At 62.7% G+C, this 111,077-nt stretch carries 108 protein-coding genes and 5 pseudogenes (2 of these 113 only partly in view); 59 read left to right on the top strand and 54 right to left on the bottom strand.

What is annotated here, in order from left to right; genetic code table 11:
- The 6 genes from NVV93_RS05910 to NVV93_RS05885 all read left to right on the top strand — a co-directional run.
- Positions 1 to 335: the final stretch of an FUSC family protein gene (locus NVV93_RS05910; RefSeq protein ID WP_258253516.1), read on the top strand. It extends 1,846 nt beyond the left edge of the window; only the last 335 of its 2,181 coding nucleotides appear in the window; the start codon falls outside the window, past its left edge; its stop codon occupies positions 333 to 335.
- Positions 325 to 525: a DUF1656 domain-containing protein gene (locus NVV93_RS05905; protein ID WP_258253515.1), complete on the top strand. Its 201-nt coding sequence runs from the start codon at positions 325 to 327 to the stop codon at positions 523 to 525. Before NVV93_RS05910 ends, NVV93_RS05905 begins: the two co-directional genes overlap by 11 nt.
- A 13-nt stretch (positions 526 to 538) precedes the next feature.
- Positions 539 to 1,432, top strand: a complete 894-nt coding sequence (locus tag NVV93_RS05900) for an HlyD family secretion protein (RefSeq protein ID WP_258253514.1) — start codon at positions 539 to 541, stop codon at positions 1,430 to 1,432.
- Positions 1,433 to 1,580: 148 nt separating this feature from the next.
- Positions 1,581 to 2,822 carry a serine/threonine transporter SstT gene (sstT, locus tag NVV93_RS05895; protein ID WP_258253513.1) on the top strand — a complete coding sequence of 414 codons (1,242 nt, stop codon included), beginning with the start codon at positions 1,581 to 1,583 and terminating at the stop codon, positions 2,820 to 2,822.
- 145 nt (positions 2,823 to 2,967) lie between these two features.
- Positions 2,968 to 3,507, top strand: coding sequence for a hypothetical protein (locus tag NVV93_RS05890; RefSeq protein ID WP_258253512.1), 540 nt, complete (start codon positions 2,968 to 2,970; stop codon positions 3,505 to 3,507).
- Positions 3,508 to 3,844: 337 nt separating this feature from the next.
- Entirely contained in the window at positions 3,845 to 4,501 is a 657-nt protein-coding gene (locus NVV93_RS05885; protein ID WP_258253511.1) for a YceH family protein, read from the top strand.
- 39 nt (positions 4,502 to 4,540) lie between these two features.
- On the opposite strand, the gene NVV93_RS05880 is transcribed toward NVV93_RS05885, so the two are convergent.
- The 4 genes from NVV93_RS05880 to NVV93_RS05865 all read right to left on the bottom strand — a co-directional run bounded on the left by NVV93_RS05880 (position 4,541) and on the right by NVV93_RS05865 (position 10,494).
- Positions 4,541 to 5,665 carry an ABC transporter permease gene (locus tag NVV93_RS05880; protein ID WP_258253510.1) on the bottom strand — a complete coding sequence of 375 codons (1,125 nt, stop codon included), beginning with the start codon at positions 5,663 to 5,665 and terminating at the stop codon, positions 4,541 to 4,543.
- A gap of 3 nt (positions 5,666 to 5,668) precedes the next feature.
- On the bottom strand, positions 5,669 to 8,404 hold the full coding sequence (rbbA, locus tag NVV93_RS05875) for a ribosome-associated ATPase/putative transporter RbbA (protein ID WP_258253509.1): 2,736 nt from the start codon (positions 8,402 to 8,404) through the stop codon (positions 5,669 to 5,671).
- The gene (locus tag NVV93_RS05870) at positions 8,401 to 9,471 is read right to left on the bottom strand and encodes an HlyD family secretion protein (protein ID WP_258253508.1); all 1,071 of its coding nucleotides are present in this window, start codon (positions 9,469 to 9,471) and stop codon (positions 8,401 to 8,403) included. Before NVV93_RS05870 ends, rbbA begins: the two co-directional genes overlap by 4 nt.
- Positions 9,472 to 9,630: 159 nt before the next feature.
- Positions 9,631 to 10,494, bottom strand: coding sequence for a universal stress protein (locus tag NVV93_RS05865; protein ID WP_258253507.1), 864 nt, complete (start codon positions 10,492 to 10,494; stop codon positions 9,631 to 9,633).
- 172 nt (positions 10,495 to 10,666) lie between these two features.
- Here NVV93_RS05865 and NVV93_RS05860 point away from each other — a divergent pair, with 172 nt between their 5' ends.
- A complete protein-coding gene (locus NVV93_RS05860) occupies positions 10,667 to 11,704 on the top strand; it encodes a zinc-dependent alcohol dehydrogenase family protein (RefSeq protein WP_258253506.1) in 1,038 nt (345 codons plus the stop codon).
- Positions 11,705 to 11,875: 171 nt separating this feature from the next.
- Here NVV93_RS05860 and NVV93_RS05855 read toward each other — a convergent pair whose 3' ends face one another.
- Together NVV93_RS05855 and NVV93_RS05850 are read right to left on the bottom strand one after the other, a co-directional pair.
- Positions 11,876 to 12,997 (bottom strand): beta-ketoacyl-ACP synthase III, encoded by a 1,122-nt coding sequence (locus NVV93_RS05855; RefSeq protein WP_258253505.1) that lies wholly within the window; start codon positions 12,995 to 12,997, stop codon positions 11,876 to 11,878.
- Positions 12,998 to 13,386: 389 nt separating this feature from the next.
- Positions 13,387 to 14,442 (bottom strand): diguanylate cyclase, encoded by a 1,056-nt coding sequence (locus NVV93_RS05850; protein ID WP_258253504.1) that lies wholly within the window; start codon positions 14,440 to 14,442, stop codon positions 13,387 to 13,389.
- 192 nt (positions 14,443 to 14,634) lie between these two features.
- On the opposite strand from NVV93_RS05850, the gene NVV93_RS05845 reads away from it, so the two are divergent.
- Positions 14,635 to 15,168 (top strand): hypothetical protein, encoded by a 534-nt coding sequence (locus NVV93_RS05845; protein ID WP_258253503.1) that lies wholly within the window; start codon positions 14,635 to 14,637, stop codon positions 15,166 to 15,168.
- On the opposite strand, the gene NVV93_RS05840 is transcribed toward NVV93_RS05845, so the two are convergent.
- The gene (locus NVV93_RS05840; protein WP_258253502.1) at positions 15,165 to 15,377 is read right to left on the bottom strand and encodes a DUF3820 family protein; all 213 of its coding nucleotides are present in this window, start codon (positions 15,375 to 15,377) and stop codon (positions 15,165 to 15,167) included. The genes NVV93_RS05845 and NVV93_RS05840 overlap by 4 nt on opposite strands.
- A gap of 221 nt (positions 15,378 to 15,598) precedes the next feature.
- Here NVV93_RS05840 and NVV93_RS05835 point away from each other — a divergent pair, with 221 nt between their 5' ends.
- From NVV93_RS05835 to NVV93_RS05825, 3 genes are all read left to right on the top strand, one after another.
- Complete coding sequence (locus NVV93_RS05835; protein ID WP_258253501.1) at positions 15,599 to 16,210, top strand: LysE family translocator; 612 nt, start codon at positions 15,599 to 15,601, stop codon at positions 16,208 to 16,210.
- 114 nt (positions 16,211 to 16,324) lie between these two features.
- Entirely contained in the window at positions 16,325 to 17,275 is a 951-nt protein-coding gene (locus tag NVV93_RS05830; RefSeq protein ID WP_258253500.1) for a zinc-binding alcohol dehydrogenase family protein, read from the top strand.
- A 129-nt stretch (positions 17,276 to 17,404) separates the two neighbouring features.
- On the top strand, positions 17,405 to 18,127 hold the full coding sequence (locus tag NVV93_RS05825) for an ABC transporter substrate-binding protein (RefSeq protein ID WP_258253499.1): 723 nt from the start codon (positions 17,405 to 17,407) through the stop codon (positions 18,125 to 18,127).
- Position 18,128: 1 nt separating this feature from the next.
- Here NVV93_RS05825 and NVV93_RS05820 read toward each other — a convergent pair whose 3' ends face one another.
- The 3 genes and pseudogenes from NVV93_RS05820 to NVV93_RS05810 form a co-directional block, all read right to left on the bottom strand.
- The gene (locus NVV93_RS05820) at positions 18,129 to 18,839 is read right to left on the bottom strand and encodes a helix-turn-helix domain-containing protein (protein WP_258253498.1); all 711 of its coding nucleotides are present in this window, start codon (positions 18,837 to 18,839) and stop codon (positions 18,129 to 18,131) included.
- 79 nt (positions 18,840 to 18,918) lie between these two features.
- A pseudogene (locus NVV93_RS05815) lies at positions 18,919 to 19,065 on the bottom strand (DUF3820 family protein); the annotation flags it as partial.
- Positions 19,064 to 19,483, bottom strand: a complete 420-nt coding sequence (locus NVV93_RS05810) for a 3-isopropylmalate dehydratase (RefSeq protein ID WP_258253497.1) — start codon at positions 19,481 to 19,483, stop codon at positions 19,064 to 19,066. The pseudogene NVV93_RS05815 and the gene NVV93_RS05810, both read right to left, overlap by 2 nt.
- 569 nt (positions 19,484 to 20,052) lie before the next feature.
- On the opposite strand from NVV93_RS05810, the gene phoA reads away from it, so the two are divergent.
- Entirely contained in the window at positions 20,053 to 21,492 is a 1,440-nt protein-coding gene (phoA, locus tag NVV93_RS05805) for an alkaline phosphatase (protein WP_258253496.1), read from the top strand.
- 285 nt (positions 21,493 to 21,777) lie between these two features.
- Here the strand turns inward: phoA and NVV93_RS05800 are convergent, their stop codons facing one another.
- Positions 21,778 to 22,215, bottom strand: coding sequence for an HIT family protein (locus NVV93_RS05800; protein ID WP_258253495.1), 438 nt, complete (start codon positions 22,213 to 22,215; stop codon positions 21,778 to 21,780).
- 332 nt (positions 22,216 to 22,547) lie between these two features.
- On the opposite strand from NVV93_RS05800, the gene NVV93_RS05795 reads away from it, so the two are divergent.
- Positions 22,548 to 23,096, top strand: coding sequence for a hypothetical protein (locus NVV93_RS05795; RefSeq protein ID WP_258253494.1), 549 nt, complete (start codon positions 22,548 to 22,550; stop codon positions 23,094 to 23,096).
- Positions 23,097 to 23,339: 243 nt separating this feature from the next.
- Entirely contained in the window at positions 23,340 to 24,797 is a 1,458-nt protein-coding gene (locus NVV93_RS05790; RefSeq protein WP_258253493.1) for a SulP family inorganic anion transporter, read from the top strand.
- A gap of 62 nt (positions 24,798 to 24,859) precedes the next feature.
- On the opposite strand, the gene NVV93_RS05785 is transcribed toward NVV93_RS05790, so the two are convergent.
- From NVV93_RS05785 to NVV93_RS05775, 3 genes are all read right to left on the bottom strand, one after another.
- Positions 24,860 to 25,609 carry a Mut7-C ubiquitin/RNAse domain-containing protein gene (locus tag NVV93_RS05785; RefSeq protein WP_258253492.1) on the bottom strand — a complete coding sequence of 250 codons (750 nt, stop codon included), beginning with the start codon at positions 25,607 to 25,609 and terminating at the stop codon, positions 24,860 to 24,862.
- A gap of 562 nt (positions 25,610 to 26,171) precedes the next feature.
- A complete protein-coding gene (locus NVV93_RS05780; RefSeq protein WP_258253491.1) occupies positions 26,172 to 27,182 on the bottom strand; it encodes a magnesium transporter CorA family protein in 1,011 nt (336 codons plus the stop codon).
- A gap of 41 nt (positions 27,183 to 27,223) precedes the next feature.
- Positions 27,224 to 28,753: a RimK family protein gene (locus NVV93_RS05775; protein WP_258253490.1), complete on the bottom strand. Its 1,530-nt coding sequence runs from the start codon at positions 28,751 to 28,753 to the stop codon at positions 27,224 to 27,226.
- Between the two features lie 149 nt (positions 28,754 to 28,902).
- Here NVV93_RS05775 and NVV93_RS05770 point away from each other — a divergent pair.
- Positions 28,903 to 29,352 (top strand): annotated as a pseudogene (locus NVV93_RS05770) (GNAT family N-acetyltransferase); the annotation flags it as partial.
- Positions 29,353 to 29,595: 243 nt separating this feature from the next.
- On the opposite strand, the gene NVV93_RS05760 reads toward NVV93_RS05770, so the two are convergent.
- Positions 29,596 to 30,264 (bottom strand): TIGR04211 family SH3 domain-containing protein, encoded by a 669-nt coding sequence (locus NVV93_RS05760; RefSeq protein ID WP_258253489.1) that lies wholly within the window; start codon positions 30,262 to 30,264, stop codon positions 29,596 to 29,598.
- Positions 30,265 to 30,583: 319 nt separating this feature from the next.
- Here NVV93_RS05760 and NVV93_RS05755 point away from each other — a divergent pair.
- Positions 30,584 to 30,717, top strand: a pseudogene (locus tag NVV93_RS05755) (PaaI family thioesterase); the annotation flags it as partial.
- Positions 30,718 to 30,936: 219 nt separating this feature from the next.
- On the opposite strand, the gene NVV93_RS05750 reads toward NVV93_RS05755, so the two are convergent.
- From NVV93_RS05750 to fadD1, 4 genes are all read right to left on the bottom strand, one after another.
- Positions 30,937 to 31,464 (bottom strand): DUF3087 domain-containing protein, encoded by a 528-nt coding sequence (locus NVV93_RS05750; protein ID WP_258253488.1) that lies wholly within the window; start codon positions 31,462 to 31,464, stop codon positions 30,937 to 30,939.
- A gap of 121 nt (positions 31,465 to 31,585) precedes the next feature.
- Positions 31,586 to 35,758 (bottom strand): ATP-dependent RNA helicase HrpA, encoded by a 4,173-nt coding sequence (gene hrpA, locus NVV93_RS05745; protein WP_258253487.1) that lies wholly within the window; start codon positions 35,756 to 35,758, stop codon positions 31,586 to 31,588.
- Positions 35,759 to 35,922: 164 nt separating this feature from the next.
- Positions 35,923 to 36,387 carry a thioesterase domain-containing protein gene (locus NVV93_RS05740; RefSeq protein WP_258253486.1) on the bottom strand — a complete coding sequence of 155 codons (465 nt, stop codon included), beginning with the start codon at positions 36,385 to 36,387 and terminating at the stop codon, positions 35,923 to 35,925.
- A 223-nt stretch (positions 36,388 to 36,610) separates the two neighbouring features.
- Positions 36,611 to 38,299, bottom strand: coding sequence for a long-chain-fatty-acid--CoA ligase FadD1 (gene fadD1, locus NVV93_RS05735; RefSeq protein WP_258253485.1), 1,689 nt, complete (start codon positions 38,297 to 38,299; stop codon positions 36,611 to 36,613).
- Between the two features lie 50 nt (positions 38,300 to 38,349).
- Here fadD1 and NVV93_RS05730 point away from each other — a divergent pair, with 50 nt between their 5' ends.
- The gene (locus NVV93_RS05730; protein WP_258253484.1) at positions 38,350 to 38,553 is read left to right on the top strand and encodes a hypothetical protein; all 204 of its coding nucleotides are present in this window, start codon (positions 38,350 to 38,352) and stop codon (positions 38,551 to 38,553) included.
- Here NVV93_RS05730 and fadD2 read toward each other — a convergent pair.
- Positions 38,550 to 40,238, bottom strand: coding sequence for a long-chain-fatty-acid--CoA ligase FadD2 (fadD2, locus tag NVV93_RS05725; protein WP_258253483.1), 1,689 nt, complete (start codon positions 40,236 to 40,238; stop codon positions 38,550 to 38,552). The genes NVV93_RS05730 and fadD2 overlap by 4 nt on opposite strands.
- A 209-nt stretch (positions 40,239 to 40,447) precedes the next feature.
- Here fadD2 and NVV93_RS05720 point away from each other — a divergent pair, with 209 nt between their 5' ends.
- On the top strand, positions 40,448 to 41,197 hold the full coding sequence (locus tag NVV93_RS05720; RefSeq protein WP_258253482.1) for an ABC transporter substrate-binding protein: 750 nt from the start codon (positions 40,448 to 40,450) through the stop codon (positions 41,195 to 41,197).
- Between the two features lie 78 nt (positions 41,198 to 41,275).
- Positions 41,276 to 42,229, top strand: a complete 954-nt coding sequence (locus NVV93_RS05715; RefSeq protein WP_258253481.1) for an alpha/beta hydrolase — start codon at positions 41,276 to 41,278, stop codon at positions 42,227 to 42,229.
- Positions 42,230 to 42,319: 90 nt separating this feature from the next.
- Here the strand turns inward: NVV93_RS05715 and NVV93_RS05710 are convergent.
- Positions 42,320 to 42,529, bottom strand: a pseudogene (locus tag NVV93_RS05710) (hypothetical protein); the annotation flags it as partial.
- Positions 42,530 to 42,721: 192 nt separating this feature from the next.
- On the opposite strand from NVV93_RS05710, the gene NVV93_RS05705 reads away from it, so the two are divergent.
- From NVV93_RS05705 to NVV93_RS05685, 5 genes are all read left to right on the top strand, one after another.
- The gene (locus NVV93_RS05705; RefSeq protein ID WP_258253480.1) at positions 42,722 to 43,192 is read left to right on the top strand and encodes a MaoC family dehydratase; all 471 of its coding nucleotides are present in this window, start codon (positions 42,722 to 42,724) and stop codon (positions 43,190 to 43,192) included.
- Positions 43,193 to 43,396: 204 nt separating this feature from the next.
- A complete protein-coding gene (locus tag NVV93_RS05700; RefSeq protein ID WP_258253479.1) occupies positions 43,397 to 44,038 on the top strand; it encodes a TetR/AcrR family transcriptional regulator in 642 nt (213 codons plus the stop codon).
- Positions 44,028 to 44,996: an HlyD family secretion protein gene (locus NVV93_RS05695; protein WP_258253478.1), complete on the top strand. Its 969-nt coding sequence runs from the start codon at positions 44,028 to 44,030 to the stop codon at positions 44,994 to 44,996. The genes NVV93_RS05700 and NVV93_RS05695 overlap by 11 nt, the downstream gene beginning before the upstream one ends.
- Entirely contained in the window at positions 44,989 to 45,927 is a 939-nt protein-coding gene (locus NVV93_RS05690) for an ABC transporter ATP-binding protein (protein WP_258253477.1), read from the top strand. Before NVV93_RS05695 ends, NVV93_RS05690 begins: the two co-directional genes overlap by 8 nt.
- On the top strand, positions 45,924 to 47,003 hold the full coding sequence (locus NVV93_RS05685; RefSeq protein ID WP_258253476.1) for an ABC transporter permease: 1,080 nt from the start codon (positions 45,924 to 45,926) through the stop codon (positions 47,001 to 47,003). The genes NVV93_RS05690 and NVV93_RS05685 overlap by 4 nt, the downstream gene beginning before the upstream one ends.
- Before the next feature lie 180 nt (positions 47,004 to 47,183).
- On the opposite strand, the gene ccoM is transcribed toward NVV93_RS05685, so the two are convergent.
- Together ccoM and NVV93_RS05675 are read right to left on the bottom strand one after the other, a co-directional pair.
- Positions 47,184 to 47,294, bottom strand: a complete 111-nt coding sequence (ccoM, locus tag NVV93_RS05680) for a cytochrome c oxidase subunit CcoM (protein ID WP_258253475.1) — start codon at positions 47,292 to 47,294, stop codon at positions 47,184 to 47,186.
- A 142-nt stretch (positions 47,295 to 47,436) separates the two neighbouring features.
- A complete protein-coding gene (locus NVV93_RS05675; protein ID WP_258253474.1) occupies positions 47,437 to 48,198 on the bottom strand; it encodes a 3-oxoacyl-ACP reductase family protein in 762 nt (253 codons plus the stop codon).
- Between the two features lie 125 nt (positions 48,199 to 48,323).
- On the opposite strand from NVV93_RS05675, the gene NVV93_RS05670 reads away from it, so the two are divergent.
- Positions 48,324 to 49,247: a LysR family transcriptional regulator gene (locus NVV93_RS05670; RefSeq protein ID WP_258253473.1), complete on the top strand. Its 924-nt coding sequence runs from the start codon at positions 48,324 to 48,326 to the stop codon at positions 49,245 to 49,247.
- 234 nt (positions 49,248 to 49,481) lie between these two features.
- Here the strand turns inward: NVV93_RS05670 and NVV93_RS05665 are convergent, their stop codons facing one another.
- From NVV93_RS05665 to NVV93_RS05655, 3 genes are read right to left on the bottom strand one after another with little or no spacing between them, the layout of a single operon-like run.
- Positions 49,482 to 49,640 (bottom strand): hypothetical protein, encoded by a 159-nt coding sequence (locus NVV93_RS05665; protein ID WP_258253472.1) that lies wholly within the window; start codon positions 49,638 to 49,640, stop codon positions 49,482 to 49,484.
- Positions 49,637 to 50,239: an alpha-ketoglutarate-dependent dioxygenase AlkB gene (locus tag NVV93_RS05660; protein ID WP_258253471.1), complete on the bottom strand. Its 603-nt coding sequence runs from the start codon at positions 50,237 to 50,239 to the stop codon at positions 49,637 to 49,639. Before NVV93_RS05660 ends, NVV93_RS05665 begins: the two co-directional genes overlap by 4 nt.
- An 11-nt stretch (positions 50,240 to 50,250) precedes the next feature.
- Positions 50,251 to 50,550 (bottom strand): aspartate-semialdehyde dehydrogenase, encoded by a 300-nt coding sequence (locus NVV93_RS05655; protein ID WP_258253470.1) that lies wholly within the window; start codon positions 50,548 to 50,550, stop codon positions 50,251 to 50,253.
- Between the two features lie 280 nt (positions 50,551 to 50,830).
- Between NVV93_RS05655 and rapA the strand changes: the two genes are divergently transcribed.
- Positions 50,831 to 53,674: an RNA polymerase-associated protein RapA gene (gene rapA, locus NVV93_RS05650; protein ID WP_258253469.1), complete on the top strand. Its 2,844-nt coding sequence runs from the start codon at positions 50,831 to 50,833 to the stop codon at positions 53,672 to 53,674.
- 404 nt (positions 53,675 to 54,078) lie between these two features.
- Here the strand turns inward: rapA and NVV93_RS05645 are convergent, their stop codons facing one another.
- The 4 genes from NVV93_RS05645 to NVV93_RS05630 form a co-directional block, all read right to left on the bottom strand.
- Entirely contained in the window at positions 54,079 to 54,867 is a 789-nt protein-coding gene (locus NVV93_RS05645) for a hydroxypyruvate isomerase family protein (protein WP_258253468.1), read from the bottom strand.
- Entirely contained in the window at positions 54,864 to 55,754 is an 891-nt protein-coding gene (locus NVV93_RS05640) for an NAD(P)-dependent oxidoreductase (protein WP_258253467.1), read from the bottom strand. The genes NVV93_RS05645 and NVV93_RS05640 overlap by 4 nt, the downstream gene beginning before the upstream one ends.
- Before the next feature lie 240 nt (positions 55,755 to 55,994).
- On the bottom strand, positions 55,995 to 56,357 hold the full coding sequence (locus NVV93_RS05635; protein ID WP_258253466.1) for a DUF5064 family protein: 363 nt from the start codon (positions 56,355 to 56,357) through the stop codon (positions 55,995 to 55,997).
- Positions 56,358 to 56,450: 93 nt separating this feature from the next.
- A complete protein-coding gene (locus NVV93_RS05630; protein WP_258253465.1) occupies positions 56,451 to 56,768 on the bottom strand; it encodes a DUF2288 domain-containing protein in 318 nt (105 codons plus the stop codon).
- 262 nt (positions 56,769 to 57,030) lie between these two features.
- On the opposite strand from NVV93_RS05630, the gene NVV93_RS05625 reads away from it, so the two are divergent.
- From NVV93_RS05625 to NVV93_RS05605, 5 genes are all read left to right on the top strand, one after another.
- Positions 57,031 to 58,152: a branched-chain amino acid ABC transporter substrate-binding protein gene (locus tag NVV93_RS05625; protein ID WP_258253464.1), complete on the top strand. Its 1,122-nt coding sequence runs from the start codon at positions 57,031 to 57,033 to the stop codon at positions 58,150 to 58,152.
- A gap of 118 nt (positions 58,153 to 58,270) precedes the next feature.
- Positions 58,271 to 59,188, top strand: a complete 918-nt coding sequence (gene livH / locus NVV93_RS05620) for a high-affinity branched-chain amino acid ABC transporter permease LivH (protein WP_258253463.1) — start codon at positions 58,271 to 58,273, stop codon at positions 59,186 to 59,188.
- Positions 59,185 to 60,453 carry a high-affinity branched-chain amino acid ABC transporter permease LivM gene (locus tag NVV93_RS05615; protein ID WP_258253462.1) on the top strand — a complete coding sequence of 423 codons (1,269 nt, stop codon included), beginning with the start codon at positions 59,185 to 59,187 and terminating at the stop codon, positions 60,451 to 60,453. The genes livH and NVV93_RS05615 overlap by 4 nt, the downstream gene beginning before the upstream one ends.
- Complete coding sequence (gene livG, locus NVV93_RS05610) at positions 60,450 to 61,217, top strand: high-affinity branched-chain amino acid ABC transporter ATP-binding protein LivG (protein WP_258253461.1); 768 nt, start codon at positions 60,450 to 60,452, stop codon at positions 61,215 to 61,217. The genes NVV93_RS05615 and livG overlap by 4 nt, the downstream gene beginning before the upstream one ends.
- Entirely contained in the window at positions 61,217 to 61,918 is a 702-nt protein-coding gene (locus tag NVV93_RS05605; RefSeq protein WP_258253460.1) for an ABC transporter ATP-binding protein, read from the top strand. The genes livG and NVV93_RS05605 overlap by 1 nt, the downstream gene beginning before the upstream one ends.
- 200 nt (positions 61,919 to 62,118) lie before the next feature.
- On the opposite strand, the gene NVV93_RS05600 is transcribed toward NVV93_RS05605, so the two are convergent.
- Positions 62,119 to 62,514, bottom strand: coding sequence for a DUF488 domain-containing protein (locus NVV93_RS05600; protein WP_258253459.1), 396 nt, complete (start codon positions 62,512 to 62,514; stop codon positions 62,119 to 62,121).
- A gap of 64 nt (positions 62,515 to 62,578) precedes the next feature.
- Between NVV93_RS05600 and NVV93_RS05595 the strand changes: the two genes are divergently transcribed.
- Positions 62,579 to 63,250, top strand: coding sequence for a COG3650 family protein (locus NVV93_RS05595; RefSeq protein WP_258253458.1), 672 nt, complete (start codon positions 62,579 to 62,581; stop codon positions 63,248 to 63,250).
- A gap of 70 nt (positions 63,251 to 63,320) precedes the next feature.
- Entirely contained in the window at positions 63,321 to 64,319 is a 999-nt protein-coding gene (gene gap, locus NVV93_RS05590) for a type I glyceraldehyde-3-phosphate dehydrogenase (protein ID WP_258253457.1), read from the top strand.
- 20 nt (positions 64,320 to 64,339) lie between these two features.
- On the opposite strand, the gene NVV93_RS05585 is transcribed toward gap, so the two are convergent.
- The 3 genes from NVV93_RS05585 to NVV93_RS05575 all read right to left on the bottom strand — a co-directional run bounded on the left by NVV93_RS05585 (position 64,340) and on the right by NVV93_RS05575 (position 66,984).
- Positions 64,340 to 65,443, bottom strand: coding sequence for a PLP-dependent cysteine synthase family protein (locus tag NVV93_RS05585; RefSeq protein ID WP_258253456.1), 1,104 nt, complete (start codon positions 65,441 to 65,443; stop codon positions 64,340 to 64,342).
- An 11-nt stretch (positions 65,444 to 65,454) separates the two neighbouring features.
- Complete coding sequence (locus NVV93_RS05580; RefSeq protein WP_258254295.1) at positions 65,455 to 66,312, bottom strand: DMT family transporter; 858 nt, start codon at positions 66,310 to 66,312, stop codon at positions 65,455 to 65,457.
- A gap of 207 nt (positions 66,313 to 66,519) precedes the next feature.
- Positions 66,520 to 66,984: a glycine zipper 2TM domain-containing protein gene (locus tag NVV93_RS05575; RefSeq protein ID WP_258253455.1), complete on the bottom strand. Its 465-nt coding sequence runs from the start codon at positions 66,982 to 66,984 to the stop codon at positions 66,520 to 66,522.
- Between the two features lie 125 nt (positions 66,985 to 67,109).
- On the opposite strand from NVV93_RS05575, the gene NVV93_RS05570 reads away from it, so the two are divergent.
- Positions 67,110 to 67,349 (top strand): hypothetical protein, encoded by a 240-nt coding sequence (locus tag NVV93_RS05570; RefSeq protein WP_258253454.1) that lies wholly within the window; start codon positions 67,110 to 67,112, stop codon positions 67,347 to 67,349.
- A 146-nt stretch (positions 67,350 to 67,495) separates the two neighbouring features.
- On the opposite strand, the gene pdxH is transcribed toward NVV93_RS05570, so the two are convergent.
- The 5 genes from pdxH to dinG all read right to left on the bottom strand — a co-directional run bounded on the left by pdxH (position 67,496) and on the right by dinG (position 75,022).
- Positions 67,496 to 68,143, bottom strand: coding sequence for a pyridoxamine 5'-phosphate oxidase (gene pdxH, locus NVV93_RS05565; RefSeq protein WP_258253453.1), 648 nt, complete (start codon positions 68,141 to 68,143; stop codon positions 67,496 to 67,498).
- A 49-nt stretch (positions 68,144 to 68,192) separates the two neighbouring features.
- On the bottom strand, positions 68,193 to 68,891 hold the full coding sequence (locus NVV93_RS05560) for an OmpA family protein (RefSeq protein WP_258253452.1): 699 nt from the start codon (positions 68,889 to 68,891) through the stop codon (positions 68,193 to 68,195).
- 136 nt (positions 68,892 to 69,027) lie between these two features.
- Positions 69,028 to 70,176, bottom strand: coding sequence for a serine hydrolase domain-containing protein (locus tag NVV93_RS05555; protein ID WP_258253451.1), 1,149 nt, complete (start codon positions 70,174 to 70,176; stop codon positions 69,028 to 69,030).
- Between the two features lie 126 nt (positions 70,177 to 70,302).
- Positions 70,303 to 72,762, bottom strand: a complete 2,460-nt coding sequence (locus tag NVV93_RS05550) for a beta-agarase (RefSeq protein WP_258253450.1) — start codon at positions 72,760 to 72,762, stop codon at positions 70,303 to 70,305.
- 115 nt (positions 72,763 to 72,877) lie between these two features.
- Positions 72,878 to 75,022 (bottom strand): ATP-dependent DNA helicase DinG, encoded by a 2,145-nt coding sequence (gene dinG, locus NVV93_RS05545; RefSeq protein WP_258253449.1) that lies wholly within the window; start codon positions 75,020 to 75,022, stop codon positions 72,878 to 72,880.
- A gap of 156 nt (positions 75,023 to 75,178) precedes the next feature.
- Here dinG and NVV93_RS05540 point away from each other — a divergent pair, with 156 nt between their 5' ends.
- On the top strand, positions 75,179 to 75,643 hold the full coding sequence (locus tag NVV93_RS05540; protein WP_258253448.1) for a CopD family protein: 465 nt from the start codon (positions 75,179 to 75,181) through the stop codon (positions 75,641 to 75,643).
- On the opposite strand, the gene NVV93_RS05535 is transcribed toward NVV93_RS05540, so the two are convergent.
- From NVV93_RS05535 to NVV93_RS05525, 3 genes are all read right to left on the bottom strand, one after another.
- Entirely contained in the window at positions 75,635 to 76,432 is a 798-nt protein-coding gene (locus tag NVV93_RS05535; protein ID WP_258253447.1) for a collagen-like protein, read from the bottom strand. The two genes, NVV93_RS05540 and NVV93_RS05535, sit on opposite strands and share 9 nt — an antisense overlap.
- On the bottom strand, positions 76,425 to 76,694 hold the full coding sequence (locus tag NVV93_RS05530) for a DUF1145 domain-containing protein (protein WP_258253446.1): 270 nt from the start codon (positions 76,692 to 76,694) through the stop codon (positions 76,425 to 76,427). Before NVV93_RS05530 ends, NVV93_RS05535 begins: the two co-directional genes overlap by 8 nt.
- A gap of 199 nt (positions 76,695 to 76,893) precedes the next feature.
- Entirely contained in the window at positions 76,894 to 77,586 is a 693-nt protein-coding gene (locus tag NVV93_RS05525) for an OmpA family protein (RefSeq protein ID WP_258253445.1), read from the bottom strand.
- Positions 77,587 to 77,719: 133 nt separating this feature from the next.
- On the opposite strand from NVV93_RS05525, the gene NVV93_RS05520 reads away from it, so the two are divergent.
- Positions 77,720 to 78,217 (top strand): DUF6231 family protein, encoded by a 498-nt coding sequence (locus NVV93_RS05520; protein ID WP_258253444.1) that lies wholly within the window; start codon positions 77,720 to 77,722, stop codon positions 78,215 to 78,217.
- Between the two features lie 2 nt (positions 78,218 to 78,219).
- Positions 78,220 to 78,687, top strand: coding sequence for a YchJ family protein (locus NVV93_RS05515; protein ID WP_258253443.1), 468 nt, complete (start codon positions 78,220 to 78,222; stop codon positions 78,685 to 78,687).
- Between the two features lie 46 nt (positions 78,688 to 78,733).
- Here the strand turns inward: NVV93_RS05515 and NVV93_RS05510 are convergent, their stop codons facing one another.
- The gene (locus NVV93_RS05510) at positions 78,734 to 79,264 is read right to left on the bottom strand and encodes a hypothetical protein (protein ID WP_258253442.1); all 531 of its coding nucleotides are present in this window, start codon (positions 79,262 to 79,264) and stop codon (positions 78,734 to 78,736) included.
- Between the two features lie 115 nt (positions 79,265 to 79,379).
- Between NVV93_RS05510 and NVV93_RS05505 the strand changes: the two genes are divergently transcribed.
- From NVV93_RS05505 to NVV93_RS05490, 4 genes are all read left to right on the top strand, one after another.
- Positions 79,380 to 79,877: an LEA type 2 family protein gene (locus NVV93_RS05505; protein WP_258253441.1), complete on the top strand. Its 498-nt coding sequence runs from the start codon at positions 79,380 to 79,382 to the stop codon at positions 79,875 to 79,877.
- Between the two features lie 5 nt (positions 79,878 to 79,882).
- Complete coding sequence (locus NVV93_RS05500) at positions 79,883 to 80,101, top strand: SEC-C metal-binding domain-containing protein (RefSeq protein ID WP_258253440.1); 219 nt, start codon at positions 79,883 to 79,885, stop codon at positions 80,099 to 80,101.
- Positions 80,102 to 80,210: 109 nt separating this feature from the next.
- Positions 80,211 to 80,858 carry a glutathione binding-like protein gene (locus NVV93_RS05495; RefSeq protein ID WP_258253439.1) on the top strand — a complete coding sequence of 216 codons (648 nt, stop codon included), beginning with the start codon at positions 80,211 to 80,213 and terminating at the stop codon, positions 80,856 to 80,858.
- A 90-nt stretch (positions 80,859 to 80,948) separates the two neighbouring features.
- Positions 80,949 to 83,489 carry a penicillin acylase family protein gene (locus tag NVV93_RS05490; RefSeq protein WP_258253438.1) on the top strand — a complete coding sequence of 847 codons (2,541 nt, stop codon included), beginning with the start codon at positions 80,949 to 80,951 and terminating at the stop codon, positions 83,487 to 83,489.
- 234 nt (positions 83,490 to 83,723) lie between these two features.
- On the opposite strand, the pseudogene NVV93_RS05485 reads toward NVV93_RS05490, so the two are convergent.
- Positions 83,724 to 83,873: pseudogene (locus NVV93_RS05485) on the bottom strand (hypothetical protein); the annotation flags it as partial.
- Positions 83,874 to 84,276: 403 nt separating this feature from the next.
- Between NVV93_RS05485 and NVV93_RS05480 the strand changes: the two are divergent.
- Positions 84,277 to 85,248 carry an IS110 family transposase gene (locus NVV93_RS05480; RefSeq protein ID WP_258253437.1) on the top strand — a complete coding sequence of 324 codons (972 nt, stop codon included), beginning with the start codon at positions 84,277 to 84,279 and terminating at the stop codon, positions 85,246 to 85,248.
- Between the two features lie 103 nt (positions 85,249 to 85,351).
- Here the strand turns inward: NVV93_RS05480 and dcd are convergent, their stop codons facing one another.
- Positions 85,352 to 85,918: a dCTP deaminase gene (gene dcd / locus NVV93_RS05475; RefSeq protein ID WP_258253436.1), complete on the bottom strand. Its 567-nt coding sequence runs from the start codon at positions 85,916 to 85,918 to the stop codon at positions 85,352 to 85,354.
- Between the two features lie 149 nt (positions 85,919 to 86,067).
- Between dcd and NVV93_RS05470 the strand changes: the two genes are divergently transcribed.
- Positions 86,068 to 86,562 (top strand): rod shape-determining protein, encoded by a 495-nt coding sequence (locus tag NVV93_RS05470; protein ID WP_258253435.1) that lies wholly within the window; start codon positions 86,068 to 86,070, stop codon positions 86,560 to 86,562.
- 6 nt (positions 86,563 to 86,568) lie between these two features.
- Here NVV93_RS05470 and apbC read toward each other — a convergent pair whose 3' ends face one another.
- Positions 86,569 to 87,663, bottom strand: a complete 1,095-nt coding sequence (gene apbC, locus NVV93_RS05465) for an iron-sulfur cluster carrier protein ApbC (protein WP_258253434.1) — start codon at positions 87,661 to 87,663, stop codon at positions 86,569 to 86,571.
- A gap of 219 nt (positions 87,664 to 87,882) precedes the next feature.
- Between apbC and metG the strand changes: the two genes are divergently transcribed.
- From metG to NVV93_RS05420, 9 genes are all read left to right on the top strand, one after another.
- Complete coding sequence (gene metG, locus NVV93_RS05460) at positions 87,883 to 89,925, top strand: methionine--tRNA ligase (RefSeq protein ID WP_258253433.1); 2,043 nt, start codon at positions 87,883 to 87,885, stop codon at positions 89,923 to 89,925.
- A gap of 138 nt (positions 89,926 to 90,063) precedes the next feature.
- Positions 90,064 to 90,648, top strand: coding sequence for an electron transport complex subunit RsxA (gene rsxA, locus NVV93_RS05455; protein ID WP_258253432.1), 585 nt, complete (start codon positions 90,064 to 90,066; stop codon positions 90,646 to 90,648).
- A complete protein-coding gene (gene rsxB, locus NVV93_RS05450) occupies positions 90,645 to 91,211 on the top strand; it encodes an electron transport complex subunit RsxB (RefSeq protein ID WP_258253431.1) in 567 nt (188 codons plus the stop codon). Before rsxA ends, rsxB begins: the two co-directional genes overlap by 4 nt.
- Positions 91,208 to 93,499 (top strand): electron transport complex subunit RsxC, encoded by a 2,292-nt coding sequence (gene rsxC, locus NVV93_RS05445; RefSeq protein ID WP_258253430.1) that lies wholly within the window; start codon positions 91,208 to 91,210, stop codon positions 93,497 to 93,499. The genes rsxB and rsxC overlap by 4 nt, the downstream gene beginning before the upstream one ends.
- A 249-nt stretch (positions 93,500 to 93,748) precedes the next feature.
- Positions 93,749 to 94,780 (top strand): RnfABCDGE type electron transport complex subunit D, encoded by a 1,032-nt coding sequence (locus NVV93_RS05440; RefSeq protein ID WP_258253429.1) that lies wholly within the window; start codon positions 93,749 to 93,751, stop codon positions 94,778 to 94,780.
- Positions 94,781 to 94,810: 30 nt separating this feature from the next.
- On the top strand, positions 94,811 to 95,428 hold the full coding sequence (rsxG, locus tag NVV93_RS05435) for an electron transport complex subunit RsxG (RefSeq protein ID WP_309137392.1): 618 nt from the start codon (positions 94,811 to 94,813) through the stop codon (positions 95,426 to 95,428).
- Positions 95,421 to 96,131: an electron transport complex subunit E gene (locus NVV93_RS05430; protein ID WP_258253427.1), complete on the top strand. Its 711-nt coding sequence runs from the start codon at positions 95,421 to 95,423 to the stop codon at positions 96,129 to 96,131. The genes rsxG and NVV93_RS05430 overlap by 8 nt, the downstream gene beginning before the upstream one ends.
- A complete protein-coding gene (gene nth, locus NVV93_RS05425; RefSeq protein ID WP_258253426.1) occupies positions 96,128 to 96,766 on the top strand; it encodes an endonuclease III in 639 nt (212 codons plus the stop codon). The genes NVV93_RS05430 and nth overlap by 4 nt, the downstream gene beginning before the upstream one ends.
- Before the next feature lie 104 nt (positions 96,767 to 96,870).
- Positions 96,871 to 97,053, top strand: coding sequence for a PA3496 family putative envelope integrity protein (locus NVV93_RS05420; RefSeq protein WP_258253425.1), 183 nt, complete (start codon positions 96,871 to 96,873; stop codon positions 97,051 to 97,053).
- A gap of 61 nt (positions 97,054 to 97,114) precedes the next feature.
- On the opposite strand, the gene gloA is transcribed toward NVV93_RS05420, so the two are convergent.
- The 3 genes from gloA to NVV93_RS05405 form a co-directional block, all read right to left on the bottom strand.
- Positions 97,115 to 97,507: a lactoylglutathione lyase gene (gene gloA / locus NVV93_RS05415; RefSeq protein ID WP_258253424.1), complete on the bottom strand. Its 393-nt coding sequence runs from the start codon at positions 97,505 to 97,507 to the stop codon at positions 97,115 to 97,117.
- A gap of 93 nt (positions 97,508 to 97,600) precedes the next feature.
- Positions 97,601 to 98,818: an argininosuccinate synthase gene (locus NVV93_RS05410; protein WP_258253423.1), complete on the bottom strand. Its 1,218-nt coding sequence runs from the start codon at positions 98,816 to 98,818 to the stop codon at positions 97,601 to 97,603.
- A gap of 124 nt (positions 98,819 to 98,942) precedes the next feature.
- Positions 98,943 to 99,890 carry an OmpA family protein gene (locus NVV93_RS05405; protein WP_258253422.1) on the bottom strand — a complete coding sequence of 316 codons (948 nt, stop codon included), beginning with the start codon at positions 99,888 to 99,890 and terminating at the stop codon, positions 98,943 to 98,945.
- A 129-nt stretch (positions 99,891 to 100,019) separates the two neighbouring features.
- On the opposite strand from NVV93_RS05405, the gene pyrC reads away from it, so the two are divergent.
- The 4 genes from pyrC to bfr all read left to right on the top strand — a co-directional run bounded on the left by pyrC (position 100,020) and on the right by bfr (position 102,844).
- A complete protein-coding gene (pyrC, locus tag NVV93_RS05400; RefSeq protein WP_258253421.1) occupies positions 100,020 to 101,063 on the top strand; it encodes a dihydroorotase in 1,044 nt (347 codons plus the stop codon).
- Positions 101,060 to 101,734 (top strand): ribonuclease T, encoded by a 675-nt coding sequence (gene rnt / locus NVV93_RS05395; RefSeq protein ID WP_258253420.1) that lies wholly within the window; start codon positions 101,060 to 101,062, stop codon positions 101,732 to 101,734. The genes pyrC and rnt overlap by 4 nt, the downstream gene beginning before the upstream one ends.
- Positions 101,735 to 101,954: 220 nt before the next feature.
- A complete protein-coding gene (locus tag NVV93_RS05390; RefSeq protein ID WP_258253419.1) occupies positions 101,955 to 102,173 on the top strand; it encodes a bacterioferritin-associated ferredoxin in 219 nt (72 codons plus the stop codon).
- A gap of 200 nt (positions 102,174 to 102,373) precedes the next feature.
- The gene (bfr, locus tag NVV93_RS05385; RefSeq protein WP_258253418.1) at positions 102,374 to 102,844 is read left to right on the top strand and encodes a bacterioferritin; all 471 of its coding nucleotides are present in this window, start codon (positions 102,374 to 102,376) and stop codon (positions 102,842 to 102,844) included.
- A 53-nt stretch (positions 102,845 to 102,897) separates the two neighbouring features.
- Here bfr and grxD read toward each other — a convergent pair whose 3' ends face one another.
- Together grxD and NVV93_RS05375 are read right to left on the bottom strand one after the other, a co-directional pair.
- The gene (gene grxD, locus NVV93_RS05380; RefSeq protein WP_258253417.1) at positions 102,898 to 103,224 is read right to left on the bottom strand and encodes a Grx4 family monothiol glutaredoxin; all 327 of its coding nucleotides are present in this window, start codon (positions 103,222 to 103,224) and stop codon (positions 102,898 to 102,900) included.
- A gap of 97 nt (positions 103,225 to 103,321) precedes the next feature.
- A complete protein-coding gene (locus NVV93_RS05375; RefSeq protein ID WP_258253416.1) occupies positions 103,322 to 105,430 on the bottom strand; it encodes a molybdopterin oxidoreductase family protein in 2,109 nt (702 codons plus the stop codon).
- A gap of 377 nt (positions 105,431 to 105,807) precedes the next feature.
- Here NVV93_RS05375 and NVV93_RS05370 point away from each other — a divergent pair, with 377 nt between their 5' ends.
- The 3 genes from NVV93_RS05370 (at position 105,808) to NVV93_RS05360 (ending at position 108,419) form a co-directional block, all read left to right on the top strand.
- Positions 105,808 to 106,020 (top strand): cold-shock protein, encoded by a 213-nt coding sequence (locus tag NVV93_RS05370; protein ID WP_119894518.1) that lies wholly within the window; start codon positions 105,808 to 105,810, stop codon positions 106,018 to 106,020.
- 372 nt (positions 106,021 to 106,392) lie between these two features.
- Complete coding sequence (argF, locus tag NVV93_RS05365; protein WP_258253415.1) at positions 106,393 to 107,313, top strand: ornithine carbamoyltransferase; 921 nt, start codon at positions 106,393 to 106,395, stop codon at positions 107,311 to 107,313.
- Positions 107,310 to 108,419, top strand: coding sequence for an ABC transporter ATP-binding protein (locus NVV93_RS05360; protein WP_258253414.1), 1,110 nt, complete (start codon positions 107,310 to 107,312; stop codon positions 108,417 to 108,419). The genes argF and NVV93_RS05360 overlap by 4 nt, the downstream gene beginning before the upstream one ends.
- Here NVV93_RS05360 and NVV93_RS05355 read toward each other — a convergent pair.
- From NVV93_RS05355 to NVV93_RS05345, 3 genes are all read right to left on the bottom strand, one after another.
- Positions 108,401 to 109,426 (bottom strand): diguanylate cyclase, encoded by a 1,026-nt coding sequence (locus NVV93_RS05355; protein ID WP_258253413.1) that lies wholly within the window; start codon positions 109,424 to 109,426, stop codon positions 108,401 to 108,403. The genes NVV93_RS05360 and NVV93_RS05355 overlap by 19 nt on opposite strands.
- A 113-nt stretch (positions 109,427 to 109,539) precedes the next feature.
- On the bottom strand, positions 109,540 to 110,325 hold the full coding sequence (locus NVV93_RS05350; RefSeq protein ID WP_258253412.1) for a PhzF family phenazine biosynthesis protein: 786 nt from the start codon (positions 110,323 to 110,325) through the stop codon (positions 109,540 to 109,542).
- Between the two features lie 87 nt (positions 110,326 to 110,412).
- Positions 110,413 to 111,077, bottom strand: partial view of an ABC transporter substrate-binding protein gene (locus NVV93_RS05345; RefSeq protein WP_258253411.1) — the 3' portion only. The gene runs 112 nt beyond the window's last position; the window shows 665 of its 777 coding nt (coding positions 113-777); its start codon lies off the right edge, out of view — the gene reads right to left on this strand; its stop codon occupies positions 110,413 to 110,415.

The following is a 111,077-nucleotide window of genomic DNA, read 5'->3' as shown; positions in this document are numbered from 1 at the left end:
ATGCGGTGATCGAGTTGCGCCACGAGCAGGAACGCCTGCCGGCCCTGCCCCGCTATGCCGAAGCCACGGCCTGGCGCCAGGCGATTCGCGCACTGGGCCGCTCGCTGATCCGCCTGTTCGTCAAACCCAGCGCCGACAATCTGCAACGTGCCCTGAGCATGCTCGACCAGGCCATCGCCAGCGTCCACGCCAACGCCGAACCCGATGCGCAGCCGTTCGACGACGCTCCGCTGCGCCGCGTGCAAAGCTATCTGCATTTCATCCGCTCAGCACTGCTCGACCCGCACTCACCGCTCACCGAGCGCGTCACCAAAGGAGTTCCACATGCCGCGTGAAGTGGCTTTGCATGGGGTCTACGTGCCTACCGTGACCTTGCTGTTCGTCCTGGCCCTGGTACTGGCTTGGGGCCTCGACCGGTTGCTCGCCTGGGTCGGCCTGTATCAGTTCACTTGGCACCCGGCGTTGTTTCGTGTGTGCCTGTTCGCCTGCCTGTTCGGCGGCATGTCGCTGTTTGTCTATCGCTAATACGAGCCCGACCATGACTCTCAAATCCATCTTCAGCGTATTGGCCACCGTGATCATTCTGCTGATGGCCGTATTGATCGGCCGCAGCCTGTGGACCCACTACATGGACTCCCCCTGGACCCGCGACGGACGCGTGCGCGCTAACGTGATCAACGTTGCCGCGGATGTCTCCGGGCTGGTGATCGAGGTGCCGGTGCGCGACAACCACGACGTGAAAAAAGGCGACCTGCTGATGCAGATCGACCCGGAACACTACGAGATCGCCGTGAAACAGGCCGAAGCCCAAGTCGCCTCGCGCAAGGCCACCCTGGACATGCGCCGCGCCAACGCCAAGCGCCGGGCCACCATGGATAACCGCGTGGTGTCGCGCGAGAGCCTGGACGATGCCAGCAACACCGCGGCGGCCGCCGAGGCCGATTATCAGCAGGCCCAGGCCGCACTCGAAGGCGCCCGCCTCAACCTGACGCGCACCCGCGTGCTGGCCCCAGTGGACGGCTACGTCACCAACCTCAATGTGCATGCCGGCGATTACGCCCGTGCCGGAGAGGCCAAGCTGGCGATGGTCGATCGCAACTCCTACTGGGTTTACGGCTATTTCGAAGAAACCAAGTTGCCCCATCTGCGTGAAGGCGATCCGGTGGAAATCCAGCTGATGAGCGGCGAAAAGCTCAAAGGCCATGTCGACAGCATCGCCCGCGCCATCTACGACCGCGATAACCCGCAAAGCCGCGAGCTGACCGCCGACGTCAATCCAACCTTCAACTGGGTGCGCCTGGCCCAGCGCATTCCGGTGCGCATCCACCTCGACGAGATACCCGAAGGCGTACTGCTGGCAGCCGGAATGACCGGCACGGTGATCGTCACGCCACAACGTGGCGACACGGCCACCACCGCTCCAACACATTGACCAGGATCAACAAGCGGGCCGCGAACAGCGCGTAGTCTTACTTTCGTACCAGGTTGGAACTCCCTCCCATCAACCTGATGTTTTGGCCTTTCCTCGCAGCGTTCGCGCTGGTTGTCGGGGAAAGGCCGTTTTATTTGCGAGGTAGTCGATGCGCAGCCCCCTCTATGCCTTCGTTCGCAGCAGCCTGATCCTGCAGATTCTCATCGGCCTGTGCGCCGGCATTGCCCTCGCCCTACTCTGGCCTGCCGCCGCGCTGAAAGTCGGCCTGCTCGGCACGGTGTTCGTCACCGCGCTGAAGTCCGTCGCGCCGATCCTGGTGTTCGTCCTGGTCACCGCCGCCATCGCCAATCACCGTCAAGGCCAGCAAACGCATATAAAGCCCATTCTGCTCCTCTACGCGATTGGCACCCTGGCTGCGGCCTGGGTCGCGGTGGTGGCTAGCTTCCTGTTTCCCTCGCACTTGACTCTGGCCCACCCGGCGACCGAACTGGTGGCCCCCGGCGGTATCGCCGAGGTGCTGCAGAGCCTGTTGCTGAGCGTGGTGGACAACCCGGTGCGGGCGCTGACCCAGGCCAACTTCATCGGCATCCTGGCCTGGGCCATCGGCCTCGGCGTCGCCTTCCGCCATGCCGGCGACAGCACCCGCGAGCTGCTCAACGACCTCGCCAGCGGCGTCTCGCTGATCGTCAAACTGGTGATTCGCTGCGCGCCGCTGGGCATCTTCGGCCTGGTCGCCGCCACTCTGGCAAAATCCGGGTTCGGTGCCTTGCTCGGCTACCTGCACCTGCTCGCCGTGCTGCTGGGCTGCATGGTGGTCGTTGCCCTGGTGGTCAATCCGCTGATCGTGTTCTGGAAGATTCGCCGCAACCCCTACCCGCTGGTATTCACCTGCTTGCGCGAGAGCGGCATCACCGCCTTCTTCACCCGTAGTTCGGCTGCCAACATCCCGGTGAACATGCAGCTGTGCGAGCGCCTCGGCCTGCACGAGGACACCTACTCGGTGTCGATCCCGCTCGGCGCGACCATCAACATGGCTGGCGCGGCGATCACCATCACCGTGTTGGCTCTGGCGGCCGTGCACACCCTCGGCATTCAGATCGACCTGCTCAGCGCCCTGCTGCTCAGCGTGGTCGCCTCAGTCAGCGCCGCCGGTGTCTCCGGCGTGGCCGGTGGCTCGCTGCTGTTGGTACCGCTGGCCTGCGGGCTGTTCGGCATCTCCAGCGACATCGCCATGCAGGTGGTGGCGGTCGGTTTCATCATCGGCGTCCTGCAGGACTCGGCGGAAACTGCGCTGAACTCCTCCACCGACGTGCTGTTCACCGCCGCCGGCTGCCTCAGCGGTGAGATCGTCGAAGCGCAGCCGGAGGCAATCACCCCGCCGGCGGAATAAGTGCGCAGCGGGCCTCGCCATCACCACCCCTGAGGGCACGGACCTATCGACTCGGCCAATATTTGAGACCTTGGCGCCAGCGCTTACACTGAGCGAAATGGACCGCAGTCGCCTTCCGCCAATCTGCCTTGCGCTCGGAGTCTCGATGAACACCACCCGTTGGTTGCTGGCCGCGCTGTTGGTCGGCCCGACCTCGACGGCCTGGGCCGCCACCATCGTCAAGTGCGTCGACCGTGTGGGCAACATCACCTACACGGAAACCCGTTGTCCGCCCGAACAGGCGCTGGACAAGGTGATGCAGATCCACAACGACCGGCCGAGTGGCGATGGTCCCGCGGTGCCGCTGGCCACGCCACGGCCGCCCGAGCCGCCGCAGCCACAAGAAGTCCGCAAACCGCAGCCCAGCCCGCAACAGGCGCCGGAGCAGCCGGTCGAAGAGCAGTACGACGACAACGGCAGCTATGGCAGCAGCTACGACTATTACAACCCTGGCTACATCCATCGCCCCCGTCCGCGGCCGCCCTATCCAGATCACTATCCTCCGCCGCATCCACCCCGGCCCTTGCCGCCACCACACCCGGTCGAACCACCACGCCCCGCTCCCCAAGGCGTTGGCGCGCCGCGTAATGCGACGAAACATACCGGGCCGAGCATGAGTGACGAGGAACCGGGCGGCCGCCGCTAGTGCGCTTTCGGGCCGCTGGGGTCGACCCGCCAGCCCGAATAGCCCTGCCAGCGTCTCCATCGAACCGTGCAAAGCGATATCCATGCAGCGCTACTCGGGCTAGCAGGCCGTTGAAAAATGTAGGCGAGGCAGCCGAGACAAGGCGCAACGCAGCGAAGCGGAGTAACAGCCGAAGGCTGGCCCGCAGGGCGAGCGTAGCGAGTCAAACGGCCGAAAAAGCGCAGTTTACGTAGTGTAAATGAGCATTTTTAGGCCGTTTTTAACGCAGTATCGGCAACGTAGGTAATTTTTCAACGGCCTGCTAGCCTATGGTCCCCTTTCCCAGATGGATGACGCCATGTCCGCCGAAGCTCCCACTCCGTTCGAGGAAAATCCCCTGAGTGCTGCCGAAGTGCGCGTACTCGGCAGCCTGATCGAAAAGCAGGCAACCACCCCGGAAAGTTACCCGCTGACCCTCAATGCCCTGGTGATTGCCTGCAACCAAAAGACCAGTCGCGAACCGGTGATGAACCTCACCCCCGGCGTAGTCGGCCAGGCCTTGCGTAACCTCGAAGGCCACGAGCTGGTGCGTCTGCAAATGGCCAGCCGTGCCGACCGCTGGGAGCAACGCATCGACAAGAAGCTCGAGCTAGTGCAGCCGCAGCTGGCGCTAATCGGTCTGCTCCTGCTGCGCGGCCCGCAGACGATCGGCGAGTTGCTAACGCGCAGCAGCCGCTTGTATGCCTTCGAAGACAACGAGCAAGTCCAGCATCAATTGGAACGCCTGATCGGTCGCGGCTTGGCCATGCTGGTCCCGCGCCAGAGCGGCCAGCGCGAGGATCGTTACCTGCACCTGCTGGGCAGTGCGGGCGATCGCGATGAGCTGATTGCCAACCAGGGCAGCGATGCCCCGGCGGCGGGCGGCGGCAATGCCCAGTACGAGGAGCGGCTGCAGGTGCTGGAAGCCCGGGTGGCGGAGCTGGAAGAAAAGCTCGCGAGGTTGGAAAGCGAGTAGAGAAAGCGGATTGCGGATAACGGAATATCCGCCCTCGCCCTACGCCATCTGCGTAATCGTCTTGCGGAACCGCCGCAGTGCCGCCAGAAAGAACACCGTGCCAATCGCCAGGATCGCCAGCAGCTGCGGCCAGACGATGGCGAGGTCGGCGCCGCGATAGAGGATCGCCTGCGCCAGGCTGACGAAATGGGTGGTCGGCGCCAGCTCCATGATGTGCTGCACCAGCACCGGCATGCTTTCGCGCGGGGTGGTGCCACCGGAGAGCATCTGCAGCGGCATCAGCACCAGAATGGTCAACAGGCCAAGCTGCGGCATCGAGCGCGCCACCGTGCCGAGGTAGATACCCATCGACGTGGTGGCGAACAGGTGCAGCGCCGCGCCTACCAGGAACAGCGCCAGCGAGCCGCCGAGCGGCACCGCCAACCAGCCCTGGACCACCACCACTAGCGAAAAGGCCGCCGCAACGAGCACCACCGTTCCCATCGACCAGACCTTGGCGAACATGATCTCGAAGGTCGTCAGCGGCATCACCAGCAGGTGTTCGATGGTGCCGTGCTCACGCTCGCGGATCAGCGCCGCGCCGGTGAGGATGATCGACAGCATGGTGATCTGGTTGATTACCTCCATTACCGCGCCAAACCACGCCTGGGTCAGGTTCGGGTTGAACTCCATGCGTACTTCCATATCCACCGGCATCGCCGCTTCGGCGCGGTAACGGCTGACGAACGCGCGCACCTCGGCACCGACGATATTCTGGATGTAGCCGGCTCCGGAGAAGGCCTGGGCGGTCTGGGTAGCATCGACGTTGACCTGGATCGCCGGCTGCCGGCCGGCCAGCACGTCGCGCTGGAAGTCCGGCGGGATATCCAGGGTGAAGGTGTACAGACCGACGTCCATGCCACTGTCCATCTGCGTGTGGTCGATCATCTCCGGCTTGCGGAAGTACGGCAGCTGGAAGGCGTTGACGATGCGCGAGGAGAGCTGCGACTGGTCCTCGTCGACAATGGCAATGGGCGCGTGATGCAGCGTTTCCGGCACGCCAGTGGCCGAGCTGTAGACACCCAGACTGAAGGACCAGATGATCAGGATCAACATTGCGTAGTCGCGGCCCAGGCTGCGGAATTCCTTGATGCCGAGGTTAAAGATATTCGCCAGTTTCCTCACCGTTCAGTCCTCCTGCTTCTTCAGGAAGCGCACGCTGAGCAACGTCAGCACGGCAATCAGCGCTAACAGCGGCAGGTAGTAGAACCACAGGTCACCAAAGCCCAGCGCCTTGGAGAAAGTGCCACGGCTGATGATCAGGAAATGCGAGGTCGGGTAGATCTTGCCGATCACCGCCGCCGCACCCTCCAGCGAGGACACCGGATGGATCAGCCCGGCGAACTGGATCGCCGGGATCATGGTGGCGATAGTGGTGCCGAATACAGCGGCGATCTGGCTCTTCATGAAGGTCGAGAGCAGCAGCCCGATGCCCGTGCTGGTCACCACGTAGAGCAAGGCGCCAACGCACAGGGCGAGGAAGCTGCCCTTGAGTGGTACCTGGAACAGCAGCACGGCCATCGCCAGCATCAACGCGAAGTTGACCATGCCCATGGCGACGTAGGGCAGTTGCTTGCCGAGCAGGAATTCCAGGCGCGTCACCGGAGTGACGTAGAGGTTGGTAATCGAGCCGAGCTCCTTCTCGCGCACCACGCCCAGCGCGGTGAGCATGGCCGGGATCATGATCAGCAAGAGCGGAATCACCGCCGGCACCATGGCCTTGAGGCTCTCCACGTCAGGGTTGTAGCGGTAGCGTACTTCAGTGCTGGCAGCGGCACTGCCGGCGGCGCTACCACTCTGCCGGGCGAGATCGGCGAGGTAACTCGAATGCAGGCCCTGTACATAACCGAGCACGGTGCTGGCGCGGGTTGGCATGGCGCCGTCGATCCACACGCCAATGGTCGGCTCGGCGCCGCGCTTCAGGTCGCGGCCGAAGTTCGGCGGGATTTCCACCGCCAGGCTCAGCTCGCCGCTGCGCATGCGCTGCTCCAATTCCTCGGGACTCTGGATCGGGGCTTTTTCGATGAAGTAGCGCGAACCGGCGATGTTCAGTGCATAAGCCTGGCTGGTGACGGTCTGGTCGCGGTCGAGCACCGCGTAGCTGAGGTCCTCGACATCCATGTTGATGCCGTAGCCCATGATGAACATCAGCAGCGCGGTGCCGAGCAGCGCCAGGGTCAGGCGGATCGGGTCGCGGCGCAGTTCCATGGCCTCGCGGCGCGCGTAGCTGAACAGGCGCAGCCAACTAAAACGGTCGCTGCCGGCATGTTTCGCCGGCTCGGCAGGCGTTTCCGGAGCCGAGGCCACTTCCGGCGCCGCCGCGCTGCCCGCGGCCTCCTCCAAATAGGCGATGAAGGTGGCCTCGAGTGTCGGCAGGCCGCGTTTCTCCATCAGGCCCTGCGGGGTGTCACTGTCGAGCACCTTGCCGGCGTGCATCAGTGAGATACGGTCGCAGCGCTCGGCCTCGTTCATGAAATGGGTAGAGATGAAGATGGTCACACCGTCATTGCGCGACAGCTCCACCATCAGTTCCCAGAAACCGTCGCGGGCCACCGGATCGACGCCCGAAGTCGGCTCGTCGAGGATGAGGATTTCCGGCTTGTGGATCACCGCCACGGCCAGCGACAGGCGCTGGCGGATGCCCAGCGGCAGGCTGTCGGGTAACGCGTCGCGAACCTTCTGCAGGTCGAAGCGCTCGAGCATTTCCTGCACGCGCGGGCCGATCTGGTCAGCCGGCAAGTGGAATAGCTTGGCGTGCAGCTCGAGGTTCTGCAGCACCGTCAGTTCGGCATATAGCGAGAAAGCCTGGGACATGTAGCCGACCCGTCTGCGCGTTTCCATGTCCGTGGCGTTCACGGGCTGGCCGAACAGCGCACAGGTGCCTTCGCTGGCCGGCAAGAGGCCGGTGAGCATCTTCATGGTGGTGGACTTGCCGCAGCCGTTGGAGCCGAGGAAGCCGAAAATTTCCCCTCGCTCGATGCGGAAGCTCGCATGGTCCACCGCGACGAAATCACCAAAGCGGCAGGTCAGGCCTTCCGCCTCGATGGCGATCGTTGGTGCGCCGTCGGCCTTCGGGCGCGGCGGAATCACCAGCTTGTGGTGGCCTGCGCGCTTACTCTCCGGCAGCAGCGCGATGAAGGCTTCCTCCAGATTCTGCGTTTTGGTGTGCTCGCGCAGCTCGACGGGCGTGCCGGTCGCCAACACCTTACCGTCGTCCATCGCCACCAGCCAGTCGAACCGCTCGGCCTCCTCCATGTAGGCGGTGGCCACCAGCACACTCATGCCTTCGCGTCCGGCACGAATGCGCCCGATCAGTTCCCAGAACTGGTTGCGTGACAGTGGATCGACACCGGTGGTTGGCTCGTCGAGGATCAACAGATCGGGGTCATGGATCAGCGCGCAACACAAGCCGAGCTTCTGCTTCATCCCGCCGGAGAGCTTGCCCGCCGGGCGATCGGCGAAAGGTGTCAGGCCGGTGCTGTACAACAGGTCGGTGATGCGCCGCTCACGCTCGGCTTTGTCGTGGCCGAACAGGCGGCCGAAGAAATCGACGTTCTCGAACACCGACAGCGTCGGGTAGAGATTCTTGCCCAGCCCCTGCGGCATATAAGCGATGCGCGGGCACACGGAGCGGCGATGGCGCTCCTCGCGCATGTCACCGCCGAGCACCTGGATTTCGCCGTCCTGCATTTTCCGCGCGCCCGCAATCAGCGCCAGCAAGCTGGACTTGCCGACGCCATCCGGGCCGATCAGGCCGACCATGCGGTTGGCTGGGATCTCCAGGCTGACATCGTCCACTGCGCGGGTCTCGCCATAGCGCAGCGACACGCCGGTGAGACGTGCCACACAGCCAGCGCCGCTCATTGCGGGACCTTGATCTGCAACTCAGCCGGCCACTCGGCCTCAGGTTCGAGGCGCAGGTAGGCCATACCCGGTACGCCGGTCTTCACGTAGGCGGTGCGTTTCTCCAGCAGGGCCGGATCGATCCGCGCCTTGACGCGGAACATCAGCTTCTCGCGCTCGCTGGCGGTCTCCACGGTTTTTGGCGTGAACTGCGCGACGCTGGCAACGTAGGAGACCTTGGAGGGGATCACGTACTGCGGCAGCGCGTCGATCACCAGGCGCACTTCCTGACCGAGTTGCACCCGCCCGGCCTGCGCCGAAGGCAAGAAGAAGGTCATGTACACGTCGGCCAGGTCGACCAGATTGAGCACCTTGCCGCCAGCGGCGAGCACCTCTCCGGCCTGCGCCACGCGGTACTGCACGCGACCGGCGCGTGGCGCCTTGAGCTGGCTGTCGTCGATGTCTGCCTGCAGGCGCTCGACGCTGGCGCGTGCGGCCTCGACCGCCGATTGCGCTTCGACCACCTGGGACTTGGCAGCGGCGATACTGGCCTCGGCGGAAATCACCTGGGAACGGGCAGCGGCCAGCGCGGCCTGGGCGCTTTGCAGCACGGCGCGGTCGTCGTCGAGTTGCTGCTGGGCCATGGCGTGGCGTTTGACCAGCGTTTCGGTGCGCGAGAAGCGCTTGCTGGCGGCGGTCAGCTCGGCCTGGCGCTGGCCGACCACTGCGGCGGCGGTCTGCTTCTCGCTCTCGCGCTGGGCCACCAGGGCACCGGCAGTGAGCTGGGCGTTCTCGGCCTGACGTGTCTGCGCCTCGGCCTGGGTGAGCTGGGCCTGCAGCACCTGGGTGTCCATCTTCGCCACCACCTGGCCGACGCTGACGAAGTCGCCCTCATCCACCAGCACTTCGGCAACCCGCCCCGGCAACTTGGCGGCCACGTCCACCTCGGTGGCTTCGATGCGACCGTTGCCGCTGGCGAATCCGGCGCCGAGGCCGGAAGGTTGCAGGGTTTTCCAAGCGTACGCGGCGCCGGCCAATACCAACACGATTGCACCGAGACCTAACCATTTCTGCATTTTTTGAGTCATCATTGCCTCACTGACGGTTCATCCATGTAGGCATCCTAGCCACTCTCGGCGCCAGACACGTTGATTTGGATCAGACCGCAAGGAACCGGCTCGCTGCGACATTTCCTCACAAGCTCGCCAGCAGCCCCGGTGGTCTCGCGCAATACGCTGTAGTCAGGCTCACACCTGTACGGGCAGCGGCACGCAGAGCACATCGCACTGCACGTCACCCAGCAGTGTTTCGGCCACGCTGCCGAGCATCAGCTTCTTGAAGCCGACCCGGCTATGGGTGCCGATCACCAGCAAATCAGGGTCAATCCGCTCGATACAGCCCTTCAGTTCGACCACCGAGAAGCCTTCGGTGATCTGCACCTGACCGGCCGGTAGGTCGAGGCCCTGCTCTTTGAGGAAGCGATTTAGATCGGCCTCCGCCTGAGCTTCGGCCGCCCGCGTGCTGCTGGCAACGACCTCGGCCTCCACGCCGGAAAACATCATCTGGCCCTTGGCGAATGCCTCGAACACATGCACGGCGTACAGCTTGCTGTCGTCCAGAAGACCCAGCTCGCGAGTGGTCTGGATGGCGTAGGCCGAGCAGTCCGACATATCGCTGGCGAGCATCACCCGCCGGTAATCGCGCGGATCGATGGTACCCACGCGCAGCACCGGCAAGCGGCTGCTGCGAATAATTCGCTCGGCGCTGGTGCCAACGAAGAACTCACGCAGCAGGTTCTGCCGATGCATCCCCAAAATCAGCAACTGGCAACCCATACCAGTAGCTATTTCATTGATGGTCTGCTCGACCGGGCCAACCTCGACTATCACCCGCGGGAGCCGGCCGGCGATCAACGCCAAGCCCTCGACGCGACTTTCGAGCAACTCCTGGGCATCGGCCAGATGGCGCTCGATCAAGCGCTGCGGCTTGTCTTCATCGATCACATGCACCACGGCCCAGTCACAGGCAAAACGCTTGGCCAGCAACGCCGCACGCTGCACAGCCCGGTCGGAACGGGAAGAAAGGTCGGTCGCCACCATTAATGTGTTCATTGCGCAACTCCACGAGCCTCAATGGCTATATGTCATTGCAACTCAGGTTAGACCAGCGGCGCTTGATCCAGATCAAGCCGAGCCCGCCTTTGCCCGCTACCCTAACCTGCATGTGGTTGACCGAACCGTTTGAACGCGGTTCCGAACAGCGCAGTCCGCGCGGAGACCCACCATGCAAGCCATCATTTACCAAGCTGTCGGCCAGATTGGCCTGGAACAACGCCCGCAGCCCCAACTCCAGGATGCCACTGACGCCATCGTGCGAGTGGTGAAAACCACTATCTGCGGCACCGACCTGCACATCCTCAAGGGCGACGTGCCGACCTGCGAGCCGGGCCGCATCCTCGGCCATGAGGGCGTGGGCATCGTCGAACAGGTCGGCTCCGGCGTCTCGAGCTTCAAGCCCGGCGATCGCGTACTGATCTCCTGTATTACCGCCTGCGGGCGCTGCGACTACTGCAAGAAAGGCATGTACTCGCACTGTGCCGACGGCGGCTGGATTCTCGGTCACCGGATCGACGGCACCCAGGCCGAATACGTGCGCATCCCCCATGCCGACGGCAGCCTGCACCCCCTACCGGCGGGCATCCCCGACGAGGCCATGGTGATGCTCAGTGACATCCTGCCGACCGGATACGAATGCGGCGTGCTCAACGGCCACGTGCAACCCGGCGATATCGTCGCGATCATCGGCGCCGGTCCGGTGGGTCTGGCCGCACTGCTCACCGCGCAGTTCTATGCACCGGCGGCGATCGTGATGGTCGACCTGGACGACAACCGCCTCGCCGTCGCCCGGCAGTTCGGTGCTAGCCATGTGTTCAACAGCAATCGCGATGATGTGCTGGCCGAGTTGCAGGCCTTGAGCAATAGGCGGGGTGCAGACGTAGCCATCGAGGCGGTCGGCGTGCCGGCGACGTTCAGTCTGTGCGAACAGATCATCGCCCCCGGTGGCCATATCGCCGTGCTTGGCGTGCATGGGGTCAAGGTCGACCTGCATCTGGAAACGCTGTGGAGCCACAACATCACCCTGAAGACCGGCCTGGTCGATACCTTCACCACGCCGCAACTGCTGAAGATGGTCGAAGCCGGCAAGCTCGATCCGCAGCAGATGATTACCCACCGCTTCGCCTTCAGCGACGCGCTGAAGGCCTATGAGGTGTTCGGCAAAGCGGCGGACAGTCAGGCGTTGAAGGTGATTCTGCAGATGTGAGTCTTCAGGGCATCGCCGCGAAGAGACGGTGGGTAGGCAGCCCCACGAAACCGTAGGAGCGAATTTATTCGCGATAACCGGCAACGCCCATCGCGGATAAATCCGCTCCTACAAGGCGCGGGGCCCACGAAACAGGCGACCGTGGGGAACGGTCGCCGCGACAGGACGGAATCAGCGCTTGCGCAGAATCACGCTGCCGATCGAATACCCGGCACCAAACGAGCTGAGCACGCCCAGGCTGCCGCTCGGCAGGTCGTCCTGGTACTTGTGGAAGGCGATGACCGAGCCGGCCGAACTGGTGTTGGCGTAGGTGTCGAGAATCACCGGCGCCTCGCCTGGCTCGGCGTCACGGCCGAGCAGCTTGCGGGCGATCAGCAGGTTCATGTTGAGGTTGGCCTGGTGCAACCAGAAGCGCTTCACGTCGCTGACGTTCAGCTGGTTTTCCGCCAGATGCGCGCCAATCAACTCGGCAACCATCGGGCAAACGTCCTTGAACACCTTGCGGCCTTCCTGGACGAACAACTTGTCGCGCGCGCCCTTGCCCTTATCCGCCGCGCGGTTGAGGAAGCCGAAGTTGTTGCGGATGTTGTTGGAGAACTGAGTCAGCAGCTTGGTGCCGACCACGTCCCACTGGTGCTTGGAGGTCGCCTGGTCGGCGCGCTCGATGATCACCGCGGTGGCGCCGTCGCCGAAGATGAAGTGGCTGTCGCGGTCGCGGAAGTTCAGGTGGCCGGTGCAGATTTCCGGGTTGACCATCAGCACCGCGCGGGCCTGACCGGTTTGTACCGCGGCAGTGGCGGCCTGGATACCGAAGGTAGCCGACGAACAGGCGACGTTCATGTCATAGCCGAACCCGTTGATGCCGAGTGCGGCCTGCACTTCGATGGCCACCGCCGGGTAGGCGCGCTGCAGGTTGGAACAGGCGACGATCACCCCGTCGATATCGGCGACGGTCTTGCCTGCGCGTTGCAGCGCTTCTTTGGCGGCGCCAACCGCCATCTCGCAGAGAATCCCCCACTCGTCATTGGAGCGCTCCGGAATGTGCGGAACCATGCGCTGCGGGTCGAGAATGCCGGCTTTGTCGATGACGAAACGGCTTTTGATACCGGAGGCTTTTTCGATGAAGGCGCTGTTCGACTCGGTCAGCGCTTCGACTTCGCCGCGTTCGATGGCGGCTGCATTGTCGGCGTTGAATTGCCGCACATAGGCATTGAAGGATTCCACCAGCTCGTCGTTGGAGATGCTGTTCGCCGGGGTATAAAGGCCGGTACCACTGATGACGACGTTATGCACAGTCGTTCCTCTTGAGAGGTTATTGATCGAATGGCGGCTATTGTGCACCAAAATGCCGCCATTTCCCTACATCGAGAGAGAGCGTTTGTCCGACCTGGGGCAGCAATTGAGGCAAGCCTTCGGCCGCCACTCTGGAGGCTGCTGTGTAGCCGCCCTCTCAGGTCGAGCGCACTGTCGGTTTCCCTTAGCAGGCCGTTGAAAAATTACCTGCGTTGCCGATACGGCGTTAAAAACGGCCTCAAAATGCTCATTTACAACACGTAAACTGCGCTTTTTCGGCCGTTTTTGCCTTGTCTCGGCTGCCTCGCCTACATTTTTCAACGGCCTGCTAGTGCCGGTAAGGCAAAGCCGGCCAAAAGTCTTGGCCTGAGCAGCCGGCGCGGTGTGATTCAGGCCGGCGTGCTGCCTGTCACCCATTCATCGTTAGTCAGCATATTGGCCAACATGATGCGGTTGCGTCCGTGCCGTTTGGCTTCATATAGCGCCCGGTCGGCCTCGCGCAGCCAGGCGGTGGCATCCGTCAGATGCTGCTCGTAGCCGGCGATGCCGATGCTCAGGCTGAGACTGAGGTTTGGCGCCTCGTCGCACTGCAATGTCGCGACGTCACTACGCAGACGTTCGAGAATTTCCTGGGCGCGCTCCGGCGAAGTGCGAGGCAGCAAAATGCAGAACTCATCGCCGCCATAACGTCCGGCCAGATCCTCGCTGCGCAGGTTGTGCGCGATGCGCTCGCCAACCAGGCGCAACACCATGTCGCCGGCGATGTGGCCGTGTTGGTCGTTGGTGGACTTGAAGTGATCGACATCAATCAACGCCAGGCTGGCGCCCTGTTTCAACTGCTGGCATTGCTCGAATTCGAACTGCAGTAATTCTTTCCAGTGGCCCCGATTGAACAGCCGCGTGAGGTTGTCGATGCGGCTCAGCTCGCGGAGCGCCTTTTTGTGCTTTGCCAGCTGGATCGCCAGCTGATACAGCACCAGACCGATGATCATGGGATGCACCACGAGCATTGGAATGCTCGCGTAGACCTGCTGCGGCGTGGTTTTCGGCGAGAAGCCAAAGCCCAGCAGCAGCACCGACAGGCCGACCCCAAGCACTTGCAGGAGAATGCCCAGGGCCACGAAGCGCACGCCCCCGGCTGCAGTGTTGTTCATCGCCAACATCGACAGCAGCATCACAGTGGGCAACACGTTGAACTGAATGGTCGCGATCCAGAAGCCGGCGACCAGCGAGTCGATCAAAACATGGCGCTGCTCGGCTATATATGGCGCGTGGGAGTTAGCGGCGATGCGGTAGGCCAGCAGCGGCCAGACGTAGCAATACAACGCCAGCGCGCCCCACAGCCAGAGCGGTTCACCGCGACCCCAGAACACGCCGGCTACGGCAAAAAAGCCCACGCCCAAGCCAATCGCTCGTGGCCAAAACGCCCGTCGTACGAACGACATGCCTGTCTTTTTCCCTGGCCTGGAGCGTCTTTCTTCCATGTTTACAACTCACTAAGGTGTTGCCGGTGAATATAGCCTAGCGCCATCACGGCGCATGGCCTACCGACGGACTGCCATCCGCCGGCCGCCGGCGTCCTCATGCGGCGCACTTCGGTATATTCTTCGCGGCCATTTCCGACGGGAACCGCGACCATGAAAGATCAACTTATCGAACTGATCGGCAAAATCAGCTCCGGCTGCATGAACGTCGAGGAAATCGAGCGAATCGCCGCTGAAGCCGCCCAGGCCTACGCCGACCCGCAGGCGTTCCTGCAGGCCAATCCGGATATCAATTACGACGACAGTTTCCCCATCCCGCTAGGCGAATGGGTGGTGGTCGGCAGCCTGCCGGACATCGTGCTGTTTCAGGCCGACAGCTATGCCGAGTTGTTCGAGCAGATCGTCGCCTCGTTCGGCGCCGACGTGAATTTCGTCCTCAAACCCAAGCAATTGCTGAAGACCGAGCCGCTGAAAGCACTGAACCGTATCCAGGTCCAGCTAAGCAGCCTGTATCCGGAAAAAGGCGGCTACGTGCTGGTGGATTTCAGCGAACCGCTGGATGACGAGTTGCAGGCCGTACTGGTCTACACCAGCGATCTCGCCCGGGTCATGGAGTTGTGCGTGGAAGTGGGTATCTACGCGGCGCCCGCCTATCAAGCGGCCCTAGATGCCGAAGCCGACGACTAACGCTGACGCAACGGCGTGAGCAAATCGGACAGGCCGTTGTGATCGATTTCGTGCATCAACTCGAGCAGACGACCGATCTCGTTCTTGGGAAAGCCTTCGCGGGCGAACCAGTTGAGATAGTTGCCCGGTAGATCGGCGATCAAACGCCCCTTGTACTTGCCGTACGGCATCGGGCGGGTCACCAACAGTTGCAGATCTTCAGGCTTCATGCGCGTCCCATAACGATTGTTCAACGAGCCGCCAAGGCAGGCGGCGCCGGCAAGGATACGGCAAGACGGCAGCTCCACGGCATATCCTGCAGACTGCCCCGCACCACTGGCTTCGACCTGGCGACCATCCGACCGGCCTGCGCTCTTACCTTGGCCGAGCCGAGGCCTCACCGAAACTCGGTCGCGCCCTGACCACCCTGACACATCACGGAGAACTGCCAATGGCCCTGCATACCTGGCTGATCTATTTCGCCGCCATCATCGGCCTGTCGCTGACGCCCGGCCCCAACGGTTTGCTCGCCCTCACCCATGGTGCCCTGTACGGCCATCGCCGCACGCTGTGGACCATCGGCGGCGGTGTCGCGGGCTTCGTCGTGTTGATGGCGCTATCGATGTTCGGCATCGGCGCCTTGCTCAAGGCCTCGAACGACGCATTGGTGGTGCTCAAGCTGGCTGGCGGCGCCTATCTGGTCTGGCTTGGGATTCAGCTCTGGCGCGCGCCACCGATGCAGCTCAGCGCCCCCAGCGGTAGCGCGAGCAAGCCTGGCACGGCGATGTTCCGTCAGGGCCTGTTGTCGGCGATTTCGAACCCCAAGGTGATTCTGTTCTACGGTGCCTTCCTGCCGCAGTTCATCGATCCGCAAGGCAATCTGTGGCTGCAATTCGCCGTGATGGCCCTGACGTTCGCCCTCACCGAAGGGCTGACCGAATACCTTCTGGCGCGCCTCGCCCACCGCGTCCGCCCGTGGCTGGAACGTAGCGGCAAAGCCTTCAACCGCTGCTGCGGCGGACTCTTCGGCTTGATGGGCGTGGCCTTGCCGTTGACTCGTTGAGTGTCACGCCGAGTCATTCCCGGTCGAAGTGCTACACGACGATCCGCTGAGCCCGCCGTGCTGCGCTACCCTCACGCACTGCGCCGTGTTCCTTTTCGAGAGAGAGAAACGCCCATGTACGCTCTGCAATTCACCGCCACTGGCGATCTGGCCGCGCTCAGCCACCGCGAGCTGCCGACCCCGACTCCCGCCGCCGATGAAGTGCTGGTGGAAATCCACGCCGCCGGCCTCAACCCCAGCGATGTGAAGAACGTCCTCGGTCGCTTTCCCTACACCACCTTGCCTCGCGTACCCGGTCGCGATTTCGCCGGGGTGGTCGTGCAGGGCCCGGCCGAACTGATCGGCCAGGCGGTGTGGGGCACCGGCAACCAGATCGGCTTTTCCCGCGACGGCAGCCATGCCAGTCACATCTGCCTGCCGGCCAGCGGCGTGGCGCGCAAGCCCGAATCGCTGAGTTTCGCCCAAGCCGCCAGCTGCGGCGTGCCTTACACCACCGCCTGGGATGCCCTGCAACGCAGCCAGGTGACCGCCGGGACGCGCCTGCTGGTTATCGGCGCCAACGGCGCGGTCGGCAGCGCGGCGATCGGTCTAGCCCTGGCCCGTGGCGCCGAGGTAGTGGCCGCCGTGCGGCGTCCTGGTTATCTGCCTGCGCCGGGCGTGCAGAGCATTCAGCTCGACGAGCCGGCCAACCTCGCCGCGCAGGTGAAAGCGCATTTCCCCGGCGGCGCCGAGGTGATCTTCGACACCACCGGTTTCTGGCTACCGGCCGCCGTGTCGGCACTCGCGCCATTTGGGCGCATCGCCTACATCGCCGCGCCAGCCGACGGCTATGTGCAGCTACCGGCCCTGGCGCTGTACCGGCGTGGAGGGACGCTGGTCGGCGTCAACACGCTGCTGTACAGCACCGCCGATTGCGCGGCGATGCTCGATGGCTTCGGTGCGCTGTTCGACCAACGCAAGTTGCCGCTACCCGGCGACTTGCGCGAAGTGCCGCTGAGCGAAGGACCGGCGTGCTATCTGGCGGTCAATCAGGGCAGCACCGAGAAGTTCATCCTGCGGCCCTGAGTCTGGCGGCACGCGCGCTTGCAGCGTTAGCCCGGAACGATAAGCTGTCTAGCACGCGGCGGCCCGGCGCATTCCAGCGGGCCGCCTTCTCCTGCCGCTGGCAGGCGCCCTCGGTCGAACGGAATCCGCATGCCCTTTCTGCTTGTTGCGCTGTTGCTGTTGACGGGTGCCGCCGCGGCCGACGAGCGCCCGCTGCGCTTCTCGGTCAGCGAGAGCTGGGCGATGCCGATGATGCACATCGAGAACGGCCAGGCCACCGGAGGCATCCTCTACGACCTGCAGACCCGCCTGGCGCAGAAGGTCGGCCGCCAGGCTAATCAACTGGTCATGCCGCGCAAGCGCGTGCAGCAGATGCTGGTGCGTGGCGAAATCGACGTGCGCTGCTACGTCAACCCGACCTGGCTGCAGGAGTCGCACCACCAGTACATCTGGAGTGTGCCATTCATGATCCAGCGCGACCTGCTGGTGGCACCGACGCCAACCCTGATCCGCCCGGAGCAGTTGCACGACGAGGTGATCGGTACCGTGCTCGGCTTCAGCTACTCGCGCCTGGAGCCGCTGTTCGCCAGCGGCCAGTTGCAGCGTGACGACGCGCGCACCCAGGCGCTGACGCTGAGCAAGCTAAGCGTCGGGCGCAATCACTACGCGGTGAGCAATGAACTGGCGCTGGCCTGGTACAACCGCCAGCGCCCGGCCAACCAGCCGCTGTATCCAGTGGAGCAGCTCTCCGAGGACCTAGTCGCCTGCATCGTGCGCGACGAGCCTGACGTGCCGACCATGGCGCTGCTGCGCGCCCTGGTGCGGATGAAGCAGGATGGCGAGTTCGACGCCATCCTCGCCCGCTACCGCTGAGCTACAGGTCCAGCTCGCCGCCCGCCAGCATGCACAACGAGGTGAAATCGAGAATCTCGGTCTCCCGCCGATCGACGTGCAGCAGGCCCTGCTTCTGCAAGCGCGAAAAGCTGCGCGACACCGTTTCCACCGCTAGGCCCAGGTAATCGGCGATGTCGTGCCGCGACATGCTCAGGCGAAAACGCAGGGCGGAGAAGCCGCGCTCGCGAAAGTGCGCGGAGAGATTGAGCAGAAACGCGGCGATCCGCGAATCGGCATTGAGCCGCGACAGCAGCAGCTTCATCTGCTGGTCCTCGCGAATCTTCTGACTCATCAGCAGCAGCATCTGGTGCGCCAGGCGCGGCGTGCGCTCGGACAGACGCTCCAGTTCGTCGAATGAAATGCGGCTGCACGAGGTTTTCTCCAGCGTCTGGGCGGACACCGGGAAGCGCCCTTCGCCGATGCCGGAGAAGCCGAAGATTTCCGTGGGAAAGTAGAAGCCGGTGATCTTCTCCAGCCCCTGCTCGCTGGTGGCGACGGTCTTCATCGAACCGGAATGCACCAGGTACACGCTGTCGAACGGGTCACCCTGGCGAAACAGGTACTCGCCGGTGTTGAGCATGCGCGCGGGTTTGATGATCGCTTCCAGGTCGTGCAGCCGGTCCTCGCCGAGCGAGGGCGGAACCAGGCGGCAGTTGCGGCAATAGGGTTCCGGGGTGGTCACGTGGTTCATCAGGCTCTCCCAGAGAACGTCCGCGTGCACGGTCCCGGTGCGGCGCTTCTCCTATGACCTTAGCAACAGGTGCCGGAGATCACCCGCGCGGCCGCTTGCGCAACGGCTCGAGCAAGGCGCCTAGGCCCGTTGTGGTCGATCTCGTGCATTAGCGCTAGCAGGCGGCCGAGCTCGCCCTTGGGAAGCCTTCGCGGGCGAACCAGCCGAGGTAGTTGCCAGGCAGATCAGGGCGCGTCCGGGCGAATCGCGAAACCGCCCTTGGATTCGCTGACGATATGAAAACCGCGACTTTCCCCCGCCGCCACCTGCACCGCCAACTCGCGCCAGAGCAGGCCTTTGCCGCATAGAGTGTCGTCCTGCTTGTCGGCGGAAATCCCCACGACTCGCGCACCCGCCGGCACGTGAAAGGTCGCCACCTCACCGACACCGATGCGCGCCGCCACCTGACGATCCACCAGCACGGCGACATAGCAGCCGCCGCCGAGGAAACCGAGATCGCGGTTGACCACGATGGTCCCGCTACCCTCCGCGGCCTCTTGATAGGCCAGCAAACGCTCGCTCGGCACAGCTTGCACCTGCTCAGCCTTGTAAGACGAACAACCGGCGAGTAGCGCCAGCCCCAACAGCGCAACGATCGATCGCATGTAAAGCTCCTTGGGCGACGTGTCCGGGCAGTATTGGGGATGCCTGCGCATCGCTCAAGCTGAGCAACGCCGTGACCGCAAAACGCCCAGGGAGAGGGCTGCTCTTAGCGCGACTCCCCCATCCTACGAATTTCGCTCCAATCCACATACACACCGCCTTACCCAGTAGGAGCGAATCCATTCGCGATCCGCGATGGGCAGGCGAATGCATCGCGAATGAATTCGCTCCTACGAGACAACCCGAGGATGCAGCAGCACCAGTAGGATGAGTCGGACCGCATAGGTCGAACGTAGCGATACCCATCGGCATCGGCTCGATGGGTATCGTCGCTGCGCAGCTCAGCCCCTCTAAACCTCCCGCATCCGCGCCCGCCTGACCTGGGCGAATGCGCACCTCGTCACACCCATCCTGTGCGTCTTGCAGCTGTCATCGCAGCGTCATTCCAGCTTCATCTACGCCTTCTACTTTCGGATTGCTCCATAGCCGCGGGCCAGGTAAGTGCTGGCAGCCGTCCCGGAAAAGCAACTACCCCACTTGCTCAAGCCCAGACACGCACAGGGACTTTCACATGACCATTCGCTACCCACTGGCCTTCTCCGCCGCTTTCTCTGCCACCGTATGTGCTGCCCTGCTCGGCAGCACGTCTCCGGCTTTCGCTGACGACGCCAGCAAAGGCCTGAGCAACCGCCAGGCGCGCGGTGACATCACCGAGTTTGGCGGCGCACGGCGGATCAGCCGCGATCTGACCGACGCAGTGAAAGCCTCGCTGTCCGATCGCAAGGCCAAGAACGTGATCCTGCTGATTGGCGATGGCATGGGCGACTCGGAAATCACCCTGGCGCGCAACTACGCCGAAGGCGCCGGCGGCTATTTCAAGGGCATCGACGCCCTGCCGATCACCGGCCAATACACCCATTACGCGCTGCACAAAGACACCGGCAAGCCGGACTACGTGACCGATTCCGCCGCCTCGGGCACCGCCTGGGCCAGCGGGGTGAAAACCTACAACGGCGCCATCGGCGTGGACATCCACGAGAAGCCGCACATGACCCTTCTGGAGCTGGCCAAGCTGCGTGGCAAAGCCACCGGCAACGTCTCCACCTCCGAGTTGCAGGACGCCACGCCGGCCGTGCAGGTCGCGCACGTCACCGGGCGCAGATGCTATGGACCGAAGGCCACCAGCGCCCAGTGCCCGAGCAACGCCCTGGAAAATGGCGGGCTGGGCTCGATCACCGAACAGCTGCTCAACGCGCGTGCCGACGTGGTGCTGGGCGGCGGCGCGGCCAGCTTCGCGGAAACCGCCAAAGCCGGCAAATGGGTCGGCAAAACCCTGCGCGACCAAGCCCTCGCCCGGGGCTTCAAGATTGTCGAAAACAGCGCCGACTTGAAAAGCATCCGCAGCGCCAACCAGAGGCAGCCGCTGCTCGGCTTGTTCGCCACGGGCAACATGCCAGTGCGCTGGAACGGCCCGAAAGCCAGTTACCACGGCAACCTCACCCAACCGGCTGTGACCTGCCAGGTCAACCCGGAGCGCAGCAGCGACATCCCGACCCTGGCGGAAATGACCGGTAAGGCCATCGAACTGCTGAAGGACAACCGCTCCGGCTTCTTCCTGCAAGTCGAAGGCGCCTCCATCGACAAACAGGACCACGCCGCCAACCCGTGCGGGCAGATCGGGGAAACCGTCGACCTCGACGAAGCCGTGCAAAAAGCCCTGGCGTTCGCCAAGGCCGACGGCAACACCCTGGTCATCGTCACCGCCGACCACGCCCACTCCAGCCAGATCGTCGCCCCGGAATCCTCGGCACCCGGCCTGAGCCAGATGCTCACCACCAAAGACGGCGCGCCGATGGCCGTGAGCTATGGCACGTCCGAAGGTAGCTCGCAGGAGCACACCGGCAGCCAACTGCGCATCGCCGCTTACGGCCCACGCGCGGCCAACGTCACCGGCCTGACCGACCAGACCGACCTGTTCTTCACCATCGTCAATGCGCTGGACCTGAAGTAAGCCGCAACGGCTAGCAACCCCGCCCTCTCACCAGCGAGGGGCGGGGCACGCCGATACACGACGGCCTGCCACGCCGGCCGTCGCCTAAAACCAAGGAAGGTCGACAGGCTAGGCGGATGCTCCGCCCCATGCCGTTGCCTGCGAGCGATCCGCTCACCGATGCCCTTTGAATGCCCTGCGGCGCTCCAGCCCTGTAGGGCGGACTCAGGAGCGCCAGCGAACAGTCCGCCGCTTTATGCTCGCCGCCGCATTGGCGTACTGCGACGCGAGTACGCCCTACCGGGCTCAACCCTGAATGCGCTTCACTAGCCGCGTCTGCAGCTCCTTCAACGCCTCCGGATCAGCCTTGTTGGCCGCGTGCACGCCGAGCTTCTCGCCGGCAAAGCGCGGCACGATATGCACATGGATATGGAACACCGTCTGCCCAGCCGGCGCGCCGTTGAACTGCGCCACCTGCACGCCTTCGGGCTGCAACTCCTCTACGATCACCGCGGTGAGCTTCTGCACCACGCGCATGACCTTGCACAGCGTGTCCGCATCGACCTCCAGGATGTTGCGCGCCGCCGAATGCTTGGGGATCACCAACGTATGGCCGTAAGACTGCGGGAACGCATCGAGGAAGGCGAGCACCTCATCGTCCTCGTACAACTTGAAGCACGGGGCATCACCTTTGACGATCAGGGCGAAGATGTTCTGTGGATCATAAGTACCGTGCAGGCTCATAAGGTCTCCATTGGGCCGAGGGTCAATGGACCAACGATACCGACTTCTGCCCGCCGGAAAAACCAAACCAACACATAGGCGTTTCATGCCGTAGCCCGGATGCAATCCGGGAGCGCCGCCATCGACTCCCCGGATTGCATCCGGGCTACCACCTGGCTTTCGTAGGAGCGAATTAATTCGCGATTGCCCCAACCCCCATCGCGAATGAATTCGCTCCTACGCGTTGCAACATTCGAACGCAGCGCCATGCCCGCCGCTGGCGCCCCCTTCCCGCCTCGACGCGCGACAGGTATCGTCGCCTGCCGCGCCACCTGACCCTGAATCTCCGCACCATGTATCGAATCCTGAGCCTTGCCCTGCTGATCTCGCTATCGTTCGCCGCCCAGGCGAAGGTGGACGTCACGTCCGTCCAGAATCCACGCCTCGGCCCGGTGCTGGCGGTCAAGATCACCGAGGACATCGCCCCCGGCGACTACGAGGCGCTGCTCAAGGGCCTGCGTGCCCATCCAGGCAAATTCGCGCGCAAGATCCTGCTGCTCGACACCATCGGCGGCAGCGTCGTGGAAGCCACGCGCATGGGCCGTCTGCTGCGCGAATACGGCTTCGACGCGCTGGTGCCGGACTCCGGGCTCTGCCAGGGCAGTTGCATCTACCTGCTGGCGGCCGGCAAACAACGGACCGTGCGCGGCCCCGTCGGCCTGCACCGCCCCTATTTCCCCGGTGGTGATTCGGCGCGCGACCTGTCCACCGGCGGCGACCCGACCCGCTATCTGCGCGACATGGGCGTGGCGCCGAGCCTGGCGCAGGACATCCAGCAAATCCCGCCGCACAAGATGCGCGTCCTCTCCGCGGCCGATCTGACCCGCTACCGCCTCAACTGAACCTGGTCACCCGTACTGGCCGGACGGCGGCCCGATCCCCCAAGAGCCTGTTTACGATCTGCTGCGCGTCGGCCCTGCTGCGTTAAAAACAGGCTCGAAATGCTCATTTACAGCTCGTAAACTCCGCTTCCTCGCCTGTTTTTGTCTTGCATGGCTCTAGCTCGCGAGATCGTAAACAGGCTCTAACATTGCCGCCCTTTCGCAAGCCCCCGCAGCGCCCGCGCTGCCCGCCACAGGTACTCCATGAAACCCGCCCGTCTGCGCGCCGATGTCCTGGCCGGACTCACCTCCTCGTTCGCCCTGGTGCCCGAGTGCATCGCCTTCGCCCTGGTCGCCCACCTCAACCCGCTGATGGGCCTGTACGGTGCGTTCATCATCTGCACCCTCACCGCGCTGTTCGGCGGCCGGCCAGGGATGATCTCCGGCGCGGCCGGCTCGATGGCAGTGGTGATCGTCGCCCTGGTGGTGCAACACGGCGTGCAATACCTGCTCGCCACCGTGCTGCTCGGCGGCTTGCTGATGATGCTGTTCGGCGCCCTGCGCCTGGGCAAACTGGTGCGCATGGTGCCGCACCCGGTGATGCTCGGCTTCGTCAATGGCCTGGCGATCATCATCGCCCTCGCTCAGCTGGAGCACTTCAAGCAGGGCGAGGCCTGGCTGTCCGGTACGCCGCTGTACTGGATGCTCGGCCTGGTCGCGCTGACCATGGCCATCGTCTATGCCCTGCCGCGCCTGACCCGCGCCGTGCCGCCGGCGCTGGTGGCGATCCTCGGCGTCGGCCTGCTGACCTTCGCCCTCGGCCTGCCGACGCGCACCCTCGGCGACATGGCGCACATCGCCGGCGGCCTGCCGAGCCTGGCGTTGCCGGAGATTCCCTGGAGCCTCGAGACGCTGCGCATCATCGCCCCCTATGCGCTGCTGATGGCACTGGTCGGCCTGCTGGAAACCCTGCTGACCCTCAACCTCACCGACGAGATCACCGAAAGCCGTGGCCACCCCGACCGCGAATGCGTGGCCCTCGGCGCGGCCAACATGGTCTCCGGCCTGTTCGGCGGCATGGGCGGTTGCGCGATGATCGGCCAGACGGTGATCAACCTCAGCTCCGGCGGCCGCGGCCGGCTGTCCGGGGTGGTCAGCGGGGTGATGATCGTGCTGTTCGTGCTGTTCCTCTCGCCGCTGATCGAGCGCATCCCGCTCGCCGCGCTGGTCGGCGTGATGTTCGTGGTCGCTCAGCAGACCTTCGCCTGGGCTTCGCTGCGGGTGCTCGGCAAGGTGCCGCTGCATGATGTGTTGGTGATTGTCGCCGTCACCGTCATCACCGTGTTCACCGACCTGGCTACCGCCGTGCTCTGCGGTATCGTCATCGCCGCGCTGAACTTCGCCTGGCAGCACGCCCGCGAGCTGTATGCCGACAGCCACACTGAAAGCGACGGCAGCAAGCTCTACCTGCCCCACGGCACGCTGTTCTTCGCCTCCTCGACGCAGTTTCTCAACCTGTTCGACGCCGCCGGCGACCCATCGCAGGCGACCCTCGACTGCCGCCACCTGAGCTTCGTCGACTACTCCGCCATCGCCGCCCTGCAAACCCTGCGCGAACGCTACGCCAAAGCCGGTAAACACCTGCGCGTCATGCATCTATCCGAGCGCTGCAAACAACTGCTCAAGCGCGCCGGCATCCAGCCCGACCCCACCGCCGCGTAGGGTGGGTCGGGCCGAGCAGGTCGAGCACAGCGATACCCGCCCGTTCCAACCACCCTCGCCACTCAACCATCCCGCGCCGCCAACAACGGCCGGAGCAGCGCCTGCATGCTGCGCCAGTGCGAGCCCTCCCAGAACACCCGCTGACAGCCATCGCAGGTGAGAAAGCGCTGATACAACTCGCGCACCTTCGGCGGCAGGCGCTCGAGTACCGCCGCCTTGTCCACCTCGCGCAGCGGCGCATTGCAATGCAGGCACAAGCTGAACGGCCGCGCGCTGCCGGCCAAGTCCAGCCGCTCGAACAACTCACGCAACTGCAACGCCGGCTTCAACGCCCGCACATAGCAGCCGTGGGTGACATTGCGCCGCTTGAGCAACTCTCGGTCGCGGGTCAGCACGATTCGCCCTTCGTCAGCGCCCAGTGCGGCGATCTGCGCGTCGGCGAAGTCCGTCTCGTACAGCGTGTCGAACCCGGCCAGGCGCAGCAGATGCGCCAGCCCACCGAGATGCACATCGGCGACGAAGCGCGTCACCCGCAACGGCCGTTCACGCACCCGCAACAGCGAGCTGACATCCAGCGCCTCGAACTTCGGATACACCGCAATCCGGTCGCCGTCTTCAATCAACCGCTCAAACCCCACCGACTCGCCATTCACCAACACCAACTCCACCTCGGTATGCGGCACGCCGAGGGCTTCGATCATGTGCTTGGTGGTCGCGGCGCGGGCGCAGACGCAGGTGATGTCCTGCCGGCGGCGGTCGGCGGGGAGGAACTCGTTGAGTTCTTCGTAGAAGCGAAAGGTGGCGGTGGTCATGGGGGAACTATGGCAGGGCTGGGAGAGGTGCGGCGGGCGAGTGTTGACCGAAGACAGAAAATATATCTGCCCCCTTTTCCCGCCGGCATCCAACCCGACTCCACCGCCTCGTAGGGTGGGTGGGGCCGCCTAGGTCGAGCGCAGCGATACCCACGCGGCCATCTACCCCTCTCCACTCAACCACCCCGCGCCAGCTTCTCGTAGAAGCGGAAGGTGGCGATAACCATGCGGAAACTACTGGCCTTGGGCGGCGCTCGCGTACACGGGCAACTGGGCTATTTCAGATACCTTGAAATAGGACCATCGGCGAGAAGTTGAACCGATCAACGCTCCCGAAACTTCCTTGTCAGCGCCTTGGCAACCCAGGTCTCAGTTGGACTTGTCCTTCTTCCTGACAACATCCAGATAAAAACTCACCACCCCAAGTAGAAGAATCAGGGACACCACGAGTAACCCAACATCTGTGCTGCTCATCAATATCTCCAAGCGTCGACTGTTAGTCCTGCGACAAACCCAGGTGTGAAGCGTTGGTAGAAGCCTCTACCGCTCGCAGCCCGCGGGCTCACGAAAAGATCCTTGTGAAAAATCCCCCTCTCCAACGCCGGTCCCGGCCACCATCTGCCGATGCCTCCGGGCGTCCACCGCGGAAGTCCCGCGCCAGGCGCTTGAGGAACAGCACCATCACCCCGCCCAGTAACAACATCGCCAACACCAGAATCGGATAGGCCAGCCACCAGGGCACGCCGGCCGTCATCATGCTGAACTCGGACATGCCGCCGATGCTGGCGATCAGGTTCAGGGGCAGAAACACCACGTTGATCAGGGTCAGCTTGCGCAGCATTTCGTTCATGGTGTTGTTGGCCAAATTGCCGCGGGCATCCATCAGCCCGGCGAACACCGTGGAGTAGATCTCCGCCTGCTTGTAGCACTGGTTGTTTTCGATGATCAGGTCGTCGATCAGCGCCAGCACCTCGGCGCTGAAATGCCTCTTCTCGGCATGGTTGCGCAGCCTTGAGAGCACTGTGCCGTTACTGTGGATGGCGTTGATGTAATAGATCAGGCTCTCGCTGAGATTGAACATCTGCACCAGATGGTGGTTCTGCATCGAGCTGTTGAAGCGCTGCTGGAGTTCGCGGGCCACCATCTTGATCACCTTGAGATGGCCCAGGTAGTGGTGGATGTTGCTGAACAGCATGTCCAGCAGCACATCCAATGGCGTGTGCAGGTCGTGGCGGGCGCCCAGTCCGCGCATCTGCGAGTCGTCCGGGGCGATCAGAACCAGGCGTTCGGCGCTCAGCAGCAGGCCAAAGGACGACACCTCGAAGGAGAAGCTGTCGCCGCCCGAGTAGTTCTCGGGGCGCTTCCAGATCAGAAAGAGGCTGTCCGGGTGGAACTCGATGCGCGATACCTCGTCCGGGTCCAGGGCCGAGGCCAGCGCATGCTCGTCGAGGCGGAACCTGCTCTGCAGCAGGTCACGCTCGGCGGCATCCGGATTGATGAAGAGAAGCACCTCGGCGTCCAGGCTTTCGGTCGGACGCAATACGCCTTGGGAGAGTTGGAAGCTGTTAACCATTTGGATGCCTCGATCCTCGCCGAACTTCTAGTGGAACGGCCCTACCAGGCCTGGCCGCGTCGTTTCAGTTCCAGCCTGCGGACGAATTCTTCCAGCACCAGGGTGTAGAGGTCGTCCTGCAGGTACGCGTCCTCGATCCCGGCATCGAGGTTGGGGTTGTCGTTCACTTCGATCACCACTACCCGGTCGCCAACCTGCTTGAGGTCCACCCCATAGAGACCATCGCCGATCAGGTTGGCCGTTTTCACCGCCAGCTCCACCACCGCGCGGGGCGCTTCATGGACGGCCAGCGTGCGGCACTCGCCAATCACTTCGGCACCCATGGCCTTGTGGTTGAAGATCTGCCAGTGGCCCTTCGACATGAAGTACTGGCAGGCGAAGATCGGCTTGCGGTTAAGAATTCCGATGCGCCAGTCGTAGTCGGTGTAGAGGAACTCCTGGGCGAGTAGCAGCACCGAGTGCTCGAAGAGTTCGTCGGTAGCCTTGAGCAGCTGCTCTTGGTTTTCCACCTTGATCACTCCGCGCGAGAAGCAGCCGTCGGGAATCTTCAGCACCAACGGGAAACCCAGCCGCTCGCCCACTTGCTCCAGCTCCTGCGGGTTGTCCTTGTAGAGGATCTCGCTGGCCGGCATCGCCAGCTTGTTGCTGCGCAGCAGATCGGTCAGGTAGACCTTGTTGGTGCAGCGCAGGATGGAGGTCGGGTCGTCCATCACCACTAGCCCTTCGCTTTCAGCCTTCTTGGCGAAGCGATAGGTGTGGTTGTCCACACTGGTGGTCTCGCGGATCAACAAGGCGTCGTACTCAGCAAGCCGTGCGTAATCCTTCTTCTCGATCAACTCGACATCAATACCCATGCTCCGGCCAACGCGGACGAAACTCTCCAAGGCCTTGGCATTCGACGGCGGCAGCGTTTCGTCAGGATCATGCAGAATGGCCAGGTCATAGCGCGCCACGCGCCTGGATCGAGGGACGCGCCAGATCTTGCGGCTGAAACCATCCAACGCGTTGGCAAACTGATCTTCCTGACTCTCACGCAACTTGTGCAAAGCGCCTGACTTCACTCCGGCAATTTGCCAGCCATCGGCCTTTCTGAATTCGACCAGCAATATCGGACAGGGAAATGCCTCAAATAATTGGCGGGCAATATCCTGCAGAGGCTCCATATCTGTTCGGCCAAAATAAAGCCTCAGGGTAAAACCTTCAGTACTTAAATACTGGTGATTGCTCAGCGCCTTCTCAAGTGTCTTTTCTAGATCATCCAGGGCCAAGCCATAGAGTGACTTACGGGTAAGTTCGCTGATTGTCTTAACCGATGGAATTACTTTGTGACCACGCGCCTCAGCCAGCAACGAGCAATAATACCCATGCCCTAAGTACTTGTAATTACGGCATAAATTAATCACCTGAACACGCTTTCCAAACTCATTATTGCGCGACTGCTCTAGGTATTCTTGCGCGCTCACCACATCTTCGCTCGGGAAGTAACTAGCCCAGTCCTCCTTCCGCTCCACAATAATAACCAGCTGACCTGAACTCTTACCTTCACTTACAAGATAAGTTTTCCTAGCCATTGTAGAATCCAAACCTTTATCTAATACTCCGCGCAAATCAACCTGTAGCGATGCCATCTCTCTGACCCGTCGAAGAACAAGTGCATAACTATTAAACACGGACTTTTTTAAAAGTCTCGCTTCATTACGAAAGTTTTACGGCGACTCCTATGGACTTTATATTTCGCAATGCCACTCCCGAAGACCTCCAGCCATTGCTGGCCTTGGAGAACCAGTGTTTCGAACACGACCGACTGACGCCCCGCAGCTTTCAGTGGATGATCAGCCGCGCCCACGCGAGCCTGGTCGTCGCCGAGACTGAAGGTGGGTTGATGGGCTACGCCCTGCTGCTGTTCCATCGGAGCACATCACTGGCCCGGCTCTACTCCATCGCCATTTCGTCAGAGGCCCGCGGTCAAGGGCTGGCCAAACGCCTGTTGGCAGAGATGGAGCAAAGCGCCCTGGCGCACGACTGCACAGGTGTGCGCCTTGAGGTCCGTCCGGACAACCCGGCAGCCATCGGGCTTTACGAAGGGGTTGGTTATCGACGCTTTGCCCTGATCAACGACTACTACGAAGACCACGCCGATGCCTTGCGCTACGAGAAGCACATCATCCAGCCGCCTGCCGGCGAGATGCGCCGACGGCGATCGGCGGGGAGGAAGTCGTTGAGCGCCTCGTAGAAGCGGAAGGTGGCGGTGGCCATGGGAAACCTATGGCAACGCAGGCACAAGCTGAACGGCCGCGCGCTGCCGGCCAGGCCCAGCCGCTCGAACACCTCACGCGATTGCCACGCTGGCTTCAGCGCGCGAGCGCGCGCACGTAGTAGCCGTGAGTAACGTTGCGCGCCGACTTCTAGCTCGTCAAAACCACTGATCATTACGCTTGCGCCGCACCCGCAGCAGAGCCGGGAGGATCAGCCCGGCGAATAGCCCGACACCGGCGATGCTGCCGCCGTAGATCATGTAGCGCATCAGTACCTGCTTGTTCTCGTCGCCCAACTGCGCCTGCACCTCGCGTAATTCGGTGCGGGCCTGGCTCAGTTCACTGTCCAGCGCGGTGCGCGCTGCTTGCAATTCGTCGATCAGCACTTTGCGCGAATCCAGGGTCTCCTGCATGCCTTGCACGCGGGTCTTCCAGGTGTCGTCGATGCCTTTCAGCTCGGCCTGGAGTTCGGCCACCTTTTGATCCAACTGCGGCAGGCGCTCGGCTTGGCCGGGCACTTCCTGTAGATCGCGGCTGGCGATCCATACGCTGTTGCCGTTCTCACCACGCACTTGGCTGTAACCCTCCTGGGTGCGCAACAACTCGACCTTCTGTCCAGAGGTGAGCGTGCCGACAATACGGTAGCCGTCGGTGGGACCGCTGCGCACGAAGGTCGTCAGGCTATCGCTCACCCAGCGCGCAGTGCTGGCGGGCTCCTCGGCCTGCGCGGGGGCACCGACCGCCAGTAGACCAGCTAGCAGGCAGGCAGCGATGGCGCGGAGCTGGAGCGGGGAAGCACAGGCGGGGAAATGACAAGATAGGGGCATGGGCGATCTTCACATGACGATAGAACGAAGCCCGGTAAACGGGCGCGATAGGAGCGGCCAAGCGAATTGTTGTAGGGGTGAAATGCGAGGCTGCGCTGTCGCCAGGGGTAGCGAATGGCCATGCAATTCACCCGCTGGACGACAGCAGAAAGACTCCCCGCGAGCGGGTGGAGTTCACTTCCGGCCATGCCAATGGACAAGCGGTAGCAGCCGCTTTCCGCACCCACAGACTCAATCGATGTGCTGCACTGGCTGCGGGGGCGTGCATTCGGCGGTTTTGGTTCAGTGGGGACGACGCTCGGCCTGGGTCACTTCAACGATCAGCAAGGCATCGCCATATCCGCCCCCCCTTCAAGACATCGCCGCATCGGAAGGCGTTTGTTATGGCTACGGCAGCCCTACCCCCCACGGCTGCACGTCAAGAGCTATGGGCATGAGGATGGTGTGCCTGTGAGGCAATATTCAATCCGCGCAGCTGGAAATTGACTGCACCGATAAGACGCCTAAGTGCTTGGGCCCGAACTCAGTGGCTGTGATGGTTTGAGTTGCCACCATCATCAAGAGGCTTCCCGGTCGCCTTGAGGTCTCCCATAACCTGAGGCTACGGCGGGTGCCTTCACCACCACCGACGCGGCCTCGATGCTCAGGTTCTTAGCCCCAAGCGGCAGCGGCTCACTTTGCGAAACGCTTCACCGTCTCCAGCCAGGCGGGATCGAGCCGGTCCTGAGTAGGGTCCAGCCCCTGCGCCTCCATCGCCTCGCGGTGAGTATCGATCTCCCGGACCAGCTGGCTAAGCTCACTGCTGTTGCCGTCCAACTGGTGCATCTGCGTCAGGCCCAGGTGGTAGAAGCGCAGCAGCTTCATGGCCGCGGTATCGCCGGTGGCGACGCCGGCCTTCACCTGGTGCATCACGTTGGTGACCCGCATCAGGCTGCGTTTGAGCTGCCAGCCATAGACCGCCGGGGCCATCCAGGGCTGCCGCCACAGGCTGATGCGCACTACGGCGACGGTCAGGGCCAGACCGACCAGCACACCGAGCAGGTTCCAGCGGAAGTTGTCTCCGTCCGAGGTGCCGAACAGCTTGACGCTGGCGGCGGCGCAGAGCATGCCCAGCCCGAGGAAGATGGCGCCGATCAGCAGGGTGCTGCGGCGGGTCTGCTGGCGATAGCGCTCAGGGCTCATGGGTTGGATTGCGAACATGGTTGGCGGGACTCCAGATTGAACGGGGGGAAGGAGGGAAACGCTGCGCGGCTCCCCTTACGGTAATGGGATGGGCGTCGTGGGTGGACAACGCTGCGCTTGTCCATTCCCGAGCCACGCATCAGGCGTCGACGCTGCTCCACTGTTTGTTCATCCGTTTATCCGACACCGCCATCTTGGTGCCCAGTTGCTGGGCGAACAGCGAGACGCGGTATTCCTCGAGCATCCAGCGGTACAGCACCAGTTCCGGATCACGTTTGCCTTCCTGGCTGTGTTTAGCCAGGCGCGCCTTGTATTGCTCCCAGTAGCCGGTGAGTTCGCCGGTCCACACGCGGTCGCGCTGCAGTTGCGCACCGACTTTGTCGAGGCGCTGGTCGATGGCTTTCAGGTAGCGCGGCAGTTCCTTCAGCCATTCGGCCGGGGTTTCGCGGACGAAGCCGGGATAGACCAGATTGGCGAGCTGCTGCTTGATGTCGTTGAGGGCCATGGCCTGGGCCAGGTCGATCTTGCCCTTGAAGCGCTTTTGCAGACTGTGCCAGAGCTTGAGGATGTCCAGTGTCAGGCGCGCCAGGCGCTCGGCATGCTCGGTCCAGACGCCGCGCTTTTTCTCGGCCAAGGCAGCCAGTGCGGCACCGTCGCGTGGCAGTGGGCTGACGCCGTCGAGGATGCAACTGTCCAGGCTGGCCAGGAGGATGTCTTCGACCAGCGCCTCAACACGGCCCAGTTCGCGGTACAGCAGACCGAGCTCGGTGAGGCCCGGCAGTTTGCTGCGCAGGAACTTGGCTGGTTCAGCGAGTTGTTGCAGAAGCAGGCGCTGCAAGGCGCGGCGGTGCTGGAATTCGGCTTCGGCGTGGGTCGAGAAGCGCTCTTCCTTGACCACCCCGCCGTCTTCCACCAGCGCCGGGAACACGGTCATCGAGAGGCCGGCGATCTTCTGCTGAGTCTTCTCGGCGACCTCGGCGAACTCCTTGGCTTGCACCGGCTTTTGCCCCGTGGCGCTCTGCGGAATGGCTAACGCAGCCTGGCTGGCTTCGGCGAAGCGCGCAGTCAGTTCGGCCAAATCGCGGCCTTCGCCGAGGAACTTGCCGTTGGCATCGACCACTTCCAGATTCATCTTCAGGTGACCGTCGAGCTGCGCGGCGGCTTCGCTCCAGGCCTCATCGGAGACGCGCGCGCCAGTCATGCGCAGCAGTTCGCGGCCGAGCGCTTCCGGCAAACTGCCGTGGCCGAAGGTCAGCTTGCTGAGCGCGGCGCCAACGAAGTCCGGCACCGGCACGAAGTTCTTGCGCAGCGCCTTGGGCAGGTTACGCACCAGGGCGATGGCCTTGGCCTCGAGCAGGCCCGGCACCAGCCATTCGAGGCGCTCGCTGGGCAGCTGCGGAAGCAGCGGTGCCGGCACGCGTAGGGTCACGCCGTCACGCGGGTGATTGGGCTCGAAGTGGTAGCTGAGCGGCAGTTGCAACTCGCCGAGGTGCAGGATGTCCGGGTACTGCGCGGCGGTGATTTCCTTGGCATCGCGGGCCAGGACGTCTTCCTCGCGCATGATCAGCAGCTGCGGATTCTTCTGACTCTCGGTCTTGTACCAACTCTCGAAACTGGCGGTTTGGTAAATGTCCTGCGGGATGCGCGCCTCGTAGTAGGCGAACAGGGTTTCCTCGTCGGCGAGGATGTCGCGGCGGCGCGCCTTGGCCTCCAGCTCGTCGAGTTTTTCCAGCAGCAGGCGGTTGGCGGTCAGGCACTTGGCGCGGCTGTTGATTTCGCCGCGCACCAGGCCTTCGCGGATGAACAATTCGCGCGCTACCGTCGGGTCAACCGGACCGTAGTGCACCGGGCGGCGACCGACCACGATCAGGCCATACAGGGTGACTTGCTCGAAGGCGACGACCTGGCCGCGCTTCTTCTCCCAATGCGGTTCGAAGTGGTTTTTCTTGATCAGGTGGCCGGCCAGCGGCTCGATCCAATCCGGCTCGATTTTCGCGACTTGGCGGGCGAACAGTTTGGTGGTTTCCATCAGCTCGGCGGCCATCACCCATTGCGGCCGTTTGCGGCCAATCACGCTGGACGGATGCAGCCAGAAACGCCGCTGGCGCGCGCCGAGGTAATCGCCGTCTTCGGTCTTCTGGCCGATCTGGCTGAGCAGACCGGAGAGGATCGCCTTGTGCAATTTGGCGTAGTCGACGCTGCGTTGCTGCTGCTCGTCCAGGGGTTTGTCGGCGTTGCCGGCAGCCGCCTTCGTAGGATGGCGCTGAGCGGAGCGATGCCCATCGTTCTGGGCGACGGGGGCAGATTGGGCCGCATGGGTATCGCTGCGCTCAACCCATCCTACGGGGCTACCTTGGCCGACGCCGCCCTTGTAGGGTGGATGGCCGGAGCCATCCACCGCGGTGGACAAGCCTGCGGCGTTGTCCACCCTACGGGCAGCAGAGCGGGTATCAGCCGTGCGGTTGCCGGACAGTTGCAACTCGCGAGCGATCAGCACCAGCTGGCGGTGTGAGTCGCGCCATTCGCGCAGGCGCAGGTAATTCAGGAAGTTCTTCTTGCACCAGTTGCGCAGCGGATTGGAGCCGAGTTCCTGGCGTTTCTCCTCGAAGCCGCGCCACAAGTTGACCAGCGCGGCGAAGTCGGAATCCACGTCTTTCCACTGCGCGTGGGCCTGGTCGGCGGCCTGCTGGCGGTCCATTGGCCGCTCACGCGGGTCTTGCACGGACAGCGCGCTGGCGACGATCAGCACTTCGTCGAGACTGCCGAGCTTGGCGGCTTCGAGGACCATCCGACCGAGGCGCGGGTCGATGGGCAGACGCGCCAACTGGCGGCCGATCGGCGTCAGCTGGTTCTCGCGGTTTACCGCGGACAGCTCCTGCAACAGGGTGAAACCGTCGCTGATCGCCTTACCTTCCGGCGGCTCGATAAAGGGAAAATCCTCGATGGTGCCGAGACGCAGATGAAGCATCTGCAGGATCACCGCGGCGAGGTTGGTACGCAGTATTTCCGGATCGGTAAAGGCCGGACGGCCGAGGAAGTCTTCCTCGCTGTACAGGCGCACACAGATGCCCGGCTCGACCCGCCCGCAACGGCCCTTGCGCTGGTTGGCGCTGGCCTGCGAGACGGCTTCGATGGGCAGGCGCTGAACCTTGGCGCGATAGCTGTAGCGGCTGATGCGCGCAGTGCCGCTGTCGATCACGTAGCGGATGCCCGGCACGGTCAGCGAGGTTTCCGCGACGTTGGTGGCGAGGACGATCTTGCGTCCGGCCATTGGCGCGAAAATCTTCTGCTGCTCGGCCGGAGTCAATCGCGCATACAGCGGCAACACTTCGGTGAAGCGCAGGTTGGCCTTGCGCAACACTTCGGCGGCCTCGCGGATCTCGCGTTCGCCGGGCAGGAAAATCAGGACGTCGCCGGGGCGCTTGCCCTCGCTGCGCTCGAACGCGGCGATCTCATCCAGCGCAGCGAGGATGCCCTGGTCGACGGTGAGGTCGTCGAGCAGGCGCTCGCCCTCCTCGTCCACCTCGGCGGCCAGCGGGCGGTACCAGGTGTCGACCGGAAAGGTCCGGCCGGAGACTTCGACGATCGGTGCATCGTCGAAATGCTTGCTGAAGCGCTCCAGGTCGATGGTCGCCGAGGTGATGATGACCTTCAGATCCGGGCGGCGTGGCAGCAGGGTTTTCAGGTAGCCGAGCAGGAAGTCGATGTTGAGGCTGCGTTCATGGGCCTCGTCGACGATGATCGTGTCGTACTTCTCGAGGAAGCGGTCGTGCTGAGTCTCGGCGAGCAGGATGCCGTCGGTCATCAGCTTGATCAGCGTGCTGTCCTTGCTCTGATCCTCGAAGCGCACCTGATAGCCGACCAGCTCGCCGAGCGGCGTGCCGATCTCTTCGGCAACGCGGGTGGCGACGCTGCGCGCGGCCAGCCGGCGGGGCTGGGTGTGGCCGATCAAGCCGTGCTGACCGCGACCGATCTCCAGGCAGATTTTCGGCAGCTGGGTGGTCTTGCCTGAGCCGGTTTCGCCGGCGATCACCAGGACTTGATGCTTCTCCAGCGCGGCCTTGATTTCGTCGCGCTTGGCGGCGATCGGCAGGGCATCGTCGTAGCGCATCACCGGCACGCTGGCGCGGCGCGCCTCGACCTTGGCGCAGGAGGCCTGGAAACGCTCCAGCCACTGCGCCAGCTTGGCCGCATCGGGCTGTGCCGAGTGTTTGTGCAGCTCGTGCAGTTGGCGGCGCAGCCGGTGACGATCGGCCAGCATGGCCTGATCGAGGTTTTTCAGCAGGGAATCGAGGGAGGCGATATCGGTCATCGGGCAGGCGCGGGCATCCGGGAAAGGCCGCGATTGTCGCAGATTTGCCCACCACGCGGTCGCGCGGACGTAGGTTGGTGCTGAGCGCAGCGATGCCCAACGATACGGAATCGACCTGCCACGTTGGGCTTCGGCGCTGCGCTTCTCAACCCAACCTACGGCGTTCAGCGTTCCAGAATGGCGACGTAGCGCGCGTGAGCGGTGAGTACCGGCTGGTCGGTGCAGCTCAGCTGGATCGGCAGGTTCAGGCGGGCGCGGCCGCGGTTGCGCAAGGTGTCGAGAAACGCCGGCCAGTCCTCGGGCAATCGAGCGGCGGCGACGAATTCGGCGGCGGCCGGGGCACGGTAGTCGCAGGCGAAGTGCTGAATCACCAGCGCGGCCTTGAGGCCTTCGCGCTGCAGGGCGTCGAACAGCAAGGTCCAGCCGGTGGCGATGGCCAGGGTCGCCAGGCTGCCGCCGAATACCGTGTTGTGCGGATTGCGATTCGGCGCGTGGGGCGCGCTCAGGCGCAGCTGGCCGGGGACGCTGGGCAAGGCGCGAATGGCCATGAACTGGGTGAGCGGGATGTTCTCGTGCAGGTAGCGAGTCAGCGTCTCGGCGCGGGTGATGTCGTCGGTAGAAGCGGCCATGGCGATCGGGTCTAAAGGCTGAGAGGTGCTCTATGGTAGGCGCCGCGTGGCGGATGGTCGACAGGCGCTGGATGCATGACCAAAGTGTAGGAGCGGATTCATCCGCGATTTTTTTGGGCACCCCGGTGGCGCCTTTGATCGCGAATGAATTCGCTCCTACGGTCGGCGAACCGCCAGAAACGACAAAGCCCCGCCGAGGCGGGGCTTTGTCGAGCAAGCACGATTACTTCTTGCCCAGCTTCTTCAGCTCTTCGTCACGCAGTTCGCGACGCAGGATCTTGCCGACGTTGGTGGTCGGCAGCACGTCGCGGAACTCGACGGCTTTCGGCACTTTGTAGCCGGTCAGGTTGGCGCGCATGTGCTCCATGACCTGTTCCTTGGTCACGCTTTCGCCCGGTTTGACGACGACGAACACCTTGATCACCTCGCCGGATTTCTCGTCCGGCACGCCGATCGCCGCGCATTGCAGCACGCCCGGCAGGGTGGCGAGCACGTCTTCCAGTTCGTTCGGGTAGACGTTGAAGCCGGACACCAGAATCATGTCCTTCTTGCGGTCGACGATGCGCATGTAGCCGTCGTCCTGAATCACGGCGATGTCGCCGGTCTTCAACCAGCCGTTGGCGTCGAGGATCTCGTCGGTGGCTTCCTGGCGCTGCCAGTAGCCCTTCATCACCTGTGGGCCCTTGACGCACAGTTCGCCACGCTCGCCCATGGGCAGGTCGTTGCCGGCATCGTCGATGACCTTGCACAGGGTCGATGGAACCGGAATGCCGATGGTGCCGACCTGGATGTGCTGGAACGGGTTGACCGACACCACCGGGCTGGTCTCGGTCATGCCGTAACCTTCGCAGATGCCGCAACCGGTGACGGCCTGCCAGCGCTCGGCGGTGGCCAGTTGCAGGGCCATGCCGCCGGAGAAGGTCGCCTTCAGGGCGGAGAAGTCCAGCTTGCGGAAGTCTTCGTTGTTGCACAGGGCAACGAACAGCGTATTGAGGCCGACAAAGCCGGTGAACTTCCATTGCCCCAGTTCCTTCACGGTGCCCGGCAAGTCGCGCGGGTTGGTGACGAGGATGTTGTGGGCGCCGATCAGCATCATCGCCATGCAGTGAAAGGTGAACGCATAGATGTGGTACAGCGGCAGCGGCGTGATGAGGACTTCGCAACCTTCGTTGAGGTTGGCGCCCATCAGCTCGCGGCACTGCAGCATGTTGGCCACCAGGTTGCGGTGGGTCAGCATTGCACCCTTGGCCACGCCGGTGGTGCCGCCGGTGTATTGCAACACCACGACGTCATTGCCTTGCGGGCTGGCTTCCTGCACGGCCTGGCCGCGGCCTTTGGCCATGACGGCGGTGAACTTCACCGCGTTCGGCAGGTGGTAGGCCGGCACCATCTTCTTCACGTACTTGACCACGCTGTTGACCAGCAGGCGCTTGAACGCCGGCAGCAGGTCGCCCACTTCGGTGACGATCACGTGCTTGATGCCGGTCTTCGGCAGCACCTGCTCGGCCAGGTGGGCCATGTTGGCCAGACAAACCAGCGCCTTGGCACCGGAGTCGTTGAACTGGTGTTCCATTTCCCGCGCGGTGTACAGCGGGTTGGTGTTGACCACGATGAGGCCGGCGCGCATGGCACCGAACACTACGACCGGGTATTGCAACACGTTGGGCAGCTGCACGGCGATGCGATCACCGGGCTTGAGATCGGTGTTCTGCTGCAGATACGCGGCGAACACGCCGGACAGTTCATACAGCTCGCCATAGGTGATGGTCTTGCCCAAGTTGCTGAAAGCAGGCTTGTCGGCGAACCGCTCGCAGGACAGTTTCAGCACCGCCTGAACATTCCCGAACTGATCGGGATTGATCTCGGCAGCCACCCCAACGGGGTATTTATCCTTCCAGAAGTTATCGGTCATGGACGCCTACTCCTAAGCAACATCTATCGTCACCGCATGGCGGTTGGTTCTTGTGTTTTTTGATCTTCTCAGCCCGCCAGGGCCGGAAAAAGCGCGCCGAGAGTAGCAGCTTTGCCAAACAGCGAATAGCACCAAACCTGGCCTATCCGGTCAAAAAAAAGACCGAAAGCAGGGCTTTCGGTCATTTCCTGCACAAACAAAGCGGACTGCCGATGAACGGCTGGCAGCCCGGCTTTCTGGCTATGTTGCGTTAGGCAATGTCCCGCAGCTCGCGGCGCAAAATCTTGCCCACCGGACTCATCGGCAGCGCTTCCTTGAGCACGATTTGCCGGGGAATCTTGTAACCGGTGAAGTTCTCTTTGCAGTAGTTCTTCAGCTCGTCCACGGTCAGGCTGTGCTCGCTGGGCACGACGAACAGTTTGACCGCCTCGCCGGATTTCTCGTCCGGGATCCCGATAGCCGCGCAGCTGGCAACCTTCGGATGGCCCATGACCACGTCTTCGATCTCGTTGGGATACACGTTGAAACCGGAGACGATGATCAGGTCCTTCTTGCGGTCGACGATGCTGACGAAGCCGTCTGCCTCGATCACCGCGATATCGCCAGTCTTCAACCAGCCGTCGGCATCGAAGACCTCGGCGGTGGCTTCCGGACGCTGCCAGTAACCTTTCATTACCTGCGGGCCCTTGATGCACAGCTCGCCGCGCTCGCCCAACGGCAGCTCGTTGCCCTCATCGTCGATGACCTTGAAGCCGGTACCCGGCACCGGAATGCCCACGGTGCCCAGACGGGCATGTTCTCCACGCGGATTGCTGCTGGCGACGGGTGAGGTTTCGGTCAGCCCATAACCCTCCACCACCACACAACCGGTGGTCTGCTCCCAGCGCTCGGCGGTCGCCTTGACCAGCGCAGTGCCACCGGAGTTGGTCAGCTTCAGGCCGCTGAAGTCGAGCTTCTTGAAATCCGGATGGCTCATCAGCGCAACGAACAAGGTGTTCAAACCGAGCAGGCCGCTGAAGCGCCACTTGCTCAGCTCCTTGATGAACGCGCCGATGTCACGCGGGTTGCTGATCAGCACGTTGTGGTTGCCGTTGACCATCATGCACATGCAATTAAGGGTGAACGCATAGATGTGATAGAGCGGCAGCGGCGCGATGATGATTTCCCGGCCCTGCTTCATCAGCGGGGTACCGTCCGGACCGAGCTGGCCGAGGCAGGCGTCGACCTGCAGCATGTTGGCGACCAGGTTGCCGTGAGTCAGCATGGCGCCCTTGGCGACGCCCGTGGTGCCGCCGGTGTATTGCAGCACGGCGATGTCATCGAGAGTCACTTTGACCGGCTTCAAGGTGTGCCCCTGGCCGATCTTCAGCACCGATTTGAACGACACGGCCTGCGGCAGGTTGTAGTCGGGCACCATCTTCTTTATGTGCTTCACGGCGGCGTTGATCAGGCAGCCCTTGAGCGACGGCTGCATGTCACCCATGCGCGCTTCGATCAAGTATTCGATGTCGGTATCGGGCAGTACGTCCTGGACCAGATGGCCGAACAGATTGACGTACACCAACGCACGCACGCCGGCATCCTTAAACTGGTGACGCATTTCCCGCGCGGTATACAGCGGGTTGGTGTTGACCACGACCAAACCGGCGCGCATCGCACCAAACACCGCGATCGGATATTGCAGAATGTTGGGCATCTGCACGGCGAGGCGATCGCCGGGCTTGAGATCGGTATGCTTCTGCAGGTAGGCGGCGAAGGCGCCGGCCAGTCGATCCAGCTCGGCGTAGGTCAGCGTCACGCCCATATTGGTATAAGCGGGGCGGTCGGCGAACTTCTTGCACGAGCGCTCGAATACTTCGATGACCGATTTGTAGGTACCCATGTCCAGCTCGTTGGGTACGCCAGCCGGGCGCTTGTCGCTCCAGAACTCAGGTTGCATTGTTGTTGTCCCCGTAGCCTGCAAAGTGTCTGCCCCGCGCATGCGGGATAGCCGGAAGTTAGCAGCTATGACTAAACTGGCAAATAGGTGGGTATGGCGAATAGATCGTGTGAATCTTCCATCCAGCGGCCCTGAATAGTCGCGAGTGGGCTATACACGAACAGCCTGCCCTCACAAGCACACCCTCTCTTCTGGCTAAGCGATTCCGGATGTCCAGATTCTCGGGCCTGGCGGCCTTGCTTGCTCTCCTGTGGTGCGTGCCTGCGGCCAATGCTGCAGAACCCTTGCGGTTGGTGAGTTTGGAATACCCCCCCTACAGCTCGGCAAAAATCCCGGGCGGCGGCAGCATCGTCGAGCTGGTCACCCAGGCGATGGCCAGCCAAGGCAAAAGCGTGCATATCGATTTCATGCCCTGGGCGCGGGCACGCGCCGAATTGCGCAGTCATCGCTATGCCGGGGCGTTGCCGCTGTGGCCACGCGAGATCGTTGAAGAACAGCTGATCGCCTCGCGTCCGCTGTTCTATAGCGAGCTGGGCTTTTTCGTACGCCGCGATACACCGGTGCAATTCACCACCCTGAATCAGCTCAAGGGTCATCGGGTGGGTATCGTGCGCGGCTACGGTTATCCGCAAACCCTGCTCCACTCGGGCTTTCGCAGTGAAGAAGCGGTGGATGACCTGAGCAACTTGCGCAAACTTGCCGCGCGGCGCTTCGACCTGGTGTTGCTCGAGCGCGTAGTCGGCGAGCATCTGATCGCCAGTCACGCGACACTGCGCGGGCAGTTGATCTGGCAAGGTCGTTCGCTGGAACGCACTCCGCTGTTAGTCGGTTTCCTTCCGCAACGTCCTGGCGAACCCGACTGGGCAGCGACGTTCGAACGGGGTTTGCGCGAGCTGCATGCCACCGGCGACTACATGCGCATCATCCGCAAGCACAACAGCATCGCAGTCCCCCAGTGACCACCCAGTCGTCAAATAGACTTCACCCGGCATAGGCACGGAGGCACAATGACGGCCTTTCCGGCACAAGGAACCGCCATGCGTCACGATGATCTTTGGCTGACAGCCAGCGACGCCGCTCCTCTGTTCGTCAACCGTTGGCGTGGCGAACAGCCGCCCAAGGCGGTGCTGATGCTCGCTCACGGCATGGCCGAACACAGCGGTCGCTATGCGCGTTTGGCCGAACATCTGGTGCAGGCTGGTTATGCGTTGTACGCCCACGACCAGCGCGGCCACGGCAAGACCGCCCAGCGCGGCGTGCTGGGGCTGTACGCCGAACACGGCGGCTGGCAGCGCGTCGTCAATGACCTGGTCAATCTCAACCAGCACATCCGCCAGCAGCATCCGGACACGCCGATTTTCCTGATCGGCCACAGCATGGGCAGCTACATCGGCCAGGCTTATCTGATCCAGCACAGCGCTGACGTGCAGGGCGCCATCCTTTCCGGTTCCAACTATCAACCGGTCGGCCTGTACAAATTGGCGGCGAACATTGCCCGTTTCGAACGCTGGCGACAGGGCCCGACTGGGCGCAGCGCACTGCTCGAATTCCTGTCCTTCGGCTCGTTCAACAAGGCCTTCAAGCCCAACCGCACGCCCTTCGACTGGCTGAGCCGCGACCCGGTGGAAGTCGACAAGTACGTCAGCGACCCGCTGTGCGGCTTCCGTTGCACCAACCAGCTGTGGATCGACCTGCTCGAAGGCCTGCAACAGATCACCCCGAGCACCAATCTGGGCCAGATCGCCCACGACCTACCGGTGCTGGTGGTCGGCGGCGAACGCGACCCGGTCAGCCAGGGCCAGCGCCTCAACGACCTCGCCGCGGCCCTGCAAGCCGGCGGCCTGCGCCACGTCGAACTGAAGGTCTACGCCGACGCCCGCCACGAACTGCTCAACGAGACCAACCGCGACGAAGTCACCGCCTTCTTCATCGATTGGCTGGAACGCACCCTCGCCGAGACCCCCGTCGCGCCCGCGCAAGCCCTGGCCTGAACACGCCGTAGCCCGGATGCAATCCGGGAGCCGAGTTGCCGATTTCCCGGATTACATCCGGGCTACTAACTGCGCTCAGTCAGGCTGCGCTCAGCCGGTCGACAGCAGATCGGCGCTACGCCCCGACGACTCCAGTTCGCCGACTTTCTCCAGCCGCGCCCGCACGATGTTGCGGCTGATGCCGAGCAAGCGGCCGGTCTGCAACTGGTTGCCGTGACAGAAGCGGTAGGCGCTGCGAAAGATGGTCTCTTCGATGTGCTCGTACAGCTCCGGCAGGTTCTTTTCGTACAACGCGGCCAACTGCGAACCGCCGACGCCCTGACCAAAGCACCTAATTCGCCGCGTCTGCGCAGTTGAAGAACGAGCTGCTGGCCGAGCTCACCGGTTCGGATGAGGCTTGAGCGCGGCCACCTGTGGTAAAAGACCGGGGCAATTTTCAGCGCGACGCCTGGGCGACGCGCTTTTGTCACTGTCTTTACGAGAGAGCCCACCATGCCGCAAATCACCAATACCCCGTACGCCGACCTGGAAGTCGGGCAAACCGCCAGCTACAGCAAAACCGTCGAAGAACGCGATATCCAGCTGTTCGCCGCACTCTCTGGCGACCACAACCCCGTGCACCTGGATGCCGAGTACGCCGCCGGCACGCCGTTCAAGGAGCGCATCGCCCACGGCATGTTCAGCGGTGCGTTGATCAGTGCGGCGGTGGCCAGCACCCTGCCGGGCCCGGGCACCATTTATATCGGCCAGACCATGAGCTTCACCCGCCCGGTGAAATTCGGCGACACCCTGACCGTGCGCCTGGAAATCCTCGAGAAACTGCCGAAATTCCGCGTCCGCGTCGCCACCCGGGTGTTCAACCAGAATGACGAGCTGGTCGTCGACGGCGCTGCGGAAATCCTCGCCCCGCGCAGCCTGCAGACCGTGACCACCGCCGAGCTGCCGCCGATCACTATCGGCTGATTTTCGGCGCGGCGAGAGTGCTCTCCCGCTGGTCCAAAAAACCGCCTTCTCGGCGGTTTTTTTATGCCTCGAACCAGCCGCCCGCCGGACGGCGGGATCGCGAATGAATTCGCTCCTGCACCTTCGGGCCATCCGTCGCCGTGTATTGCAATTAATTAAATGCTTATTTAAATAAATTCATGCCCATCCGTTAACGGATCAAGCATGAACAGACCCCGTTCACCCGGTCGGCCCAGCGGTGATCCACAGCAGCGCGAAGCCCTGCTCGACGCCGCCGTGGAAATCTTCGCCCACCACGGCATCCGCGCCGCCAGCCTGCGCGGGATCGCCACACAAGCCGGCGTCACCCCGGCGCTGATCAATTACTACTTCGGCAACAAGCAACGGCTGGTCGAAGCGGCCGTGCAAGAGCGCCTGCTGCCGTTGATCCAGGCCCTCGCCGAACGCCTGCGGCAGGTCGGCGAGCATCCCGGGGAATTGATCGAGACCTTCGTGCGCGGCATCGGCGCCACCGTCGCCCGCCATCCCTGGTTGCCGCCTTTGTGGGTGCGCGAAATCCTTTCCGAAGACGGCCAGCTGCGCGATCTGCTGGAGCAGAGCATCGCGCCGCTGGTCCCGCAATTGCTGGCGCAGCGCTTTTCCGCCGCGCAGGCCCGCGGTGCGCTGAATGCGCAGCTAGACCCGCGCTTGCTGGTGGTTTCACTGATCGGCCTGACCTTGCTGCCGTATGCGGCGGCGCCGCTATGGCGGGGCATCTTCGACGATCCCCAACTGGACGATGAAGCGTTGATCCAACACACCCTCGCCCTGCTCGATCGAGGGCTGGAGACGCCCCATGCGCCTTGATTCGCAGCGCCTCCTGGCGATCCTGGCGCTGCTCGCGGCCCTCGCCGGTTGCGATCAGCATGCCGGCCAACTGCTCGGCACCCTGGAATGGGACCGCATCGGCCTGCCCGCGGAAACTTCGGAGCGCATCCTGCGCTGGGCGGTCGTTGAGGGCGAACAGGTACGCGCCGGGCAATTGCTGGTGGAACTCGACCCGAGTCGCCAGGACGCCCGCGTCAGCCAGGCCGCCGGCGAGGTGGCGCAGGCGGCGGCGCGCCTCAGCGAGCTGAGCAACGGCGCGCGGGTGGAGAACATCGAGGCGGCGCAAGCCAGCCTCAACAGCAGCCGCGCGCAGGTGACCGACGCCGAACGCAACTATCAGCGCATCGCCGCGCTGTATCAGCGTGGTCTGGTGGCGATTGCCGAACAGGACAGCGCGCGCGCCAGCCGCGATCAAGCGCGGGCCGCGGTGGACAACGCCGACGCGCGCCTGCGCGAATTGACCAATGGCACCCGCCCGGAACAACTCGAACAGGCCAGCGCCGCCCTGCAAGCGGCGCGCGCGCAGCTGACCCGCCTGCAGGTCGACCGCGAGCACCTCAGCGTACGCGCGCCCCGCGACGGACGCGTCGATGCGCTGCCGTTCAAACCCGGCGACCAGCCGCCGGTGGGCGCGGTAGTGGTCAGCCTGCTGGTTGGCGACGCGCCTTACGCGCGGGTCTACGTACCGGCACCCGAGCGCCCGCAACTGGCGATTGGCGACCGCCTGCAGGTGCACGTCGAGGGAATCGCCACGCCGTTCGCCGCGCGGGTGCGCAGCATTCGCAGCGAGGCCAGCTTCACCCCGTATTTCGCCCTCACCGGCGACGACGCCAGCCGCCTGGTGTATCGCGCCGAGCTGCTCCTCGACGACGACCAGGCCGCGCGCCAGTTGCCGGCCGGCCTGCCGCTGACGGCCGAGCGGCTCAGCGATGAATGACGAGCCGCTGGTGATCAAGGCGCGCGGCCTGAGCAAACGCTTCGGCGCGCTCACCGCCGTCGATCAGCTCAATCTCAGCGTGCGCCGCGCCGAGGTGTTCGGTTTTCTCGGCCCCAACGGCAGCGGCAAATCCACCACCATCCGCATGCTCTGCGGCCTGCTGCGGCCCAGCGAGGGGCAGATCGAAGTGCTCGGCTGCCAGATTCCCCGCGATGCCGAAGCGCTGAAGCGCCGCATCGGCTACATGACCCAAAAATTCTCCCTGTATGAAGACCTCAGCGTCGGCGAAAACCTCGAATTTCTCGCCGCCGTGCAGGACATTGGCAAGCGCCAAGCCCGCCAGCGCATCGACGAACTGCTGGAACGCTATTGGCTGAGCGACCGCCGCGATCAACTGGCCGGCACCCTCAGCGGCGGCCAGCGCCAACGCTTGGGCTTGGCCGGCGCGGTGCTGCATAACCCTGACCTGCTGCTGCTCGACGAGCCAACCAGCGCGGTCGACCCGCAGTCGCGCCGGGAGTTCTGGGATTCGCTGTTCGAACTGGCCGATACCGGCACCACGCTGCTGGTTTCCACCCACTACATGGACGAGGCCGAGCGCTGCACGCGCCTGGGGATTCTCGACGCCGGCCGACTGGTCGCCGACGGCAGCCCGCGCGAACTGATGGACGCCCTGCCCGGCCAGCCGCTGTTGGTCGAATGCGCCCAGCCGCGCCAGGCGCAGCGCACCTTGCAGGGCGCGCCCGGGGTACTGGCCATGGCCCAGATCGGCAGCACCTTGCGGGTACTCAGCGACAGCGCCGACGCGCGCACCGACATCCAAGCGCAGTTGCGCGCGGCGGGCCTCGAGGCGCAGGTGCAAGTCGTCGACGCCAACCTGGAAGACGTGTTCGTCAGCGTTACCCGCAAGCCAGCGACGCTCGCGCCATGAACCTGCGCCGCCTGGCCGCCATCATCCTCAAGGAGCTGCGCCAGATCCGCCGCGACCGCCTGACCCTGGCGATGATTGCCGGCATTCCGCTGCTGCAGCTGGTGCTGTTCGGGTACGCCATCAACCTCGATGTGCGCGGCCTGGATACCGCCGTACTGGACCAGGCCAACACCGCCCGCTCGCGCGAAGTGGTGGCGGAGATCGCTTCCAGCCAGGTGCTCAACATGCGCTATCGGTTGAGCACCCCGCAGCAGATCGACGAGTTGCTGCGCGAGGGCCGGATCAGTGCCGCGCTGGTGCTGCCGGCGGATTTCGAAGCGCGCCTGGAACGCCAGGATCGCCCGCCGCTGCAGCTAGTGGTGGATGGCTCCGACCAGACCGTGCAGGCCGCGGCGCGTCAGTTGAGCGCCTATCCGCTGCCCGGCTGGCCGCAGTTGCAGGGTGTCGAGGTGGTGAATTTCTACAATCCGGAACGCCTGGCGCCGCTGAACACGGTGCCGGGGCTGATCGGCGTGATTTTGACCATGACCATGGTGCTGTTCACCGCCATCGCCCTGGTCCGCGAGCGCGAGCGCGGCAATATGGAAATGCTCATCACCACGCCGGTGTCGCCGTGGGAACTGACCATCGGCAAGGTGCTGCCCTTCGTCGCCATCGGCCTGGTGCAGGTAACCGTGGTGCTGGTGGCTGGCTACCTGTTGTTCGACGTGCCGGTGCGCGGCTCGCTGGTCGAGTTGTATCTCGCGTCGTTGCTGTTCATCGTCGCCAGCCTGGCGCTCGGGGTGTTTATCTCGACCCTGGCGAGCAGTCAGTTCCAGGCGATGCAGATCGCCTTCTTCACCTTCCTGCCGCAGATTCTGCTGTCCGGCTTTATGTTCCCCTACGCTGGCATGCCCAAGCCGGCGCAGTGGATTGCCGAAATCCTGCCAATGACTCATTACCTGCGCCTGGCCCGCGGCATCATGCTGCGCGGGGCGGGTTTGCTGGCGCTGTGGCCGGAAATCGTGGCGCTGCTGGTGTTCGCCGCGCTGATGCTCGGCGTCGCCGTGACCCGCGTGCATAAGCGCCTGGATTGAACCGACGGGGAACTCCGGTGGGCGTACCTGTAGGTTGGCGTTGAGCGCAGCGATACCCAACAAGGCGTGCGCCGCGTGCCCATCACGTTGCCCGTTGCACCAACCACGGGGACAAATTGCAGACAAAAAAAGGGCGACTAAGTCGCCCAAAATTGCCTTGCGTGCCTGGTGCTGCAGCGATTAGCCGTGCTTGTGCGAATCGCTCCAGATGAAATAGCCGAATCCGGCGAAGAACGCGCAGATCAGAACAACAGTGCCGATACCGGCGAAAACCACGGTGTCCATGAACATTTCCCGATTCCTCGTGCTTGCCTCATCAATGGCTAAACGATAACCGCGGACCGTGGGGCGGAAATTGATCTGGATCAATGGCCGCTCAGGTTGTCGGCCAAAGCCAGTCGCCGGACCTGCCGGCGACTGGGCCGAGCCTCGATCAGGCGGCGAAACCGCCGTCGATGGTCAAGCTGGCGCCGGTGATGTAACCGGCTTCCGGGCCGGCCAGGTAGGCGACGAAGCTGGCGATCTCTTCCACCCGACCGTAGCGCCCCACCGCCATCAGGCTGTTCAGGCTGGCGGCAAACTCGGTATTGGCCGGGTTCATGTCGGTGTCGACCGGGCCCGGTTGCACGTTGTTGACGGTGATGCCGCGTGGGCCGAGGTCACGAGCCAAGCCGCGGGTCAGGCCGACGATCGCCGCTTTGCTCATCGCATACGGGCCACCACCGGCGAAAGGCATGCGCTCGGCGTTGGTGCTGCCGATGCTGATGATCCGTCCGCCTTCGCGCATATGCCGGGCGGCCGCCTGGCTGGCGACGAACACGCTGCGCACGTTGATCGCCAGGGTGCGGTCGAAATCTTCCAGGCTGAACTCTTCGAGCGGCGCAATCGCCAGCACTCCGGCGTTATTGACCAGCACATCGAGGCGCCCGAACGCATCGACCGTGGCGTCCACCGCAGCGCGCACAGCTTGCGCATCGGCACTGTCGGCGCGGATCGCCAGCGCCCGACCGCCTTCGGCAGCGATGGCCTGGACCAGCGCATCGGCCTGCTGCGTCGAACTGACGTAGGTGAAGGCCACACTGGCGCCGTCATGGGCCAGACGTTTGACGATGGCGGCGCCGATGCCGCGCGAACCGCCCTGCACCAGAGCGACTTTGCCATTCAGGGTGGAAGCGGTCGAAGTGGAAGTGTTCATGTTCAAGCTCTCCAGAAGTAGGTCAGGCGTGCTGCCTGGGACGAGCGTAGTTTCCGCCCTGGATTGCCTACCGATAAGCCACTAATCGCTCTACTCTTTCGATACCAACGGTTTACGGTGAGCGTATGGAAACCCTCAACAGCATCGAATGTTTTGTGCGCAGCGCCGAGGCGGGCAGCTTCGCCGAAGCCGCCCGACGCCTGGGCCTGACCCCGGCAGCGGTAGGCAAGAACGTCGCCAAACTGGAAGCCAGCCTCGGCGTGCGCTTGTTCCAGCGCAGCACCCGTAGCCTGAGCCTGACCGAAGCCGGCGAACGCTTTCGCGCGGAAGTCAGTGGCGGCCTGCACAGCATCCAGAGCGCCGTCGCCAACCTGGCCAGCAGCGCCGGGCAGCCAGCCGGCACGCTGCGGGTCAGCATGGGCATCAGTTTTGGTCGGGAGTATGTGTTGCCGCTGCTCGGCGACTTTCTCGGTCGCTATCCGGGCATCGTGCCGGACTGGCACTTCGACAATCTGCCGGTCGACCTGATCGGCCAGGGCTTCGATGCCGCCATCGCCGGCGCCATCGACCTGCCGCCGGGCGTGGTGGCGCGCCAGTTGGCGCCGGCGCACCGCATTCTGGTGGCCTCGACCGCCTATCTAGAGGCGCACCCGGCGATTCGCATGCCGGCCGATCTGGTCGATCACGATGGCATTCGCATGCGCTCGCCACAGACCGGACGGGTGCGCACCTGGCCGCTGCGCAATCGGGGCGGTGAGCAGGTCGCCCTGGAAACTCGTACGCGGATGATCCTTAACGACCCGGAGGCTGCCTGCCATGCGGCGCAGATGGGCTTGGGCATTGCCCTGGTGAGCATGCCGCATGCGCTGCTCTATCTGGAGCGCGGCACGCTGCAGCGGGTACTGCCGGATTGGTATGCCGATGGCGGCATGCTCGCGCTGTACTTCGCCGCGCAGAAACTGCTGCCCGGCAAGACCCGCGCATTCGTCGACTTCATCGTCGAGCAGTTTCGCGCGCAGCGTTTAGCCGAGCGCTTTTCGGCGGTGTGAGGGCTGGTGGTCGATGAGCGCGCTGTGCGCGACGTAGGTTGGTGCTGAGCGCAGCGATGCCCAACGAGCGTGCCCCGTACGCCTTACGAGTTGCCGATCGGTTCTGCGAGCCTGGTGTTGGGCATCGCAGGCTCAGCACCAACCTACGGGACGACGCTCGCAGCTCACAGTGGCCCGGATGCAATCCGGGACTGAGAGAGAAGAAGGTAACGGTTGAATGAACAACAACCCGTCTTAGCGCTTCTTCGGCTTGCCTTTGGGTTTCTTCTTGCCCTTCAGCGGCATCGCCAGCTCGAAGGCCTGGCGCACTTCGTTGAGGCGCTTGTCGTTGAGGTCGTGCACGCGCTTATCACGCTCGGCACTCAGGTCGATCAGCTTGTCATCATGGCTCATACGGGCGACCGGATCAGGCGGAAAGTCAGGTTGAGGCGTGCCGCGCAGGGTTTGCGGGTCTTCGCCACTTGATGCTGCCAATAATGCTGTGTCGCGCCCGACATGACCAGCAATGAGCCGTGGCTCAATTCCAGCGAATGCTTGATGCGCGTCTGCCCCTTGCGGCGCAGGTCGAAGCGCCGCGTGCCACCGAGGTTCAGCGAGGCGACCAACGGATTACGCCCGAGCACCGCTTCGTCATCGCTGTGCCAGCCCATCGAATCCTGGCCGTCGCGGTAGTGATTGATCAGCACGCCATTAAGCGATTGGCCGCACTCGGCCTCGACGCGCTGACGAATCTCGGCGAGCAACGGCGTCCAGGGCAACGGCTGATGCTCCATACCGGAATAGCGATAACTGACCCCGGCATCGGCATACCAGGCGAGCAGCCGCGGCACCGGATGGCGGCGGCCGTGAATCAGCACCTGCGGTTGATCCCAGGGGGTTTGTTCGAGCAAACCGGCCAGCCAGCGGTCGGCAGTGGCGGCATCCAGCCAGTCGGGCACATAGCGCAGCTCGGCATCGGCCAACTGCAGCGGCACCTCAGCGAACAGACTCATGGGCGTCTCGCTCACACTTCAATATCGACCCAGAGTCCCTGGCGCGGCAGGTTTTCCAGTAACGCTTGGTCTTCCGCGGCCACTTCGCCTTCGGCCAGTTGCTCGGCGCTATATCCAGCCTGCTGACGACGGCGACGCTGCTCTTCGCGCTGACGCTCGACGACTTCCTGCGGATCGCGCTCGTGCATACCCACGCCGCTGCCCTGCGCGCCGGCTTGCGGCGGCGTGACCGGCTGAATCTCTGGACGCGGCTTGACCGGGTCCTGCTGGGCAGTGACCGGCTGCACGCTATGCGGAATCGGCGGCAACATACTCGGGCCTCGCGGCGCTCCTTTCAGTTCAGGGGCTCGGTCAGGTTCAGGCGTTGGGTAGCGACAATCAGGCTGTCGGCCAGATGGCACGGGGCTTGAGCATGCACCGGCCGAAACCTGACAGCAATCACAACGCCGCCCTCTTCACCGATCCCGCCGAGCGGGGGCAACAATCGTCGCGCCGCCGCCTACACTTGGGGTTCGAGTCGCCCCGAGCGTCTTTGGCCTTGGCGGCGAGCTTCCGTTACCATAGCCGGCTTTTTCACGAGGGGAGACAGGCATGGCGCAGTATGAACCGGGGCAACGCTGGATCAGTGACAGCGAAGCGGAGTTAGGGCTGGGCACCGTCCTTATGCAGGACGACCGCATGCTCACCATGCTCTACCCGGCGACTGGCGAAACCCGCCAGTATTCCCTGCGCAACGCCCCGCTGACCCGCGTGCGCTTCGCACCGGGCGATGAAATCACCCATTTCGAAGGCTGGAAGCTGACCGTCCAGGAAGTCGAGGACATCGACGGCCTGCTGGTCTATCACGGCCTCGACGACCAGCACCAGACGGCCATGCTGCCGGAAACCCAGCTGTCCAACTTCATCCAGTTCCGTCTGGCCAGCGACCGCCTGTTCGCCGGCCAGATCGATCCGTTCGCCTGGTTCGCCCTGCGCTATCGCACCCTGGAACACACCAGCCGTCTGCTCCAGGCGCCCTTGTGGGGCTTGGGCGGCGCGCGTGCCCAGCCGATCCCGCACCAGCTGCACATTGCCCGTGAAGTCGCCGACCGCGTCGCACCACGAGTACTGCTGGCCGACGAAGTGGGCCTGGGCAAGACCATCGAAGCCGGTCTGGTGATCCATCGCCAACTGCTCGCCGGGCGCGCCAACCGGGTGCTGATCGTGGTGCCGGAAAACCTCCAGCACCAATGGCTGGTGGAGATGCGCCGACGTTTCAACCTGCAGGTCGCGCTGTTCGACGCCGAGCGTTTTATCGAAAGCGATGCCAGCAATCCCTTCGAAGACTGCCAATTGGCGCTGGTCGCCCTGGAATGGCTGGTCGAGGACTCGCGCGCTCAGGGCGCACTGTTCGCCGCCGGCTGGGATCTGCTGGTCGTCGATGAGGCGCACCACCTGGTCTGGCACCCGGAACAGTCCAGCCCGCAATACCGCCTGATCGAGCAGCTGGCCGAGGTGACTCCCGGCGTCCTGCTGCTCACCGCGACTCCCGAACAGCTTGGCCAGGACAGCCATTTCGCCCGCCTGCGCCTGCTCGATCCGCACCGTTTCCACGACGTCGCGGCCTTCCGCGCGGAAAGCGCCAACTATCGCCCGGTGGCCGAAGCCGTGCAGGAGCTGCTCGATCAGGGCCGTCTGTCGGAAACCGCGCACGCCACCATTCACGAATTTCTCGGCGACGAGGGCGAAGCGCTGCTCGCCGCCGTCACCGATGGCGACATCGAAGCCTCGGCCCGCTTGATCCGCGAGCTGCTCGACCGCCATGGCACCGGCCGCCTGCTGTTTCGTAACACCCGCGCCGCCGTGCGTGGCTTCCCCGAACGCCAGGTGCATCCGTACCCGCTGGCCAACCCGGACCAGTACATGGAACTGCCGCTCGGCGACCATCCCGAGTTGTATCCGGAAGTCAGCTATCAGTCGCAACTGGATGGCAGTGAGGAAGAGCGCTGGTGGCGTTTCGACCCGCGCGTCGATTGGCTGATCGACACTCTGAAGATGCTCAAGAAGTTCAAGGTGCTGGTGATCTGCGCCCACGCCGAGACCGCCATGGATCTGGAGGACGCCCTGCGCGTGCGCTCCGGCATCCTGGCCACGGTGTTCCATGAGGGCATGAGCATCCTCGAGCGCGACCGCGCCGCCGCTTACTTCGCCGATGAGGAATTTGGCGCGCAGGTGCTGATCTGCTCGGAAATCGGCAGCGAGGGTCGCAACTTCCAGTTCAGCCATCATCTGGTGCTGTTCGATCTGCCGGCGCACCCGGACCTGCTCGAGCAGCGCATCGGCCGTCTCGACCGTATCGGTCAGAAGCACACCATTCAGCTGCACGTGCCGTACCTGGAAAACAGCCCGCAAGAGCGCCTGTTCCAGTGGTATCACCAGGCACTGAACGCCTTCCAGAACACCTGCCCGACCGGCAACGCCCTGCAACACCAGTTCGGCCCGCGCCTGCTGCCGTTGCTGGAAAGCGGTGATGACGACGAGTGGCAAGCGCTGGTTGACGAGGCCAAAGCCGAGCGCCTGCGCCTGGAGAGCGAGCTGCATGCCGGCCGCGACCGCCTGCTGGAACTCAACTCCGGCGGCGCGGGCGAAGGTTTGGCGCTGGTCGAGGCGATTAGCGAACAAGACGACGAATACGCCCTGGCGATCTACATGGAAGCGCTGTTCGATGCGTTCGGTATCGACAGCGAAGATCACTCGGAAAACGCGCTGATCCTGCGCCCCAGCGAAAAAATGCTCGACGCCAGCTTCCCGCTCGGCGACGACGAAGGCGTGACCGTCACCTACGACCGCAACCAGGCGCTGTCCCGCGAGGACATGCAGTTCCTCACCTGGGAACACCCGATGGTGCAAGGCGGCATGGATCTGGTGCTGTCCGGCTCTATGGGCAACACCGCGGTGGCGCTGATCAAGAACAAGGCGCTGAAACCCGGCACCGTGCTGCTTGAGCTGCTGTATGTCAGCGAAGTGGTGGCGCCGCGCAAATTGCAGCTGGCCCGCTTCCTGCCGCCGCTGGCACTGCGCTGCCTGCTGGATGCCAACGGCAATGACCTGGCGGAAAAGGTTTCCTTCGAGAAGCTCAACGACCAGCTGGAAGCCGTGCCGCGCGCCAGCGCCAACAAGTTCGTGCAGGCCCAGCGCGAGCCATTGACCGTGCAGATCAACGCCGCCGAAGCCAAGATCGCGCCGCGCCATGCCGAACGCGTGGCGCAAGCCAAGCGCCGATTGACCGCCGATCTGGACGAAGAACTGGCCCGTTTGACCGCCCTGCAAGCGGTCAACCCGAGCGTGCGCGACAGCGAGTTGGACGCTCTGCGCGAGCAGCGCGAGCAAGGTCTGCTGATGCTCGACAAGGCGGCGTTGCGTCTGGAGGCGATTCGCGTGCTGGTGGCCGGTTGAGGCTCTCGATGGCCTGAACCAGATCAACATGCCTCGACAAACAAAAGGCCCGTCACTGACGGGCCTTTTGCATTGCCGCGATTGCGCTTCGCTGCGACTCGATCGCCTGGCGGGGCCACGTAGGATGGGTTGAGTGCAGCGATACCCATCAATCCGTGACGATGGGTATCGACGCTGCGCGCCTCAACCCATCCTACGATCTGGGCTGGGCAGATGCTTCGGCAACTCATACCGGCTGAAACACCAAAGCTTCGTAGCCCGGATGAAATCCGGGGTCTGCCCTGCGATATTCCCGGATTGCATCCGGCTACGGGACTGTGTAGGCGCGAATTCATTCGCGAAAAGGGGTAACTCGGTGCGGCTCCATCGCGAATAAATTCGCTCCTACAAGAGTGGCTTGCACTTCAGGCCGTGAGGGAGCGCCACGTCGCCAGCCAACCCAGGCTGGCGGCGGTGCCGGCTGCACCTGGCAGGTATTCGGCACCCAGCCAGCCGCGGTAATTCGCCGCGCGCAAGGCCTGCATAGCCGGCTGAAAATCCAGCGCACCGCTGCCCGGAGCGCCACGTCCGGGACAATCGGCAAACTGCACATGACCGATGTTGCCGGCCAACCGAGCAATTGCCGTCGGCAGATCCAGCCCCTGGCGGGCCATGTGATAGAAATCCAGCTGCGCGCTGAAGTTCGGATGGTCGACCGCACGCAGCAAGTCCTTCAGCTGCTCTGGCGTGTTGATCAAAAAGCCCGGCATATCCAGCGGATTGATCGCTTCGGCCAGCAACCGGATGCCAAGCAACTGAAATGCCTCGGCCGCCCGCCGCAGATTTCCAGCCAGGGTCGCAAGTGCTTGCTCACGCTCGACACCATCCGCCAAACGCCCCGGCAGCACATTCACGCATTGCGGCCGGACCATCGCCGCGTAGGTCAGCGCTTCCTGCAGCGCCGCGTCGAATTCCGCCTGACGCTGTGGCACCCCGGCCAGACCGGGGCCGCCGGTCATCAGGTCGCCGGCCGGCAGGTTGATCAGCACCAGCGGCATGCCTGCCGCCTCCAGGGCCTCCTTCAGGCGCAGCGCCGGCACTTCATAGGGGAACTGGATTTCCACGCCATCGAAACCGGCTGCTGCGGCCGCGACAATCCGCTCGACCAGTGGCAATTCGGTGAACAATAGCGACAGGTTGGCGGCGATTTTCATAGCGACTCCTCGCGATAGAGCTGCACCAAGGTGGCGGGATCGCGCTCCAGATTGCCCTGGCTGCCATGCAAACGCATCAACTGCGCGGCCAGCCCGCTCATCGGCGTGGCGCGACCCTGCTCGCGCGACAGCTTGACGGCGGTATCAAGGTCCTTGAGCAAGGTGCGCACCCGCCATTTGACCGGCTCGAACTGGCTGTCGGCCATTTGCGGGGCGAGAATCTGCAGCGGCTTGGAGTCGGCGAAGCCGCCGCTGAGCGCTTCGGCAATCAGCGTGGCATCCACTCCCGACTGCTCGGCCAACGCCACGACTTCGGCGATCACCAAGGCATTGCAGGCGACGATCATCTGGTTGCACACCTTGGTGACCTGCCCGGCGCCGACTGCACCCATGTGGGTGATGCGCTGACCCAGATGGCTGAGCACCGGGCGCACCCGTTCGAGGTCTTCCGCCCGGCCGCCGGCCATGATCGCCAGCGTGCCGGCTTCCGCGCCCGGCGTGCCGCCGGATACCGGCGTGTCCAGCCAGCGCATGCCGCTGCGTGCTTCCAGCTCGCTGGCCATTTCGCGGGTGGCTGCGGGCTCCAGACTGGAAAAATCCACCAGCAGCTGCCCGGCCTGCGCAGTTGCGGCAATCCCCTGGGTACCGAATACCACCTCGCGCACCACCGCCGTATCGGCCAGACACAGCATCACCACATCCGCCGCATGACACAGCTCGCCGGGGCTATGCACCTGCCGGGCCCCGGCGGCCACCAGCGCGGCGCACTTTTCCGGGGAACGGTTCCAAACGGTCAGCGGATAACCCGCCGCGAGCAGGCGCTGGCACATCGGCAGGCCCATCAAACCGATGCCGGCGAATGCGAGGGAAGGTAAAGGCGTAGTCATGCGGGAACTCCAATCGATAACTCATCAAACCCGGTGAAACAACTCAGAACCTGCTTACGATCTCCTGTCCGTCGGCCATACCACGTTAAAAACAGGCTCGGAATGCTCATTTACAGCTCGTAAACTCCGCTTCCTCGCCTGTTTTTGCCTTGTCTGGCTCTAGTCCAGAAGATCGTAAACAGGTTCTCAGAAAGCAGCGGGCCCGCACACGGCGGGCCCTGAATGACATGGGATGAAAGCTCAATCGCCCTTGAGCAGACGGTCCAGATCGACCGGGTCGCCAGGATGGGCATTGAGCTTCTCGCGGATGTCTTCGAACATCGCATCGAATTCCTTGTGACTGCGTACCACCGGCCCGAAGCCCGTCTTAAGGCCATGTTTCGCGGCAACGCGGGTGGCGACACTGGCGAAGTTGAAGGCCGTGTCGCGGCGCAGTTCGAATTCCTCCTCGAATGGCTTGGCGTCGATCTCGCCCACCATACGGAAGTGCATCACCGCCCCCTCGGCGGGGTCCTGGCGCACTTCATAGTTGAGATCAATGGAAAACTCCTGCTGATGCAAGCCAGCCAAATTTGTCAGATGCAGATGACCCGGTTCAAACATAACAACGCTCCTAACGTGGGCAACTTCGTGGTTCCGGCACCATTGCCGACCGCTGAAGCCCCAAAAAGCTCGATTCAGTTTAGACCAACCGTTTCAGTGCCGAGTCGGCGCTTCGGCGCGCTCCTGGATCAGCACCCAGGGCGCTACAACTACCGCCCACAATTGTGGGTCGCGCGCCAGCAGATCCTCGGCCTGCGGCGCTTCGACCTTAGCCACCCGCCCCTCTGCCAGCCAGGCGGCGACCGCGGCGTGGTCGTTTTCCGCCACAGCCAGGGCCACTGCGATCAAGTCCAGTTGCGGTTCGATCCACAGCAGGGCACCGCGGGCAAAAAACGGCTGCAGTTCCTGCCAACGAATCGGTGCGGTTTCGCCAAGCAGTTTGGCATAGAGAGTGCTACGGTCTTCTGTCATGGCTTGCTCTGTTGTGGCGGGCGCCGGTTGGCTAATCGGGCGGCCATGATAACGTTGGTCAGGCGCGCTTAATCGCCGTTTTTTTATACGTTTGTTGCGATATGGCGACACCAGCCCGGCCAGCTTCGCGTCCTGGCTTCCAAGCCGCAGGACGGCACCCTACACTGTACCGGTACAGTTAGCGGGGGCCTGGACGGGCGCTTTCTGAGGAGCCTGACGGGTACTCGTCAGGACAAAAAATAAGGGTATGAGTGGAGCGAATATGAACAAAACCATCCGCCGCACATTGCTTTGCACCGCAATCGCCGTCGTTGTCGGCCTGACCGGTTGCGATAAACAATCCGACACCATCAAGATCGCCCTCGCCGGCCCGTCCACCGGGGCCGTTGCCCAATACGGAGAGATGCAGCTGATCGGCGCCAAAATGGCTGTTGAGCAAATCAACAAAGCCGGCGGCGTGAATGGCAAGCAACTCGAAGCCGTGGTCTATGACGACGCCTGCGATCCGAAGCAAGCCGTGGCGGTTGCCAACAAGATCGTCAACGACAACATCAAGTTCGTGGTCGGCCACCTCTGCTCCAGCTCCACTCAGCCAGCTTCGGATATCTACGAAGACGACGGCATCCTGATGATCACCGCGGCCTCCACCAGCCCGGACATCACCAGCCGCGGCTACAAACTGGTATTCCGCACCATCGGCCTGGACAGCATGCAAGGTCCGGCGGCGGGCAACTTCATCGCCGACAGCATCAAGCCGACCAACGTCGCGGTGATCCACGACAAGCAGCAGTATGGCGAAGGCATCGCTACCGCGGTCAAACAGACCCTGGAAGGCAAAGGCGTCAAGGTTTCCCTGTTCGAAGGCCTGAATGCCGGCGACAAGGACTTCTCCGCGCTGATAGCCAAGATCAAGCAAGCCGGTGCCGACTTCGTCTACTACGGCGGCTACCACCCGGAACTCGGCCTGCTGCTGCGTCAGTCCAAAGAGAAAGGCCTGGACATACGCTTCATGGGTCCGGAAGGCGTGGGCAACAAGGAAATCTCGGCAATTGCCGGCCCGGCCTCCGAAGGCCTACTGGTCACCCTGCCGAAATCCTTCGACCAGGATCCGAAAAACCAGGCACTGGTCGAGGCGTTCAAGGCCAAGAAAGAAGACCCAACCGGCCCGTTCGTGTTCCCGTCCTACGCCGCCGTCCAGGTCATCGCCGAAGGCATCACCAAGGCGGGCGACACCGACACCAAGAAAGTAGCGGCCGCCCTGCGCGCCAATACCTTCGAAACCCCGACCGGCACCCTGGCGTTTGACGACAAGGGCGACCTCAAGGACTTCACCTTCGTTGTATACGAGTGGCACCAGGACGGTACCAAGACCGCCGCGCAGTAAGCTGCACGCATGAACCGAAACCCACTGGCCAGTTTGGCAGTGGGTTTTGTCTATCCGCGCTTTACGGATTTCCGCTGCGTCACAAGCGCCGCTTTGCTGGGGTCCGAGGAGTTAGGCAATGCCCGAACTTAATCACTATCTACAGCTGTTGATCGACGGCCTGTCGGTAGGCAGCACCTACGCCCTGATCGCCATCGGCTACACGATGGTGTACGGCATCATCGGCATGATCAACTTCGCCCACGGCGAGGTGTACATGATCGGCTCATACATCACCTTTATCGCCATCGCCGGCCTTGCCATGTTCGGCATCGACAGCGTGGTGCTGCTGATGGGCGCGGCATTCCTCGCCAGCATGATCGTCACCAGCGCCTACGGCTACAGCATCGAACGGGTCGCCTACCGCCCCCTGCGCGGCGGCAATCGCCTGATTCCGCTGATCTCGGCGATCGGTATGTCGATCTTCCTGCAGAACACCGTGTTGCTCGCTCAGGACTCACGCGGCAAGTCGATTCCCGACCCGATGCCGGGCAGGTTCGAGCTGCTCGCCAATGGCGCCGTGTCGGTGTCCTACATGCAGGTCTTTATCTTCGTCATCACCTTCCTGGCGATGGCCGGCCTCACGTTGTTCATCTCCCGCTCGCGTCTCGGCCGTGCCTGTCGCGCCTGCGCCGAAGACATCAAGATGGCCAACCTGTTGGGCATCAATACCAACAACATCATCGCCCTGACCTTCGTCATCGGCGCCGCCCTGGCGGCCGTCGCGGCGGTGCTGATCAGCGCCCGTTACGGTTTCATCAACCCCAACCTGGGCTTCCTGGCCGGCATCAAGGCGTTCACCGCCGCCGTGCTCGGCGGCATCGGCAGCATCCCCGGCGCCATGCTCGGCGGCCTGGTGCTCGGTGTGGCCGAAGCCTTTGGCGCCGATGTGTTCGGTGACCAGTACAAAGACGTCGTGGCCTTCGTCCTCTTAGTCCTCCTGTTGCTGTTGCGACCGACCGGCATTCTCGGCCGCCCGGAGGTTGAAAAAGTATGAACACGACTACGCACAAACCCCTCAAGACCGCGTTTTTCAGCGCCTTGCTGGTGCTCGCGGTGGCCTATCCGGTACTCGGCCTGAAGCTGACCACCGTGGGCATCAAGTTGGAAGTTCATGGCGCCAGCCCTGCCACGCTGTGGGCCATCGCCGCCTGCGCAGTGGCGATGTTCGCCTGGCAGCTGCTGCGTTCGCGGATTGCCGCCAGCTGGCAGGCCGCGCCGAACATGCCAAGCATGCCTGCCGGGCTGGCTTACAAGCTGACCCTGCCGTCCACCCAGCGGATGGTCATCCTCGGGCTGATCGCGGTGGCCCTGGCCTGGCCGTTCTTCGGCTCACGCGGCGCGGTGGACATCGCCACTCTGGTGCTGATCTACGTAATGCTCGGCCTCGGCTTGAACATCGTGGTCGGCCTCGCCGGGTTGCTCGATCTCGGCTACGTCGGCTTCTATGCCGTCGGCGCCTACAGCTACGGGCTGCTCTCGCACTACTACGGGCTGGGCTTCTGGACCTGCCTGCCGATCGCCGGGCTGATGGCCGCGTTCTTCGGCTTCATCCTCGGCTTCCCGGTGTTGCGCCTGCGCGGCGACTACCTAGCCATCGTCACCCTCGGTTTCGGCGAGATCATCCGCATCCTGCTGCGCAACATGACCGAACTGACAGGCGGCCCGAACGGCATCAGCAACATCGACAAGCCGAGCCTGTTCGGCCTGAGTTTCGAGCGCGTCGCCACCGACGGCATGCAGACCTTCCACGAGTTCTTCGGCCTGCCCTACAACTCGATCAACAAGGTCATCTTCCTCTACCTGATCGCCCTGCTGCTGTCGTTGCTGGCGCTGTTCGTCATCAACCGGCTGATGCGCATGCCGATCGGCCGCGCCTGGGAAGCGCTGCGCGAGGATGAGATTGCCTGCCGCGCGCTGGGCCTCAACCCCACCGTGATCAAGCTCACCGCCTTCACCCTGGGCGCCAGCTTTGCCGGGTTCGCCGGCAGCTTCTTCGCCGCGCGCCAGGGCCTGATCACTCCGGAGTCGTTCACTTTCATCGAGTCGGCGATCATCCTCGCCATCGTCGTCGCCGGCGGCATGGGCTCGCAGTTGGGGGTAATCCTCGCTGCCATCGTGCTGACCCTGCTGCCGGAGCTGACCCGCGAGTTCAGCGATTACCGCATGCTGATCTTCGGTGCCTTGATGGTGCTGATGATGATCTGGCGTCCGCAGGGCCTGCTGCCCATGCAGCGCCCGCACCTGGAGTTGAAACCATGAGCCGCCCGATTCTTGAAGTGAGCGGCCTGACCATGCGTTTCGGCGGCCTGCTGGCCGTCAACGGCGTGAGTCTGAGCGTGCAGGAAAAACAAGTGGTGTCGATGATCGGCCCGAACGGCGCCGGCAAGACCACCGTTTTCAACTGCCTGACCGGCTTCTATCAGCCGACCGAGGGCAACATCCTCCTCGATGGCGAGGCGATCCAGGGCCTGCCCGGCCACAAGATCGCCCGTAAAGGCGTGGTGCGCACGTTTCAGAACGTGCGGTTGTTCAAGGACATGACTGCCGTGGAAAACCTGCTGGTGGCCCAGCATCGGCATATGAACACCAACTTCCTCGCCGGCCTGTTCAAGACTCCGGGGTTCCGCAAGAGCGAGCGCGAGGCGATGGAATACGCCGCGCACTGGCTGGAGCAGGTGAATCTCACCGAGGTGGCCAACCGCCCGGCCGCGACGCTGGCCTACGGTCAGCAACGCCGCCTGGAAATCGCCCGCTGCATGATGACCCGCCCACGCCTGCTAATGCTCGACGAGCCCGCCGCCGGCCTCAACCCGCGCGAAACCGAGACGCTCAAAGAGCTAATCGCCCTGCTGCGCGACCAGTACAACGTCACCGTGTTGCTGATCGAGCACGACATGAAGCTGGTGATGAGCATTTCCGACCACATTGTGGTGATCAACCAGGGCGCGCCCCTGGCCAGCGGCACTCCGGAACAGATTCGCGACAATCCGGACGTGATCAAAGCCTACCTGGGAGAAGCCTGATGCTGACGTTCGATAAGGTTTCCACCTTCTACGGCAAGATCCAGGCGTTGCACGACGTCAGCCTGGAAGTCCGCCAGGGCGAGATCGTCACCCTGATCGGCGCCAATGGCGCCGGCAAGTCGACCCTGTTGATGACCCTGTGCGGCTCGCCGCGCGCGGCCAGCGGCAGTATCCGCTATCAGGGCGAAGAGCTGATCGGCCAGGCCTCCTGCGACATCATGCGCAAGAGCATCGCGGTGGTGCCGGAAGGCCGTCGCGTGTTCGCCCGCCTGACCGTCGAGGAAAACCTGGCGATGGGCGCGTTCTTCAGCAGCAAGGACGAGCATCAGGAACAGCTGGATAAGGTCTTGAACCTATTCCCGCGCCTCAAGGAGCGCTTCGAACAGCGCGCCGGGACCATGTCCGGCGGCGAACAGCAGATGCTCGCCATCGGCCGGGCGCTGATGAGCAAACCCAAGCTGCTGCTGCTCGACGAGCCGTCGCTGGGTCTGGCGCCGATCATCATCCAGCAGATTTTCTCGATCATCGAGCAACTACGCAACGACGGCGTGACGGTGTTTCTGGTCGAGCAGAACGCCAACCAGGCGCTCAAACTGGCCGACCGCGCCTATGTGCTGGAAAACGGCCGGGTGGTGATGCACGACACCGGCGAAGCGCTGCTCAATGACCCCAAGGTGCGCGACGCCTACCTCGGCGGTTGATGCACCCGCAGTAGAAAAAATGGCCCATTACGGGCCGTTTTTTTGGTAGGCATCAAATCCCGCAGGTGGTGTATTGCCGATCCCGGATTGCTTCCGGGCTATGCCGGTTCGACGAGCGTTGGCCGGTGACTCAAGGTATCAAGCCATAGCCCGGATGAAATCCGGGGCGGTCCCTGATTGCATCCCTGCCAACCCCTAACTCACATCTCATCGGCATAACAGACCGGCGAACTGCCTGGTTGCTGGCGATCCAACTCCTCTTCGAGAAACTCCGCCAACACCACGGCATTGTTCATCTGCACATCGTGCGCAGCGAACAGCAGGGTCAGCGTGCCCTGCCGGGCTGGGTCCAGCAGCACCCACCAGTGTTCGGGATGCGCCGCCAGCTCACCGCGATAGAGCACGCGAAACTCCTCGAAACGCGCCGCCACATGGCCGAAGTTCTTGCGCAGCACGGCTGAAGGCGCCAGATCGCGCAACCAGGCGTCCAGCCGCAGACTCTCCTTCTTGCAGCCACGCGGCCACAGTCGGTCGACCAACACCCGATAGCCATCGTCTGCCGCTTGCGGTGCATACACCCGTTTACAGCGAATCATCCCCGCCTCCTTGAGATCGGCCGGCACCGTGGGTAACGTGGCCGCACTTGTCAGGAGACCCACCATGCGCGCCCCCCGTTCTTTAGTGTTTGCCCTGTTTCCGCTTCTCGCCAGTTGCCAGGTCTTCAAGCCGCAATCGGAGTCGGCGACCAGCATCCCGATCCGCCTGCAGGGCGAGTTGACGGTCAGCGGCGGCAAGCTTGTGCTGCGTCCCTGCAACGAGAAACGCCAGCTGCTGATCAGCAACGACGGCAGCACCAGCCTGGCCCGTGACGCCGCAGAGTTGCTCGCCGACGGCCCTGGCCCATTGTTCGCCGATGTGCGTGGGCGGCCGGCCGCCAGCCAGCCCAGCGAAGGCGATGGCCAACTGAGCCTCACCCAGGTGTATCGCCTGCAACGCGAGGGGCATGGTTGCGCCGACCCCGACTTTAAGCGCCTGACCCTGCATGCCAACGGCCATGAGCCGGACTGGAGCATCAACGTCAGCGCCAAAGGCCTCCTGCTACAGCGTCCGGGACAGGAATCGCTGGCCCTGCCCTATGTCGAGGAACAACTGCCTGAGGGCCGCTTCAACCTGACCAGCGAAGCCAATGGCCAGCGTCTGGAACTCTGGGTCGCGCCGCAGCGTTGCGTCGACACCATGAGCGGTGCCGTGCAGCACCTGGCTGCGGAACTGCGCCTCAACGGCAAAGTGCAGCGCGGCTGTGCCTATTACGGCGGATTGCGCAGCGAGTGAGCGTGACGGCGGTCGACTGATCGACCCACAGACACCCTCTAAGCTGAACAGCAACGGCAGGAGAACCCGCATGGTACGCATTGCTCTGAATGGTTACGGACGAATCGGCCGGATTGTCCTCCGCGTCCTGTTCGAACGTGGCTTGCACCAGCACGTCCAGCTGGTCGCCATCAACGATCTTGGCGAGCCCGCCACCCTCGCCCACCTGACGCGCTTCGACTCGACCTTCGGCCGCTTCGCCGCCCAGGTCGAGCTGCAGGACGACCAGCTGCAGGTCAACGGCCATAGCATCCAACTGCTGCGCGAACCGGACCCCAGCAAACTGCCGTGGCAGCAACTCGGCGTCGACGTGGTGCTCGAGTGCACCGGCAAGCTGAAAAAACGCGCGCAGGTAGAACAGCACCTGAGCGCCGGTGCCGGCCGCGTGCTGCTCTCGCACCCGTTGGAAAGCGCCGATCTGACCGTGGTCTACGGCGTAAACCATCAACTGCTGGGCGATCAGCAGATCGTCTCCAATGCGTCCTGCACCACCAACTGCCTGGCGCCGCTGGCCATGGTGCTGCACCAGGCGGTCGGCATCCGCCAGGGCCTGATCAATACCGTGCATGCCTACACCAACGACCAAAGCCTGCTCGACAAGGCGCACCGCGACCTCTACCGCTCGCGGGCGGCGGCGCTGTCGATGATTCCCAGCAGCACGGGAGCGGCGAAGACCATCGGCCTGGTCCTGCCGGAGCTGGCCGGGCGCCTGGACGGCCTGGCGGTGCGCGTGCCGACGCCGGTGGTTTCGCTGCTCGATCTAACCTTCAACGCGGAACGCCCGACCAGCCGCGAAGCGATCAACGAGGCCTTGCGCCAGGGCGCAGTGCGCCTGCCGAATGGGGTGATGACCTGCAATGACCTGCCGCTGGTGTCCGGCGACTTCAAGGGCGCACCGCACTCCTGCGTGGCCGATCTGAATCACACCCGGGTGCAAGGCGAGCTGGTCAAAGTGCTCGCCTGGTACGACAACGAATGGGCCTTCGCCGAGCGCATGGTGGATGTGTTGCTCGCCTGGCCAACTGCCTAGCCCAGCCTTCTGGTCGCTGATTATTCCCAGCGGTGGCCGCTGTCCCAGGCAACTGGCGGCAGCGGCTGGCCACGTTCGACACACGCGGCGACAGCGGCGATCAACGGCTGCAGCTCATAGCCATGGGCACGCAGCCAATCCGCGTCGTAATAGCTGGTGGCGTAGCGCTCGCCCCCGTCGCAGAGAATCGCCACCACCGAGCCTTGTTCACCCTGCTTGACCATCCGCTCGGCCGCCAGCAGCGCGCCGATCAGGTTGGTGCCGCTGGAGCCGCCGACCCGCCGGCCCAGGCGTTCGGCCAGATAATGCATGGCCGCCAGCGATAAGGCGTCTGGCACCTTGGTCATCGCGTCGATCACCTCGGGCAGGAACGACACTTCGACGCGCGGTCGACCGATGCCTTCGATACCCGAACCGCAGTCCAGGGTCAGACCGCGATCGCCGCTGACATAGCTGTCGAAAAACACCGAGCGCTCGGCATCCGCACCCAACACCCGCGTGGTGTGCTGGCGGTAGCGCACATAGCGGCCGAGCGTCGCCAGGGTGCCGCCAGTGCCCGGGCTGGACACCAACCAGCTGGGCACCGGAAAGCGCTCGAAACGCAGCTGATGGAAGATCGATTCGGCGATGTTGTTGTTCGCCCGCCAATCGGTGGCGCGCTCGGCGTAGGTGAATTGATCGAGATAGTGACCGCCGCTCTCTTTGGCCAGGAGTTCGGATTCGGCGTAGATCTGCGTCGGGTCGTCGACCAGATGGCTCTGACCGCCGTAGAAGGCGATCTGGGCCAGCTTCTCCTTGGCCGTGCTGGCTGGCACTACGGCAATGAATGGCAGGCCAAGCAGGCGGGCGAAATAAGCCTCGGAAATCGCCGTGGAACCGCTGGAAGCCTCGATCACCGGAGCGCCCGGCTTGAGCCAGCCATTACACAACGCGTAGAGAAACAGCGAACGCGCCAGGCGATGCTTCAAACTGCCCGTGGGGTGGCTGGACTCGTCCTTGAAGTACAGCTCCACGCCAGGCAAGCCGGGAGTTTCCAGGGGAATCAGATGGGTATCGGCACTGCGCTGGAAATCCGCCTCGATGATGCGGATCGACTCGCGTACCCACTGGCGCATCTTGTTCATGGAGTCAGCTCCTAATCGAGGATACCGGCCGGCGGTGGCACCCGTGTGCGCCACTGGCTGAGCGCCAACCCAATGAATACCAAACCGACAGCGTACATCTGGCTGCTGTTCAAACGCTCGCCGAGAAACAGCGCGGCGAATATCAGGGTGAACACCGGAATCAGATTGACGAAACCCGAGGCCTGGCTCGCCGGTAGGCGACTGACGCCATAGTTGTACAAACCATAAGCGACGACCGTCACCACGATACCCAGGTAGGCCACCGAGGCGATGGCCATCGGGCTGATAACGCTCGGCAGCGGCGAGCTCAGCGCCGCGACCGGCAGGAAAAACACGCTGCCGATGAACGCCTGCATGGCGGTCAGGAAGAACACCGAATAGCGCGCGGTCAAATGCTTGAGCAGCAATGTGTAGCCGGTCGCACAGAGCATGGCGAGAAACTCGTAGAAGTTCCCCAGCAACGGCGCCGTAGCATGCACATCGGGCTCGCTGACCAGGCTCAGCCAGACGGCACCGAGCACCGCCAACAGGAAACCGGCCAGCGTCATGCGCGACACTCGCTCGCGCAGAAACAGGTAGGCGCCGATGGCCACCAGCAGTGGCAACAGCGCGGTGATCATGCCCGCCTGCGATGCGCTGGTGCGTTGCAGCGCCATGGCTTCGAAGATGAAATACAGGCACGGCTCGCAAATGGTCAGGCCGAGCAGGTATTTCCAGTCGCCGGGGCGATATTCGATGCGTCCCGACCAGCGCCAGGCGAGCAGAAAGACCAGGCTGCCGAGCGCCATGCGGCCGAAAATCACCCACAGCGGCGGTAGCTCCTGGAAGGCCAGTTTCAAGGCAATGAACGAACTGCCCCACAGCGCCATGGCCAGCGCCAGACAACTCAAGGCCAAGCCCCGTCCTTGCTGCTGCACGATTCACCTCCGATCTCAACGGCCAGTATAGAGAGCGAGTCTGGCGCTCACACAGAGACAGTCAGGCAATGATCGACGGGGCAACTGTAGTGCTGGGTCGGCTTGGTCAGGGCCATAGAAAAGCCGGCCCATGGGCCGGCTCGGGAAACTCGGGGCAGCTCAGCGGGTAACGCGGCTGGTACCGTTGACGCTCATGATCCGAACCCGGTCGCCAACCTTGAAAACTTCGTTTACCTGCACTTCCTGCACGTAGGCGCGCATCGAGCCGTCGTCTTCACGCACGGTGATCTCCACACCCTGAGTACGGGTAAAACCTTCTTCGGTCGCCGCACCCAACAGGCCGCCGGCTACCGCGCCGATCACTGCCGCCACCGCGCTGCCTTTGCCATGGCCGATGGCACTGCCACCCACACCGCCGACTATCGCGCCAGCGCCAGCGCCGATAGGCGTTTTGGTGCCTTCGATCTTCACCGGCCGCAAAGCCTGGATGGTGCCCATGCGCACGGTTTGTACCTGACGAGCTTCATCACGCGAGTAGGTATCGCCAGTTAGGCTGGACTGACAACCGCTCAAGGTCAGCGCGGCGGCTGTGAACGTGGCGGTCAGCAGAATAGACGTACGCATAGCATTTCTCCCGAGAGGACGTTTGTTCATTAAACTCCCTGCCGTCCATTGGTGCCAGTCCCACACCAGGCACCGGACTCGAGCCTGTCAGAACCTAATCAGCGCAATGGGGTTTGCGAGAAGTCATGGATTATTTCATCGTCGTCGTTACCACCGCCGCCGGCCTGTATTTCCACTGGTGGCTATACGTGCGCATCAAACGCTGGATGGATCGCGACTTGGCGATGTCGCTGGCCGGCGTGGATCCGGCCAAGCGCGCCTACATGCTTGACCGCTTGAGTGAGGCACAAGCCAACGGCATCAAGCGGCGTGACTTACCCAGCTGGCTGGAGAGCGCCGCCAGTAGCTATCAGCCGCCGAATTAACCGTCAGAACCTGTTTACGATCTGCTGCGCGTCTGCCCTGCTGCGTTAAAAATAGGCTCGGAATGCTCATTTACAGCTCGTAAACTCCGCTTCCTCGCCTATTTTTGTCTTGCATGGCTCTAGCTCGCGAGTTCGTAAACAGGTTCTTAGGGCGCCAAACGCTCGCGCAGCCAGGTGGCGCCGTCGAGTCGATAATTGAGGCGGTCATGCAGACGGCTGGCGCGGCCCTGCCAGAACTCGATGCGCTCCGGCAGTAAGCGGTAGCCACCCCAATGCGGCGGGCAGTGCGGTGCCTGTTCGAGGAAACGCTGTTCGGCCTCAGCCAGACGCGTTTCCAGCTCGTCGCGCCCGCCAATCACCTGGCTTTGCGGCGAAGCCCAAGCACCTATTTGGCTGCCCAGCGGGCGAACCTGGAAGTAGGCATCCGACTCTTCGGCGCTCACCCGTTCGACGCAGCCTTCGATGCGCACCTGGCGCTCCAGCGCCGGCCAGAAAAACGTCATGGCGGCGTACGGACGCTGCGCCAATTGCTGGCCCTTGGCACTGTCGTAATTACTGAAGAAGCTGAAGCCGCGCTCATCAAGCCCTTTGAGCAACAGCACTCGGCAATGCGGGCGGCCCTGCACATCGACCGTGGCCAGGGTCATGGCGTTCGGCTCGACCGGCAGTTGCTCGGTGTGCACGGCATCGTCGAACCATTGGCGAAACAGGGCGAACGGCTCGTCCGGCGCCTGCGTCTCACTGAGGCCGTCGCGGGTGTAATCGCGGCGCATATCGGCCAGGGATCGGGTCATGGCAGTAATCCTGTCAAAGCGGGCGCCCTTAGCTTACCCAAGCGCTGGGTTATTTGGTTTGTGTGACCGCAAGTACCGGGCCAGCTTTCGCCGGCGTGTTGTACTGCGCAAGAAGCGCCATCAGGGTGTGCTGCGGGGTGAGGACGATTTCAACCCGACGATTCAGCGCCCGCCCTTCCCTGCTGTCGTTGGCGGCCCGCGGCATATCCGAACCCACACCTTTGAGCAGCAGACGATCACGCCGCAAGCCGCTCAGACGAAAAATTGCCGCGACGGCCTGGGCGCGCTCCTGGCTGAGTTGACGATTCACCGGTGCCTGTCCCGAGGTGTCGGCATGCCCGAGGACCAACACGCCGGTCTTGCTATCGCCTTCCACTAGCTTGGCGACCCGACTGAACGGACCCAGCGTAGTGGGCATCAGCATGCCCGGCCGATCGGGATTGAACGAACTGTCCACCGGTGCAGTGACGATCAGCACGTTGTCGCGACGTTCAAGAGTGAATTTGCTGTCTTTCAGCGCTTCGCGCAGGCGCGGTTCGTAGGCGTCGAGCCAGGCGTGAGTGGCGGCTTCGTCGATCTTCGCCGCGGTTTCGGGAGCGGTCTTCTTCCCGCCGAATGGCCACCAGCTTTTTTCGCTACTTGCGGCGCTACGCGTAGATGGAGAAGAGGACGAAGGCTCATGATTGAGGCTGCTACAACCGGTTGCGGTCAGGCAGATAAACACAGCGGCGGTTTTGAGCAGCTTCATGGGCAGGACTCCGTGAAAAGATGAAAAGAATTCGGATGGTCAGAAAATGATGGCGCAACAGCCTCACACAACAGATGAGATTCTGGACGCAAGCCATTAATCCGCAAAGATTTAGCGGTATCGCCTGACGAATGGTTCAACCCAAACATTCCTTCACGGCCTGGGCCAGCCTCTGCGCCCGCGGGTCCATCAGCACGTAAGGGCCGAGGGTATTGGTGACGAAGCCGAATGCCAGCTCACGTTCCGGATCGGCGAAACCGATCGAGCCACCCGCGCCGGGATGACCGAAAGCCTTGGGCCCGGCGCCATAGGTGGCATTGGCAACATCCGGTTGATCGAGCATGCAGCCGAGGCCAAAACGTGTGCGGGTTAGTAAGGTTTTATCCTCGCCGACGCTGTGCTCACGGGTCAGTTCGTTGAGCAACTCGGCCTCGAGTAGTTGCCCATCGAGCAGCGCGGCATAGAAGCCCGCTAGCGCGCGGGCGTTGCCATGGCCGTTCGCGGCCGGCTGCTGCATGCGCCGCCATTCGGGTTTGTTGGTGCTGGTCATGATCGACGGGGGGTTGGCAAACGCCCGCGTGGACAGCGCCGTCGGCTCGCTCATCATCACGCGCAACAGGCGCTGCGCGGCGGCATCGCCCATGTTGCCCTTGCCGCGACTGACATGCGCAACCCGCGAAAACTCCGCCTCGGCCAGGCCGACGTGCATATCCAGACCCAGTGGTTTGGAGATACGCGCGACGATCGACTCGCCCGGCCCGCGACCATCGGCCCGCCGGAGCATTTCGCCGACCAGCCAGCCATAGGTCATCGGCGCATAGCCGTGCGCCTCACCCGGCTCCCACCACGGCTGTTCGGCAGCCAGCGCCTGGGTCATGGCTTGCCAGTCGTAGAGCGCTTCGGCAGGCAGCAGTTCGCGCAGCGCGGGCAGGCCGGCACGGTGGCTGAGCAAGTGACGCAAGGTGATGCGCTCTTTGCCAGCCGCGGCGAATTCCGGCCATAGCCTCGCCACCGGCGCATCCAATTCGAGCTTGCCCTCGGCCACTAACTGCAGCGCAGCGACGGAGGCGAAGGTTTTGGTGCAGGAGAACAGATTGACCAAGGTGTCGCTCTGCCAGGCTTCGCTGCCGTCTTTGTCGGCGCTGCCGGCCCACAGGTCGAGTACGGTTTCGCCCGCGATCTGCACACACAGCGCGGCGCCCCGCTCTTGCGAGTTGTCGAACAGGCCGGCGAAAGCATCTTTAACCGCTTCGAAACGCAGATCGAAATAACCCTGGATCAGCACAAAGAACTCCTGTGGCGCACGTGGTCGCGCGCAGTGGGCAGGTGGCTAGCGGGAGATTGTTTCGATGGCTGGCACCGTTGTGAACCTATCCGAGGACGGGAACGGTGCCATGACCTGGATAAGAAGTTATTGGGCCGGTGACTTGGGGGCTTGCTCGGACGGTTGCGCCGGGGCGCCAGCCGGTTCCTGTGTAGCGGGCTGCGGCGCAGGTGCAGGTGCAGGTGCAGGCTTTGGAGCCGCTGCTGGCTGTGGCGCAGGTGCCTTGGCCGGCTCGGCGGGCTTGGCGGGCTTGGCTTCAGGCTTTGGAGGCGCGGCTTTCAGCAGGGTTTTGCCGGCTTCCAGGTTGGCCTTGCGCGCCGCATCGACAAAGCCCTGGAACGGCCGATCGGTGATACCGACCAGACCGAAATGGCCATTTTCACCATCGAGCAGGCGGCCGGTGACCGGCTGATCGAGGTATTGGAACCAATGCAAGCCGACGATGCTCGGCTCAGCTAGTGCTTGCTTCAAGAAGTGCGCATAAGCCGGGCCGCGCTCCTCTTCCTTGTAGACCTCTTGCAGCCCCCCCCAGAACGGTCCGCGATCCCGCGATCCGAAGTGGAACTCGCCGATCAACAACGGTTTGTCCAAGGCCCGCAAGGCCGCGAAGTCATAGCCGTGTTGCGGCTCGCGGGTATAGAAGTTGAAGCTCAGTACATCGCAATACTCGGCGCAGGAAGCCACCGCTTCCGGCGTCGAGCTGGCGAAGCGGCCACCCAACAGCTGATGATTGGGCGCGTGCCATTTCAGCGAGTCGGCAATGGTCTTGAAATAGGTGTCGGCGAACAGCTTCTGGAAGCGCTGCAGGTCCTTCTCGATGGCCGGATGGGCATCGCTCGGCAGCGGCGGCTGGAAGCCCGGGTCTTCCATCAACTCCCAGGCTTTCAGCTCGATACCCCAGGCTTTCGACAAGCCTTCTTCGTTGCGGTACTTGTCGCGCAACTGCTTGAGGAAGGCGCGCTTGGCCGGCACATCGGTGGTCAGCCGCAGCGTGCCATAGGCCAGCGCATAACGGCCTTGCGCGCCTTCGCCGGGACCGGCCCAGGCCAATTCGTTGTCAGCGAAATAGCCGAGCAGCCACGGGTCGTCGCGGCGATCGCGCGAGGCGATGGCGATGGCCCGCTCAGCCGCCATGGCGAAACGTGGATCGAACGGATCGGGCATGCCGCCCCACCAGTCCAGGCCGGTGCTGATGGTCGCGTAGTCGCCGCTGATTGACAGCGGAATGGTGTATGGCAAGCGCTTGGCGGCGCCCAGGCTCGGATCGCTCCAGTTGCCGATGGTGTTGAAGCCCCAGCCCTGCAAACGGTCCAGCGTATGGCTGGTCCAACGCTCGGCATCGAAACCTTGCTTACAAACTGGCGCAGCCGGAACCGGAGTCGGAGCATTTGCCGGCGCAGCGGCAGCTGCCGAAGCTGGCGTTGTGGCTGGCGCTGGCGGCGCATTACAGACCGGATCGGCATAGCTGCGCTGCAAGTTGGCGCGATAGAAGTCGAACCAACGGCCTTGGGCAAACTCGCGGCCCTTGTTCGCCCCGGTGTCGCGGCGACTGTTGTCGCTGCCAAAGTAGCTGACCAACGGTTCGCCCTCTTTCGGCAAGGCGCTGAACATGCTTTCACGCCCTTCAACATAGGTGGCGCTCAGCCCGGCGCTGACTGCGTTGACGCCAATGGAATAGAACGGATGACCTTCAGGCGTAACCAGATACCAACGGCCATCGCGCCTCTCGGTACGGAAGAAGTTCTTTGCCTCGAACTCCAGGCCGCCCAGCCAGCCGCCGTATTGATCGAGCTTCGCGGACGGCTGTAGCCAGCTCTTCAGCTGCCCGCGCTCTTTATCCGCCGCAGCGCGCAACTGCGCATCGCTAGAGGTTTTTTCCGGCCATTGCAGTTGGCTGAACTGCCCGTAGGCATCGACGATTCCGGTATAGGCGGCCTTTTCGGCGTCGTCATCGCTCACCCCGAAGCGGCCGACCAGGATGTTTTGCGCAACATCCGGATGCTCCAGCGCGAGCGTCACCGCCACGACTTTGCTGCGATCCAGCTCACCTTCGACGATGGTCGCCAACAAGGTGCGCTTGCCTTTGTAATTCCACGGCATTGGCGGACCAGCGCGCATGCCTTTGGCCAGTGGCGAGGTCGCATGCAGTGGCACCAACAGGTTCTGCGCCGGCCCCGCGGGCAGCGCGATACGGCTTATCAGTCGTTTGCCGTCGGCACTTTCAAGGGTGACCAGCAAGGTCAACGCCCAATCCATTGCACTTTGCACGCGCAGACTCATGACGCCGGACTGCGACCAGTCCCACTGACCGCTCTGGGGGGTCAGCCGCAGGCTGGGATGTTCACCCGCATTGAAGGTCACCCGCCGCAGGATTTCGCCGTCTGGCGTGGTTTCCGCAGTCACCGACGGCAAGCTGGCGTTGTCGGTCTTCACTTGCACCACATCGGTGGGGCTGACGAAATTGAACAGCGTCTGCGGCCCGGTCGCGGCAAATAGCGGCGCGCTAAACATCAAGGCGAAGACCGCGGGCAGTGAACGGCGAATCATCTGAAAAACTCTCCTCGATACTGCTGGAGCGCCCTGCGGCGCCACCCGAAATTCTGACCCGCCAGTAGACCACGCGACGGGGAAATGATGCCAAGCATTGTATTTCAACAGCCTGCTAGCCGATTTCGCGACGAAACGGCGGCAACGCATTCAGGATCGCTTTGCCATAACGCTGAGTGACCACCCGCCGATCCAAGAGCGTGATGGTGCCGCGATCCTCTTCAGTTCGTAGCAAGCGGCCGCAGGCCTGAACCAAACGGAGCGAAGCATCCGGCACGGCGATTTCCATGAACGGATTGCCGCCCCGCGCTTCGATCCATTCCGACAACGCCGCCTCGACCGGATCGTCCGGTACGGCGAACGGGATCTTGGCGATCACCACGTGCTCGCAGTACGCGCCGGGTAAATCGACACCCTCGGCAAAACTGGCCAGACCGAACAACACGCTGGCCTCGCCTTCGTCGACCCGCGCCTTGTGCTTGTTGAGGGTTTCCTGCTTGGACAGATTGCCCTGAATAAACACCCGCTTGCGCCAGTCGCGCTCGAGGCCGTCGAACACTTCCTGCATCTGCTTGCGCGAGGAAAACAGCACCAGCGTGCCGCGCGAGCCTTCGACCAGTTGCGGCAGCTCGCGGATGATCGCCGCGGTATGCGCGCTGGCGTCGCGTGGGTCGGCCTTCAGATCAGGCACGCGCAGCACACCGGCATCGGCATGCTGGAACGGACTGGGCGCGATCACCGTCACCGCCGCCTTGGGCAAGCCAGCACGCATGCGAAAGCGGTCGAAGGTGCCCAGCGCAGTGAGCGTCGCCGACGTCACCACGGCGCCGTAGGCGACGTTCCACAAACTACGACGCAAGGTTTCGGCGGCCAGGATCGGGCTGGCGTTAACCTCAATATCGAAGAGTGCACCGCTCTCGGCCAGGGTCAGCCAACGCGCCATCGGCGGACTGTCCTGCGGATCTTCAGCGGTAAACGCAGTCCACAACTCCCAGTTACCCTGCGCACGGGTCATCAAGCTGCCAAACAGCGGATACCACTCCTCGGCCAGGTGACTGGCGATACCGACCCCGGCTTCACCATCCATCGCTTCCTTGAGCAATTCGGTCAAGCGGGTAAACAAATCATTGAGCTGCGAGAAACCCTTCTTCAACTCGATGCCCAGCTCGCGCAGATGCTCCGGCACCACGCCGGCGATGAAGCGGTGCCGCGGCCGTTCGCGGCCTTCCATGTCCTCGCCGGGCTTAAAATCGGCCAGCTGCTCACAGGCGCTGAACATGAATTGCTGCTGAGTCCGCACTTCGCGGGCCAGTTCGGGGACCTTTTCGATCAGCCGCCCGAGATCGCCCGGCAGCGGATGCTGGGCCAGCAGTTTGCTGAGGTTCTTCGCCACCTGCTCCAGCCAATCGGCAGTCGAGCGCAAACGGGTGAAGTGGGCGAAATGGCCGATGGCTTTATCCGGCAGATGGTGACCTTCGTCGAACACGTAAAACGTGTCGCGCGGGTCCGGCAGCACGGCGCCGCCGCCCAGGGCCAGATCGGCAAGGACCATGTCGTGATTGGTGACGATCACATCAACCTTGCCCATGCCCTCGCGCGCCTTGTAGAAGGCGCACTGCTGAAAATTCGGGCAATGCCGATTGGTGCACTGGCTGTGGTCGGTGGTCAGACGCGCCCAGTCGCTGTCTTCGAGGGCCTGTGGCCAGCTGTCGCGATCGCCGTCCCACTTGTTGCCGGCGAGCTTCTCGATCATCTGAGTGAACAGCTTCTGACTGTTCTCGTCGACGTCGATCCGGAAGCCTTCCTCGGCGAACAACTGCGCGGTGGCACTCTGCGCCTGGCCTTCCTGCAACAGGATGTCGAGCTTGGACAAGCACAGGTAGCGACCACGCCCCTTGGCCAGCGCGAAGCTGAAGTTCAGCCCGCTGTTGCGCATCACATCGGGCAAATCCTTGTGCACGATCTGCTCTTGCAGCGCCACAGTTGCAGTCGCAATGACCAGACGTTTGCCAGCCGCCTTGGCGGTAGGGATCATCGCCAGGCTGTACGCCACGGTCTTACCCGTGCCGGTGCCAGCCTCCACTGCTACCACTGCCGCTTCGCCGTCACGATGGCCTTCATCGTTGGCTTTGATTGTGCCGAGCACCTTGGCAATTTCAGCAATCATCAGACGCTGGCCATAGCGCGGCTTGAGCCCCTTGGCTTCGAGAAAGCGCGAATAGGCGCCCTGGATTTGCGACTTGAGTTCAGTGCTGAGCATGGAGTTCTGCGGGCGGAGAGACTGGATATATTTTCAGTAGTTTAACCGGGTCGCTATGATAGCGCGCCATTTCGAATCCGTTCACATCTCGCGAGTCGCAGGAATTGGTCAACGCCGTGGCAACATGAACAGACTTTTAACCGCCGGAGATTGTCGATGACCCCCAACGCTTTTATCTATGCCCTGCATTTGCTGGCCTCCCTGATCTGGGTCGGCGGCATGTTCTTCGCCTGGATGATTCTGCGTCCTGCGGCTGGCGGCGTGCTCGAGGCGCCAGCGCGATTGACGCTGTGGCTCGAGGTCTTCCGGCGTTTCTTCTTCTGGGTATGGATTGCCGTGCTGGTGTTGCCGATCAGCGGTGTTGCCATGTTGCACCTGCGCTTCGCTGGTTTCGAGACGGCGCCGCGCTATGTGCACATGATGATGGGCTTGTATGTCGCCATGGTTGCGCTGTTCCTGCGCGTGCAGGCGCTCCAGCTGCCGGAATTGCGCCGCGCCGTGGCTGCGCAAGACTGGCCGGGCGGCGGCGCGGTACTCGGCCGGATTCGCCGCCTAGTGGGCTTTAACCTGCTGATCGGACTCACCGTCGTGGCGATTGCCGCCCTGCGACCGTCATTCTGATCGGCTGACGGCGCCCGACTGGTCGGCAAAGCGCACCACATTCACGCTGCCTTCCCGACCAGCCGCGCCCGGTTGACCGGGCTGTCCGCTGCGGCCATCGCGGGCACCGTCACTGCTGTACAGCAAACACCCCTTGGGCGATGCGCCAGGACCAGCGCGGCCCGCCTCACCAGCCAGACCGCCGGCACCACCTTCACGGCGCACCTGTAGGGCATCGACGGGGAAACTCTCTGGCACTTCCAGTCGGACCTGGCCACCGGCAGCGCCGGTTTGGCCATCGCTACCGTTCTGTCCGTCACTGCCGGGCCCGGCCTGTCCCCACAAGCAACCGGCCGTCTCGCCCGCTGCGCCATCCAAACCGGGCAATCCCGGCGCGCCGGCGCCCCCGTGCACGTCCACCAGAAGTGTGCCCGACAGGCTGACCTGCTCCAGACGCACGCTCAAGTTGCGGCCCGGCGTTGCCGGTTTATCCACCTTACCCGACGCGCCATGCGCGCTGATCTGGATACCGGCAGCCAATTCGGCGTGTTTGGCCTCCAGGCGGAACGCCTGCTCGCCAGGGGCGATGCCGATGCGCGCATCACGCCCTAGGCGCAGTTCGCCGACGCGCAACTCATTGACCGTCGCAGGAATCAGCAAGACTCCGGCATCGGCAATCTCCAGCCGCTCAAGGACCATCAGACTGGTGTTCGCCGGCAGGCGCAGCAGCGTATTGGATTCAACCTTGACCTCGGCGGCCGCCGCGATCACTGGGCTGCTAAGTAGTGCCAACATTAAGAGGCTACGCATGAGCCAACTCCAGCGCGGCCATCGGCACCTCATCGCGCTGCAAGGGCCCAAACAACAGCGCACGGGCACACCACAAAACGGACTGCTCGCGTAGGCCGACGCTACGCAGAACCAATTGGTAGCCGTTGATAACCAGGAGCAGGCCGCCGCAGAAATGCAGCAACAGTCCGAAAGGCTGTGCGAAGGGTTCGAAGAGATTTACCACTACCGTCAACCAGAACAGCAAAGCCAGCACCTTGGCCGCGCCGAGAAAGACCTTCATACCCCACCCCTTTCGTATTATTTGTCCGCACCTTACCGTCAAAAGCTCGGCCGACACCAGCGCCGCCGATAAAGCGCAGGCGTCGTTGAAGCCCCGATGCAGAGCGGGCGACGATTGATTGGGCAAGTCAGTACGGAGGAGTACAGAGGGAACCGTCGCCGCAGCGCGAAAAGCGCGTACGGCGACGGGTATGGTGCAGTTAACGCTGGATGAGAATTTCGACGCGACGGTTCTGAGCGCGTCCATCTTCGGTGGAGTTGTCAGCCACCGGCTGGCTTTCACCAGCACCTTGTACGCCGAGGATGCTGGCTTGCGATACACCCGAACTCACCAGGTAATCGGTCACCGATTGAGCGCGACGCTCGGAGAGCTTCTGGTTGTAGGCATCCGAACCGACGCTGTCAGTGTGGCCGGTGACGGTCAGCCTGGCATCCGGTGCTTCGCTTTTCAGACGCGAAGCCACGGTATCCAGCTTGGCTTTGTCGGCAGGAGTGAGCTTGGCGGAGTCGAAGCCGAACAGCAGATCACGCACGACAATGGTTTCCTCCTGGACCACGACGACCTCTTCCACCACGGTCTCGACTACCGGCGGGCAACCATTGGCATCGACCGGAGTATTGGGCGGGGTGCCTGGGCACTTATCGCGGCTATCCAGCACGCCATCGCCGTCTTCGTCACCATCACCATGCACCCAGCAATAGGCTGCGGCGGTTGCGCCGCCGACCAGAACGCCCCAGCCGGCCCACGCGCTGCTTTCAATGGCACCCAGTCCAGCACCTACTACGCCACCCACTGCGGCGCACTTAGGCCAGTCGGTTTTCTGTAGGCCCGCGCAGCCGGTCAACAGGCTACTGACTAAGATCAGGGGTAGTGCTGTCCTTGTAATGCTCATCTGGGAACTCTCCTCGAGGAATCGGCTGATAACCGACGGTTATGAGAGTAAAGACCTCGACATATAAAATCGCCAGCACTAGGCCATGTTCGAGCGGCGCGTTAGTCTTTGTAGCCCTGATCGAGGACTTTTGATGATCGATAGCCTTTCCTCTCGTACCCCGCAGCAAGCATTGGCCGGCTTGCTTGAGCGCTATGCGCCTAACCGTTTGCTATTGGTTGGCGCGAGCGAATTACCGGCCGTGCAAGCCTTTCAAGAGGCGCATCCGGATTGCCAGCTCGCCCAGGCTAGCGCCGGCCCACTGCCCGCGGATTTGGCGGCGCAACGTTTCGATCTCGCCCTGATTGCCGATTGCCTCGAGCATCTACCCAAACGCACTGGCTTGCAGCTGCTCGGCGGGATTCGCAACCTCAATGCCAGCCGGCTGGCGGTCCTCGTCGATCTACAGGCGAGCGCCTGGCAGGAGACCGATTTTTTCTCCCTGGCCCTGCAAGCCAGCGAGCGTTTCCAGCGCGGCGATCAGACCCTGACGCTATTCACCTATGACTTGCGCGAATACAAACAGGTACCCGACTGGCTCAACGCCAAGTTTTGGGCCAATCCAGAGAACTTCGGAAAATACTGGTGGTAACCATGCAAGCGATCTGCCCCTGCGGCAGTGGCAGTCATCTGGATGAATGCTGCGGCCACTACCACGCTGGCACGCCAGCCCCCAGCGCCGAACACCTGATGCGCTCGCGCTATAGCGCTTACGTGCTGGGTCTTGCCGATTACTTGCTGAGCACGACACTGATCGCTCAACAGACCGGCATTGACCGCGCGGCCATCAGTGCCTGGAGTGCACAGAGCACCTGGCTGGGCCTGGAGGTGGAAAGCGCCGAAGTATTCGGCGGGCAGCCCGAGCACGCCTTCGTCACCTTTACGGCGCGCTGGCACGATGGGCAGGGTGAGCACAGTCATCATGAGCGCTCGGCCTTCGTGCAGAACGCTGGTCGCTGGTACTACATCGACTCGACTGTGCCGCTCAAGGCCGGTCGCAATGATCCGTGTCCATGCCAAAGCGGTCTGAAATTCAAGAAGTGCTGCGCCGGCTTCGTCTGATCGCTCTGCTGCGCCACTGAAAAGGCCCGCATCTGCGGGCCTTTTGTTAATCCTGAAGTTTCAAATGCGACGTATCGGGTGCCGGTGCAGCGTTCTCCGTCTTCTTCTGCCCCATGTCGCTGCCCACCGGCGCCAGGCTGAACTGCGAGAAGTCCACTGCTGGCGGTGTGGCTTCGGGAAGCGCGTCCTGCAGATTGGCACCCACTGGCGCGATACCGAAATCCGGTGCATCCACTTCGCTGAATGCCGCCATGTACTCATCTCGAGGCGCCACCTGAAGACGGCCGGTGGGCGCCGGCGCAATCGCTATCGGAGGCGGCGGTGCCAGTTCGACCTCTTCGATCTGAATATCCAGGGCGACCACCTCGACCACTGCACCGGCGCGCTCCAGAGTCGAGCGGTACTTTTCCGCAGCCGCGCTATCGAGATTGCTTTTGATCACGATGCGCCGCCCAGAGAACAGCAGTGCGATACGTTGCTCGTCGGCCTGGAACAGTCGGGCCAGATTTGCCCGCACCAATTCCGGCTGCGCCCCCGGCAGCGTCTGGCCGGAAAAGGCGATTTCATAAAGGTTCATGGTCACACTCCTGTCCCATTTTCCGCTCAGTATGGCGCAGGTTTTTTTCAGCCAACAACAAGTTGCAGCCAAGCAGATGCTTGTTACACACTGAAAGCCCTAGCGGAGCATTGAAATGTTTTACCAGGCGAAAACGATAAAAATTATCAGCCTATTGATGTTCTTCGGTCTCACATCAGGCCTTGCAGGATGCTCCACCTGGCTTACAGGTGATTTCAAGGACCCGGATGTCCGCCTCATCAACGTTGATGTAGTCAGAGCCAAACTGTTGGAGCAGCGGTTCGTCTTGCGCTTTCGCATCGACAACCCGAACCCAGCCAGTTTCGCCGTACGTGGCCTGGATTACAGCCTGTACCTCAATGACATGAAGCTCGCCGACGGCGAATCCAACGTCAGCTTCACCGTCCCGGCCAACGGCCACCACACGTTCCAGATCCCGCTGCGCACCAACCTCTGGCGGCATATCAAACCCATCGTCAAATTGCTCGAAAGTCCCGATCAGCCGATTCGCTATCGCCTGGAAGGCGAAGTAAAAACCGGCTTCTGGTTCGGACGCAGCGTGCACCTGAGCCGAAATGGCGAGATAATTCCCGGCGATTTCATTCCGGAGTAGCTCACATGAGCCAGCAACCCCACGTTCACGGTCCTGATTGCAACCACGACCACGACCACGCTCACCACCATGACCACCATGACCACGATCATGGCCATGTCCACGGTCCGAATTGCGGCCACGCGCCCCAGGAGCCGGTTCGCAACGCCCTGAAAGATGTCGGACGCAACGATCCATGCCCGTGTGGCAGCGAGAAGAAGTTCAAGAAGTGCCACGGCGCTTAAATCGCCCGCTAGCATTCAAAGGCCCGCCCCGCGCGGGCCTTTTGCTTTCTGCCGATTGAACTGATGACGGGAGTCGGCAGAGCATCGTGCTACGCATATGGAGACAACAATGATTGACCTGTACTACTGGACAACCCCCAACGGCCACAAGATCAGCCTGTTCCTCGAAGAGGCCGGGCTGCCCTATCGGGTGCACCCGATCAATATCAGCAAGAACGAGCAGTTCGCGCCTGAGTACCTGAAAATTTCCCCGAACAACAAAATCCCCGCCATTGTCGACTCGCAGCCCGCCGACGGAGGTGCGCCGCTCGCGCTGTTCGAGTCTGGCGCGATCCTCCTGTACCTGGCGGAGAAAACCGGCCAGTTCATTCCTGCCGATCTGCGCGGTCGCCAAGAAGCGCTGCAATGGCTGTTCTGGCAAATGGGCGGCCTGGGGCCGATGGCCGGCCAGAACCACCACTTCAATCGCTTCGCCGCGGAAAAAGTCCCTTATGCGATCAAGCGATATGTCGATGAAACCGCGCGGTTGTACGGGGTGTTCGACAAGCATCTGAGCGGCCGCGATTTCGTCGCCGGGTCGGCCTATAGCATCGCCGACATGGCCATTTATCCCTGGATCGTGCCGCATCAATGGCAGGAACAGAATCTCGACGACTTCCCCCATCTCCAGCGCTGGTTCGCGGCAATCAAAGCTCGTCCAGCGACCGAGCGGGCCTACGCCTTGGCCGAACAGATAAACCCACCGGCGCGCAAATAGACGGCAAGCCGCCCGTGCGGCTTGCGCGGCGCTGTCGTGCTCACTAACGTAGCGCCCTGCCCAACGCCCTTCCCGCAGGAGCTTCACTCCATGGCCTCGCCAGCCCTAACGCAATTTCTTCCGCGCTTCGCCGCCGCAGCCATGTTCACCGGCATGCTCGGCCTCACCGGCTGTCAGAGCTGGCTAAATGGGCAATACGCCGACAGCCTGCCGCCGACCTCCGGGACGCATTCGGTCAAGGGCCTGGCGCAGAACGTGTCGATCCGCCGCAACGCGCTGGGCATGCCGCTGATCGAAACCAGCACCTTCCACGATGCGTTGTTCACCTTGGGCTATGTGCACGCGAGCGACCGGCTCAGTCAGATGGTCGGCATGCGCCTGATGGCCGAGGGTCGTCTGGCGGAAATGGCCGGCCCCGGCGTGTTGGAGGTCGACCGCTTCATGCGCGCGGTCAACCTCAAGCAGAGCGCCGAGGTGCTGTACAAAAATGCCTCGCCGCGCCTGAAGAAATTCTTCGAAGTCTACGCACGTGGCGTCAACGCCTATCTGTTCCGCTACCAAGACAAACTGCCTATGGACCTGGCCGAGACAGGCTATCGCCCGGCCTACTGGAAGCCGGAAGACTCGGTGCTGGTGTTCTGCCTGATGAACTTCGGCCTGGCGGTGAATCTGCAGGAAGAAATTGCCTCGCTGGTGCTCGCCCAGAAAGTCGGCGCCGACAAACTGGCCTGGCTGACCCCGACCTATCCGGACGAGCCGCTGCCGTTCGCCGAAGCCGAGAAACTCAAGGGCCTCGCACTCAGCGGGCAAATCCAGGGCCTCAGCGCCGTCAATGCCGCGGCCAGCCAGATCGCCGCGCTCGACAAGCTTGGGGTCGCCGCTTCCAACAACTGGGCCATCGCGCCGCAGCGCAGCCGCAGCGGCAAAAGCTTGCTGGCCAACGACACCCACTTGCCGATCAGCCTGCCGTCGGCCTGGAACTTCGTGCAGATCCGCTCGCCGAAATTCCAGGCCGCCGGCGTTACCGTCGCTGGGGTGCCGGCGGTGGTGGCCGGCTACAACGGCAAACTGGCCTGGGGCATGACCATGGTCATGGGCGATAACCAGGACTTGTTCCTGGAGAAGATCAAACGTCAGGGCAGCCGCCTGTACTACCAGTCCCAGGGCAAATGGCTGCCGGCCCGCGAGCGGCAAGAGACGTTCTTCGCCAAAGGTCAGCGCCCGATCCGCGAAACCATCTACGAAACCGCCCATGGTCCGTTGCTCAACAGCGTGCTCGGCGAGCGCAAACATATGCTGCAGCCACTGCAACTGAGCAGTGGCTATGGCCTGGCCCTGCAGACCACCCAACTGGAAGCGGACAAGACCCTTGATGCATTCTTTGATCTGTCCCGCGCCCAGTCGGTCGACCAAGCCTTCGAAGCCAGCCGGGAAATCCGCACGATTGCGCTGAACATGGTGTTCGCCGACGCCCAGCACATCGGCTGGCAAGTCACCGGGCGTTATCCCAACCGCCGTGACGGCATCGGCCTCTTGCCGTCGCCGGGCTGGGACGGTCGCTATGACTGGGATGGCTTCGCCGATTCGATGCTCCATCCGTACGACCAAGACCCGCAACAAGGCTGGCTGGGTACCGCCAACCAACGCACCGTACCCCGCGGCTACGGCATGCAGCTGTCCAACTCCTGGTATTACCCGGAGCGCGGCGAGCGGATTGCCGAACTGGCCGGCAGCGGCAAGCAGGACAGTCGCAGCATGATCGCCATGCAACAGGATCAAACCACCCCATTCGCCGCCAAGCTGAAAGCGATGGTCGGCGCACCCGGCATGGCCCAGCCGCTGCAGAAAGCCATCGACGCCCTGCCCGCCGGCGATCGCGCCAAGGCACGTGAGGCGCACACCCGCCTGCTGGCCTTCGACGGTCGTCTCGCGGCAACTTCGGCCGATGCCGCACTGTATGAGGTGTTTTTGCAGGAAAGTGCCCGGCAGACGTTCCTCGACGAACTCGGCCCGGACACCAGCCAGGCCTGGCAAGCCCTGGTCGAGAACGCCAACCTGTCCTATTCGGCGCAGGCCGACCATTTGCTCGGTCGCGAGGACAGCCCGTTCTGGGACGACGTCAGCACGCCGCAGAAGGAAGACAAACCGGCCATTCTCGCCCGCAGCCTGGCAGGCGCGGTCAGCTTCGCGGAAAGCAAGCTCGGCGCGGATCGCAAGGCCTGGCAATGGGGCAAGTTACACACTTACACCTTCGCCACCGAGACCACGCAAATGGCGCCGTATATGAGCGCCAGCCAGCGCACCGGGATCAACGCGATCAAGGGTTATCTGGACCGCGGGCCCTATCCGGCCGGCGGCGATCACAGCACGCTGAACGTGTCCGCCTACCACTGGGGCAAAGACTTCGACACCTGGCTGATTCCAGCCATGCGCATCGTCGTCGATTTCGCTCAGGCGGAGCCGATGCTGGGGGTCAACAGCACGGGCCAATCCGGCAACCCGGCCAGCCCGCATTACGCCGATGGCATCGATGCGTGGCGCAAAGGCCAGTACTTGAGCTTCCCGTTCCAATCGCAAAATATCGACAAGGTCTACGGCAGCAAACGGCTGACACTGATCCCCGGAAAATGAAGGCCGTTCATCGAAGCGGGTGAACTAAATTTTCCCACTCGACTCAGAGTAAGTGGACTTACTCCATTGATCATTTTTAGGGCGCCTCTGGCGCCCTTTCTTTTGCCTGAAATAATCTGCCTAACTCGCTAGGGCGGCGAACTTTCCTGGGAATGGGCGTTCAGAACCTCTGCATCGTTTGACTCCGGGCGCCCCCAGGCGCCCATTTTTTGGCCCGCAATTAATCGCCAGGCATCAAACCACCGGCGCCGGCGGCGGCTGATCAGGCACCGTCGGCTCCCCCGGTTCGCCAGGTTGATGGGGCTTCAACGGTTCGTCCGGACTATCCGGATCGGGTTGACCGGGAATGCCGCCGCTATGGATACCAAGTGGCTGGGTGAGCATCTCGCACCTCCTGAGAGTCGTTCGCTCTTCAACAGAGTGGGCGGCGCGATGGGGGTTCAAGTCTTTTCGTCACCCGTAATCAGCGCCCATAAAAAGGCTCTGCCCCAGTTACGTGTTGGGACGTTCAGGCCTGGTGGGTTACGCCGCTGCGCGGCTAACCCACCCTTGTATCTCGACTATCGTCCCGTGAGGGGGATAGTTCCCGACTGATCATCGGGGAGGGCCTGGAAGTCGTACCCACCCTAAGGCCTCGAGCCAGCTTTGTAGATAGTGCTCCGGCCCTCCACACTCACTCGAACAGTCCGAACGGTATCTAGGGCCCACCACAGGTGAGAGCTCGCATTCACAAGGTAGGGCCGGGTGCAGTGATGATCATCCTGAATGGATTAGCTGAGGAGTCTTCATGTCCAGCATCGTCGGCATCGACATCGCCAAGCACAGTTTCGACATCGTCACCCTGCAGGCGAATGGCAAGTACCGCACTAAGGCCAAGTTGGCCAACAGCGCCGCCGGTTTCCGGGTACTCCAGGAGTGGCTGCAGCAGTACGCCGAGCCGGGCGCCTGGCTCGTGATGGAGGCCACCGGCACCTATCACGAGGCGCTGGCCGAGCACCTGCATGGCCTGGGCTACCGGGTCTGTGTGATGAGTCCCGCGCAGATTGCCAGCTACGCCCGGAGCCAGTTGCAGCGGGTCAAGACGGACCAGGTCGACGCCAAGCTGATGGCCAGCTACGGCCAGCGGCACGTGGATGAGTTACGCGTCTGGCAGCCCGAGCCACCGGCGATACGCCGCCTGCGCGCGTTGGTGCGGCGTCTGCAGGACCTCAAGGAGATCGAGCAGATGGAGCGCAATCGCCTGGATGTCGCCGATGCCAGCGTGCAGGATTCGATCCGTTCGGTGCTGGAGCATGTCGAGCAGCAGATTGCCGAGACCCTGCAGGCCATCCGGGCACACATCGATGACGATCCGAACCTGCGCGGTAAGCGCGATCTGCTGGTCAGCATCGATGGCATCGGCGAGCAGACGGCCGCCTTGCTCCTGGCGGAGCTGGGCGATCCGCTGCAGTTCAAGAATGCCCGGGCGATCACCGCGTTCGCCGGGTTGAACCCGAAGCTGCAGGAGTCGGGCCAGCACAAGGGCCACGTGCGCATCTCCCGCGTGGGCTCGGCTCGTCTGCGCACCGGCCTGTACATGCCGGCGGTCGTCTCGCTGACCCACAATCCGGCCATCAAAGCCCTGGCACAGCGGCTGCGAGCCCGCGGCAAAGCCGGCAAGCAGATCGTCTGCGCGGCGATGCGCAAACTGCTGCACATCGCCTATGGGGTACTCAAATCGGGCCAACCCTTTGATGCTCGCCTGGCCCTTGCCCACTGAGTGACAAGACGGTATCTACAAAAGCGGTGCGCAATACTTAACGGGTACATAGCTATAAAAAAACCGGGCATTGGCCCGGTTTCTCTAACTCGCGCTCTAACCTTCAGGTCTTCGGCAGCGTCACGCCAGTCTGGCCCTGATACTTGCCACCACGGTCGCGGTACGACACTTCGCACGGCTCGTCGGACTGCAGGAACAGCATCTGCGCCACACCTTCGTTAGCGTAAATCTTCGCCGGTAGCGTGGTGGTGTTGGAAAACTCCAGCGTCACGTGGCCTTCCCACTCCGGCTCCAGCGGCGTGACGTTGACGATGATGCCGCAGCGCGCATAGGTGCTCTTGCCCAGGCAGATGGTCAGCACGTCGCGCGGAATGCGGAAGTATTCCACGGTGCGGGCCAGGGCGAAGGAGTTCGGCGGAATGATGCAGACGTCGCTCTTGATGTCGACGAAGCTTTTCTCGTCGAAATTCTTCGGATCGACGGTGGCCGAATTGATGTTGGTGAACACCTTGAATTCATCGGCGCAGCGCACGTCGTAACCGTAGCTGGAGACCCCATAGGAAATCAGACGCTCGGCGCCTTCGGTGCGCACCTGGCGCTCGACGAAGGGCTCGATCATGCCGTGTTCCTGGGCCATGCGGCGAATCCACTTATCCGATTTGATGCTCATGGCGGGCGTCGTCCTGATGGCGGTGGTTGAAAAATGATCGCGCATCTTACCGGAGGCACCGTATCGAGCAAAGTAGGCGCCGACCGGTCGACGACAAAGTTGCGCACCATTAGGCTGTGCACACCGCCCAGCCCGGAAAGGACTCCCTCGTGCTCGAAAACCTACGCCCTCTGCTCTACCTGAAGCTCACGTCCCGGCATCTCAGCGGCGTGCATCTGCCATCCGGCAACACCTTCGACGAGCCACCACTACTGGCCACGCAGACGCGTAACGGTAAGCGCGAGGCAGTAGCGGTAGGACACGAAGCCATGAACCTTCAGGGGCGGCCTGATATCGAGCTGCTCAACGGCTTCGAGCATCCCCGCTCGCTGCTGGCCAACTTTTCCATCGCCGAGAAAACCCTGCAGCTATTCCTTCGCCGGCTAGGGCCGAGGTCACTGTTCAAGGCAGCGCCCACAGTGATTCTGCATCCACTGGAGCATCTGGAAGGTGGGCTGACCCAAGTAGAGACACGCGGCCTGTACGAACTCTGCCGCAGCGCAGGCGCGCATCAGGTTCAGCTATGGGTTGGCCGCGAGCTGAGCCACGAGGAACTGCGCAACCGGCAGTTCCCCGCTGACGGCGGATCGCTACTGACCCCCTGAGCAAACTCAATCGTCGGAGATGACGATATTGGGTATCGCGCTGGCGCTGAGCTCGCTCTGGGCGATGCGCGCACCGACGCTGCGGGCCATGGCCTGGTAGATCATGGCGATCTGGCTTTCCGGATCAGCCACGGTGGTCGGCTTGCCGCCGTCTGATTGCTCGCGAATGGCCATCGACAGCGGCAACGAAGCCAGCAGATCGACGCCGTACTGGCTGGCCAGCTTCTCGCCGCCGCCTTCGCCGAACAGGTGCTCAGCGTGCCCGCAGTTCGAGCAGATGTGCACGGCCATGTTCTCCACCACGCCGAGCACCGGGATATTGACCTTGCGAAACATCTCCACGCCCTTCTTGGCATCCAGCAGGGCCAGATCCTGTGGGGTGGTGACGATTACCGCGCCGGCCACCGGCACCTTCTGCGCCAGGGTCAGCTGGATGTCGCCGGTACCCGGCGGCATGTCGACGACCAGGTAGTCGAGGTCATCCCAGGCGGTCTGGGTGATCAATTGCAATAACGCCCCGGAAACCATCGGCCCACGCCAGACCATCGGCGTGTTGTCGTCGGTGAGGAAGGCCATCGACATCACCTCGACTCCATGCGCCTTGAGCGGCACGAACCATTTCTGATCCTTGACCAGCGGCCGGGTACCTTCCGGAATGCCGAACATGATGCCTTGGCTCGGACCGTAGATATCCGCATCGAGAATCCCCACACGCGCGCCTTCGCGGGCCAGCGCCAAGGCCAGGTTGGCGGCCGTGGTGGACTTGCCCACCCCGCCCTTGCCGGAGGCGACGGCGATCACATTCTTCACGTTAGCCAGCGCCGGCACCTGGGCCTGGGCCTTGTGCGCGGCGATCTGGCAATCAACCTCGACCTTGGCCTGGCTTACGCCAGGGAGATTCTCCAGAGCCATTTGCAGCATCTGCGCCCAACCGCTTTTGAACAGACCGGCGGCGTAGCCGAGCTGCAGACGGACCCGAATCTGAGCGCCCTGGATGTCGATTTCCCGCACGCAGCCGGCGCTGACGGGGTCTTGATCGAGATGCGGATCGGTGAACTGACGTAGGCAGGCTTCAACCGCTTCGCGGGTGATAGAGCTCATGGGGCGACTCCAAAAGGCTGAGCAAAAACAGGCGGGAATGATAACAGCAGCCGCCAACCGGCTTTTTCGTAGGAGCGAATTTATTCGCGAACCAAGGCAGCCCTCATCGCGAATGAATTCGCTCCTACAGGGCGCTCGACACGGCGTCACGGATGAAAAAAACCCGCCGCGCCTATATAGTTGCCGACTTCCTTCGAAATACCAGTGCAGCCGATCACCATGTCCGAAGCCCGCAAAATCCTCGTCACCAGCGCCCTGCCCTACGCCAACGGTTCGATCCACCTCGGCCATATGCTCGAGTACATCCAGACCGACATGTGGGTGCGCTTCCAGAAGCTGCGCGGCAACCAGGCGATCTATGTGTGCGCCGACGATGCGCATGGCTCGGCGATCATGCTGCGCGCGGAGAAAGAAGGCATCACTGCCGAGCAGTTGATCGCCAACGTGCAGGCCGAGCACACCGCCGACTTCGCCGATTTTCTGGTCGATTTCGACAACTATCACTCCACCCATGCGGAAGAAAACCGCGAGCTGTCCACCGCCATCTACCTCAAGTTGCGCGACGCCGGACACATCGCCACCCGCTCAGTCACCCAATACTTCGACCCGGAAAAGGGCATGTTCCTCGCCGACCGTTTCATCAAGGGCACCTGCCCGAAATGCGCGGCCGAGGACCAGTACGGCGACAACTGCGAAAAATGCGGCGCCACCTACGAGCCGACCGAGCTGAAGAACCCGCGCTCGGCGATTTCCGGCGCCGTGCCGGTGCTCAAGGATTCCAAGCATTTCTTCTTCAAGCTGCCGGACTTCGAGGCCATGCTGAAAAGCTGGACGCGCAGCGGCACCCTGCAGGACGCAGTGGCCAACAAGATCGCCGAATGGCTGGATGGCGGCCTGCAGGAGTGGGATATCAGCCGCGATGCGCCGTACTTCGGCTTCGAGATTCCCGACGAGCCGGGCAAGTACTTCTACGTCTGGCTGGACGCGCCGATCGGCTACATGGCCAGCTTCAAGAACCTCTGCGCCAAGCGTCCGGAACTGGACTTCGACGCCTTCTGGGCCAAGGATTCGACGGCCGAGCTGTACCATTTCATCGGCAAGGACATCGTCAACTTCCACGCCCTGTTCTGGCCGGCCATGCTCGAAGGCGCAGGCTTGCGCAAGCCAACCGGGGTCGCCGTGCACGGCTACCTGACCGTCAACGGCCAGAAGATGTCCAAGTCGCGCGGCACCTTCATCAAGGCGCGCACCTATCTGGATCACCTGAATCCGGAATACCTGCGCTACTACTACGCCGCCAAGCTCGGCCGCGGCGTCGACGACCTCGACCTCAACCTCGAAGACTTCGTGCAGAAGGTCAACTCCGACCTGGTCGGCAAGGTGGTCAACATCGCCAGCCGCTGCGCCGGCTTCATCCACAAGGGCAACGCCGGTGTGCTGGTCGCCGGCAATGCCGCACCGGAACTGACCGACGCCTTCCAGGCCGCCGCGCCGAGCATTGCCGAGGCTTACGAGGCGCGCGATTTCTCCCGCGCCATGCGCGAAATCATGGCCCTGGCCGACCGCGCCAACGCCTGGATCGCCGACAAGGCGCCGTGGGCGCTGGCCAAGCAGGAAGGCAAGCAGGATGAAGTGCAGGCCGTCTGCGCCCTGGGCGTGAACCTGTTCCGTCAGTTGGTGATCTTCCTCAAGCCGGTGTTGCCGAACCTGGCGCGCGACGCCGAGGCCTTCCTCAACGTCGCGCCGCTGCACTGGGACGACCACCAGAGCCTGCTGGCCAACCACCAGCTGAACCCGTTCAACCCGCTGCTGACCCGTATCGAACCCGCGAAAATCGAAGCCATGATCGAAGCCTCCAAAGAAGACCTCGCCGCCACCGAAGCCAAGAACCAGCCCGCAGGCAATGGCGAACTGACCAAGGAGCCACTGGCCGCCGATATCAATTTCGATGCCTTTTCCGCGGTCGACCTGCGTATCGCCCTGATCGAAAAAGCCGAGTTCGTCGAAGGCGCCGACAAGCTGCTGCGTCTGACCCTGGATATCGGCGACGCCAAGCGCAACGTGTTCTCCGGGATCAAGAGCGCCTACCCGGACCCGAGCAAGCTGGAAGGCCGGCTGACCCTGTACGTGGCCAACCTGGCCGCGCGCAAGATGAAGTTCGGCGTGTCCGAAGGCATGGTCCTGGCGGCCGGACCTGGCGGCGAGGAAATCTACCTGCTCAGCCCGGATAACGGCGCCAAGCCCGGCCAACGGGTCAAGTAAGCCACGTCACCAATCACCGGGGATGGACGGCTGCGTGCTCCATCCCCGGCGCTGGCTGTAAGGCGCCCGCCCTGCGCTAGCCTTAGGGTTACTCGGGCGCCAGTAGGCGCCCTCCTCACTCCGGCACCGGTGGCTTCAATGACCGAATTCGCCCTGATCCTGGTCAGCTCCATCCTGGTCAACAACTTCGTGTTGGTGCAGTTTCTCGGCCTGTGTCCGTTCATGGGCGTGTCGCGCAAGATCGAGACCGCCATCGGCCTGGCGCTGGCCACCACGTTCGTCCTGACCCTGGCGGCGATGTGCAGCTACCTGCTGCTGCAGTACGTGTTGAAGCCACTGGATCTAGAGTTTCTGCGCACCATCGGCTTCATCCTGGTGATCGCTGTGGTGGTGCAGTTCACCGAGATGGTGGTGAACAAGACCAGCCCGCTGTTGTACCGCGTGCTGGGCATCTTCCTGCCGCTGATCACCACCAACTGCATCGTCCTCGGCGTCGCCCTACTCAACGCCAATCAGAGCGAACTGGGCTTTCTCGGCGCCACCACGCGCGGCTTCGCCGCCGGCTTGGGCTTCTCGCTGGTACTGGTGTTGTTCGCCGCGCTGCGCGAACGGATCGCCATCGCCGATGTACCCAAGCCGTTTCAGGGCGCAGCGATCGGCATGATCACCGCCGGCCTGATGTCGCTGGCGTTCATGGGCTTCGCCGGGCTGGTCAAGTTATGAGCCTGATCCTCAGCGCCATTCTCGCGCTGCTGGTGCTGTGCCTGGTCTGCGGCGCGCTGCTCGGCTATGCCGCGGTACGCTTCCGAGTCGAAGGCGATCCGGTTGCCGAGCAGGTCAACGCGCTGTTGCCGCAAACCCAGTGCGGCCAGTGCGGCTATCCCGGTTGCAAACCGTATTCCGAAGCCATCGCCGCCGGCGACAAGATCAATAAATGTCCGCCCGGCGGCGAGGCGACCATCGCCGCGCTGGCCGCCCTGCTGGATGTCGAAGCCGAGCCGCTGGATGCCGTCGAGGGCGCCTTGCCGCCCCGCGTCGCCTATATCCGCGAGGCCGAATGCATCGGCTGCACCAAGTGCATCCAGGCCTGCCCGGTGGATGCCATCGTCGGCGCCGCCAAGCTGATGCACACGGTGATCGCCAGCGAGTGCACCGGCTGTGACCTGTGCGTTGAGCCCTGCCCGGTCGACTGCATCGACATGCTGGTAGTCGGCACTCAGCTGCACAGTTGGAAGTGGCCGCAGCCCGCCCGTCTGATCGCCAGCGACCGCGAGCAAGCAGCATGACCGTCATACAGCTCTGGCAGATGCCCGGCGGCATCCACCCGCCGGACAACAAGCGCCAGTCCACCGCTCTGCCGATCCAAGCGGTTCCACTGCCGCGCCAGCTGATCCTGCCGCTCAGCCAGCACATCGGCGCGCCGGCCGAGCCCTGTGTGCAGGTCGGCGAGCGCGTGCTCAAAGGCCAGTTGATCGCCGCCGCCAACGGTTCCATCAGTGCGCCGGTACATGCGCCAACCTCCGGCATCGTCAGCTTCATCGGACCGCAGGCCTATCCGCATGTGTCTGGTTTGCCGGCGCCGGCCATCGTCATCGACAGCGACGGCCAAGAGCAGTGGTGCAAGCTGGTGCCCTGCCCGGACTATCGCCCACTGCCGGCCGCGGAGCTGCTGGCGAAGATCCGCGAAGCCGGGATCAGCGGTCTCGGCGGCGCCGGCTTTCCCTCCGAGGCCAAGCTGCGCACCCGCGCGGCGGAGAAAATCACCACCTTGGTGATCAACGGCGCCGAGTGCGAGCCGTATATCAGCGCCGACGACATGCTGATGCGCGAGTTCGCCAGCGAGCTGGCCAGCGGCATCGACATCCTTGCCCACCTGCTGCAACCCGAGCAGGTGCTGATCGGCATCGAGGACAACAAGCCCGAAGCCATCACCGCCGTGCGCGCGGCCCTCGGCGAGCGGCCGTACCAGCTGCGCGAGATTCCCACCCGCTATCCGTCCGGCGGCGAGAAGCAGCTGATCCAGATCCTCACCGGCGCCGAGGTGCCGAGCGGCGGCCTGCCGGCGGATATAGGCATGCTCTGCCTGAACGTCGGCACCTGCGTGGCCGTCCACAATGCCGTGGTCCTCGGCCAGCCGCTGATTTCCCGCATCGTCACCCTCACCGGTGCGGCGCTGGGCAAGCCGATGAACGTCAACGCTCTGCTCGGCACGCCGGTCAGAGAACTGCTGGCGCAGGCCGAATTGCACGCCGAACAGCTGGAACGCCTGCTGATGGGCGGACCGCTGATGGGCTTCACCCTGCCGAGTCTGGACGTGCCGCTGATCAAGACCAGCAACTGCCTGCTGGCTGGCAGTCATCAAGAACTGCCGGCGCCGCCAGCGGCCTTGCCGTGCATCCGGTGTGGCGACTGTGCAGAAGTCTGCCCGGCGCTTCTGCTGCCGCAACAGCTGCATTTTTTTGCCCTCGGCCAGGATCACGAACAGCTCAAGGCCCACCATTTATTCGACTGCATCGAGTGCGGCGCCTGCGCCTATGTGTGCCCGTCGAGCATTCCACTGGTGCAGTACTACCGCGCCGCCAAGGCGGATATCCGCGAGCTGGAATACAAACAACTGAAAGCCGAGCAGGCGCGCCAACGCTTCGAACAGCGCCAGGAACGCCTGCGCCGCGAGGAACAACGCCGCGAAGCCGAACGTCAGGCCCGACAGGAAAGAGCCGCCAGCGCCCGCCTGCAGACCGAGCAAAACGCCGCCGCGCCGGCGGGCGACAACGCCATCGCCCGGGTGCAGGCGCAAAAAGCCGGCACCCTCAGCGATGAGCAGAAACGCCTGAAAATCGCCGCTAGCATGGCCCAGGTCACCCTGAAGAAGGCCGAGAAACAATTAGCCGCCCATGCCACCACGGAGTTGCAGACCCAGGTCGATGAACTGCGCCAGGCCGCCGCTGCCGCGCAACAGGCGCTCGATGCGGCCATGGCCAACAGCGAACTTCCTGCCAATGCGGCTCCGTTTGAGGATGAAGCCGCGCGCAAGAAAGCCAAGATCCAGGCCGCCATGCTGCGTGTGCAACTGAAGAAGACCGAAAGTGCCGCCGGCGATGCGCCCAGCAGCGAACAACAGGCCGAACTCGAACGACTGCGCAACCAACTTGCCAGCCTCGAACCGCTGCTCGACGCGACCGAAGCCGCGGCAACGCTTAGCGCTCCTGCGCCTGCAGGGGAAGCGGCGCTGAAACGGGCGAAGATCGACCTGGCAATGAAGCGTGCCGCAATGAAGAAAGCCGAACAGGCTGGCGCCGACGCCAGCGAACTGGAAAGTCTGCGCGCCGCGCTGAGCGCCGCCGAACAAGCCCTGCACGCTGCCGAGGACGCCTCTGGCAAGCCCGCGCCGGAGCTGGTGCGCACCGACAAACGCCCGATAGACGAAGCCACCCGTGCGCTGAAAACCGAACTCGCCTACGCCCGTGCCGATCTGCACAAGCTGGAACGCGACGAGAGTGCTAGCGCCAAAATGCTGGAAGCCGCACGCACGCGACTGGCAGAGGCTGAACGCAAGTTGCAGGAGCGCCGCTAACCAATTTTGTAGGATGGGTTGAGCGCAGCGATACCCATCGAGCCGGCGCTCGTGGGCATAGCCACGATGGACCAAGAGCGGACGAGCAGGCCGACTTTCCTCTCCCGTAAACGGGAGAGGAAGTAAGAGCACAGGTTGAACCTGTAGCCCGGATGCAATCCGGGAAGCGATATCGAGATTCTCCCGGATTTCATCCGGGCTACGGATGGGTGAGCCCCCATCCCACGATGAACAGCAATCGGAGCCCTCATGGCCCTGCCCCGTATCACCTCGCCCCATACCCAGGGCGGCAATCGCACCCAGGGCGTCATGCTCCAGGTGCTGCTCGCTACTTTGCCCGGCGTGCTGGCGCTGACTTGGCTGTACGGCTTCGGCACGCTGATCAACCTGCTGTGGGCCAGCCTGGTCGCACTCGGCTGTGAGGCAGCGGTGCTTGCCGCACGCAAACGCCCCGTGCAGTTGTTCCTCAAGGATGGCAGCGCGCTGGTCACCGCCGTACTCCTGGCCCTGGCGCTGCCGCCCTTCTCGCCCTGGTGGCTGACGTTGATCGCCACCGCTTTCGCCATCCTGTTCGGCAAGCAACTGTATGGCGGCCTCGGGCAGAACCCGTTCAACCCGGCAATGGTCGGCTACGTGGTAGTGCTGATTTCCTTTCCGCTGGCCATGACCAGCTGGCCAGCGCCGCACAGCGTCGGACCGCTGGAGGCGCTGCAACGCATTCTCGGCCTCGTCAGTCAGCCCGACGGCTGGAGCCAGGCCACCGCTCTGGATGTGCTGAAGATCAACCACAGCCTGACCGTCGAAGAGCTGCGCGCCCGCTATCCGGGCTTCGGCGGTGACGGTGGCCGCGCGCTGGGCTGGATCAACGCGGCGTTCCTGATCGGCGGCCTGTACTTGCTGTACAAACGCCTGTTCACCTGGCACGCACCGGTCGGCATGCTCGCCGCGTTGATGCTGATGAGCCTGGTGTTCTGGAATGGCAGCGGCTCGGATTCCAACGGCTCGCCGCTGTTTCACCTGTTCAGCGGCGCGACCATGCTCGGCGCCTTCTTCATCGTCACCGATCCGGTCAGCGGCGCGACCAGCAATCTCGGCCGGCTGATTTTCGGTGCCGGGGTCGGCATCCTCGTCTACATCATCCGCACCTGGGGCGGCTACCCGGACGGCATGGCGTTCGGCGTCTTGCTAATGAACCTCGCCGCGCCAACCATCGATTACTACACCCGCCCGCGCACCTACGGCCACCGCAAGGCCGAGCGCGGCTTCAAGATTGGAGACTGAGCCGTGGCGCTGCCAGAAATCAGCCGCTCGATGCTGAAAAACAGCCTGGTGCTTGGCGCGTTCGCGATCATTACCGTGGGCCTGGTCGCGCTGACCCAGCAAGGCACCGCTGCACGCATTCTCGAGGCGGAACGCGAGGCGCAATCGCGCAGCCTCGGCGAGATCCTTCCCGCTGGCAGCTACGACAATCACTTGCTCGACCACAGCGTGCAGGTCTTCGAACCGAAGCTGCTCGGCAAGCCCGCGCCACTGCCGGCCTATATCGCCACGTTGCATGGCCGGGCCACTGCGGTGATTCTGCAAGTCACCGCGCCGGACGGGTATAGCGGTGCCATTCACCTGCTGGTGGGCATTCAGGCCGATGGTCGGCTGGCCGGCGTGCGGGTAGTTAAACACCGTGAAACGCCCGGCCTCGGTGACAAGATCGAACTGAGCAAAAGTCCCTGGGTGCGTGAGTTCGAAGGCCGCTCGCTAAGTAATCCGGACGCCAGCGGTTGGGCGGTGAAAAAGGATCAGGGCGCGTTCGACCAGTTCGCCGGAGCCACCGTTACCCCGCGCGCGGTGGTCAAAGCCGTGCATTTGGCCCTGCAATATTTCGACGCGCACAAGGCCGAGCTGCTCGGTAGCGAGGAGGCACCCAATGGCTAGTTACCGCGAAATTGCCGTCAACGGCTTGTGGAAGAACAACCCCGGACTGGTCCAGCTGCTCGGCCTGTGTCCGCTGCTAGGCACCAGCAATTCGATGGTCAATGCGCTTGGCCTGGGCTTGGCCACGGCGCTGGTGCTGACCTGCTCGAACGCCGCGGTGGCGCTGATTCGCAATGCGGTAAGCGATGCGGTGCGCTTGCCGATCTTCGTGATGATCATTGCCGCGCTGACCACTTGCATCGAGCTGTTGATGCGCGCCTATACCTTCGAGCTGTACCAGATCCTTGGCATTTTCATTCCGCTGATCACCACCAACTGCATCATTCTCGGCCGCGCCGAAGCCTTCGCGGCGAAGCACACCGTGTTTCAGGCCGGTTTCGATGGACTGATGATGGGTATCGGCTTCAGTCTGGTGCTGCTCGCCCTCGGCACCCTGCGCGAGCTGTTCGGGACTGGCATGCTGCTCAGCAATATGCAGCTACTGTTCGGGCCGCTGGCCGCCAACTGGCAGATCAGCGTGTTCCCGCACTATCAAGGCTTTCTCCTGGCAATCCTGCCACCCGGTGCCTTTCTGGTTCTGGGTTTGCTGATCGCCCTGAAAAACCGTATCGATGAAACGCTCGCCAGCCGTGCCGTGCTGCCGTTGCACGACCCCGCGGCAACACAGAATCGGCGCGTGCGAGTAACCGGAGTGATTGAGTGAACGCTGCAAAACGTCTGGAAATCTTTCGCCGCCTGCATGAAGACAACCCTGAACCAAAGACCGAGCTGGCCTATTCGACACCGTTCGAGCTGTTGATCGCGGTGATCCTTTCCGCGCAAGCCACCGATGTCGGCGTCAACAAAGCCACCGCCAAGCTGTATCCGGTGGCCAATACGCCCGAGGCGATTTACGCACTGGGTGTTGCGGGGCTCAGCGAATACATCAAGACCATCGGCCTGTTCAACAGCAAAGCCAAGAACGTCATCGAGACTTGCCGGATTCTGATCGAGCAGCACGGCAGTCAGGTGCCGGAAACTCGCGAGGCCTTGGAGGCCCTGCCTGGTGTCGGCCGCAAGACCGCCAATGTGGTACTCAACACTGCGTTCCGGCAGCTGGCCATGGCGGTGGACACGCATATTTTCCGGGTCAGCAATCGTACCGGCATCGCTCCAGGCAAGAATGTGCTCGAAGTGGAACGCCAGCTGCTGAAGTTCGTGCCCAAGGAATTCCTGCTCGACGCCCATCACTGGCTGATCCTGCACGGCCGTTACGTGTGCCAAGCCCGCAAACCGCGCTGCGGAAGCTGCCGAATCGAGGACCTCTGCGAATACAAATTCAAGACCTCGGACGATTGACTGTGTATTGCTCTTTTAGAAGATCGATTGAAAAAAACTTTTTTACCCATTCGGGTTTTGCCGATATAAGGGCGCAAATGGCTTAGGTAGTCCGGAGCAAGATCATGAGCACTGGCAAAAACGATGTCGAAATCGACGACGATCTGGTCGCCGAAGAAGCGGAAGATGCAGCGGAAACACCCGCCGAAGTCGCGAAAACCAACCTGACCAAACGGCGCCTGATCGATAACCTGCTGGAAGAACGCCGCCTGAATCGGCAGTTGGCCGAGTACGACTTTGATCTCTGAAGCACAGACATAAAAAAGCCCCGCCAATGCGGGGCTTTTTTATGTCTGTGGCGCGGGTCGATCAGTCGCGCCGCTTCGGCGAAAGCAACTCGATCTTGTAACCGTCCGGGTCTTCGACAAATGCCAGAATGCTGTGGCCATGTTTCATCGGTCCAGCCTCGCGAGTAATCTTGCCGCCCAGCGCGCGGATGTCCTCACACGCCTTGTAGACGTCTTCGACTTCCAGGGCGATATGGCCATAGCCGTTGCCCAACTCATACTCGCTGACGCCCCAGTTGTGGGTCAGTTCGAGCACGCTATTGTGTGCTTCGTCGCCATAACCGACGAACGCCAGAGTGAACTGGCCGTCCGGGTAATCGTTGCGACGCAGCAGCGTCATACCCAACACCTCGGTATAGAAGGCAATGGATTTATCCAGATCGCCGACGCGCAGCATAGTGTGCAGCAGTCTCATCAGGGTTCTCCTCCTCGGTGGCCCGCTTGACGGGGCTTAGAAATGCAAACCCCGGCTCGTGGCCGGGGTTTGTTGGCTCAGGCTTGCAGCTTATCAGAACAGCTTGCGGCCCTTGCCGGCAGCGATACGCATGCGCAGCGCGTTGAGCTTGATGAAGCCCGCGGCGTCGGCCTGGTTGTACGCACCGGCATCGTCCTCAAAGGTGGCGATGTTGGCATCGAACAGCGAATCGTCGGATTGGCGGCCAACGACGATGACATTGCCCTTGTACAGCTTCAGGCGCACTACACCGTTCACGTTGGTCTGCGAGGCGTCGATCATCTGCTGCAACATCAGACGCTCCGGACTCCACCAGTAGCCGGTGTAGATCAGGCTGGCGTACTTGGGCATCAGCTCGTCTTTCAGGTGGGCGACTTCGCGGTCCAGAGTGATCGACTCGATGGCGCGGTGCGCACGCAGCATGATGGTGCCGCCGGGGGTCTCGTAGCAGCCACGCGATTTCATACCAACGTAGCGGTTCTCGACGATGTCGAGACGGCCGATACCGTTCTCGCCGCCGATGCGGTTCAACTCGGTCAGCACCTGCGCCGGGCTCAGTTCCTTACCGTCGATGGCAACGATGTCGCCCTTACGGTAGGTCAGTTCGATATAGGTCGCGACATCCGGCGCCGCTTCCGGCGACTTGGTCCACTTCCACATATCTTCTTCATGCTCGGTCCAGGTGTCTTCCAGCACGCCGCCTTCATAGGAGATGTGCAGCAGGTTGGCATCCATGGAGTACGGCGATTTTTTCTTGCCGTGGCGCTCGATTGGGATGGCGTGCTTCTCGGCGTAGTCCATCAGCTTCTCGCGCGACAGCAGATCCCACTCACGCCACGGAGCGATGACTTTCACGCCTGGCTTCAGCGCGTAAGCACCCAGCTCGAAACGTACCTGGTCGTTGCCCTTACCGGTCGCGCCATGGGAAATGGCATCGGCACCGGTTTCGTTGGCGATCTCGATCAGGCGCTTGGCAATCAGCGGACGCGCGATGGAAGTACCCAGCAGGTACTCACCCTCGTAGACGGTATTGGCGCGGAACATCGGATAGACGAAATCGCGAACGAATTCTTCGCGCAGGTCGTCGATGTAGATTTCCTTGACGCCCATGGCCTTGGCTTTGGCGCGGGCCGGCTCGACCTCTTCGCCCTGACCGAGGTCGGCGGTGAAGGTCACCACTTCACAGTTATAAGTGTCTTGCAGCCACTTCAAAATCACCGAGGTATCCAGGCCACCGGAATAAGCCAGGACAACCTTGTTCACGTCCGCCATGCCATCAACTCCACGGGTATTACGGAAAACCCGTGATTCTACTGGGCTCGGCGGGCAATTTACAGGGGCGCGACAGCTTGTGACGGCAAGGCGACAGACTGTTACGCCGCTGCGACGATGCGATTCAGGACGCGCCAGAGGCTGCTGGGGCCGCCGCCGGGGACTGAGCTGGGGCTTGCGTCGGCGCGGTGGTCGCCGTCGGGGCGGGAGCAGCCGGCGACGCTTCGCGCGACAGACGGACAGTCACCCGTCGGTTCTTCGCGCGATTGGCTGCGTTGGTATTGGCCGCCAAGGGATATTGCTCGCCGTAGAAGCGCATAACGATCTGCGTCTCCGCCATGCCCTGGGCCTTGAAGTATTCCTGTACTGCCAGTGCCCGGCGCCGCGATAAATCGCGGTTGGTCAGGCGGTTGCCGCCATTATCGGCATAGCCGTCCAGTTCAATGTGGTTGACGCTAGGATCGGCACGCAGGAACTGCAGGATGATGTCCAGTTTGGCTCGGGCCAAATCGTCCAGCGCCGTACCATCTCCTGGAAAGCCAACTTGCGAGTGTTTGACCTGATCGAAGTTGACCGGGAGCAGCTTATTGGTACAGGCCAGGTAATCGTCGTAAGCCTTGGCGAACTTGACGGGCAGCAGGCGCACTTCCAATTGCTCGCCACTTTGCTGGCTACGGTGGCGCACCAGCGGGCTACGTCCATCCAGCAGGCCGCTGAGCAGCCGCCCGGCTTGCGCTTGCGTACTGTTAAACGGCACCTCGCCACTGCCGACGGACACCACGCCGAGATTGATATCGCCACGCCCCGGCTGCCAAGGGGCGGCGGCGGCGAGCAAGGTCGCCGAACCGGCCCCCATCCAGCGCTCACGCACCTGCAGACGAAACGTCGCCTGCTCGCCAGCACGCCGCACGAACTGACCACTGCCAAAATCAGTAATCGCCTGCGACAAGCGGCATTCGAATTGGTCGCCCTCAACCGTCCACTCGACCTTCTCCAGACGCGTCTGAAAAGTCAGCGCCTGCACCGGCAGGCTGGCAAACAGGCTAAAAAGGAGAATGATTGACCGAGGCACAGCAAGCTCCGCGAAGGAAATACGGCATTCCTTCGGGTATCGGTCATAGCCGCCAAAACTTGATAGCCAGTGCTTGAAAGGCCCTTTTCCGGTAGCATTCAGGCACGTTTTACCCGCCTGGAATTCCCCATGTCAGACCGCCTCACCCTACTGCGCCCAGACGATTGGCACATCCATTTGCGCGACGGTGCCGTCCTGCCACAAACCGTCGGCGACGTCGCTCGTACCTTCGGCCGCGCCATCATCATGCCCAACCTGGTGCCACCGGTGCGCAATGCCGAAGAAGCCGATACCTATCGCCAGCGCATCCTCGCCGCCCTGCCGGCCGGTAGCCGTTTCGAGCCGCTGATGGTCCTGTATCTCACCGACCGCACCACGCCTGGCGATATCCGCGCCGCTAAAGCCAGCGGCTTCGTTCATGCCGCCAAGCTTTATCCGGCTGGCGCTACGACCAATTCGGACTCCGGCGTAACCAACATCGATGCAATCTTTCCGGTTCTGGAAGTGATGGCCGAAGTCGGCCTGCCGCTGCTGGTCCACGGCGAAGTCACCCGCGCCGAGGTGGATGTCTTCGATCGCGAGAAACGCTTCATCGATGAGCACATGAGTCGTGTCGTCGAACGTTTCCCCACGCTAAAAGTGGTGTTCGAGCACATCACCACGAGCGATGCCGCACAGTTCGTCAAAGGCGCGTCAAGCAACGTCGGCGCCACCATCACCGCTCACCATCTGCTGTACAACCGCAACCACATGCTGGTCGGCGGTATCCGCCCGCACTTCTATTGCCTCCCGATCCTCAAGCGCAACACGCATCAGGAAGCGCTGCTGGATGTGGCCGTGAGTGGCAACCCGAAATTCTTCCTCGGTACCGACTCGGCACCGCATGCCCAGCACGCCAAGGAAGCCGCCTGCGGCTGCGCCGGCTGCTACACCGCCTATGCCGCCATTGAGCTATATGCCGAAGCCTTCGAGCAGCGCAACGCGCTGGACAAGCTGGAAGCCTTTGCTAGCCATCACGGCCCGGATTTCTATGGCCTGCCGCGCAATCAGGACAGCATCACCTTGATCCGCGAGGACTGGACCGCCCCGGCCAGCCTGCCGTTTGGCGAACAAACCGTGATTCCGCTACGCGCCGGCGAAACGCTGCGCTGGCGTCTGGAGACTGCACTGTGAGCGAAGAACAGTTCGATGACGAACTCGACGGCAGCCTGCCTTCTGGTCCGCGCCACCCAATGGCCGCACGCTTTCGCGGCTATTTGCCCGTAGTCGTTGACGTCGAAACCGGCGGTTTCAACTGCGCCACTGACGCCCTGCTGGAAATTGCCGCTACCACTATTGGCATGGATGACGACGGCTTTCTGTTTCCTGAGCACACCCAGTTTTTCCGCGTAGAACCCTTTGAGGGCGCCAATATCGAGGCCGCTGCACTGGAGTTCACTGGCATCAAGTTGGACCACCCGCTGCGCATGGCGGTGAGCGAAGAGCACGCGCTAAACGAGATTTTCCGCGGCCTGCGTAAATCGATCAAAGCCAACGGCTGCAAGCGCGCCATTCTGGTCGGCCACAACAGCAGCTTCGACCTCGGCTTTTTAAATGCCGCAGTGGCCCGCACCAGCCTCAAGCGCAATCCGTTCCATCCATTCTCCAGCTTCGATACTGCGACCCTCGCGGGTTTGGCTTACGGGCAGACGGTCCTGGCCAAGGCTTGCCAGACTGCCGGGATTGAGTTCGATGGACGTGAGGCGCACTCCGCGCGTTACGACACGGAAAAGACTGCCGAACTGTTCTGCGGGATCGTTAACCGCTGGAAAGAAATGGGCGGCTGGATGGACTTCGAAGACTAAAAAAGCGGCTTTGCATTCAGCATGACCCTAAGAAAACCGGCCCAGGCCGGTTTTCTTTTGTCTCACGTCTGGCGCAATACGCGAGGCCGTTGACCCGTTTCTAAAGGCGACTTACCACTAATCGGACAAATGAGAATCTCCCCACTTCAATTTTGACAAGCATTCTCATTAACATTAATATCCCGCCCATCAAGCCATTTCAGTTTTCGGGCGATCCCCTATGTACGTCTGCCTCTGCCAAGGTGTCACCGACGGTCAAATTCGCGATGCGATCTATGAAGGTTGCTGCAGTTATCGCGACGTTCGCGAGTCTCTCGGGGTCGGTACCCAATGCGGCAAATGTGCATGCCTGGCCAAGCAGGTCGTACGCGAAACCCTGACCGAGGCGCAAAGTATGCAGTCAGCGCTAGCCTACCCCGCAGGTTTTGTTGCCGCCTGATTTAACCGCAAATATAGAACCGGACTTTATGTCCGGTTTTTTTATGTCCTGAATTCAACAATTTAGCTTCAAAACGCGGAACAAAAACGTTCGTATTCAGATTATTTTTTACTTATATTTCAATAACTTATGTTTGACAGATATGCTTTCCGCTCGCACACTATTCAAAATAACCATTCCTTTGTGCGGCAGGAGCAGACATGAAAGGCGACAAGAAGGTCATCCAGCATCTCAACAAGATCCTCGGGAACGAGCTGGTCGCCATCAACCAGTACTTTCTGCATGCGCGCATGTACGAAGATTGGGGTCTGAAGAAACTCGGCGAGCACGAGTACCACGAGTCCATCGACGAAATGAAGCATGCGGACAAGTTGACCAAGCGCATCCTCTTTCTTGAAGGCCTGCCCAACCTGCAAGATCTCGGCAAGCTGATGATTGGCGAGAACACCCGAGAGATGCTCGCCAGCGACCTGAAGCTGGAGATGAGCGCAGTGCCCGATCTGAAGACCGCCATCGCCTACTGCGAGACCGTGGGCGATTACGGCAGCCGCGACATGCTCGAGGAAATCCTCGAGTCCGAGGAAGAGCACATCGACTGGCTGGAAACCCAGCTCGGCCTGATCGACAAAGTCGGCTTGGAAAACTACCTGCAGTCGCAGATGGACGAATAAAAGTTGCAGATACAAAAAAGCCCCGCAGTGCGGGGCTTTTTTGTATCTGCAAATCAGGCGCTGGCGTTGCTGGCCGCATTCTTGATCAGGGTTTGCAGCTCACCCTTCTCGAACATCTCAAGCATGATGTCGCTACCACCAACCAGCTCGCCACCCACCCACAGCTGCGGGAAAGTCGGCCAGTTGGCGTATTTTGGCAGATTGGCGCGGATTTCCGGATTCTGCAGGATGTCGACGTAAGCGAATTTCTCGCCACAGCCCATCACCACTTGCGCGGCCTTCGCGGAAAAGCCGCATTGCGGCGCATTCGGCGAGCCTTTCATATACAGCAGAATGGTGTTGTTGGCGATCTGCTCTTTGATGGTTTCGATGATATCCATGGGGCACCTCGGCACTGAACTTCCCGACTCACCGGTCGGCACGATGGCGGCATTGTAACGGAAAGCCACGTTCGTTGCGCGGCCTCCCATCTCGCGCTTAGGCGGCTTCAACCTCCACCGGCACCCCATTCAGAGCGGCGTTACCCGATAGCGTATCGAGCTGCCGCTCGTCGGTGAGGTCGTTGGCGCTTGCTCCCGGTTGAGCGGCGGCGATCCCCATCTGGACGCCAGGTCGACCATGCCCCCAACCATGCGGCAGGCTGACCACCCCGGACATCATTTCGTCGCTCGCTGCCACTTCGACCTCGATAAAGCCCACCCGCGAGCGCACCCGCACCTGCTGGCCATCGCTCAAACCACGCAGCGCCATATCGGCGGGATTCATCATCAATTGATGGCGCGGCTTGCCTTTCACCAGGCGATGATAGTTGTGCATCCACGAATTATTGCTGCGCACGTGGCGGCGACCAATCAACACCAGCTCGCCTGCTTGCGGCGCTGGAACCTCAGCGAATCGTCGCAGATCAGCCAGCAAGATCGCCGGCGCGGCCTGCACGGTCTGCTCCGTAGTCTTCAGGCGCCCGGCCAAATTAGGACGCAAAGCACCTAAATCCAGGCCATGGGGATACTCGCGCAATCGCGCCACAGACAGCTGATATTCGCTGCGTTCGCCGTAGGGCCCGAAACGTAGTCCTAGATCGATCAACTGCTCAGGCGGTATGGTCGCTTTCAACTCGATGGAATTTCTGGCCGTGAATGCCTGGGCCAAACCAACGAAAATTTCCCAGTCGTGCAACGCGCCCTGCGGCTTGTCCAGCACCGCCTCATTGAAACGGGTGACATTGCGGACCGCAAACATGTTGAAAGTGGTGTCGTAGTGATCGTGCTCCAAGGGCGCAGTCGGCGGCAGGATCAGATCCGCATAACGAGTTGTCTCATTGATATAAAAGTCGATGCTGAGCATGAACTCCAAGCCTTCCAGAGCCTGCTCCAAGCGACGTCCGTTAGGTGTCGACAGCACCGGATTGCCTGCCACGGTCACCAGCGCGCGAATTTGCCCCTCGCCCGCCGTCAGCATTTCCTCGGCCAGCGCCGCAACAGGTAGCTCACCGCCATATTCCGGCAATCCCGAAACACGACTCTGCCAACGGTTGAAGTGCCCGCCGGAAGTAGTCGCCACCAGATCCACCGCCGGTTGGGTGCAAAGCGCCCCGCCCGGCCGATCCAGATTGCCGGTCACCAAGTTGATTAGCTGCACCAGCCATTGGCAGAGGGTGCCGAAGGCCTGGGTAGACACGCCCATGCGGCCGTAGCACACCGCGCTCGGGGCTGCCGCGAAATCGCGCGCCAACTGGCGAATGTCCTCGGCCGACACGCCGCAACGGCGACTCATCGCCTCGGCGTCGAACTCGTGGATCGCCCCGCGTAGAGCATCAATACCATTGCTAAGCAGATGACTGCCACGCGTCAGATTTTCCTCGAACAACGTATTCAGCACGCCCAGCAGCAACGCCGCATCCTGACCTGGCCGCACGAACAGATGCTGATCGGCAATGGCGGCGGTTTCACTGCGCCGCGGATCGACGACCACCAGTTTGCCGCCGCGCGCCTTGAGCGCCTTGAGACGCTTCTCCACATCTGGAACGGTCATGATGCTGCCGTTGGAGGCCAGCGGATTGCCGCCAAGAATCAGCATGAAGTCGGTGTGATCGATGTCGGGAATCGGAATCAACAGCCCATGTCCATACATCAGATGGCTGACCAGATGGTGCGGCAGCTGATCCACCGAGGTGGCCGAATAGCGGTTGCGGGTCTTCAGCAGTCCCAGGAAGTAATTACTGTGGGTCATCAAGCCGTAGTTATGCACGCTGGGGTTGCCTTGATAGACCGCCACAGCGTTCTGTCCATGCGCAGCCTGGATAGCGCTCAACCGCTCGGCGACCAACTCGAAAGCCGCACCCCACTCGATCGGCTGCCATTCGTTACCGACTCGCCGCATCGGTTGGCGCAGGCGGTCAGGGTCGCTCTGAATATCCTGCAAGGCCACGGCCTTCGGACAAATATGACCGCGACTGAAGCTGTCCTCGGCATCGCCCTTGATCGACAGGATCTGTTGGGAGCAATCGTCGAGCCGTTCGGTTTCGATGGTCAGGCCGCAGATAGCCTCGCAGAGATGGCATGCACGGTGATGACGGGTCTTGGTCATTGGCCTGGCCTCGCATTTTTATGGAGTCGAGACGACCGGTCGAGGTCGCTGGAAAATGACTATGGCGTCGTTCGGATCGTTGCGCCATAAGCGTTCGTCTCATGAATCCAGGACCATCAGGCGAGCCGATTTATCGCAATCGGAACGCTTCTCACAGCTAAACCTGAGAATAAACCGCTATGGCACGCTCACAACCATCGCATTAATCATTCAAAGTGAGTATCTTTGGCCCACTGTGCTGCATATGTAACCGCGACTCGCTACTTGGTGTTTAGATTTCGATCCAACCCTGCACGAATGCGCTAACTCTTTGCACTCAGTACTGGCGAGGCATTAAACCTGCGCTGCAACTCACTTCGTTTCTAGGAACAAACACCATGGCAAATCGCGAAAACGGCACCGTTAAATGGTTCAACGATGAAAAAGGCTTCGGCTTCATCACTCCAAGCAACGGCGGCGCCGACCTGTTCGTGCACTACAAAGCTATCCAGACCCAAGGTTTCAAAAGCCTGAAAGAAGGCCAAGCTGTTTCTTTCGTAGCCGTTAAAGGCCAGAAAGGCATGCAAGCCGAAGAAGTTCAGGTGGTCTAAACCCCCCTCGAATTAAAAAACCCCGCCATCCGGCGGGGTTTTTTTATGCCTGATCCGCCCGCCGCCAGCTGTCGCGCGCCGTTGCGAGTTTGCCAATCCGCAGAGCCACAGTGTACAAATGCTCCCCTTCCGCAGAAGCGCCGCCGTGCTGGGCATGGCTGATTACTGTGGATCGAGCCCAGAGTCGCACCCCGGCCGCCCCTCACAGGCCGCGCCGCGACCGAAGCTCGATAGCGTGGCACGACATTTTTTTATAAGATCGCGCCTTCCCCTATTCGTCGCCCGTAGCGGCCACCAGCCGCAGATCCCGCCCCTTTTTCTCCGAAATTCGGTCTTGGGATCTGCGCAAGCGTTGTACAAAGGTAGTGAATGATGACCGCAAGACACTTTCTCTCGCTAATGGACTGCACGCCCGAGGAGCTCAATGGCCTGATCCGGCGTGGCATCGAGTTGAAGGACTTGCGCAACCGCGGCGCACTGTTCGAGCCGCTGAAGAACCGCGTGCTGGGCATGATTTTCGAGAAAGCATCGACCCGTACGCGCTTGTCATTCGAGGCCGGCATGATCCAACTTGGCGGTCAGGCGATCTTCCTGTCTCCGCGTGACACACAGCTAGGCCGTGGCGAGCCAATCAGCGACAGCGCCATCGTCATGTCGCGCATGCTCGATGCGGTAATGATCCGCACCTACGCGCACAGCACGCTGACCGAATTCGCCGCTTATTCCCAAGTGCCGGTAATCAACGGTCTTTCCGACGACCTGCACCCCTGCCAACTGCTCGCTGACATGCAAACCTTTCTCGAACAGCGGGGCAGCATCCAGGGCAAGACTGCCGCCTGGATTGGCGATGGCAACAACATGTGCAACACCTATATAGAAGCGGCCATGCAATTCGACTTCCAATTGCGCGTGGCCTGCCCGCAAGGCTATGAACCCAACGCCGCCCTGCTCGCCCAAGCAGGCGAACGCGTACGTATCGTCCGTGATCCGCGCGAAGCGGTGGCGGGAGCTCACCTGGTGAGCACCGACGTGTGGACGTCGATGGGCCAGGAAGAGGAAGTCGCTCAGCGCCTGGAGCTGTTCCGCCCATATCAGGTCAACCGCGCGCTGCTCGATCAAGCGGCCGAGGACGTAATCTTCCTGCATTGCCTGCCCGCTCATCGCGGCGAAGAAATCAGCGCCGATCTGCTCGAAGATCCCCGCTCGTTGGCTTGGGACCAGGCGGAGAATCGCCTGCACGTGCAAAAGGCCCTGCTGGAAATGCTCGTCGAGCCGGCTTACTACCACGCATGAGTCCAACCCTGCTGTTGAGCCTGCGCAATCTGGCGTGCGGCTACCGCGAGCAGAAAATCGTGCAAGACCTCAGCCTGCATCTCAATGCCGGCGATATCGGCTGCCTGCTTGGACCCTCCGGTTGCGGCAAGACCACCACATTGCGCGCAATCGCCGGGTTCGAGCCAATCGCCGAAGGGGAGATAGAACTGAGTGGTGAGGTGATTTCCCGTAGCGGCTTCACCCTGGCGCCGGAGAAACGCCGAATCGGCATGGTGTTTCAGGATTACGCGCTATTTCCACATCTCTGCGTAGCTGACAACGTCGCTTTCGGGATCCGTAAACATCCTCAACGCGAGCGCATCACCGCTGAACTGCTTGAACTGGTCAAACTCGGCGGGTTGAGCAAACGCTACCCACATGAACTCTCCGGCGGCCAACAGCAACGTGTCGCACTGGCCCGTGCACTGGCGCCGCAGCCGCAACTCCTGCTTCTCGATGAACCGTTCTCCAATCTCGACGGCGATCTGCGTCGGCGCTTGAGCCACGAGGTGCGCGACATCCTCAAGGCGCGCGGCACCAGCGCGATTCTGGTTACCCACGATCAGGAAGAAGCCTTCGCCGTCAGCGATCACGTTGGCGTGTTCAAGGAAGGACATCTGGAGCAGTGGGATACGCCTTACAACCTCTACCACGAGCCGCTGACACCGTTCGTGGCCAGCTTCATCGGCCAAGGCTATTTCATCCGCGGGCAACTGCTCAGCCCGGATACGGTGCAGACCGAGCTCGGCGTGATTAGCGGCAATCGGGCCTATATTTGGCCGACCGGTAGCGCGGTCGACGTGCTGTTGCGCCCTGACGATGTCGTCTACGCGCCTGACAGTGCGCTGAAAGCGCTGATCGTCGGCAAGACCTTCCTCGGCGCAGCGACGCTTTATCGCCTGCAACTACCGACCGGCACTTTGCTGGAATCGATTTTCCCCAGCCATGCCGATCACTTGCCTGGCGCCCAGGTTGGTATCCGCATCGCCGCCGACCATTTGGTGGTATTCCCGGCCCAAGGTAGCGTGGCCGCCCAGGTCAATCTTGGCGACTCCGGGCTGAGCCGCTACAGCACCACGACCTGATCGCGACCGCCGTTCTTGGCCTGATATAACGCGCCATCGGCGCGCAGCATGGTGTCTTCCCAGTCCTCGACCGGCCGATAGGCACTGACACCAACCGACAAACTCAGGCGCAGGCCCAGGCAATCCTGCCATTCGGTATTGCGCACGCCCTGACGCAAACGCTCAAGCACCAGTTCGGCACCGGTCACATCGGTATGCGATAGCAGCAGGAGAAATTCCTCGCCGCCCAACCGCGCCACGAAATCGACGTCGCGGACCGCGTGGCGAAACAATTGCGCCAATTGTTTGAGCACCGCATCGCCATTGCCATGGCCGAAGCGGTCGTTGACTGACTTGAACAAATCCAGATCGACCAGACACAGCACGAAGCTGTAATTGCCCCGATCGGCCAAGGATTTTTGCTGGGCCAACAGGTCATTGGCGAAACGTCGGTTGTACAGGCCGGTCAGTTCATCGGTAATCGCCAGCAATTGAATGCGTTCCAGCGCTTGTTGCAGATCGCGATTGCGCACCTGAAGCATGTTGCGCAGGTTGCTCATCTCCAGACCGAGAATGCATACGCCGAGCATCAATACAGCGAACTCGAAGGCTTGGATCAGTTCGACGCGCCCATCCATGACCGCGCCGCGCGCCCACAAACTAACCAGCAGCCCGACATAGCAGGCTGCGGTGAACAGACCGACGCGCACATAGCCTGCAAGTCGCAGGCGAAAAGCGCCGAACATCATCACCACCAATGCCATCATCAAAAACAGCATGCGCAGGGTTTCGACGAAATACGCGGTGAAGAACACCACCCCGATCGCCCAGCACATCTGCGCAGTGGTCAGACTGGGATCGCGAAACCGCAGGTTGAGATTGAGCCAAATGACCAGCAGAAACAGCACGCAGCTGCTGAGAACGATGAAGCTGAGCACCAGCATGCCGGCCAGATGAAGCGACATGAAACCAGCACTAAAGGCCAACCAGCACAGCAGCAAGTGCAGGAGCGAGGCAGTGCTGGCCATCAGGGTTCGTCGCAAACGCAGTAGCTGGTCACGCGGAGGCGCCGTCATCGATCATCCTTATCTACGCTAACTGCCGGCAGTATAGACAGCCGCGCTGTCGCTCCCGTCCGGGGTCAGTCGAGCCAGAGCGTGCCGCTCGCGATGCGCACGGCATGTCCAGCGATCCTGACCCGATCGCCCTCCAGGCTGCAATACAGCTCGCCACCGCGCGCCGAGCACTGGAAGCCCGTAAGGTGCTTCTTGGCGAGCCGCGCCGCCCAGTATGGAATCAGGCTGCAGTGCGTCGAGCCGGTCACCGGGTCTTCGTCGATGCCGATGGCCGGGGCGAAGTAGCGCGAGACGAAGTCGTGCTTCACACCGGGCGCGGTGACGATCATGCCCAGCCAGGGCAATGCCGCGACCTGTTTCAGATCCGGCCGACAGGCGCGCACGTGCTGCTCGTCGGCGAGCACCACCATCAGCTCCTTGCCGGTATCCAGCACTTGCTCCGGTTGTCCACCGAGCGCCTGCAGGATCGCCGCGCTGACCTCGATCGGCCGGGGCGGCAGGCAGGGAAAATCCAGCACCAAGCGCCCATCCTCACGGCTGACGCTGAGCGCGCCGGATTGGCAGACAAATTCGAGCCGCTCGCCCGGCTCCTGGTAGTGCTCGAATAGCACACAGGCGCAGGCCAGTGTGGCGTGCCCACAGAGCGGCACCTCGCTGGTCGGGGTGAACCAGCGGATGCGCCAGCGCGCATCCTCTTTCACCACGAAGGCGGTTTCCGCCAGATTGTGTTCGGCCGCGATGCGCTGCATCTGCGCCTCGTCCAGCCAGGTGTCGAGGCGATAGACCATCGCCGGATTGCCGCTGAACGGACGCTGGGTGAACGCATCGATCTGGTGGAAATTCAGCTGCATGGCGACCTCGTGGGGCAGGAATGAGTGCATCCAGTATGCCGCCCCGCGCATAGCGGCGCCCGTCACAGTCACAGCACTTTCGCGCCGCTACAGTTCGCCGTCGCGCAAGCCGTAGCTGGCCAGCAGCACCCGCAACCGACCGTTTTCGCGGTAGCGCTGCACCCCGGCCTCGAACAGCGCCATGTAGCGCTGGCTGCTCGCCAGCTTGGGTGCGAAGGCCAGGTAGATCGGTACATCTGGCGTCCGGCAGCCGGCGCGGCGCAGCGATACCGGTGGCGCCTGCCGCGACAGGTAGCGGGCCATTACCCAGGTGTTCTCCAGGGTCGCATCGGCACGGCTGCGCAACACCTTTTCGACATTGATGCCCAGTGCCTGGTCGCCTGCGGCGGTCTGCACCCGCGCACTGTCATGCTCGTAGGTGTGGATATAGCCGTTCAGCTCGTCGCCGTAGCTGTAGCCGTTAATCACCGCCAAGCTGACCGCGGCGAGCGTCGCCGGGCCGTCGTAGCGCCAGTCACTGCCCGGTTTGGTGTAGAAGCACGTACGCGAGGTAGCCGGTGCGGTGGCGCTGAACAGGAAGTCCGGGGCGTCGTCGCGGCCGGCGCCGATCAGCGCATTGGCGCGCCCCTGGCGGACGTCTAGAATCGCCCGCGCCCAGTTCACCGTATGGTATTCGACGCGAATCCCCTCTTCGCTGAAGATCTGCTGCGCCAGCTCGACGAAGCCCCCCGGTTTGGACGCCTTCGCCGCGC

Origin of the sequence: Pseudomonas sp. LS44 (genome assembly GCF_024730785.1) — a bacterium.
In the GTDB taxonomy this organism is placed as follows: Bacteria; Pseudomonadota; Gammaproteobacteria; order Pseudomonadales; family Pseudomonadaceae; genus Aquipseudomonas.
Note: the sequence above shows the minus strand (reverse complement) of the source record. Positions and strands in the feature narration are given on the sequence as shown.

Excerpts from the sequence above, each read along its gene's own strand:
- NVV93_RS05605 (WP_258253460.1), top strand. The coding sequence starts at position 61,217 with ATGCTGACGTTCGATAAGGTTTCCACCTTCTACGGCAAGATCCAGGCG.
- NVV93_RS05835 (WP_258253501.1), top strand. The coding sequence starts at position 15,599 with ATGGCCCTGCATACCTGGCTGATCTATTTCGCCGCCATCATCGGCCTG.
- NVV93_RS05840 (WP_258253502.1), bottom strand. The coding sequence starts at position 15,377 with ATGAAGCCTGAAGATCTGCAACTGTTGGTGACCCGCCCGATGCCGTAC.
- rbbA (WP_258253509.1), bottom strand. The coding sequence starts at position 8,404 with ATGAGCGGCGCTGGCTGTGTGGCACGTCTCACCGGCGTGTCGCTGCGC.
- NVV93_RS05690 (WP_258253477.1), top strand. The coding sequence starts at position 44,989 with ATGAATGACGAGCCGCTGGTGATCAAGGCGCGCGGCCTGAGCAAACGC.
- NVV93_RS05640 (WP_258253467.1), bottom strand. The coding sequence starts at position 55,754 with ATGACTACGCCTTTACCTTCCCTCGCATTCGCCGGCATCGGTTTGATG.
- rsxB (WP_258253431.1), top strand. The coding sequence starts at position 90,645 with ATGAGCCTGATCCTCAGCGCCATTCTCGCGCTGCTGGTGCTGTGCCTG.
- NVV93_RS05905 (WP_258253515.1), top strand. The coding sequence starts at position 325 with ATGCCGCGTGAAGTGGCTTTGCATGGGGTCTACGTGCCTACCGTGACC.
- NVV93_RS05370 (WP_119894518.1), top strand. The coding sequence starts at position 105,808 with ATGGCAAATCGCGAAAACGGCACCGTTAAATGGTTCAACGATGAAAAA.
- NVV93_RS05570 (WP_258253454.1), top strand. The coding sequence starts at position 67,110 with ATGGATTATTTCATCGTCGTCGTTACCACCGCCGCCGGCCTGTATTTC.
- NVV93_RS05800 (WP_258253495.1), bottom strand. The coding sequence starts at position 22,215 with ATGAGCCTGCACGGTACTTATGATCCACAGAACATCTTCGCCCTGATC.
- NVV93_RS05525 (WP_258253445.1), bottom strand. The coding sequence starts at position 77,586 with ATGAGCATTACAAGGACAGCACTACCCCTGATCTTAGTCAGTAGCCTG.
- phoA (WP_258253496.1), top strand. The coding sequence starts at position 20,053 with ATGACCATTCGCTACCCACTGGCCTTCTCCGCCGCTTTCTCTGCCACC.
- NVV93_RS05355 (WP_258253413.1), bottom strand. The coding sequence starts at position 109,426 with ATGGCCAGCACTGCCTCGCTCCTGCACTTGCTGCTGTGCTGGTTGGCC.
- NVV93_RS05495 (WP_258253439.1), top strand. The coding sequence starts at position 80,211 with ATGATTGACCTGTACTACTGGACAACCCCCAACGGCCACAAGATCAGC.
- gloA (WP_258253424.1), bottom strand. The coding sequence starts at position 97,507 with ATGAGACTGCTGCACACTATGCTGCGCGTCGGCGATCTGGATAAATCC.
- NVV93_RS05645 (WP_258253468.1), bottom strand. The coding sequence starts at position 54,867 with ATGAAAATCGCCGCCAACCTGTCGCTATTGTTCACCGAATTGCCACTG.
- NVV93_RS05780 (WP_258253491.1), bottom strand. The coding sequence starts at position 27,182 with ATGGTTAACAGCTTCCAACTCTCCCAAGGCGTATTGCGTCCGACCGAA.
- NVV93_RS05670 (WP_258253473.1), top strand. The coding sequence starts at position 48,324 with ATGGAAACCCTCAACAGCATCGAATGTTTTGTGCGCAGCGCCGAGGCG.
- NVV93_RS05750 (WP_258253488.1), bottom strand. The coding sequence starts at position 31,464 with ATGTTCGCAATCCAACCCATGAGCCCTGAGCGCTATCGCCAGCAGACC.
- NVV93_RS05830 (WP_258253500.1), top strand. The coding sequence starts at position 16,325 with ATGTACGCTCTGCAATTCACCGCCACTGGCGATCTGGCCGCGCTCAGC.
- NVV93_RS05580 (WP_258254295.1), bottom strand. The coding sequence starts at position 66,312 with ATGGCGCTGTGGGGCAGTTCGTTCATTGCCTTGAAACTGGCCTTCCAG.
- NVV93_RS05635 (WP_258253466.1), bottom strand. The coding sequence starts at position 56,357 with ATGTTTGAACCGGGTCATCTGCATCTGACAAATTTGGCTGGCTTGCAT.
- NVV93_RS05700 (WP_258253479.1), top strand. The coding sequence starts at position 43,397 with ATGAACAGACCCCGTTCACCCGGTCGGCCCAGCGGTGATCCACAGCAG.
- apbC (WP_258253434.1), bottom strand. The coding sequence starts at position 87,663 with ATGAGCTCTATCACCCGCGAAGCGGTTGAAGCCTGCCTACGTCAGTTC.
- grxD (WP_258253417.1), bottom strand. The coding sequence starts at position 103,224 with ATGGATATCATCGAAACCATCAAAGAGCAGATCGCCAACAACACCATT.
- livH (WP_258253463.1), top strand. The coding sequence starts at position 58,271 with ATGCCCGAACTTAATCACTATCTACAGCTGTTGATCGACGGCCTGTCG.
- bfr (WP_258253418.1), top strand. The coding sequence starts at position 102,374 with ATGAAAGGCGACAAGAAGGTCATCCAGCATCTCAACAAGATCCTCGGG.
- NVV93_RS05390 (WP_258253419.1), top strand. The coding sequence starts at position 101,955 with ATGTACGTCTGCCTCTGCCAAGGTGTCACCGACGGTCAAATTCGCGAT.
- NVV93_RS05795 (WP_258253494.1), top strand. The coding sequence starts at position 22,548 with ATGTATCGAATCCTGAGCCTTGCCCTGCTGATCTCGCTATCGTTCGCC.
- dinG (WP_258253449.1), bottom strand. The coding sequence starts at position 75,022 with ATGCTCAGCACTGAACTCAAGTCGCAAATCCAGGGCGCCTATTCGCGC.
- sstT (WP_258253513.1), top strand. The coding sequence starts at position 1,581 with ATGCGCAGCCCCCTCTATGCCTTCGTTCGCAGCAGCCTGATCCTGCAG.
- NVV93_RS05490 (WP_258253438.1), top strand. The coding sequence starts at position 80,949 with ATGGCCTCGCCAGCCCTAACGCAATTTCTTCCGCGCTTCGCCGCCGCA.
- NVV93_RS05720 (WP_258253482.1), top strand. The coding sequence starts at position 40,448 with ATGTCCAGATTCTCGGGCCTGGCGGCCTTGCTTGCTCTCCTGTGGTGC.
- NVV93_RS05810 (WP_258253497.1), bottom strand. The coding sequence starts at position 19,483 with ATGCGATCGATCGTTGCGCTGTTGGGGCTGGCGCTACTCGCCGGTTGT.
- rsxC (WP_258253430.1), top strand. The coding sequence starts at position 91,208 with ATGACCGTCATACAGCTCTGGCAGATGCCCGGCGGCATCCACCCGCCG.
- NVV93_RS05585 (WP_258253456.1), bottom strand. The coding sequence starts at position 65,443 with ATGAACAAGATGCGCCAGTGGGTACGCGAGTCGATCCGCATCATCGAG.
- NVV93_RS05540 (WP_258253448.1), top strand. The coding sequence starts at position 75,179 with ATGACCCCCAACGCTTTTATCTATGCCCTGCATTTGCTGGCCTCCCTG.
- NVV93_RS05870 (WP_258253508.1), bottom strand. The coding sequence starts at position 9,471 with ATGACTCAAAAAATGCAGAAATGGTTAGGTCTCGGTGCAATCGTGTTG.
- ccoM (WP_258253475.1), bottom strand. The coding sequence starts at position 47,294 with ATGTTCATGGACACCGTGGTTTTCGCCGGTATCGGCACTGTTGTTCTG.
- hrpA (WP_258253487.1), bottom strand. The coding sequence starts at position 35,758 with ATGACCGATATCGCCTCCCTCGATTCCCTGCTGAAAAACCTCGATCAG.
- NVV93_RS05785 (WP_258253492.1), bottom strand. The coding sequence starts at position 25,609 with ATGACCACCGCCACCTTTCGCTTCTACGAAGAACTCAACGAGTTCCTC.
- pyrC (WP_258253421.1), top strand. The coding sequence starts at position 100,020 with ATGTCAGACCGCCTCACCCTACTGCGCCCAGACGATTGGCACATCCAT.
- NVV93_RS05515 (WP_258253443.1), top strand. The coding sequence starts at position 78,220 with ATGCAAGCGATCTGCCCCTGCGGCAGTGGCAGTCATCTGGATGAATGC.
- fadD1 (WP_258253485.1), bottom strand. The coding sequence starts at position 38,299 with ATGACCGATAACTTCTGGAAGGATAAATACCCCGTTGGGGTGGCTGCC.
- NVV93_RS05430 (WP_258253427.1), top strand. The coding sequence starts at position 95,421 with ATGGCTAGTTACCGCGAAATTGCCGTCAACGGCTTGTGGAAGAACAAC.
- NVV93_RS05890 (WP_258253512.1), top strand. The coding sequence starts at position 2,968 with ATGAACACCACCCGTTGGTTGCTGGCCGCGCTGTTGGTCGGCCCGACC.
- metG (WP_258253433.1), top strand. The coding sequence starts at position 87,883 with ATGTCCGAAGCCCGCAAAATCCTCGTCACCAGCGCCCTGCCCTACGCC.
- NVV93_RS05520 (WP_258253444.1), top strand. The coding sequence starts at position 77,720 with ATGATCGATAGCCTTTCCTCTCGTACCCCGCAGCAAGCATTGGCCGGC.
- dcd (WP_258253436.1), bottom strand. The coding sequence starts at position 85,918 with ATGAGCATCAAATCGGATAAGTGGATTCGCCGCATGGCCCAGGAACAC.
- NVV93_RS05695 (WP_258253478.1), top strand. The coding sequence starts at position 44,028 with ATGCGCCTTGATTCGCAGCGCCTCCTGGCGATCCTGGCGCTGCTCGCG.
- rapA (WP_258253469.1), top strand. The coding sequence starts at position 50,831 with ATGGCGCAGTATGAACCGGGGCAACGCTGGATCAGTGACAGCGAAGCG.
- NVV93_RS05860 (WP_258253506.1), top strand. The coding sequence starts at position 10,667 with ATGCAAGCCATCATTTACCAAGCTGTCGGCCAGATTGGCCTGGAACAA.
- NVV93_RS05845 (WP_258253503.1), top strand. The coding sequence starts at position 14,635 with ATGAAAGATCAACTTATCGAACTGATCGGCAAAATCAGCTCCGGCTGC.
- argF (WP_258253415.1), top strand. The coding sequence starts at position 106,393 with ATGACCGCAAGACACTTTCTCTCGCTAATGGACTGCACGCCCGAGGAG.
- NVV93_RS05790 (WP_258253493.1), top strand. The coding sequence starts at position 23,340 with ATGAAACCCGCCCGTCTGCGCGCCGATGTCCTGGCCGGACTCACCTCC.
- NVV93_RS05595 (WP_258253458.1), top strand. The coding sequence starts at position 62,579 with ATGCGCGCCCCCCGTTCTTTAGTGTTTGCCCTGTTTCCGCTTCTCGCC.
- NVV93_RS05420 (WP_258253425.1), top strand. The coding sequence starts at position 96,871 with ATGAGCACTGGCAAAAACGATGTCGAAATCGACGACGATCTGGTCGCC.
- NVV93_RS05630 (WP_258253465.1), bottom strand. The coding sequence starts at position 56,768 with ATGACAGAAGACCGTAGCACTCTCTATGCCAAACTGCTTGGCGAAACC.
- NVV93_RS05675 (WP_258253474.1), bottom strand. The coding sequence starts at position 48,198 with ATGAACACTTCCACTTCGACCGCTTCCACCCTGAATGGCAAAGTCGCT.
- NVV93_RS05760 (WP_258253489.1), bottom strand. The coding sequence starts at position 30,264 with ATGCCCCTATCTTGTCATTTCCCCGCCTGTGCTTCCCCGCTCCAGCTC.
- NVV93_RS05480 (WP_258253437.1), top strand. The coding sequence starts at position 84,277 with ATGTCCAGCATCGTCGGCATCGACATCGCCAAGCACAGTTTCGACATC.
- NVV93_RS05825 (WP_258253499.1), top strand. The coding sequence starts at position 17,405 with ATGCCCTTTCTGCTTGTTGCGCTGTTGCTGTTGACGGGTGCCGCCGCG.
- rsxA (WP_258253432.1), top strand. The coding sequence starts at position 90,064 with ATGACCGAATTCGCCCTGATCCTGGTCAGCTCCATCCTGGTCAACAAC.
- NVV93_RS05615 (WP_258253462.1), top strand. The coding sequence starts at position 59,185 with ATGAACACGACTACGCACAAACCCCTCAAGACCGCGTTTTTCAGCGCC.
- NVV93_RS05440 (WP_258253429.1), top strand. The coding sequence starts at position 93,749 with ATGGCCCTGCCCCGTATCACCTCGCCCCATACCCAGGGCGGCAATCGC.
- NVV93_RS05575 (WP_258253455.1), bottom strand. The coding sequence starts at position 66,984 with ATGCGTACGTCTATTCTGCTGACCGCCACGTTCACAGCCGCCGCGCTG.
- NVV93_RS05500 (WP_258253440.1), top strand. The coding sequence starts at position 79,883 with ATGAGCCAGCAACCCCACGTTCACGGTCCTGATTGCAACCACGACCAC.
- NVV93_RS05600 (WP_258253459.1), bottom strand. The coding sequence starts at position 62,514 with ATGATTCGCTGTAAACGGGTGTATGCACCGCAAGCGGCAGACGATGGC.
- NVV93_RS05655 (WP_258253470.1), bottom strand. The coding sequence starts at position 50,550 with ATGTTGCCGCCGATTCCGCATAGCGTGCAGCCGGTCACTGCCCAGCAG.
- fadD2 (WP_258253483.1), bottom strand. The coding sequence starts at position 40,238 with ATGCAACCTGAGTTCTGGAGCGACAAGCGCCCGGCTGGCGTACCCAAC.
- NVV93_RS05850 (WP_258253504.1), bottom strand. The coding sequence starts at position 14,442 with ATGTCGTTCGTACGACGGGCGTTTTGGCCACGAGCGATTGGCTTGGGC.
- NVV93_RS05865 (WP_258253507.1), bottom strand. The coding sequence starts at position 10,494 with ATGAACACATTAATGGTGGCGACCGACCTTTCTTCCCGTTCCGACCGG.
- NVV93_RS05505 (WP_258253441.1), top strand. The coding sequence starts at position 79,380 with ATGTTTTACCAGGCGAAAACGATAAAAATTATCAGCCTATTGATGTTC.
- NVV93_RS05775 (WP_258253490.1), bottom strand. The coding sequence starts at position 28,753 with ATGGCTAGGAAAACTTATCTTGTAAGTGAAGGTAAGAGTTCAGGTCAG.
- NVV93_RS05665 (WP_258253472.1), bottom strand. The coding sequence starts at position 49,640 with ATGAGCCATGATGACAAGCTGATCGACCTGAGTGCCGAGCGTGATAAG.
- NVV93_RS05535 (WP_258253447.1), bottom strand. The coding sequence starts at position 76,432 with ATGCGTAGCCTCTTAATGTTGGCACTACTTAGCAGCCCAGTGATCGCG.
- NVV93_RS05350 (WP_258253412.1), bottom strand. The coding sequence starts at position 110,325 with ATGCAGCTGAATTTCCACCAGATCGATGCGTTCACCCAGCGTCCGTTC.
- NVV93_RS05715 (WP_258253481.1), top strand. The coding sequence starts at position 41,276 with ATGCGTCACGATGATCTTTGGCTGACAGCCAGCGACGCCGCTCCTCTG.
- NVV93_RS05560 (WP_258253452.1), bottom strand. The coding sequence starts at position 68,891 with ATGAAGCTGCTCAAAACCGCCGCTGTGTTTATCTGCCTGACCGCAACC.
- NVV93_RS05550 (WP_258253450.1), bottom strand. The coding sequence starts at position 72,762 with ATGATTCGCCGTTCACTGCCCGCGGTCTTCGCCTTGATGTTTAGCGCG.
- pdxH (WP_258253453.1), bottom strand. The coding sequence starts at position 68,143 with ATGACCCGATCCCTGGCCGATATGCGCCGCGATTACACCCGCGACGGC.
- NVV93_RS05740 (WP_258253486.1), bottom strand. The coding sequence starts at position 36,387 with ATGGCCGCTTCTACCGACGACATCACCCGCGCCGAGACGCTGACTCGC.
- NVV93_RS05510 (WP_258253442.1), bottom strand. The coding sequence starts at position 79,264 with ATGAACCTTTATGAAATCGCCTTTTCCGGCCAGACGCTGCCGGGGGCG.
- NVV93_RS05410 (WP_258253423.1), bottom strand. The coding sequence starts at position 98,818 with ATGGCGGACGTGAACAAGGTTGTCCTGGCTTATTCCGGTGGCCTGGAT.
- NVV93_RS05375 (WP_258253416.1), bottom strand. The coding sequence starts at position 105,430 with ATGACCAAGACCCGTCATCACCGTGCATGCCATCTCTGCGAGGCTATC.
- rsxG (WP_309137392.1), top strand. The coding sequence starts at position 94,811 with ATGCTGAAAAACAGCCTGGTGCTTGGCGCGTTCGCGATCATTACCGTG.
- gap (WP_258253457.1), top strand. The coding sequence starts at position 63,321 with ATGGTACGCATTGCTCTGAATGGTTACGGACGAATCGGCCGGATTGTC.
- NVV93_RS05820 (WP_258253498.1), bottom strand. The coding sequence starts at position 18,839 with ATGAACCACGTGACCACCCCGGAACCCTATTGCCGCAACTGCCGCCTG.
- NVV93_RS05685 (WP_258253476.1), top strand. The coding sequence starts at position 45,924 with ATGAACCTGCGCCGCCTGGCCGCCATCATCCTCAAGGAGCTGCGCCAG.
- NVV93_RS05625 (WP_258253464.1), top strand. The coding sequence starts at position 57,031 with ATGAACAAAACCATCCGCCGCACATTGCTTTGCACCGCAATCGCCGTC.
- NVV93_RS05360 (WP_258253414.1), top strand. The coding sequence starts at position 107,310 with ATGAGTCCAACCCTGCTGTTGAGCCTGCGCAATCTGGCGTGCGGCTAC.
- NVV93_RS05705 (WP_258253480.1), top strand. The coding sequence starts at position 42,722 with ATGCCGCAAATCACCAATACCCCGTACGCCGACCTGGAAGTCGGGCAA.
- NVV93_RS05660 (WP_258253471.1), bottom strand. The coding sequence starts at position 50,239 with ATGAGTCTGTTCGCTGAGGTGCCGCTGCAGTTGGCCGATGCCGAGCTG.
- NVV93_RS05885 (WP_258253511.1), top strand. The coding sequence starts at position 3,845 with ATGTCCGCCGAAGCTCCCACTCCGTTCGAGGAAAATCCCCTGAGTGCT.
- livG (WP_258253461.1), top strand. The coding sequence starts at position 60,450 with ATGAGCCGCCCGATTCTTGAAGTGAGCGGCCTGACCATGCGTTTCGGC.
- NVV93_RS05530 (WP_258253446.1), bottom strand. The coding sequence starts at position 76,694 with ATGAAGGTCTTTCTCGGCGCGGCCAAGGTGCTGGCTTTGCTGTTCTGG.
- NVV93_RS05900 (WP_258253514.1), top strand. The coding sequence starts at position 539 with ATGACTCTCAAATCCATCTTCAGCGTATTGGCCACCGTGATCATTCTG.